Below are 115,343 nucleotides of genomic sequence, written 5' to 3'. Positions count from 1 at the left end.
GAACAATGCCGACCTTACCACGGTACGCCAGCCGGGCGCCAATATTATGAACAGCCTGAGCGGCAAGGTGGCCGGCGCGGTAATTACACCCGCAGCTACCGGTCCGGGTGGCGCCGTGCGCGTGGTGTTGCGCGGCAACCGTTCCATCAGCGGCAATAACAACGCACTGATTGTTGTAGACGGTGTCCCCGTCGATAACACGATGACCACCGAGCCCGGCGGCAGCGGCTCGGCCAATACCGTCGCCACACAACAGAAAAGCATCGCCAGCGGTTATTCCGGCAGCGATGGAGCGGCCAGCATCAACCCGGATGATGTGGAATCCATCACCGTATTGAAAGGACCTGCTGCAGCCGCACTCTACGGAAGCCGCGCCGCAAATGGAGCACTCGTCGTCACCACGAAGAAAGGGAAAACCGGGAAAGTAACCCTGAGCTATAACGGCGGCGTTTCGCTCGACCAGCCTTACCTGCTCATGAACCTGCAAGATACGTATGGACGTGGTAACGGTGGAGTATACGGCGCGCAGGCGGGAGAAAGCTGGGGAGCCAAGGCCACCACCTATAAAAACAATGTGCGCGATTTTTACAATACCGGCGTTACGGTGAACAACTCCGTAAATGTATCCGGCGGCACAGATAAACTGCGGGGTTATGCTTCCTATACGCACAACGCCAACAGTGGCATCGTACCCAGGAACAGGCTGGAACGCAACACCCTCAACCTTCGCCTCACTGCGGAACTGCTGCCACGCCTGACCACAGACGTTAAGGTAACTTACATGAATCAGACCATCAAAAACAAACCGCGGCTGGGCGATAACGGAGTGACCAACGAAGCACTGATCATGCCGCGCGATATGCATCCCGATTCGTTGCGCATTTTTGAAAAGTCCGATGCCAGGGGACAGCCCGTTCCTGTGTACTGGACCACCAGCTCCGCCTTCCAGAACCCTTACTGGGACGTGCACCGTACCGCGCTCAACGAGGAAAGGAACCGCATCACCCTGATGGGGCTCGCCAAATACCAGCTCACCGGCTGGCTGAGCCTGCAGGGGCGTTACAGTCTTGATAAATACGACGACAAAATCACCGGCAGTTATTTCTTCGGCACCATCCCCATGCCCACTCTTACCGGCGGCCGTTACCAGGAAGCCTATGTTAACCGATGGGAAAGGAACATGGATGTGCTGCTGTCCGGAAACAACAAACTGGGCGGCGATTTCGGGGTGAATTACAACCTGGGCGCGGCCGTATTGCGCAACCGCGGGTATAATACCCAGTCGTTCGCCAACGGCCTCAGCATTCCCAACCAGTTCAACCTGAACTTCGCTTCCACGCCCGCTTTCTCGAACCTGACGGTGGAAAAGGAAATACAGTCGGTTTACGGCAGCGCCCAGCTAGATTTCAGGCAGCAGCTGTTCCTCGACGTGAGTGCGCGGAACGACTGGTCGTCCACACTTCCATCACCGCACAGCTACTTTTATCCTTCCATCGGGTTGAGCGCTATTCTCACCGACCTGACGAAGCTGCCCGACTGGGTATCATTCGGCAAAGTGCGCGGGGCTTACACACAGGTCGGTAACGACGCCGACCCTTACCTGCTGATTCAAACATACAGCTATTCGCTTGGGGCGGGCAACGGCTTCGTGGCAAGAGACCAGATCAAATACATCAGCGATCTGAAACCTGAAAAAACCGAATCGTGGGAAGCCGGGATGGAATGGCGTTTCTTGGACGGGAGGCTGGGCCTGGATGCTACTGTTTACCGGAGCAACACCTACAACCAGCTGATATTTATCGGGCTGCCGCAGCCTAGCGGCTATAACCAGCAATACATCAACGCCGGCAACATCCAGAACAGCGGAATGGAAGTGATGTTAACCGGAACGCCCATACGGAAAGACGGTTTCACCTGGAACAGCTCGCTGAATTTCGCCCTCAACCGCAATAAAGCCATCTCGCTGAGCCCCGGTATTACCCAGGCAGCGCTCACCACCGCTACCGGTTTTGGCAGCATGCTGGTGAAACCCGGCGGCATGTACGGCGATATTTATGACTACACCTGGGCCACCGATCCTAAAACCGGTCAATACCAGATCAGTACTGCGGGCCTGCCTGTGGTAACCCCCCTGCAGAAAATCGGCAATTACAATCCTGACTATACATTGGGCTGGAGCAACCAGCTGCAATACAAAAAATTCAACCTTTCGATGCTGATCGACGGGCGGGTGGGCGGTATCGTGATATCCGGCACCGACGCGATGATGGCGTATTTCGGGATTGCAGACTATACCACCCGGTACCGGGAAGGCGGCCTGGTGCTGCCCGGCATTAAAACGGACGGATCTGCCAACACCACTCCTATCCGAGCTGAGCAGCTGTGGACACAGGTTTCGCAGGGCGGCAGAAACGGTTACGGGCAGTTCTTTGCCTATAGTGCCACCAACTTCCGCCTCCGGGAATTATCGCTCGGTTACAATTTCGACTGGCCCAACAAACTGGTGAAAAGCGCCCGGCTGGCGCTGACCGGCCGCAACCTCTTCTTTTTCTACCGCGGCAAATCCCTGCTCGACATCCCCGGCATCGGGAAACGCACCATCCCGGTGGATCCTGAAGTAGCCATCGGATCCAGCAATTACCAGGGCATCGAATCGGGCATATTGCCCATCACACGCAGCTTCGGACTGAATCTCAGTTTGTCATTCTAAGATCTAAAAGCGAATTGTTATGAAGAAAAACATGCTTTATTTCCTGTTGGTCGCCTCACTGCTCAGCAGCTGCACCGGGAAATTCGATGATATGAACAAAAACCCGGCAAAATTGTCGGACGCTGGCGCACGCGAATTGCCCTTCATGTTTACCCGGGCACAATCCGCCGCCACCATTCACCGCCCGTACTACCAGACAATTTCCATCCTGATGCCCGATCTGTACGCACAATACTTCGCGCTCACCACCACCAGTTTCCAGACCGACCGGTATGCGATGAACGACGGCTGGCTGTCGCGGCCCGGAATTATCACCTACGTGCTCACCTTACCGCAATTGCAGACGATATTCGACAATACGGACCGCCATTCCGGCGAATACGCGCTGACCAACATCATGCTGGCCTATACGTTTCACCGGCTGACGGACTACTACGGCCCTGTGCCTTATTTCCAGGCCGGGCAGGCCAAAAGCAGTATTGCGTACGATCCGCAGGACAAAATCTATGACGACCTTTTTAAGCGGCTCGATTCTGCCGTGACGAACCTGAAGTCCGGCGGACAGAGCAATGTTTTCGGCAGTTACGATATTATCTACGACGGGAATGTGCAGCAATGGATACGTTTCGCCAACACGCTGCGCCTTCGCCTGGCGCTGCGTATTTCCAGGGTGGATCCCGCGCGCGCCAAAACAGAAGCCGAAGCCGCTGTGGCAGGAGGCGTTATGACAGCGAGTTCCCACAGTGCTTACATCAAACGGTCGATGAAGGGCGACGACGCCAACGGGCTTTCCACCAATGCGGTGAATAACGAATTTTCGATGAGCTCCACTATGGCCTCCTACCTAAAGGGGTACAACGACCCGCGGCTGCCGGTGTACTTTCAGCCGGCAGTGGGCACCGGGCAATTCAAAGGTTTGCGGAACGGCTCATCTGCCACGGACATCAATAAACCCGGCAACCGTCCCGCGCAGACTTCCAATGTAGGCCCGCGTTGGGTAACCTGGAACGGCAGCACCTGGATAGGCCAGCTTGAAGCTACGCAGCCAGTGCTGCACGCGGCCGAAGCCTGGTTCCTCCGCGCGGAAGGCGCACTCAACGGCTGGAATATGGACGGCACGGCACAGGATTTATATGAGAAGGGGATTGCCGTCAGCATGCAGGAATGGGGCATTGTTGATCCGGCTGTAATTAATAATTATATTACATCAGCGGCCGTTCCGGTGGCGCCAGGAGATGAAGCAGGTTCACCCGCGGTAGCTGCCACCCCGGTAAAATGGGCCGCCACGGCGGGCATGCAGCGCGCGCAGATCGGCACGCAAAAATGGCTGGCACTGTATCCCGATGGTGTGGAAGCCTGGGCCGAATTCCGCCGCAGCGGCTACCCTGTGATGTACCCCGTCCTGCAGAGCGACAACAGCGACCTGCCGGCTGGCACATTCATCAAACGGCTGCCCTATTCTTCCGTAGAAGCTTCCACTAATGCAGCAGCCCTCGAAAAAGCAAGGCAAATGCTCAGCGGGCCGGATAACGCCGCCACCAGAGTGTGGTGGGACATCGATTAAACTGTATGAAAATTTCCGTCATCATATTATTGTTATTCACCGGCATGCACACATCCGCACAACAGGCAGACACGATACGACACACGCTGGAACAAGCTGCCCGGCAAGCCTTCCAGGCGCACACGCTCCCTGAAAGCGCCACGGCCTGGCAGCAGCGGCGCGCGGCATTGTATCATCAAATCCTGCAGCACAGCGGAGCCGTCGTAAATCATGCTTTGCCGGTCAATTACCGCGAAACGGGGCGCATCCCGATGCAAGGATATGCCATCCGCAACATTTATTTTCAAACGCGGCCCGGCGTGTATGCCACGGCCAACCTGTATGTGCCGGAAGGCGCGGGGCCGTTCCCGGCGGTGGTGGTGACGCACGGCCACTGGCAGGGTGGGCGGAACAGTGAGATCTTCCAGGCGGTAGCGCAGCAACTGGCCATGCATGGTTATGTTGCCCTCACCGTCGATGCCTGGGGCGCGGGTGAAAGAACCACTGTGCACGGCGAACATGAATACCACGGCTCCTGCCTGGGCGCATCCATGATGAACACCGGCCACCCGCTGCTGGGCATGCAGCTCACCGACAATATCCGTGCAGTGGACCTGCTCGCGTCTCTCCCTTTTGTGGACGCTCAACGTATAGGCGCTACCGGGGCCAGCGGAGGCGGTAACCAGACGATGTGGCTAGCAGCAATGGACGAGCGCGTCAAAGCCGCCATTCCCGTGGTGAGCGTAGGTACCTTTGAAGCTTATGTCATGAACAGCAACTGTATCTGCGAATTGCTGCCTGCAGGCCTCACCTTCACGGAAGAGTCCGGTGTGCTGGCGATGGTAGCGCCGCGCGGGCTGAAGCTGTTCAATGCCTCCAGGGATAATAACAAAGCGTTTACACCGGCACAAATGCAGCGCAGCTTCACCCGTGCGCAACGCATCTTCCAATTGCTCAAAGCGCCGCAGCAGCTGCAATACCAACTGTTCGATACCACACATGGGTATTGGCCGGAGATGCAGGAAGCCATGCTAGGCTGGTTCAACCTCCAATTGAAAGGCCAGGGCGATGGATCTCCGGTGAAAATCAAATCCCCCCTTTTATTGCCGCCGGCGCAACTGGCGACATTCCGCCGTGGTGAACGGGACTCACTGGTGGCTACTACGGCCCGATGGAGCCGGCAGGAAGGGATTCGGATCAAACAGCAATTCAAACCTGGTGGACAGGAGAAACAGACATTGAAGGATGTGCTGATGATGGAAGCCGCACCTGTCATCAAAAATACCACCCGGAGCGGAAAAGCGGGCGGCTGGGACAGCATTCTCATCACCACCGGCAACAACCAGCAGATCCCCTTGTTGCACCGCGCGCCACGCAATGGCTCCCGCGACTATATCATCGTACCCGGCCAGCGACTGCCCGCAGAAACGGATCAGGGCGTAGTGCTCATCGACGTATGGGGAACGGGGCGCCGCAGTTCCGCCGCTGCTACCGCCATCGACGGGCAGCTTCCTCCTTTTCATACTTTATCGCGCTCCATGCTGTGGCTCGGTAAAACCGTGATGGGGCAGTGGGTGGGCGATCTGCAGCTCGTACATACCTGGCTGAAAAAACAGGGCGCACAGCGCGTCAGCGTCGACGCAACAGGCGAAGTAGCGCTGGCGGCCATCTTTCACGCCGCATTGTACGACAATACCACTCACCTCACACTGCGCAATTGTCCCGTCAGTTACCTGTTCGACGAACGGAGCGGAGCCGACTACTTCAGCATGGCCATTCATCTCCCCGGCATATTGCCCTGGGGCGACATCAGCATGGCAGCCGGCCTGAGCAGCGCCAACATCGCGTTTATCGAACCGGTGTCCATCACCGGCAGGAAACTGGGCGCCGCTGAGCTGGATAACTATCGGAAAGAATTTGAATCACTGAAGAAAAAAGGCACTGTACAATTCATCGAAAAAAAGCAACATGAAAAATAACAGAAGAGATTTCCTGAAGCTGACCGGCCTTGCAGCTGGCGCCGCGCTCATGCCTGGTTACGGGGCATACGGGCAGTCGGCCAGCCAACTGCCGCAGGTGCTTCACGCTACCCGGATGAAACACACGCAGCGCTTCAACATGTGCGGGTATGCGGCTCCGAAAATCCCCACGGTCCGTATCGGTTTCGTGGGCGTAGGCAACCGGGGCTCCGCCGCCGTGGAACGCGTGAGTTATATCGAGGGCGTACAAATCAAAGCAGTCTGCGACGTGCGCCCGGAGAAAGCGGCTGCCGCCAAAGCCCGGATTAAAACGCCGGGGCATGATGCCCGGCTGTACACCGCCGGGCCCAACGACTGGAAGAAAATCTGCGAGCGAGACGACATCGACCTGTTGTACATCGCCACCCATTGGGCTTTACATACGCCCATTGCGCTTTATGCCATGGAACACGGCAAACATGTAGCGGTTGAAATACCCGCCGCCACCACCGTAGAAGATTGCTGGAAACTGGTAGCCACTTCCGAAAAAACGAAACGGCATTGTGTGATGCTTGAGAACTGCTGCTACGATTTTTTCGAGTTGCTGACGCTCAACATGGCGAGGCAGGGATTTTTCGGTGAAATCGTTCATGCTGAAGGCGCCTACATCCACGATATTCTCGAAAGTATGTTCGATCGTGGCAAACGATACGACCTGTGGCGGCTACGCGAAAACGCCAGGCGCAATGGTAACCTCTACCCCACTCACGGCCTGGGGCCGGTATGCCAGGTCATGAACATCAACCGCGGCGATGCGATGGATTACCTTACCTCCATGTCGGGCGACGATTTTATGATGGGCCCCATGGCGGCGAGGCTGACCGCGGAGGATGAGTTCTATCAACCCTTTGCCGGCAAACGCTTCCGGGGGAATATGAACACCACCGCCATCCGGACAAAAAAGGGCCGCACGATTATGTTACAGCATGATGTCACTTCGCCGCGTCCTTACTCCCGCATACACCTGGTAAGTGGCACGAAAGCCACCGCGCAGAAGTACCCGCTGCCCGGCAGAATTGCCACGAGCCATGAAGGCTGGCTGCCCGAAGACGAGATGAAAAAACTCGAAGAAAAATATACGCCTGCCATCACTCGTAAAATCGGCGAGCTGGCCAAGGCCATCGGCGGGCATGGCGGTATGGATTTTATGATGGACTGGCGCCTTATCGACTGCCTGAGAAACGGGCTACCGGTTGACATGGACGTGTACGATGCCGCACTTTGGAGCGCCATCGGGCCGCTCAGCGAATGGTCGGTAGCCAACCGATCCAACTCCATCAGCGTACCGGATTTCACCGCCGGCGCGTGGCAGAAAAACCTCCCGGTCGACATCTCCCTGCAGCAGGGCGGTACCACCGGCGTAAACGTATCACCATCCAACAAATAATCAATTTCAATGCAAGTCATTACATCTAACAGCAACCGCGAGTTGGGTACTGCGGCCGGGAAGGCTGCTGCCGCACTCATACGGAAAACCATTCAGGAGAAAGGCGGCGCCAATATCATTCTCGCCACCGGCACCAGCCAGTTTGAAACCCTCCGGCAACTCATTTCAGAGGAAGGGATTGCGTGGGAAAAGGTGACCATGTTCCATCTTGACGAGTACATCGGCCTCCCCGTCACCCATCCTGCTAGCTTCCGCAAATATCTGCAGGAGCGATTTCTCGCCAAGGTACCCGTGCTGAAAGCCGTCGTACTGATCAACGGTGAAGTACCGCCGCCAGATGAGATCAACCGCATCGGCGATCTCATCCGCCGCCACCCGATAGACGTGGCGCTGGTAGGCATCGGCGAAAACGGCCACCTGGCGTTCAACGATCCCCCGGCGGATTTCGATACCACGGCGCCGTACATCGTCGTCAACCTCGACGGGGCCTGCCGCCGGCAGCAAATGAACGAAGGCTGGTTCGCTACGGTGGATGATGTGCCGGCGCAAGCCATCAGTATGTCTGTACACCAGATCATGCAATCGGCCCACATCATTTGTTCCGTGCCCGGCGCACGCAAGGCGCAGGCTGTGAAAGACAGCCTCGAACGACCGGTCAGCAACCTCTATCCGGCCAGTATCCTGCAACAGCACCCTGATTGCGTGTTTTATCTGGACGAGGAATCTGCCGCACTGCTGGATCAGCCGGTAAAAACGAAATAAACGGAATATGCTTTTTATAACAAACCACCATCGCTCGACGGTGGTTTTATTTTTACATCCGTTCGCAGAAAAACTCCCGGATCTTTTTTTTATTTATTACTATATTTATTACCGGAAAACCTTCCCGGCACACCTGCACCGGGGCCGTTATTGAAGAACCAGATAAACAAACACGTCGAAGCAGGGTCCATGAACTTAATGTTATCATTCAACGGAAGATTCCGAATCTACAATTCCACTGGATAATTTTACACCTTAATACTGCACTAATTCTATGAAGCTTTACATCCATCTTTTGCTCTGCGCAATATGCTTTGCCGGTTTCAAAGCACACGCGCAAACCACACAAGCCTCCATCTCCGGTGTTGTTTCAGACGACAACAAACAATTAATCCCGGGCGCTTCCGTACAGGTCCGCAACGAGTCTACCGGCTTTACCGCGCGCACCGTTACCAACGCCAAAGGCGAGTACACCATCCGGGAATTGCCGCTGGGCGGCCCTTACGTGGTGACCGTCACTTCGGTGGGGTATGCAGACCTTAAACGGACCGGGTATAACCTCAGCCAGGGCGATGCCCTGCGGGTGAATATGGAAATGAAAGTGTCTGCCGTGAACATCAACGAGGTAAAGGTAACCGCCAACGCCCTGCGCAACAAAACCGAAAATTTCGGTGCGGCTACCACCGTGAGCGCCAGGGACATTGCGAAGCTGCCCGTAAACGGCCGCAACTTCACATCGCTGATGGACCTGTCTCCGCTCAGCCGCGGCAATAATCTCTCCGGCCAGCTGGCCTCTTCCACCAACTTTACCATCGACGGTACTACCGCCCGTAATCCTACTTCCGGCGGCGGGTCCAACAGCCGTACCGGCGCTCCATACATTATTTCGATGGAAGCCATCCGCGAATTCAAAGTGGTGACCAACCAATACGATGTAACGTATGGCCGCAGCGGCGGTGGCTCTGTGAGCACCGTTACCAAAGCAGGGACCAACACACTCTCGGGGAGCGCCTTCATATATGGCCGTGCCGACTGGCTGTCGAGCCGCTACGATATCCGCGGCGCCAAAAGAACCAACGATTTTTCCACTAACCAGTTCGGGTTTACCCTGGGTGGGCCGATCATCAAAGACAAAGCGCACTTCTTCGTGGCCTGGGACCGCCAGGCAGACGCAAGGCCGCTGCAGCTGGCCGATATCCAGTCTACAGAAGACGAACGGCGCCTGAACGTCACCCAATCCACACTCGACCAGTTCCTCCAGATCGCCCGCAGCAAATACGGCGTTTCCAGTGCCCCGCAGTTCGGTTCGTTCGATAAAAAACGAAAGACCGACGCAATTTTTGCCCGTATCGACTGGCAGTTGAATGAGAAAAACCTGCTCACCATCCGCGAAAACTTCGTGAACGACCGGAACCTCCTCGGCCGCGACGACAACACGGCCATCAACCTGTACGAAGTGTACGGGGATGCCAATACCTACAACAACAGCCTGCTTGCCACACTCCGCACCGTTGTGTCGCCGAAGGTGACCAATGAACTGAAACTGCAGCACCTGTATACGTTTGAAGAAAGCGTTCCGGGCAAACAACTGCCGAAGCAGAACATCCCCCGCGCCATCGTGGAAAGGGTCGGCTCCAAACTCAATAACGACAGCCTTTTCACCTCCATCCAGCTGGGCGGCCAGCGCTATTCGCCGGAACATTTCTACAACAACGTGGCGCAGCTGGTCGACAACGTGTATTTCAATACAGACAAGGCCAACTTCACTTTCGGTACGGACATTATGTACAGCCACCTCAATTCGCTGTACGGCAGTGAAATGAACGGCCGCTTTTATTTTACCGGGCTGACCAATTTCGATAATGAGCGCCCTTACCGCTACGCCCGTGAAATCGCGCTGGCGGCAGACCCTGCGCTGGACCAGAACATCCTCAACGCCGGGCTGTATGCGCAAATGCAAACCCGCCTTCACCGTGGACTTGAAATGATCGTGGGGCTACGCGCTGATTATACCACATACATGAACACCGCCAATTTTAATCAGACCGTATTCGATCAACTGGGCCTTCGCACAGACAACAAGCTCAATACCTTCCAGCTGCAGCCCCGCCTGCAGTTTAACTGGAACATCAACGAAAAGAACACCGACTACCTCCGTTTTGGCGCCGGCATATTCGGTTCGGATATCAACAACTATGCGATGATCAACAACATGTTGTTTGACGGTACGAAAGTATTGTCCATCGACATCCAGGGCGCCCAGGTGCCCACTCCGGATTTCGACGCCTACCGTAAAAACCCGGCCACCGCGCCCGGCGTGGAACTGTTCGATCAGTTGGGCCTGCCCCGCATCGGCACCATCAACACCAATGCGAAAAACGCACGTATACCGGTGGTGTATAAAGCCAACCTTTCTTATAACCGTCTTTTCTCCGACCGCCTGAAAGCAGGTATCACCTTCTTTACCAGCATCGCGCGGCATAACTATATGTATGTAGACCGGAATATGGTGGACCAGCCGTACTTCCGCCTCGCCAACGAAGGCAACCGCGGCGTGTATGTGCCCGCGAACACCATCAGCACCCGCAACGGCGCAACCGACTGGATGCAGGGCCGTAAGAGCACACAGGCGGGCCGTGTACTGGAATTGAATGCAGACGGCAAGGTGAACCAGTTTGCAGTGGTTGCGGATGCTACCTGGCGTTACTGGAGAGACGGGGAAATAGCCTTCAGCTATACCTGGAACGATACCAAAGACAATACCTCCTATAATGGCGACGTAGCCAATACGGCCACGCTTTCCCTGATGGTGCCTGAAGATCCTCGCGACCTGTCGAGGATGAGCTACTCAGACAACCAATTCCGTCACAAAGTGGTGTTCTACGGCACGGCGCCTACCTTCTGGGGCGTGAGCGTAGGGGTGCGGTATTCCGGCCTCGGCGGTACCCGTTATTCACTGGCCGTAAACGGCAACGTGAACGGCGACTTCGTGAATTCAAACGACCTCGCCTATGTGTTCGATATCAACAACACGGCCGTACCGGAAAAAATCCGCACCAACCTTAAGTCTATTCTCGATAACCCGAAAGTGGACAAAGGTGTGAAAGATTACATCCGTAAAAGCATGGGCACTATTGCCGAAAGAAATGGCGGCATTAACGGATTCTATGGCATTTGGGATGTGCGGATAGCTAAAAAATTCAAGCTGTTCAGAAGCCACAGCCTTGAAGTTTCGAGCGATTTCTTCAACGTGGCCAACATGCTGAAAAAAGACTGGGGCGTCAACAAATCCCTGGGCAAACAGAACATTTATTCGCTGGGCGGCTTCGACGCGGCCACCAACAATTTCAACTACAATGTGAACGTGAACACCGGCATCGTAACGCCTTCCGGCAATCCCTGGCAGATACAGCTGGGCGCGCGGTACGCGTTCTGATAAATGACGTCATAAAAAAAGAGGCCGCCTTGTTAGGTGGCCTCTTTTTTTTATTGAACGATGGGTTCGCGCCGCGCTCCATGCCTTGCTGGAAGAATTTCATTCTGTACACTCCTGCCGTATCATCTCGCGTATCAAACAGCCTGTAGAGGTCTTTCATACCTGTTTGGGCATGGTCCATCAGGTGTATAAGCAGCCAAAGCAGCAGCAATGAACTTTTCCTGATGAGGAACATTCATGTATCGGGTTATCCCCCTTTAAAACATACATTTTTATTGTAAGGCGCGATACCCTCTCCTCCTGTCATCAAAAAAAATAAAAGATAAATTTCACAAACACTTAACTTGCGCAATATGAAGGTATTGGTAATTGAAGATGAACCTATTTATCAGCTGTATCTGAAAAAATATCTGGAAAAAATGGGGTTGCACGTTTTCACCTGTGAAACGGGTATGAGCGGCATTCAAGCGGCCCGGCGGGAGATGCCGGACTTTATTATACTGGATATGGGATTACCCGATATGATCGGCACCGACTGCCTGGATATCCTGAAGAAGGACCCGGACACTATGCATATTCCTGTTATTGCCACCACGGCAGACGCAACAGATGAATTTAAAACGGAGACTTTATATCTCGGCGCGCATATTTATCACCGGAAACCCATTACCCCTGATCAACTCGCGTTTTATGTACAGAAGATCCGCGATGTTTTAGAAGAGGTGAATGAAAAGTAACAGGCACAACAGCGATTGAAATAACTCTTTGTACTGCTGCATATGTTTGCGGCCCAGCCGCAGGTGTGTTTTTACAGAGTTGACCGTGATATTCATCGCCCGTGCGATATCGTTGTACCGGAAACCTTCCACATAAAGGAGGCGCATGGCGGTTCGTTGCTGAACTGTTAATGACGACAACGCCTGGTGAATCATCGCCGCCTCGTACGTTTTCATTTCAGGCTGCACCACCACCTGTTCCGTTGCGTTCGGGAAAGCGGATAATTTTTCCGCTAAAAATCGCTGCGTACGGTTGTTCCGCTTTTTCTCCCGCTCCATCATAATGAGACAGCAATTGTAAATACCTCGCCGCAGGTAGGCTTTCAAATCCAGCACCGTGCTCCATTTCCTGAACGGCAGCAGCTGATTGGCAAAAAAACTCTGCACGACCTCTTCTGCATCGGCCTGGTTCTTCAGCAACTGATAAGCCCTCGCAAACAGTAATTTTGCATATTTGTTATGTAAGGCGGTAAATGCCGCTTCCTGGCGGTCAGCCAACCCTTGTAAGATCTCCGCGTCTTCCATAAAAGATTTCAATTACATGCATTAGTAATAAAGGTATGTCCGGGAATATGCCTAATGCTTCGAAGGAGAGAAAATGAACACTCAGATGAGTAGGTGTTGTAAAGAAAGCCAAATAAGAAAGGCCTGCTTGTTAACGTAAAGTTAAGAAAGAATTTAGAATTACGGAAGCCATTTATTGACAATGGAGGATACCGTCTTCCCACCGGAGTGTAACTACGGTTGTTTCGTTCAGGCATTGGATGAACGATTCCAGATCCTGGTCGCGGCACAATTTTACCCGGAAAGTTTTGTTTTTGGCAGCGGGGTTGTCGATCATCATTTTGACATTAAAACGCCTGGCTACCAGGGCGGCTATCTCGGCAACGGTGCTTTTTTCGGAGTAATAGGCCACATCGCGCCATAGCAGCGCCTCAGGACCGTTGGGCTGAACTTTAATGGGAGTACCGGTACGGGTGATGGCCTCGCTGCCGGGATGCAGTGTCACCTGCTCCCCGTCTGCATGAACGGTCACTTTCCCGTTCACCAGTGAAGTAATAATCCGGCCCGGCAGATAGCCGTTGATGTTAAATTCCGTGCCGAGCACTTTGATCACCGTCACACCGCTATGGACAATAAACGGGCGGTGGGCATCCCTGGCCACTTTGAAATAAGCTTCCCCTTCAATGAACACTTCTCTCGCCTTGCTGTCGAAGCTGAACGGGAACCGGAGGGTCGAATTGCTGTTGAGGTGCACGGTGGTGCCATCGGCCAGCTCCACTTTAAAATCCTGATCCGGGGGTACAGTCAGTGTATTCCACCCTTTTACGCCGCCGCCGTTGCCGGTTTTGAAACTCAGCTGCCTGTTGTGATGGTTCAATACGGCATTGCCCAGGCTGATCTCCCGCCGGCTGCTGTCGCCCAGATTCAGTGTTTGGCCTCCAGCCAGTTTCAGGCTCACGGCATGGGGAGGAGCGGCCACAAACGGCGCCGGGGCGCGGCGGGCGGGTGTGACCAGTATATATGCACTGCCAATGAGCAACAGCAGTAATGCCGCGGCAAACTGCCGCAGCCTCCTTTTCCGGATGATCTGGCGCGCCCTGCGTATGGCGATGATATGTCGGTAGCTCTGGTCCGGGTCAAACTCAGTGATGGCATTGCGTGCTTCTTCAACAGGTACTTCGCTGCGCAGTTCTTCCCGCATCTTTTTCACTTCATCATAATGTTCCACGAGTATTTCAAACTCATCCTGCTCTTCGGGGGTCAGCAAACCGTAGTGATCTTTCAGAATAAGTTCCTGTATGTAGTGTTTATCCATTTATAAGGGGCTTATGGGGATTACATACAAGATGAATAAACAACAGGGAAAGGGTGAAATGGAGATGTTAAAACCGGCCTCGAATAGGGATGTGCGGGCATTTTCCGTTAACGATTTTGCAAATAAGGATGTGGAAAAGCAGTCTGTGAAAGGGGCCACCCTTCCGGACAGCCCCATTTTTCATAAGCATAACTCTTCACTCATTAACGTTACCCGACCCGGAATGTTCGATTTTGAGACAAAGTGTCCGTTTTTGAAAACGGGCGTTTTTGTCCAGCCGGTTGTCCGCATCCACCATCGTCGGACATACGGTGCCCCTGAAGCCCCCTTTCGCCCGAAACCCGCTACAGATAACGGTGTCCGTTAACCGTCCGATTTAGAACAGCAGCCTTTCATCCGCTCCATTCTTACCTATTCGCTTGACCTGCCACCGATCCCGGGCTAATTTTACATCATCATCAGACACGAAAAAATTAAAAAACTTATAAAACTTCTTATCATGAAAAAGCTTCTTTTCCTCCTCGCCATCGTTTTTGCCGCAAACGTAACCTTTGCAAAAGACAACACCATCGATAACGCGAAAGTGCTGAATGGCTTCCGCGAAGAATTCGGTAACATCGCCAATGTAAGCTGGTATAAAACCGACAACAGTTTTGTGGCCAAATTTGCCCTGAACGCATCCAAAATAACGGCTCATTTTGACGAGGAAGGCACCCTGCTGGCCGTGTCGCGCAATATCTCCGACTCACAGCTGCCCACCGCCGTGATCACACGCCTCATTAAAAAATTCCCCAACCAGGCCATCCGCAACGTAGTGGAATATGTAAGCGACGACACGACCCGTTATGTGATCACGCTCGAAAGTGAAACCCACTGGACGGTGCTGAAGGGCGACGAAAACGGCAGCGTGTCAGTACTCAACAAACTCAAAAAATCATAACCTCTTCTTCCGTCTAAAAAAGCGGGTGCCCCTGAAGGGAGCACCCGCTTTTTTATTGATGGTCGCGCTGCATAGCGCTCTTCGTTTGAACCGACACCTTTTTCGAGGGATGACGATGCGATTGCCCGGTCGTGAAACTCCCTTGGGGATTGTGGACATTGCACAAAGCATTCGCTTCGAATCCCCACATTTTCATACACGGGAACCAATTCGGCCATCGCGTTATTTCACCAGTTTGCCCAACGATTCCTGGGCCAGCGGATGATAATTACGTTTGTACTGAGCGAAAATCCTTTTGGCCATTTCCTGCCCTTTGGGCGTTTTCATCATTTCGGTATACAACGGCGTGAGGAACTTGCGGCGGCCTACCTCGCTGAGGAACTTTTCCATATTGGGATACGCGGACGTATATTCTGCGGCCACTGCCATAATAAACCAAAGATCGGCCACTTCACTGTTACCGGTGGCCGTGAAACGGAATGTTTTATCCAGTTGCTCCATTTGGGCTACAGATAAGGGTTTGGGCATTTTTCGCAGGAAGTGCAGCCACTCGTGCGACGTCCAGCCTCCGGTGTTAAGTTCGCCGGGAGCGGTTCCGCTGAGGAAACGCGCACGTTCGGCGTCTACTTTTTCAAAGCGCTTCTGAGGAGCACGGGGACAATTATCCGGAATACCGGGCCCGTAGACCCAGGCTTTTACGTTCACAGCCGTATCGCCCTTCAGCAGATGCTCATCCAGGTATTGCAGGAACTGGGCCGTGTGCATGGTTTTAAATGCATGCGTATCGAAATAGCTCCGCAGGAAAGTATCCATTTTGGCGCGGCCGGTTTTCTGCTCGATCAGCCGCAGAAAGTGCGCTCCTTTTTCATATGCAACGTCATTCAGGCCATCGTCCGGGTGGCGATTGGAGAGATCGAGTTTCAGCCAGGTGTCTTTGCTGTCTTTTCCAAGCTCATTTACCGTTTCAACCATATCCTGATATCCCAGCTCCCATAACATATCCGCGTAATCGGCGCCCATCATGGCTTCCATAATACGGCGCTCGAAGTATACCGTAAATCCTTCGTTCAACCAGAAATCCTCCCAAGTGGCATTGGTCACCAGGTTACCGCTCCAGCTATGCGCCAGCTCGTGTGCGATGAGCGATACAAGGGAGCGGTCGCCCGCAATAATGGTAGGCGTGCAGAAGGTGAGGCGGGGATTTTCCATGCCGCCGAGCGGGAACCCGGGCGGCAACACCAGCACGTCGTAACGTCCCCAGCGGTATGGGCCATACAGCGACTCGGCGGTGGTCACCATTTTACCGACTTCGACAAATTCGTGCTTCGCCTTTTCGAGCATAGCAGGCTCCGCATATACACCTGTGCGGGCGTCGACGGAGGCAAAGGCGATGTCGCCGGCTGCCAGCGCCATCAAGTATGCAGGTACAGGTTGTTCCATTTTAAAATGATATACACCGCTGTCGTTCCGCTGCTGCGGGTTTTCTGCGCTCATCAGCGCCATCAGTCCTTTCGGAACGGCTACCCGCGCATTGTATGTAAAGCGGATACCCGGGCCGTCGGCACAGGGGATCCAGGTGCGGGCATAGATGGATTCGGACTGGGTGTAAAGGAAAGGATGTTTTTTCCCCAGCGTTTGCGAAGGCTCCAGCCATTGCAGCGCGGTGGCTCCGGGAGCGGTTTTGTACCAGATGGCGACCTGTTTGGCGCCTGCATCCACAGGGATGTTGAGACGGCTGCCGAGGTTGGCGACAGCGGAGTCGAGGCTGTGGCTGACTTTATTACCGTTCACGGTTACACTATCGATCGTGAGATCGTAGGTATCGAGCTGCAATACGGAAGCACCGGATTTGTTTTGCACAGTCCATGTGGCTAGGCCGCTGATCTGGTGCTTTGCAAAATCCACCCGGATGTCGAGGTCCAGGTGCTGCGGCGTCACGCTGTCTGCATTCGACAGGGTATGCCGGTCTTTTACTTCTGCGGTTGCCGTATCCTTCTTTTTATCGGCCGGCTGGTTACAGGCCATCGCTATGATAACCACGCCGGCAAACAATACATATTTCATGTGGCAGGTTTTGATGTATGATTCAATATTATCGGATGGGTTCAGGTGTTTTGACTGGTGTGTCGAGGTAATAAATACCTTGTTGCTTCAACAGGGGCAACGCGTCTTTGAGCCGCTTTTCGAACTGTTCGAAGTTTTTCTTTTCCGGGTGCGTCCAGGCGGCTTCCGCCAGGGCGATCAAACGCGGAAAAGTAAGGTAATGCATGCGCTGCGTGGAGCTTACGGTTTCCGTCCACAGGTTTGCCTGAATCCCCTCAATCAGCGGGCTTTTCCCATTGATGGGGGCGGGCAGCGCGGCAGCAGAAAAATTGTACACGCTCTTCAGCGGGGCAAAAGCACCCGACCATCTCCGGCCTACGAGGTTGCTGCTGTCCTGCACAAAATCGAAATAAAACGGAATGCGTGGACAAAGCACAACTTTATATCCTTTGTCAATAGCGTCTTTGAGCTGCTGCGGCTTATCGTGGCGCCACCAGAACACCATGGTCTGTTTGGCCGGCAGCGCAGCGGCTGTTACCTCGTCCCACCCCAATACCATCGAGTTCAGTTGAATGAGGGAGTCGGCCATCCTTTTGATGAAATAGTGTTCCACCTGTTCGAGCGTGAAAAGCTTTTCTTTCTGCATAAGCTGTTGAACGGCGGGATCTGTCTTCCATTTTTCCGAACCGAAGCTCACTTCATCGCCACCGATATGGATCATGCCGGAAGGAAAAAGCACGTTTACTTCTTTCAGGATATTGGTCAGATATTGATATGTCTCTTCTTTACCGGGATTGAAAGTAAACTCGGGATGTTTGGCCGAGCCGCCGCCGCTGAACTGGGGATATGCCCTGTTGGCCGCGGTAGCATGGCCTGGCATATCGATTTCAGGGATCACGGTGATATGGCGTTCGCTGGCGTAGGCCACCACTTCTTCGATTTCATCCTGTGTATAATACGTAGCCGGAGCGTCAGCATTGTGATAATTACCGATGCCACCCACCAGGGTAAGGCGGGGATATTGTTTGATCTCCATGCGCCAGCCCGGCTCATCGGTGAGGTGCCAGTGAAAGCGGTTGAGTTTATAGAACGCCATTTCGTCTAAGATCTTTTTGACTTCCGCCTTACCGAAAAACTGGCGAGACTCATCGAGCATAAAGCCGCGCCACTGGTAGAGCGGGGCATCCTGGATGTTCCAGCAGGGCACCCTGATGCCGCTTTCCTTACCCTGTGCTTTCCGCGCCAGCTGTAAAAATGAAGTGAGGCCGTAAGCCAGCCCTTCGCCGGAAGCGGCAGTAACGGTCACGCCCTTCGCGCTCATCTCCAAAGTATAGGCAGCCGGGTTATTACCTTTTTCCAGCCGTAAGGTGATGGCCGGCCGGTTACTTTTCGGCTGGACGGCCACCCTGATGCCCGTGAATTTCAGCAGCTGTTTCTGCAGCACCTGCGCCTCCGGCAGCACTGCGGGTGAAGCAGCGATGAGGGGCGTTTCGTCGGTGAGGTAAAAATCCCCGCCGGTTTTTTCAGCCTGCGCCGGCATGGGTATAATGGGACAAAGCGATTGCGCGGATACGATTCGGCTGAACATCAAAAAGGCCAGCAGGAGCGGCAAAGTTCTTATCATAGTACAACAACTGTTTATATTAAGAGACTAAAGATAATAATCTTCCTGTAAGGGTATATTTACTATATTGCCCGAATGTTGAACCTCAGGCTGAACTACCCGTCCGTGCCCCGGGAGGCGGACATTTTCCAGGCGTATTGCCAGACGTTGACTGCCGGACAGAAATGGGATATGCTGCATCCCCCTTACCAGATGTTGCCCGACGATGGCGCTGCTATCGTTCGGAAGTGGCTGTCTGCTCCTGATGCATCGACTTCGATCGTTCCGCTGCCCAGTGCCAATAACGGTGTGTATTGCATTTTGTCGTGGTTCCGCGACAAAACACCCGAAATTGCCTGTGAGCCTTATACTTTTCCTGGTTTTAAGATGGGCGCCGCTCATTTAGGCTACCGGCTCAATCCCATTGAAAGCGATGCGGACGGCATACTACCCGAAGCATTGGAGTGCTGTTTGCAGGAGCGGTCCTGTAAACTGGTATACCTGCAGCCCACCATTCATAATCCTACCACCAGCGTGATGCCTTTAGCCCGGAGAGAGGCGATTGCCAATGTGGTGCGCTCGTTCAGGGACGTTTATATCATTGAAGACGATGCCTACCGTTTTCTTCACCCGGATCCGCCGCCGTCGTTCCTGCAGGTGGTCCCGGAAAGGACGCTGCATGTGTACAGCCTGTCCAAGGCTTTTAACCCTATGGTGAAAAGCGCGTACCTGCTGCATCCCGAAGGCGTGCTGCAGGGCGTAGACAACCTGGTAAGGCTGACCACGAGTGGCGTATCGCTGCTTTTCATGGCATTTGGCCTTCGCATCATGGGAAACGGGCAACTCGCAGAAATTATTCTCGAGAAACAGGAAGCGGGCCGGCACTGGCATGCGCAATGCAACAACATTTTCCGGGGGCTGCATTATGATATGTTTCCTGGCAGTTTCCATTTCTGGCTGGAAGTTCCGAAGCCCGTGGAACTCACCCGGCAGTTGCGCAGCCGGCAGATCGATATACCGGAAGGCGCCGAGTTTACGGTAAGCGGATCGGACCGGTACGTAAGAGTGGCGCTGGGCGCAGTGTGGGATCAACCGGGGTTAGGAGATGCGCTTGCTGAAGTGGCTGATGCGGTGCGGAAGCAATGATGCAGAAGCGATCATTTCCTGAACCCTGACTAATGCTTTGACACACGCCGTGCAGCAGCAATGATACACTGCTCTCAGCAATATTTCTGGCAAACGGGGCGTACTCACATTTCGAGAACAATAGTCCAATCCCCCCTCATTGGTTCCACCCTAAAGAACGAGGTAGTGCACCTAGCAGGAAAAACCCTTAGACCACCCTCAAGTTAACATAGCCACAACAACAGCAAGGTAACCATCTACGGAGAAATCAATCTATTGTTCTCTCTCCCAGTTCTTCAATCCGCCGGAGCAAATTGCTTCGCAGGCGGGACAAAAAAATGGCGATTTCCTTTTTACGCATACGGATGTCGCGGAAATGGCTGTATGCATGCCCTATATCTATTTCCAGCGAGCTTTCCAACCATTCAAAAATCTGTTTCAGTTCCGCTACCCCGTTATTAAAACTTCCGGCACTGTACAACGCATACACCAGCTCCACGAGATCTGTTTTGGAATCCGTCCATCTTAATCTGGGCTTGGGCGAAAGTTGCAGCGGGCCGGTCCAGTTTTCCAGCTTTCCGGCGATATAATCGCCCACGTCCCGCAGCCCCATCAATTCTGCCAGTTTAAAAGAGGTAACGGTACAAAAACGGGTGTCCAGCATGCCTGCGAGATCGACGGGATACTCATTATTATACCTGCTGTTCCGGAGGAAATATTGTTCGTCTTTATCGGTAGCGCCGCTGCTGACATAGAGATGTAATGCCTGGTGTTCCTCAAAGAACATATCAATCCGCTGCAGCTCCCTGAACAGAAATTTCCTGTAGTCTTCCCGCAGAATCTTCGGCCGGCCGGCTTCGAGCCGGAACAACCGGCTGTAATAGATCTTCCTGCTGAGAATTCCAGGCTGTATGTATTTGAAGAAAAAAATCTCCTCTTCTTCTGATGCAAAATCATGCTGACCTGCCCATCGTTTCAGTTCCTCCCCTGCCCGATCGGCCAGTTCAGCGCCCATCAAAAATCGCTTCAACAAATTGGGCGTGGTTGCTTCCAGCTCGGTCAAATCCTTTTCCAAGCGGGTTTGCAATTCAAAAAGGGCTTGTCTCATACGGGACGTTTTTGGGGTCAGCATTCCGGAGGAAAATACGTTCTTCCAGCATCCACTCCTGCAACTGTTCCACAATGGGTGGCATGGATGGCAGCAAGCCCGGCGTTTTTTTCAGCGGCAGACGGCGCAGGGTGATGATGTACCAGGTGAGGAGTTTGATTTTGTCACGCGGGAAGCTGTGACCGGTTAATAAGGCTTCCAATCGGCTGATGCAATAGATGTAATATTCAACGGCATTAAAATTAAAGTGAATAAGAATAGCGTGTACCTGCAGCTGAAACTCAGCCGGATGCGCCAGCTGCAGTATGCCGGTGATTTGCAGCTGTGTCATAAGATCGCGGAAATAAAACAGGGAACCGAAGTACTGGCGCCCATCGAGGCTCAATAAAAAAGCCCTGACCGGCCGCAGCACCAGTTCTCCGAGCCGCTCATCCAGTTCCAGCGCGCGGAACAACAACTCCAGCTCATGCAACCGTACCTGCAACTGCCGCTTCACCCGGGTGGCATAACTGAAAGGCAACGGCAGATGCGGCGACAGATATGCCTGCACATGCTGCTCCAGCGCAACCAGCACATCGTGCAATAGCCCTTCCGCTTCAAGGTAAAACAGCGCCCGCTCACGGTCTGCCATCTCCGGGAGCGCCTTCCGGTAAACATGCAAACGATCAAGCCATTGTATGATGTTCAGTTGCATGGTTTGCACAATGGCCTCCTTTTCCCGCCGCCCCGCCGGGGACCGGAATATGTCGAGCAACTGCCGTGTCAATTCTATTTTTTCCTCCCGTAACTGTTCGCGGTAAATACGCAGACGGTTGTTCACCAGCCATTCCGGGCGCAACCGCACGGAGATCAATTGATTCAATGTATCCATACATGCAGGCAACAAACAAAAATTTCAACCGAATTCGGTTAAAATAAAATTGAGATTATTATTTTAAATAAATTCCCATCATACTCACAGGTGTGAGATTTTTTTTATTTTTTCAATGGTGGGCTAACCGCAAAATGATGGGGCGCATCAGGATTCGTAAGTGGTGAGCAATTGCTGCATGCAGTGTTTTTCTTCTTTGAGCCATGCCAGCATCTGTTCGCGCAGCCCCCCTTTCCCGGGGAAAAGTGATACACCGTGGCTGTTCATATGCTGCAGTTCTTTTTCGTACCACGACAACAACGCCTTTTTTTCCTGCAGGGTACGGAGCGGAATTACTTTCCTGCGCAGCTGATTAGTGCAGTACATAAAATATTCCGTCGAGTTGAAATTATACTGGTACAATGTATAATGCACCCTTTCCGTAAGATCGGTGATGTAAGGGTGCACATTTTCTTTCAGTTCAGCGAGCAGGCGGCGATAATACATCACCATTCCGAACGTGATCATCATATGCTGGTGGCTGAGTGGCTTGAACACCAGCTCCAGCAGCGCTTTGTCTACTTTCCGGCCGCAAAGATATTTTTCCGTTTCCCTGAAACGTTCTTCCAGTTGGAGCACAACCTGCCGCAGGTACCCCTTCGGCATAAAAATATCCTGGGCCAGGTATTCGGGGAAATGCTGCTCCAGTCCAACAATCAGTTCTTCAAGGATACCCGTGGCTTCGGTGTAAAACGACTGCACAGCAGGGTCTGCATTATGACTATATCCCTCCAGTTCATCGAGCAGTACCACCACCTGGATCTGATACTTCCGGAGCAGTTGGGCCTTATAATTCCATGGCGCCTGCTGCTGCGACAGTTCGCGGAGGGTTGCGGTTATTTTCATTTTTTCGGCCTTTACCTCCCGCAGGTAAGTATGTCTTTTCTCGGCCGAGTTGATCAGAACACCCGGTGCGAAATGTTCATAGATCAAATGGTTCAATTTGTTCATCATGCGTTGTTTTGGTATCAGTGGCCATTGAACGGCGGGGAAAACATAAGACGCCTATTAAAAAGACTATCCACCGGGATATCAGGGGTGAAAACACATGGTTGTTTTTTTTTCAAAAACAGGAAAACGCTACTATCACAACGGCTTTCGGCAATTCACAGACAGCCCGCCGGGTCGGCAGGAAAGCCGCAATTTTTAGAAAATAAACGTGTAGCCGCGTTAAACATCCGTTAACGGTTTTGTTAATTTCCCCTGCCGCTACATTTTTTTTCGCTGCGTTCACCCTGCCCACCTGGAATATGCATCGTATAAACGTGCGGGCCACGCTCCTGTACTCTTCTTTAAGGGATGTGTAGATTAATGATAACCCTCCAGTCGAGATTAAGGCATGAAAAAAGCCGCTCCCGTAAGAGCGGCTTTCTGTTAATGAAAAATTTTTTTACGAAACGGCCGGCACCGGTTTCATCCCCAGCATCCGCATGAAACGGAAGTGCGAGCGAACGGCCGACATCATCGTAGGCATACTGTTATATTGCAAACCGAATTCGCGGCATTTGGCCTCCACAATTTTGCTGATGGCCGGGTAATGCACATGGCTGATACGGGGGAAAAGATGATGTTCCACCTGGTAATTCAACCCGCCTACAAGCCATGAAATCACTTTATCGTCCGGCGAAAAATTGGCCGTGGTCTTAATCTGATGAATAGCCCATTCGTTTTCAATCTGCAGATCATCATCTCCCACTACCTCGAAAGATGTTTCTTCCACCACATGCGCCAGCTGGAACACGATGGCCAGCGTAAAACCCATCACCAGGTGCATGGAAATAAACCCAACCACCCAGGCCTGCGCCCCTACGGCATAAATCGGCAGCGCGATATAAAAGAACACATAGAGCACTTTGCTCATCCAGAACACCACATGATCGGCCGCCTTCATTTTCTGCAATGGCGTTCTGTTGACCCTGCGCTGCAGGTATTTGGCAAAATCCATGATAAATACCCAGGCAAAGGAAGAAATTCCATACACCAGCACTACATAAAAATGCTGCAGCCGGTGCATCGGCACCCATTGCTGCGAACTGCACTGCCGCATTAGCGGGCTTTTGGCAATATCGTCGTCCATTCCGTCCACATTCGTGTAAGTATGGTGGATGATGTTATGCTTCTGTTTCCAGATGAAGGCGTTGCCGCCCAGTGCATTCAATGTCAGGCCAAGGGTCTCGTTCACCCATCCTCTCCCGGAATAACTGCCGTGGCAGGCATCGTGCATCACGTTAAAGCCGATGCAGGCCAGCACAAATCCCAATACTGCGCTGAGCAGAATCCCCGCCAACGCAGGCATCGGAAACACCAGCAGGCTCACATACATCAAAATAGCTCCAGGTATCAGCACCGCCGTTTTAAGGTACAGATGCAGATTACCGGTTTTTTCCTTTTGAGAAGACTTGAAATAATCCTCCACCGCTGATTTAAGGGAGGGAAAGAATAGGGCGTTTTTATTGTTGAAAGACACCTTTGGCATAAGTTCACTTGTATTACAGTTGCAGGTAGATACCCAATTGTGTAATACTAGGCAAAATATCCGGTTTGCCCTAATATATAGGTGCCTGAAAACCTTTAAGTATTGTTAAATATTGGTACCGCCATCGATCGTAAGGCTGGCGCCGGTCATATAAGCACTTTCCGGTCCGGCGAGATAGGCCACCAGGGCGGCAATGTCTTCGCCTGTTCCAAATTCGGGCAGCGCCATGATGGAACGCTCATAGTCGGCAAACGGACCGTCCGCAGGGTTCATATCCGTATCTATCGGGCCGGGTTGTACGTTGTTCACCGTAATGCCCAACGGGCCAAGGTCGCGGGCCATACCTTTAGTAAGGCCCGTAATGGCTGTTTTACTCATGGCATATAACGTGCCTCCGGGCGTGGGCATACGTTCTGCCTGGCAACTGCCGATGTGAATGATGCGACCGCCCTTCCCAAGATAATCCAGCGCGGCTTTCGAGGCGGCGAAAACGGCGCGCACATTTACGGCTGTGATCAGGTCAAAGTCCTCCAGCGTCAGGTCTTTCAGCTCTTTGTACAACCCTATACCGGCATTGTTGACGAGGATATGCAAGCCGCCAAGCGTGGCTGCCGTTTTGTGCACCGCACTGATAACCGCCTGGGGATCGGCACTGTCTGCTTTGATGGCCAGGCCCTTCACACCGTAAGATTGAATGGCTGCCACCACCGCTTCCGCTTTTTCGGCGGATGCGTGATAGGTAATGGCCACATTGGCTCCTTCGCGGGCAAGACGTTTGGCGATGGCCGCGCCGATCCCGCGGCTGCCGCCTGTAACTAAAGCTGTTCTGTTGGTAAGTGTTCCCATTTCTTTTGATTTTATTTTGCAAAGCTAACGGAGAGGCATTAGATTTGTAAGTACTGTTCAAATTGTTAAGTACTAACAAGAAAGTAAGTATGAGAAAAGAAGCGTCTACCAACGCCCGAAACGAGGCTGACATACTCCGCAATTGCGGGATGGCTTACACCCTGTCTGTCATCGGCGGGCGGTGGAAACCCACGATACTGTTTACTTTGCTGAACAACGGCAGAATGCGTTACAACGAACTGCGCCGCTCCATCAACGGCATATCGGAGCGTATGCTGGTAGCGCAGCTGCGGGAACTGGAAGAAGACGGGCTGGTGAAACGTATCATTTACCCGGAGGTACCGCCCAGGGTGGAATATGAATTAACGCCGGCAGGTATTTCCACCGAACCGATGCTGATGTGCATGTCTGACTGGGGAAACCATCAGCGTATACAGAAAGAACGGCTGGTAGATACCAGCCGTGAAATAAGCGTTTCTTGATAATTGAAAATCAGTAACCGGTGTTTTGTTCCAATTTGGGATTGCGCGCAATCTCCTCTGCCGGCACCGGCCATTTGTAATAATGTTTGCTGTAGGACGTAAGAGCAGGATTTGCACCACCGTCTTTTTTCGCCGTCCAATATTTTACCATCTCGGCCGACAACACATCCCAGCGCACCATGTCGAAATACAAGTGCCCCCACTCGAACGCCAGTTCCCTGTAACGTTCTTCCTGTAAATATTTGCGCAGATTCGTCTGATCGGTCGTAATGGTTTTGCCTTGTGCAACTTCTACCTGCGCAACAGCGGGCATGGCCACGCTCGGGCGCTGCCTCACCCTGTTGATGTACACCACTGCGTCCGCGAGCTTATTCTGTTCCAGTAACGCTTCGGCGTAGAGGAGCAGCGCATCTGCATACCGCAGTATCACCAGGTTCTGCGGACTGTCGGTGCCCGTTTTATCGAGCTTGCCTACAATGTATTTCACCGTATTGTGATTGGTTTCGACGGCGTAGCTCGGTTTATAGGTGATATTACTTTGACCGGAACGGGCCTGGAATTCGGCAATGTATGGTGTGCCTTCGTACCAGAGGGTCCATTTCAGCCGCGGGTCGCGCTTGTCGTAAGGTTTGGCGGCGTCGTAGGCGGGATCGCCGGAGGTGTATGTATAAAACCGGCGGTAGGCGGCGCCTTCGAGCTCTCTTTTCACGAACGTGCTTTGTACGGTGTGCCCGCCGAGCGTTTCGAATTTGTCCGAATAATATTCTGTAGGATTGATGTAATTAAACCCGGCGGCGGAAATGCCGGAAGCGATGGCCGGGGCGCAGAAACGTACGATGGAGTTACCTTCGCCGGCGAGGTCGCTGAACTGGATTTCAAAAATCGACTCCTGCCCGTTTTCCTTTTCGGGCCAGAAGAGATCGGAGAACACAGGCTCAAGGTTATATTCGTTGTCGTTGATGAGCCCTTTCAATACCGTTTCCGCTTCGGCCCAGCGTTTTTCAAACACCAGCAGCTTGCCGAGCAACGCTTTGGCGGCGCCTCTGCTGGCACGCCCGAGCATCTTTTTATCGGCGCGGTACTCGGTCACGGAAGGCAGCAGCGTGGCGGCTTCCTTCAGATCGTCTTCGATTCTTTTCACCACTTCGGCCTTGGGGTTTTTAGGAACCTGCAATTCTTCGTACGACTGCGTTTTGAGCACCAGCGGTACATCCCCGAACAGGTTGGTGAGATAAAAATACCCCAGCGAACGGAGGAAGAGCGCCTCGCCTTTCACCCTGTTGCGCACCTTATCCGAAATCTTCGCCTCCGGGTTGTCGATGTGCTCCAGCACTAGGTTGGCGCGGAAAACAATACGGTAGTAAGAGGTCCAGAAGGTCTGCGACATCTCATACCCCGCGGTGAGATTGATGAGGCCGTTGTGAAACTGCCCGAAACGCGTAACCCCGCTCAAGGCAAAGGGCGTAGCCATATCTATCATCGGAAAAAAGCCGAGCGCGCGGCCGTCCTGGCAGGCATCGTAAATGCCGTTAACGGCGTTGGTGAAATCTTCTTCCGTGTTGAAGAAGGTCCCGGTCGATAAATTATTCTTCGGGTACGATTCCAGGAATTTTGAACATCCCTGCATACTTACCGCTGCTGCGAGCAATATTATAAAACGTTTGATACGCATATTCTTGGATTGAGACGTTAGAAAATGACACGGGCGCCGATCGCCACCGTTTTAGTTACAGGATAAGCATCCACGCCGCCGCGGGAAAACACGTTTACGTTGGCGGGCTCTGTGGGCCTCATTTCGGGATCAAACCCGATAAAATCCGTCCAGGTAATAAGATTGGTCGCATTCAGGTAAAGGCGAACGGACTGCACATTCGCCCTGCGCACCAGCTTTGACGGGATCGAATAACCGATCTGCAGGTTTTTGATGCGCAGGTAAGAGGCATCCTTCACCTGCCAGCTGTTGAAGATCTTATCGTCTTTCACCGCACCCGCAGCAGGCGTGGTGCCGCTCACCACGTTACCGTCGGAGCCGATGATGGCGCGGTTGTCCCAGTAAAAGCGGTCTACATTGAAACTCTCTCCTTCCCCGTTTCCACCGAATACATTTTCAATGAGCATGCCCTTGTCTTTTTCACCCTGGAAAAAAACCGCGAGATCGAATCCTTTCCACGACAGATCAACATTAAAACCGTACACATATTTCGGCATATAGCTGCCGATCACGGTTTTATCCGCATCGTCGATTTTCCCGTCGGGTTTACCCGTGAGCTTGCCTTTGCTGTCGAAGCCGTCGAGGTCGCGGAAGCGCAGCATGCCTGGGCGCACATCGCCTGGCTCGTGGGGGTTGTTGGCGATCTCATCTTTTGTTCTCCAGATACCGTCTGCCACGTAGCCCCAGTAGCTGTAAAGCGGCAGGCCTTTATCCATTTTTACGGCGGTGGTCACCCAGGGTTTCACGCCGCCCAGGTCCGTCAGTTCATTTTTGTTGTGGGAAAGATTGATGCCGGCACCATAATGAAAATCGCCCACCTGATCGTTGTAGCGCAGGGCGAGCTCCCATCCGCTATTCCTCACTTCGCCGAGGTTCACCACGGGCCCGTCGCGGAAACCGGCGGAGAAGGGAATGGTGGCATCGAGCAGCATATCGGTGGTCCGTTTATCGTAGATGTCCGCTTCGAGGGTGAGGCGGTTATCGAGTACGCCGAGGTCTATCCCGAAGTTGGTGGTTGTCGTGGTTTCCCATTTCACATTTTCGTTCGTCATCTGGTATGTCACAAATGCCGGCACCCTCGTTTGCGGATTGCCGAAAATGTAGCCGCCGCTCACATCGAGCCGGCTCACCCAGGCATAGGAAGGAATATTGGCATTGCCGAGCTGCCCCCAGCTGGCACGAAGTTTCAGGCTACTGATGAAGGGCACTTTTTTCATGAAATTTTCTTCAGACACCCGCCAGCCGGCAGAGAAAGAAGGAAATACAGCCCATTGTTTACCCGGCATAAAAACGGAAGACCCATCGCGCCGCACATTGGCCTGAAACAGGTACCGGTCTTTGTAAGAGTAGCCCAGCCTTGCAAATTGGGAAGCAAGCGCATAATCGCTCACGCTGCCGTTGATGGCCGACATTACGTTGCCGGCGTCCAGCACGGTGAGGTCGTTGCTCGGGAAACCCTGCTTGGTGGCATCAAACTCATTACCCAGCCCCTTTTCGGCAGACACGCCGAGCAAAGCGTTGATGCTGTGCTGCCCGAAAGTGCGGTTATACGTGAGCAGGTGCTGCATTTCCCAAACGGTATTTTCGGAGGAAAAGTTCCGCAGGTTGGCAGTAGCGTTCTGGCCGGTGGGATTTTTATGCTCCACATCGTCCGGCGCATACACGGCCCACTTGCGTTCGAAGTCCTGGTTGAATGTGTTGATGGACGACGCATTGATCACGAACCTGTACTTCAGCCCCTTGATGATGTCCGCTTCCAGGAAAACATTCGCGAGGATGCGGCTTACCCTTGAAAAGTTGTCGAAGTTGTTATGAACAACAGCGGGCGTGAAGCGCTGCACATAAATATCGTTGTTCTCTCCCGGGAAGTTCGGACGTGCCGTGCCGGGCAGGCCGTCTGGATTGGTAATGGGAATGGTTGGCGGAGCGGCTATCACGGCTACGAGACCGGCCGGCCTGCTGGCTGAATATGGCTGTAGGGTAGTGTTATAACGGCTCCGGATATATGCGGCATTGATCCCTACCCGGAAACGTTTGCTCAGTTCCTGCTGCAGGTTGAGGCGGATGTTGGCTCTTTTAAAATCGGTGCCGATGAGCACCCCGTCCTGGTCCACATACCCCATCCCGATGGAATATTTTGTTTTTTCCGACCCGCCGCTGATGCCGATATGATAATCCTGCATAGGCACTTTCCGGAAAGTATAATCGAGCCAGTCTGTGCTGTGGGTAATGGTTTCAGGCGCCTGTGCCCCTACCCAGAACGGCGTTTTGCCGCGATAGATGCGTGCTTCGTTCTGGCGCTGCGCCCACTCGCGGGCGTTGAGCAGGTCGGGTTTACGGGTGAGCGACTGCCAGCCGTATTCCGCCTTCAGATCGATTTTCGGTTTGCCGGCCTTACCGCTTTTAGTGGTTACGAGAATGACGCCGTTCGCCGCACGGGCACCATAAATAGCGGCGGCGGCGGCATCTTTCAACACGGTCATCGATTCCACATCGTCCGCATCGATATCATTCATGTTGCCTACAAAACCGTCCACCAGCACCAGCGGGCTGTTCCCCGACTTCACCGAGCCCACACCGCGTACTTTGATGTCGGCGCCGGCACCCGGCTGCCCGGAGCTTTGCGTCACCTGCACACCGGTTACGCGCCCCTGGATGGCCTGCCCCAGGTTGGTGCTCATCACTTTGCTCAGGTCTTCCGCCTGTACGGTGCCCACGGCACCCGTGAGGTCCGCTTTTTTCATGGAACCATACCCTACTACCACCACTTCATTAAGGCCTTTGTTATCTTCTCCCAGTTGAATGTTAATCACACTGCGGCTGCTTACCGGCTGTTCCATGGCCCGGAAGCCCATGGCCGAAAACTGCAGCCGGCCGTCGGACGGTACGTCGGTGAGGGTGAAATATCCATCGCCCGAAGTAACAGTACCGCGCTGCGTGTTTTTCAGCCGGATGCTCACACCCGGCAAAGGAGCGCCGGTGGTATCCGTCACGCGTCCTTTTACGGTCAGGTGGCGCGAAGTATCCTGCACCGGCAGCAGCGGAGAGGGAACAACGGCAGCTTTTTTGATCACCACTGTTTTTTCGATGATGGAATAGGTATAAGGCGTACCGTCGAAACACTGGTTGAGCAGGTCGTTCAGCGAGCCTTTTACGAGATTGATGTCTGTTTCTCCCGAGGCTTTCAGCAGGTCTCCGTCGCAGAGGAAAGAAAGACCTGTCTGTTTCTGCACTTCGCGGAAGACTTTTTTCAGGGGCGCTTTTTTCATGGAAAGCGTGATCTGTTGCGCGAATCCTTCGGCATGTACCTGCAGGCAGGCAACCAGCATTAAAAAGGCGGTCCATTTCATAACGTACAGCATTTTTCTGTTAAATCGAATTGGCATAACGTGGTAAAGTTTTGGTTTGTGGAGTTGTATCTAAGGCGTTACGATGAGTCTTCTTCCTTCCAGTTTGAATTGTACGCCGGTGGAGCCGAGCACTTTCAACACGCTTTCCAGCGGTGCGTTGCGGCTCATGACGCCAACGAAGTTTTTCTGCGGCAACGGCCCGGCGATCACCACATCCACATCATACCAGCGAGCCAGTTGGCGGGCGATGGCGGTGATATCTGCATGCTCGAACTGGAAGATGCCGTTTTTCCATGCGATGGCTTCTTCTACATCGGCGGGAGCTACCGACAGTGTGCCGCTCTGTTTATGGAGGCGCCCTTCCTGCCCGGGTTTAAGCAATTGGGTGGTGCCGCCCCGGTTCAGCTGCACCGAGCCTTCGAGCAGGGTTGTTTTGAGTGAGGATTCGTCGGCATAGGCCATGACATTAAAGTGCGTGCCCAGTACGGTGATGGTGAGATCGTTGGCGGTAGTGACCCTGAAGGGCATTTTTTTATTGTGGGCGATTTCGAAATATGCTTCCCCCTGCAGCTCAACACGCCTCTCCGTACCGTGAAAGGCGGTCGGAAAGCGGAGCGACGAAGCGGCATTGAGCCACACTTTGCTGCCGTCCGGTAACACCAGCTGAAATTGTCCTCCACGCGGGGTGGCCAGTGTATTGAACTGCACGGCGTCTTCGGGCCCCTGCTGATCGTATTGCAGCTGACCGGTACCTGATTTCAGGACGCTGGTCTGCCCCTGCCGGGCCAGTTGGCCGTTGGCCGCACTATCGAGCGTAATGAGACTACCGTCGCCCAGTGTCAGCACAGCTTTGTTGGCTGCAGGCTGCACGGTATGGACTGTTGCTTGCGTGGGCTGTATTTTTCCGGGAACGGGTTGCATCAACCAGACAGACGCGGCGGCGATGATTCCCAATACTGCGGCCGCGGCAGCGTATAAAGGCCAGCGGCGGCGCTGTACCGGCCGGATGCGGGCTTCGATGCGCTGCCAGGACAGTTCCGGCGCAACGGCTGGCGCTTCTTCCGCGAGGAAAGGATGGGCAAAATCCGCCATCAGCTCCTCCGTTTCCTCTGCCGGCAGGCTATTCAGCCATTCGCGGAATGCGGCGTGTTCTTCCGGTGCATATTGCCCGGAACGGAATTTCCGTATAAACTGAAGGGCCTCTTCTTTTGTCATAACGTGTGTACTCCGAGATTAGCTTCGCAGTTAGGAGGAAGACACGGATTTTTCCGAAAAGGACAGGTGGGGAGGAAAAAAGTTTTCGGGAGCGCTAAGAGAGACGCTACGGATTCCCCTTCAGCCAGGAGACAACCGCGCGCAAACAGACCGTTTCCGGGGCGAATTCTTGTTGAATGAAGGGGGACCAATTAAACTTTCCGGGGATATGGACACCCTGCAAAATGACGCCGTTCAGGTGTACAGATAAGTACAGAACAGCGGCAGGTACACGGTGCTCACGCCATATTGCTGCAGATACTTCCGGATATGGGCTGTGGCTGCGTACAGGTGCTGTTTTACCGCGGATTTGGAGATACCCAGCAGCGAGGCGATTTCGTCGAGGGAGAGACCATCCTCTTCCCGGAGCCGGAATACCTGTTTGCGGCGTTCGGGAAGGTGATCGATGGCATCCTGGGCAATGCGGTAATATTCTTTGATGATCGCTTTTTCAGCGGGATCCGGCTGGATAAGCACGGGGTCTTCGGCGGGGAGCGTTTCCCATTTTTTCTCACTGCGCAGGTAATTGAGCACATGGTTACGCCCCATTTTAAAAAGGTAACTGCGGAAGGAGCGGATATCGGGAAGCGTTTCCCGCTTTTCCCAAAGTTTCACAAAAACGTCCTGGAGGATTTCTTCGGCGTCGGCACGGTTGCCGGTGAACAACCGGATGTATTGCAACAGGTCTCCGGCCAGCAGTTCGTATAACCGGCGAAAGGCCGGCATACTGCCCGTTGCAACATCGTGTAACAGTTGTGGAATTATGTTGGTTGATTGCGTCAATTCAGCGAAAAGATAGGTAAATCTGTATAAATGGCAAACGGGCGGATTGCGTATGGAATACACGGTACGGGGATTTTTGAAAAATATTTTTGGATTATTTGATAAAAACTATACCTTTGCCATCCCAAAAATGACCAATGCCGCGTTGGTCAATCGGCTAAGACGCCTCCCTTTCACGGAGGAATGACGGGTTCGACTCCCGTACGCGGTACGAAAAAAGCGCTGTCAAATGACGGCGCTTTTTTATTGCTTCAAACATGGCAGGAGAGCCTCAACAAGGCTCCCCCGCATTCAATCCTTATTATTGATATTCCTGAATCGTTAAAATATAACGGACGATTTTTCTTGCGTCTGTAACATTGAGTGCAGCGTGCGGCGGCATCGGGACTTGTCCCCAGCTACCCACGCCTCCGGAAATGACTTTCGCGGCCAGTTTGTGGATATTTGTATCCGTGCTGCGATATTTTTGCGCAATAGCTTTGTAGGAAGGGCCGACCAGTTTTACCGCCGGTTTGTGGCAGGCACTGCAATCCTGTTTAGCCAGCAACCGCTTTGCTTCTGCCGCGACAGGGTCGGCAGCCTTCACCGAGGGAACTGTGGTCTCCGTTTTCTTCTTGGCAACAGCAATAGCAGCTGGCGCCTTTTCTTTTCCGCCGGTCGTCACAAATTTCAGGCTATCCAATTCTTTCACTGTAAACATCTCTGTGCGCGACTGTGTCATTGCACGGATTCGTTTTACCTCGTCCGGACCGATAACCGCAAAGTTGCTGCCGCCAGGCCTGAAACGGTAATGCACGTAACTCAGCACGTCAGCCACCCATTCATCCGAATTTGCCGCACCGAGGGGCGCCATAACGTCCGGGTAAGTTTTTCCGTCGACGGGGCCGGTCAGTCCATGCAATAATATACCGATCAGCGCATCCCTTTTCCCGGCTCGCTTTGAATTAATCAAAGGCGGGGCGGGCATGGGATTCCCCCCGATCTGTATACCTTTGCCATCGTTCCCATGGCAGGTGGCGCAAACCTGCAGAAATGCCTCCCTGCCCTTTAGGATAACTTTCTTCTGGTCATCGGCCAGGCCAGCCAGATTGACGCCATATAACTTCTGATTCCTGTTTTTTTCCACCAGGCCGGCAATATCTTTCAACCGCTTTTGCCCCGTATTGGCCAACAGCTTCTCCAGCAATGTCCCCGGGCCGCCTCCTTCATAATAAGAAAGCGTGGCGGCCAGTTGCGTCTGAACATCCTCATCCGGATCGTTCACCAGCGGCGACAATAACCGCAACACATTCTCATCCCGGTTCTTCAGAAACTGCTCTGCTATATTCACGGCTGCTTTCCGCAATTGCCCGCTGGTGTCTTTCAATGCGCTTCCCAATACATCCATATCAACTGCATCGAGGCCTTCCAGCGTCCATAAAGCGTGTAAACGGGCCAGGAGAACGGGATGATGGCCAGCCATCGCTCGTAAAGCAGGTATAACAGACCGCTCGCCCCTTACAACCAGTTCCTTCTGCGCATTATCCCTCACCCATCCGTTCGCATGTGACAGATAATCTACCAGCTGATTCGCCGGCGCCCGGAGTATCTCCGGCCTGAAACCTGGTTGAAAGTCGTCGTGTACTAACCGGTAAATCCTGCCGTGACCAACATTTTTATCCAGGCCCCTTTTTAATATTTGCGGCCGCAAATAACTGCCCGCCCTTGTCCAGTTACCTTCCTGGATGATGCCTCTGTGCATGTCCACGATATACAAACAACCATCCGGACCGGTAGCTGTATTCACCGGCCGGAAATTCATATCCGTGGATGTAATAAATTCTTCCTGGCGGTACGCATTTCTTAAAGCCCGGATACCGTTCCGACTGTCCACCTTCGCTCTCCGGATCAACCGGCCAACCGGCTCGCAAATCAACAGATCTCCCTTTAAATCATCCGGCAGGGCCGTACCTCTGAATATGGATTGGCCGCAGCATCCGGTAAAATGATTCAGGGTACTGTCGGGGCGCAACCTCGGCGCACCGCCCTGCACATCCGGCGTTGCAATAACCGGCCAAACCGCATTAAAATCTCCGTCGAGCTGACCGGGTACGTCATAGCTGCCATAGAACGGATTAATCTGAAAACCGTAAGCCGGCACTTCGCCACCGGCCGAAGAAAAGTACAGCCGCCCGTAATCATCGTTCCCTACCCCCCATTGCCCGCTACCGGTAAACATCGTGTCTGCCAGCAACTTTCCACGCGAATACCGGTACCGGAGATTTTCGTAAGTAACATAAATCCGGTTATCCAGGTTCCAGATCAATCCGCTGCGCTGGTGCTCCAGATTGCCCGTGTGGGGCTTGTCGTTCCCGAATACCCTCGATCTCCTGTCCGCTTTCCCGTCATCATTCAGATCTTCGTAAGCCCATATATTGTTTGTATATGTTTCGCTGACCAGCAATTGTTTGCCTGCACACAATATCATTCTGGGCAACAGCAGGCTGTCAATATACACGGAGCTTTTGTCCATCACACCATCCCCGTCCGTATCTTCCAGCAGCGATATCCTCGACACCGGATCATTTTCTCGGGTGCCGTCCACATCCTGCATATAGGTGAGCATCTCGGAAACAAACATGCGGCCGTTGCCATCCCATGCGATCGCTACCGGCTCTTTGATCATCGGCTCGCTGGCTACCAGTTGAAGGTGATACCCTTCCGGTACATATATCGAACCAAGGCTTTCCTGTGGTGAGAGATAGGTTCCAGCGGGATTTGACCGCACCACTATCCTGCCGGCCGAATCCCTCGGCAATGAATGCCGCTTCGGGGCCGGAGCACTGGTATACTGCTTCGTGGTGGTGCAGTGAAACACAAATAATGCAAACAGGATAAGGAGAAATGTGATGGCAAGGTTTCGTGTCATATGAGGTATATCATTGGTTATTTTAAAAACCGGTTCTCAAAACAACGTTCGGGAATAGGAACCAATACAAATTTGCAAAAGCAGCCTTTCCCGTAACACAACAATATTTGTAATTATCCATTGTATTTTGACGTCCCTGTTGTGTTGTCATTCATAATCAACTTACATACAGTGTTTTTTACAAATTTTCCGGACCAGGAAAGATACCAGGAACACCCAGGCTCACATTTGGTATCGCTGCACGTCAGCATAGGGTTCACAACTGGTAGTTACGCAAAAACTTGGACACCTGTTTCCGTATCAGCCTACTCATTTCCCTCCTTCCATTTGGACTGGGGGGAGGCAAACCTATCATGATAATCCGGTTTCATAGAAGAGTTTCGATTAGAAAATCAAAATATAACACAATTGACCACGCTGTTTAAAGCCGGGAAATGAGGCAACAGTGAATTAGTCAAATCCGGCGGAGAAAATTTCCACATAATCTTTTATTAGATCCTCTGCATATAATTGCGGTTCCAAGGCGTGTCTATTTAAAATTCCTTCCCTTCGAAAACACTTCCTTCGCCTCGGCCTCGCGCATTTGCTCCTGCCGCTGACCGGTATCTGCCTGGGAAATCAGTACCGGCTGCCCATCGCCTTCCGGTGTCAGTAATCCACGGAGCAATTTAGACAGGTCGAAACATTGCCTGACAATCACATGCACCACCTCCCCTTCCCGCTGCAGCTTTCCTTCTACCATCAGCAACCTCGACTGAACGATTTCCCTCCGGTATTTTTCGAACAGCTTTTCAAAAACGACGAGATTGGCCACGCCCGTTTCATCTTCTATCGTGATGAAGCATATGCCGGACGCTGTTCCGGGGCGTTGCCGCACCAGTACCAGGCCGGCCACCTTTACCTGATCGCCGTCCCTGGCATTGTTGATTTCGTACGTGGACGACACATGCAGTAGTTGTAGTTTTTCACGCACGAAGCTGACGGGATGGGCCTTGAGGGAAAGTGTAGTAGCCGCATAATCCTGTAACACATGTTCCGCATCGGTCATGAAGGGCAGTGAAACCTGTGCTTCATGGGCACTTGCGGATGGTTGACCGGCGAACAGTGCCAGGGGCCGGTCGTGCAGAGCGGATACTTCCCACAGCGCCTGCCGGCGGTCGAGTTCCATGGAGCGGAAGGCATCCGCATCTGCGAGTTTTTCTAGTGCTGTTTCGGACACGCCTGCTTCCCGGATGCTGGTAATGCTGGTGTATCCTTCACCACGGGCTGCTATCAATACTTCCATATCTGCGAGTTTCAGGCCGGTTACCTGCCGGAACCCGAGGCGAACGGCGTGATATCGGTAAGGGCCCGTTTGTGATTCCAGGGTATTGTCCCACATGGAATGGTTCACATCCACCGGCCGCACCACCACGCCATGATTCCGGGCATCAATCACGATTTGCGCAGGTTGATAGAATCCCATCGGCATGCTGTTCAGCAGCGCCGTTGCGAATACATCCGGGAAAAAACATTTGAGCCAGGAGCTGACGTACACCAGCAAGGCGAAGCTCGCAGCGTGACTTTCAGGAAAACCGTAGCTGCCGAAACCTTCCAGCTGGCGGAAAATGCGGCGGGCAAATTCTTCTTCGTATCCCCTGTTCATCATTCCTTCCACCAACATCTTTTCATATTTGCTCACCTTTCCAATATGTTTGAAAGTGGCCATGCTCCTTCGAAGCCCATCAGCATCCGCCGCTGAAAATTTAGCCGCCACCATCGCAATTTTCATCGCCTGTTCCTGAAATAATGGTACCCCCAGGGTTCGTTCGAGAATTTCTCTCAGTTCTTCGCGGGGATACTCAACATCCTCTTCTTTATTACGCCGCCTCAGATATGGGTGCACCATATCTCCCTGAATCGGCCCGGGCCTTACAATGGCGACTTCTATCACCAGGTCATAAAACTTGGCCGGCCTCAGCCTCGGAAGCATTGATTGCTGCGCCCTGCTTTCGATCTGGAATACACCAATGGTATCGGCATGGCTGATCATTTCATATACTGCCGGGATATCCTGCGGGATGTTAGCCAAGGTGAGCACCCGGGCATAATGTTGTTCCACCAGGGTGAATGCCTTTCGGATACAGGTGAGCATCCCCAGCGCCAGCACATCTATTTTCAGAAAACCCAGCGCGTCGATGTCGTCTTTATTCCACTCAATACAAGTCCTGTTTTCCATCCGTGCATTGAGCACGGGACATAAATCCGATAATTTGCCCCGGGTAATCACGAACCCTCCCGTGTGCTGCCCTAGCTGACGGGGGAATCCCATCATCTGGCCGGTCAGTTCCAGTACCTTCCGCAAATGCGGATCGGCGGGATTCAGGCCCTGCTCACGCACAGCTGCCTCATCCAAGCCTTCATCATCAAAATCCAGGTGTGTTCCGCTCAGGCGGTCCAGCATATCAGCTGATAAGCCCATGGCTTTCCCTACATCCCGGACAGCGCCTTTGTAATGCTGCTGGGTGACGGTGGCTACGATGGCGGCACGATCGCGACCATATTTTTTATAGATATATTGAATCACCTCTTCCCGCCGTTCATGCTCGAAGTCCACATCAATATCAGGTGGCTCATCCCGCGCGGATGAAATGAAACGCTCGAATAACACATCAAATTTATCGGGATCAACAGCTGTGATCCCTAAGCAGTAGCATACAGCTGAATTGGCGGCGGAACCTCGGCCCTGGCATAAGATATTTTCATTACGGGCAAAATTCACAATATCATGTACCGTCAAGAAATAAGATGCGTAATTCTTCTCCTTTATGAAGCTCAGTTCATGATTAATGGCTTTGGTCACCTTCTCGGGAATATCGGCGCCATAATAATCATGCGCACCTTTCCAGGCGAGATGCTCCAACTCCTCCTGCGGGGCGCGGCCATCAGTGGTAATTTCTTCAGGATACTCATACTGAAGACTATTGAGGTTAAAATGACAGGCATCCGCAATCTCCTGACTGTGGCGGATGGCGTCAGGGTATCTTAAAAAGAGCCGCCTCATTTCGTCTTCAGGTTTCAGGTAGCGCTCGGCATTGCTAAGGAGCCGGTAACCCGCATTATAGATCGTGCACTTTTCGCGTACGCAGGTGAGCACATCCTGTAATTCCCGGCGTTCCGGAATATGGTAATGCACATCGTTAGTGGCTGCCATCGGGATGTTGAGTGTTTTCCCCAACAGGAAAATCCTGTGCAGTTTTTTCTGATCATCTCCCGCATAAGTGCGGGTGGCGGCGATGTAGAGGTGCTCACCCAACGCCTCTCTGTATTGCTGCAAAGCGCTTTTGAAGCCATCCTCAAAATCAAACTGTGCATTTAATGCTGCAGGCGGTATGACGATGAATTTTATGCCTTTGCAATGAGCATACACATCCTGCCGGTATAGATGACATTCTCCTTTTTCGGCACGGAGATTCCCGGTAGTTAATAAACCCGACAACCGGCCATATGCCTCACGATCGGTGGGATAAGCCAGCAGGCTGGGACCATCCAGCAGATCCAACCGGCAAGCGGGGATAATCCGGATCCCGCTTTCTTTTGCCGCTACGTGGCCACGTACGATGCCGGCAAAACTATTGCGGTCAGTGATGGCAATAGTCGTATAGCCGAGCATTGCTGCCTGGCTTACCAGTTCCTCAGGATGCGAAGCGCCTCGGAGAAAACTGAAATTACTGGTAACCTGTAGTTCGGTGTAGTGCATATTCTACCTTCTCATCAATGAATGAGCCTTCTTCCTCAGGCAGGCCATAGCTTCATTCGCAACGTTTCATACAGGCATATACGATGCATTGCCCATACAGGGTCTTTCATTTAATCAGGTATACCTCTATCTGACGTATCCCCTGCAAGCATCTGCATTGCGCACTTCTTTCTATTTTTACCATCGCATTTAGGCGCTATACTTTCCTTACAGCGCTTCATTGCCATCCATAACGCTGTAACTTTCAATGCAGCTCCCCGTGCTTCAGGCGAAAAAACCATGCATAAACCAATGGTGATGCCGGTCTTTATCATAATGCCCCGATCTGAACACCCAATAGCGCCGTCCCTCTTCATCTTCCACCGTATAATAATCACGATGTTCACCAGGGTCCAGCCACCATTCGCGTTCGATGCGCTCCGGGCCATCTGCTTTCTTTACGCGATGCAATTTGCCCCGGTAATGAAAAAGCATGGGCGGATAATCGGGAATGGGTGCGCTGACCCTGATCAATTCCGGGTTGGGCAACAACAGCACGGGCCTTGGCCTGTCGAGCCGCCAGCCCGTAGCCGGTTTATCCTGTATGGAGGCGGCCGGCTTCGCCGATCTTTCGGGCCAGTAATGTTCGGCCGGTAAAAAGCGGCAGATGGCTTCCGCTCCTATCTTACCGGCCAGCCTGTCGAGCAGCTCCGCCACCACGGCGTTTTCCAGGCCCGGCCCTGCAGCCCACAATTTTTCCTGTGGCGGGCTGGCTTCTTCCACTTCCGGCGCTTCGAGCACAAATAACTCGATACCGAGCGCAGGTTCTATGGCGGGTATTTTAAGCTCGAATAATTTATAAAGATGCGCCGCATTGTGCGATGCGTGGCCGGTGCCAATGTCCGCCTGAACGGTTATGCCATCCACACGGTAACACTTCAGCACGGCGGTTCTCAGTCCTTTATTTTCTGTTTCGAGGCGTTTGCAAAGTGTTTCCAGTAAACGTTTAACGGCAATCCCGATCCCGGTCGCCGTTGTGATCGGCTCCAGGCAAGGCAGTCTTTCCTGATAAGGCGGGTGGATATAAATAAGCTGCAGAAATTCCTCTTCTTCGCCCAGCGCCTGCCCCAGTCGTAGCAACAACCCCTCCCCGAAACGTCTTCGCAGCACTCCACGCGGCATATTGATGAAGCCGGCGATACGGTGAAATCCCAGCTTCTGCAACCGCACTACCACCTCAGGCTCGAGACGCAACGAAGCGGGATGCAGGGGAAGTATTGCCTGCAGTTGTTCTCCGCTGTTGATGAGGGGTGATGTCTGCCCGTAACGCGCCACAGCCCAGGCCGCGCCGATCGTGTCTGCCATCGCCGCGCGGGCATCGTATCCCAGCGATCTCAGCTTGATGACGATCTCTTTCAAATAAGCCCGTTCTCCGCCCCACAGATGCGCACATCCGCTGACATCCAGCATCAGGCCATCCGGCAGGTCCACTCCCACTTCCGGCGTATAACGGATACACCATTCCCCCAATGCTTTGAGCAGTTTTGCTTCCGCGCCCGGGCGGCTGTCAAACACCTCCAAACCCGGCACTATCGCCTTTGCATCAGCTACTGGCGTGCCTGTAGTGATCCCCTGCATGCCGGCGGTTTTGCTGGCGGCATCCACCACCATCCGGCCATGCACAGCGATTGCCAATACAAAAGGAATATCCTTCAGTGCAGGCTGGCGGCGAATCATCCAGTCCGTCATCAAATGGCGGAACCATATTGCAACATATCGCTTTGCCATCGTGTCAAGTTTCTCATTCGATGACCAGGAGCCGTCCGAAATGAACAGTTCCGTCAAGTAACACCTTATCCCTTACTTCTTTATCATCATCGCATATTCACATAATCTTCTTTGCTGATTTTTTTATGCGGATGGCACTAATATTCCAGCCAAACACATATTCCGTCCAAATGCACTCAATTCCCCCATCCCACATTTCGTTTCCAACAGCACCTGCTTTCTACCCCACTTCCCGCTTTCGCCCGGCCACTACCGTAAGCACCTGGCGTTCCGCTATAGCAGCCGCCGCAGGACGCTCCGGCACAGCCACAGGACGTTCGGGCAACACTACGAAGTGATCTGCCAGCCATTCCACTTTCCACATCCCGGGATAACCGTTGCGCACTTTTAATAGCTCTACATGCCAGCAGGGAAATCCCACACCCGGCATCCCGTCTTCCAGCCGGCTGGGCAAAGGCGCAATCTTCCAGCGTGCAGTGCTCGCAATCGGCTGCAGTTTCCGCGAGCTCGTGCGCAGGATAAACGCCGTTACCCTGCTTTGCTCCACTGCCAGCTGCAGTCTTCTCGACTGGGCAAAACTGATGTCGGCCAGGTCCGCTATCACAGCAGCCAGTCCTTCACATTTCAAACACTCCTCCATCGCCCATAGCACATCTTTTTCCCGCTCCAGGTTTATAAAAATGAACCGGTCGGGCTCCACTCCGAACGCCTTCAGCGCAGGCGGAAACAATCTGCCCGTCGTACTAATCCAGATACATGCCCCACCACGCTGCATGAGCGCAGCCAGCAGGCCGGTGATAAAACCACCAGATGCCGCCGTCTGCTCCGGTGCCTCCGTTAAAAATTCATGAATAGCGCCGGTGGGAAACACCGCGCCGGAAAAAGACCGCATAATCGACTCCAAACCCACTTTCACGGCAACATCATCCCCCTCAGCTCTATAACCCTGCAGGGAAAGAATCTCCCGCTGAAGGGCAGCGATGATATCTGCCTTACTGCTCGACATGTCTAATAAAGGTTAAGGTGCAACACTCAATTATTTAGCAATAATACTAAATATTTTAGCATTTCAGGGTGTTTATTTTGCCGCATTTACCCTCCCGAAACACCCAATCTTCCCCAAAATGCCCGCTACTGCTGTTTTCTGGCCCACAGATGGCACCATTTTTGGATTTCTTCTTAAAAAATACTGATCATGAGCAAGCGCATTTACATTCTCGCAGCCATATTAGGGCTCGGCCTCACTTTCACGGCCGCCGACAGTTTTGCACAGGGTATCGACAGCACGGCTAAGAAAGTAGGCAATAAAGCTGCTTCCACTGCCGTCAAAGGGGTTTCCGCCATAAAAGATAAAATATACAAAGGCAAACAGGGGCCGAACGGCCAGGTGGTTTATATCGATAATAAGGACCGTAAGTACTACGTGGACGACAAAGGGAAAAAGGTATTCCTGAAACCATCCCAGATCAAAAACAAACCCGAAGAATAAATCCTGACATATAAAACTCCGGGAACTCATCTGGTAATGAAACGGCTCCCTCCCGGACATCAAGGAGGGCTGCGCCACGCAGTCCTCCTTAAAATTTATAATACTCCTTCACACGTGCCAGGAAATGATCTTTTTTCCGGCGCGACACCTCCAGTTCCGCATTATTGCTCAAAATAACACTCCCCCCTTCCCCTTTCACATACTCTTTGATGTGCAGCATATTCACCAGAAACGACTTGTGGATCCGGCAGAAAGATGTATCCTGCAGCAGCAGCTCAAAATCGATGATCGACTTCGACGAAACGAACGGTTTCCCGCTGGTCAGGAAAAAAGTGGTATATGTATTATTGGCCTCGCAGTAAATGATATCCGCCAGGTGCACCAGTACAAATCCTTTGGCATGCGGGATACAGATCTTCATTTCCTGCGGATGCTGAAGATTCTTCAGATTATACCGCAGCGCTTCCATGGAAGCGGGCGCGGCGGCCAGGCTCATCCGCTTTTCCACCCGGCTGACGGCCTTCACCAGCAATTCCTCATCTACCGGCTTCAGAATATAATCGATGGCACTGAAACGGAAAGCCTGCGTCATAAATTCATTGAATGCGGTAATGAAAATGATCTCGAATGGCGTTTCGCCCAGCTCATGCAGCAAATCCAGCCCGCTTTTGCCGGGCATGGCAATGTCGAGAAACAACAAATCGGGGCGGTGCAGGGCGATCTGCCGGCGGGTGGATTCGGCGCTGTAACATTCCGCCACCACTTTCACGGCCGGGCAATACATCTCCAGCAATCTGCGCAGGGTTTCCACGCTGCGCACTTCGTCGTCTGTAATAATAGCTCTGATCATATGATTTTCCATGTAAGGGTTACGATGGTGCCGCTTTCGCCCGTTCCTTTGTCGCCTTTATCCAGGAAACTGAGGATACAATCCGTATTATATTTCTGCTGCAACAGCCCGATCCTTTTACGGATATTGTCGATGCCGATGGAAAGGTGATGCTGCGTGGTACTGCTATCGGCCGACGCTCGTTTGATACCGATGCCGTTATCTTCAATTTCACACACCAGGTAATCGGTATCTTTCGAAAAGGATATCCAGAGCTGCTTTTTATCTTCCACGGCCTGCAGCCCATGCCAGATAGCATTTTCTGCGAGAGGCTGTATCAGCATGGGCGCGATCATGATTTCGGCAGTATTGAGGCGGTCGTCGACCTTCATTTCATATTCGAAGTTGGTGAAACGCAGTTGTTCCATTTTGAGATAATTGTGCAGGTAATCGATATTCTGTTGCAGCGTGATAAAAGAACGCTTGCTGTGATCGAGGTTCTGGCGGATAAGTGCTGCGAAACGGTTGAGGTACCGGTACGCTTCCTCGTTCCGGTGATAGATGATCATGCCGAGGATGCTGTTGAGACAATTGAAAATAAAATGCGGGTTCATCTGCGCATGCAGCGCCTTCATTTCCATTTCCGTGAGCTGCTGGTTCAGCACGGCCAGTTCCAGCTTTTTCTGTTGCATCCTTTCCCGCCACCTGAGCACTGCATAACCGGCCGATCCGGCCAGCAACGCCAGCAGTACGATAAACCACCATGTTTCCCAGAAAGGCGGCCTGATGATGATCGTCAGTCGTCTGAGCTGCTCATCGCCATGTTTTCCCACAGCTTTGATCCAGAGATTGTAGGCGCCGGGCGACAGGCCATTCATGTTGATGCTCCGCTGATTCCTGAGCGGTATCCAGGCCTTCGCTTCGTTGATGCGGTAGAAAAAAAGATTGTCGGGATTATGACTATAGCTGACCATGGTAAAACGGACTGCCACATCGTTACGCTGGTAAGGGAAACGGACGGTATCGCCGGGATAATGGAGGAGCACATCGGGAGCAGCGACCTGTTCTATCAGGATGGGGCTCACATTGGCCACGGCAGGCTCTTCATCAGGGGAAAACCTTACCAGGTAATTCGAGGTCAGCGCATAACACCGGCCGGCCTCCTCGTCGTAAAAAATATAACGCGAACCGGGGCGCTCTTCCGGCAACCCGTCGCGTGCACCATACAGGTTAAATTTCCTCGTATCGAGGTCGATATTGCCCACCTGGTTGCTGGGCGTGGAAAACCATATTTTCCCTTTCACCTCACGGTTGCTGAGGTTCACGATGGCATTGGAAGAAAAACCGTCGCTCCAGGTATGGTTCACAAACCGGTTTTCCCGGATGCGGTATTCCTGCAGCCCGTTCTCGAAACTATGCAGCCACAGGGAACCTCGTGCATCCGCACAGATGGCGAGGATGTTATCTTCATTTTTATTGATGCCGTTATAACGGCTGATGACCGTATCGTCGAATTTCCCACTCCTGTAACTCCAGCGCGCCAGGCTGTGCCCTGAAATCCACACATCGCCGTAGGCGTCGTACACCACGTGCTTTACCCGATCGAAAGGCAGCGCCGGATTGGTTTTCCCGGTGTAGCAGGTAAATGTGCGCTGCCGGATATTGTACCTCGTCACAATACCTTCCCACTGCGACACCATCCAGGCATCGCCGTTTTTCATGGCCGGCGCCAGGTGGATGCGTTTCCCCTTCAGCAGGGGCGGCACTTCCACATGGCCGGTTCTGTGGCTCCGGGTATCAAGCCATATGATGCCGTTGTTCGTGCCTATCCAAAGCGTATCGCCATAATAACACTGGATAGAGGGGAGTTGCATTTGTGCCTGTGCTGTGGCCGGAAGCGGAATACGCCGGATCACTTTCATGGTGGCCGTATCTGCCACCGTGATCACGATCTGCGGGGAAGCGCTTGCGATATAAAAACGGTCCCGGTGCCGCAACAAGGCATAAAACTGGGCAAAACTCCCGGCCTTTCCGTCGTTCAGCTGCCGGGATGTAAAAAACGGCTGATCTTTCCGTTCACGCAGCAGCCCCAGCGAAGTGCCTACCCATACCCGGCCTTCACGATCCGTAAATACATAATTGCATTTGTATTCTTTCAACAGTGGTGTTTCTTCAAACCGGATACTGCCATTGGACGCAAGATGAAAAACAAACAGTCCCGAACGTACTGACATCAATGCAAAACGGTTGCCGGGCAGCGGGAATATGCGGCTTTCGTTCGTCAGTTCCTGCCGGATAGACGACGGGATAACAGATACATACTTCGTATTCCCGTTAGTGTTATAGCAGGTGATACTGTCTTTAGACTGATGCACCAGCAGGAAACGTTCCGAATCGAGCTGGTAGCGTACCAGCCAGGGCTGGTTGAATTCGTGGAGGCCGGCCGGCAGCGCGGTGCGGTACCGGATGAACCTGCGGGTGGACGTTACATACAGCGATATGCCTTCCTGCCGCGTAAACAACAAAACGTTCCCGTTCCCCAGCTGGAACATATTCTGTCCGTAATTAGCCACTGACGCCCCTTCGCCACCGGCTTTCAACCGGTTGAAACTGAAGGCCAGCCCGGTGTCGGGGTTCATCACGTAAAAGCCCAGCGATGAACTGACAGCCAGTGCGCCGTTTTTTAGCCGCAGTACATCTACCAGCCGGTTCTGATTGGTGCGTGTCCGCTCCGTTTCTGGCAATAAATAGTTGCGGCCTTCCATCCGCAGTGTGTGCAGCGCATGCACGCCTTTCTGCGTCAGCACCAGTATTTCATGTGGGCCTGCGCGCTTCAGACCGATAATGTGATTGCCAGGAATGCTGCGGCCGCTGGTATCGTGATAGTAGCTGGTAAAGGCATTGCCGTCGAAGCGGTTGAGCCCGTTTTCGGTGCCCAGCCAGATATACCCCTGCCCGTCCTGCGTAATACAGAAAACGTTGTTATCGGACAGTCCCTGTTGAATGGTATAACGTTCAAAAGAGGATGCGGCCCACTGGGCAATTGAGGGAACGCCACACAGCGCTGTCAAACAGATCAGAAAGATATGCCGTACATATTTTCTCATGGGGGTAGCAAAAACAATTACCTAAAGCTACGACAAATATGATTCCTGCGTGAAAATAATCCGCGCAAACCCTTTAGCAAAAGGATGTTCGCCGTTATCAGGCCAAACCTGCCGTTACCTGTTTCCCGGGCCCGCAAATGATATTTTGCCAATACTTTCGTGTGGAACGGCGTACCCGGCATACGCAGGTAAACCTATTCGAAAAGCACAGGCCATACAGGCTGCCGCCCCAAAAGACGTTGGAGGCCAGATACAAAGCTACAGGCAGCATGATGCACAGATGAACGAAAACCGAGTATTCAACCCCAAAAAATTGCAATATGGACACACCCTTCCTGTTGTTTCCCAACCTCGAGCGGGAAACGCCCCCCGAAAAATTACCGGCAGAACCCGAAAGTTATACGGAAAGCCCATTCCGGGTTGTCGGTAAACTCAATGGCCGGCAAACCGGCACCGACCGTAAGGCCGAAAGTTTCGTCAGCGTCATGAACGAGCTCCACGACGATGAATTCAACGAACAGCTGGAAGACCTGCTCAATGAGGTCAAAGATTTCCAGGAACGCTACATCTCGCGGGAACGATATATGAACAACGAACATTATACCCGCCAGCTCACCCAGAACTATTACAAACCGCTGGTAAGGGAGGTCGACGAATTCCTCGATACGATGTCGCAGCAAGGCTATGAAGCAGACACTTCGGCCAAAGACATCGGGGAAATCGAATCATTCCTCGACGAATATGAATTCAACACGGCCGACCTCACCGAAGTGCAGGAACAATTCCTGGGCGGGCTGAAGAAGCTGGCGAAAAAAGCCGTAGGCGCCGTGGGCAAAATCAAAAAAGGCATCGTCAAAGTAGGCAAGTTCGCTGCCAACCTGGCGCTGGGACCCATTTTCAACCGGATCAAAGGTGTGATGAAAAAGTTCCTCGCCGGCATCCTCCAGAAAGGCACGAACCTGCTGCCCGAAAAATATCGCGGCATCGCTCAGACGCTTGCCGGTAAAATACTCCCGCCCAGCCTGCAGCCTGCCGTCAATATACCCGCTGCGGCTCAGGCCCCGGCGGAACAGGATTCCACCCGCGATGCGGCGGAGAACATCCAGGACGGACTGAATGCCGCTACCGCACAGTTGCTGATGGCCGACAACGAAACCGAATGGAAATCCCTGGAGATGGAACTCGACCGGGTGCTGGAAACCGGCGACGACAATGCGTATGAGGCAACCGACAATGCGAAAGACAATTTTGTGACCGCGCTTAATGAGCTGGAAGACGGGGAAAGTCCCGCCCCTGCCGTAGAAGAATTCGTGACTGCCGTTACCACCGCCCTCAAATTCGCCGTGCCACTGGTGGGCCGCGAAAGACTGAAAGGCTGGGCCGTATCGCTGGTAAGCAAACTCATCGCCCCGCTGGCCGGCAAAGAAAATTCGCAGGCCCTTTCAAGACTGCTGGTAGACAAGGGGTTTGCCATGCTCAACCTCGAAGCCGCAGCCAATACCAGCGCCAACACCGCCGTGGCGGAAGTAGTGGAAAACACCATCCGACAGATACCGGAGTTTCCGCAGTATGTGCTGGAAGACCGGCAGCTTTTCGAGCGTTATATCGTGAACGCTTTTGAACAGTCCGCCGCCGCCTACCTGCCGGATCTGTTGCCGGAGCAGGCCTACAACGCCAAACCGGAGCTCCGCGAATCCAACGAAAGATCCGTGATGTGGAAAAATGAAGAGGCGGAAGAGGATGGCGGGAATAAAGTATTGAGCGAAGTGATCGATACCGAAATCAATCCATATATCGCCAACGAAATCAAAACTTTCGGCGGCATTCCGCTGGCGGTGTTCCTTCGCGACAGGATGGGCATCCAGGTAAATTCGACCATTCCGGTGCGGGTTCACCTGTTTGAATCGTCCCCGCGGCACGATCTTTACCAGATCGCCAAAAAGGCCAGGGGCGTGCGCGGGCTGGGCTCCGGGGCCAGAAGCGCCTGGATGCAGCTGCATCCGTTTACTTCCATCGCCGCCGGCCTGCTCATGCGCGAGCCGGGCTTAGGCTGCCGTAAAAGCCAGTGTTTGCAAAAACAAAAAAGCGGTCGTGGCCACCGGTATTATTATCTCGAGATAGACGGCGCGAGGCCCCAGTATTTCCAGCCGCTCAACGGCAGGCAGGTACTGCGCCGCCATACCCACCTGAAGGCACAGCTCAATTTCCCCGCCAGTCATGCAGCGCTCACACTCTACCTGGGCGAGCACGATGCGCAGGCCATTGCCGCCTGCCTCCGGAAAAAGAATCAGCCCGAAGCCGCGCAGATCATGCTTATGATGGCATTCCGCGAAGGCATGAAACATATTTTCAGCTACGGGAAATCCGATTATCTCCGCATCATACACCCGAAAGTGTTACCCGGCAACCGCTCCGGCATGGCCATCGACAACGTTCCGCCGGTGATTATCCGCGCGTTCGGCGAGGCGGTTACCGCTTGGGCCGGCAAGGCTTTCATCGGTTTCCTGCGTGAGCAGGCCGAACAATTCGTCAAAGCCGCAGAAGATCATGCAGACGGTGTGAGCCTTCGCATCTCCTTCTCCAATCCGCCGGACATGGCCGTGCTCAATGATGCATTCGCCGGTAATTTCTCCGGTGTCAAAGAAAATCTCTTTGCTGACCAGCCTTCCGAAACGGTGATTCATGCAAGCGCAGGCTATCAATACTAACAGCACGCCCTACCGCCCGGCGCTGATACAGGCCAACCACTGGCTCGAAGCCGCGCGGCGCCTCCTCGACCTGGATGCGCTGGCCGGGGCCGCCGCCTGGAAAGGGCTTGAACAGTACGTGCAGCCCAACCTCCGCAGGGAACTGCACCGTTCTGTTGAGTCGCTCGTGCGGAAGGGAGAAGTCATGCTCGGACAGGTGCAGGACAAATCCACTCCTTACCGCGAGCGGCTCCGGGCGATTGAAACGTTCAAACGCGCATATTGTCAGGTAGAAACGCTGCTGGACTTTTATGCCGACGCGCTGGTGACCAGAACCACCCCGGAAACCACCGCCATTCTCAAAGCCTGCGACTACATTGCCGGGCACAGCATGCGCACGTTACTGGAACCGCTTCGTATTCCCACGCCGGCAGTGCTCACATACATCGACAAAGGCATGGGCGCCTCCATTCTCAAAGCCGGCCTGCGGCTGTGGGACGATTCTGAAAATCCGGTGGCCGCCATCAAGATCGTACGGCATAACCTGCTGCGGCCTACGGCCCTCATTCATGAAGCCGGGCACCAGGTGGCCCACCTCACCGGCTGGAACGATGAACTGGCAACGGCCCTGCGCCTCGGCCTGAAAAAACACGGGGAAGATTTCGCCAACAGCTGGGCCGCCTGGGCATCGGAAATTGCCGCGGATATTTTTGCCTTCGCCCACACCGGTTTTGCATCGGTGGCCGCCTTGCACGATGTGGTGGACGGCGCTTCACGCGACGTGTTCCGCTACTCTCCCGGCGATCCGCATCCTATCAGTTTCCTGCGGGTGCTGATTGGCACGGAATGTTGCCGGCAGGCCTTTGGCGAAGGGGTTTGGGATAAGATGCGCAGTCATTGGATACAAAAACATCCTGTTGCGGCAGCGAGGCCGGCGGCGGAAAAACTTATCCGCGCATCGTTGCCGGTGCTACCCGAAATCGTGCATCTGCTGCTCCACTTTCCACTCCGCGGCTTCCGGGGCAAAAGTATTTCGCAGTGCATCGATGTGATGGCGGTTCACCCCGACAGTCTCGAACGCCTGGCAGGTACATATGGAAACGCATTCTACACATCCGCGCCGCTGTTGCTGCAGGCGCCGCTGGCAAGGCTTGCCTGGAACGGGTACCAGGTAACCACCATGCCCGCAAAGGCCGCGGCGTATCTGCAGCAGCAACAGGCCTGGATGCATCTTTTAGGAAACTCGATTCAATAACCCCACAAATACAAAATCATGTCAAAAGAAAAAACAACACCCCCTGAAGTGACCGTGCACACAGATGGCAGAAGCGCCGGCCTTACCACCGCATCTGCCGTTGCAAACCCCGCACCGCCAGCCGTACTGCTGTTCGGCCGCTACTTCAAACTCCTGAAAGGCGACCCCGAAAAAGTATGGACGTTCAGCAACCTCGAACTGATCCGTTGTCAGCCTGGCGGCATTATTCTTTAACCCCAAAACGAAAATATCATGTTCAGAAGAATTGTTTATACCAACGCATCCTCCTTCACCAATACGCTGATCAGCGACCCCAGCAAGGCCACCACAGACCGTGCGGACGCGCTATTCAACCTGCATCCCGCCGAACTGCATGCCCTGCTGGAATCCGCCTGGTCTTTCCGCGTGCGGAACAACAACCTCCCTTCCGGCCATCCCGAAAACAAAACCGGCCTCCGTGGCCTGCCGGACAGCATCATCGCGCTTTTCGACAACTCCTGGTTCAACGCCAGCAAGTTCGTAACGCAAAATGACTCCACCGATCCCTGCACCGGCCATTCGCTGTGGGATCACCTGATCTACGCGTACGTGATAGAGTCTACCCAGATATACAAAGTATTCCGGAAGCTCGTGGAGAATTACGCCAAAGGGGACTTCGAGATCAACCTCACTCCGGAAGTGCTGCAATGGCTGCACAATACGGAAACCCTCTGGTTCGCGGATCCGCCGGTACTCTCGTCGTTCAACATGGTGAGCCACCTGCGTACGGACATGTACCTCACCCGCTCCGGGCTGTACTACCGCTTCTTCGGCTTCCCGCTGCCCGGCGACGAACAGCTCCCGTATTACAAAGCCAAATCCTCCCACCTCAACTACCGCCGGTCTTTCGAAAGATTTGCGGAAGAAGTTTGGATCGGTATCGAAAATGAAGCGAACATCACCGGCAGAAGGCCGATCGACGATGCGGCCATCGCTTTCAGCGCGTATGAAATGCAGAAAAATTTCCTGTCACAGCGCAATAATGGCGACATCACCAAACAGGAGTTCTTCTTCGTTTCGATGATGGCCTGGTTCCATCTTTCGCTGGAATACAACAGCCCCATTGTGAAAGCTTTCGGCATCAACGAGCAAAGCCCCGCCCAGCGGCTGTTCGCCCTGGCCAATATCGTAGGCGTGCCGGCCAACGGACTGAGTGAAAATCTCTTCCGCCTGGCAGATAACATGTCGTTGCTGCTCACCCTTGTAGAATCAGGCATTTTCAACGACGAGGCCAATGTCCCCCAATTGTATGCCAATACGTCCCCCATTTCGGCCATCATGAAGCAGATTATTTTCAACTACTCTCATGTGTCCGGCAACAACCTGAAAGCAAGGGCTGTAAAAACATACGAAAGCATGCCGCTGCAGAAAGGAAACGGGATTGTAGCGGACAACGGCCACGCGGCGCTGCTGTCGTGACACCCATTTGATCACCGAACAAAATCATTGTTTATGGATAACCATAGGCCCGGGGATTCTATCCTGGATAGTCAGGAAGATTTTTCCCCATACAACAAATTCCGCCGGCGCCAGCATCGCAGAGTCTGGTTCAGGAGGGAAGACGGCAGCGAGATGGAGCTCGATACGCCGTTTCTTTTCCCGGAGCTGGCAACAGCGGCCGAAGAAGCAGCAGATGTATTTGAACCGGAAACGCCATCTCCCGTTGCCGCTACATTGCCCGCCATACCCGAAAGTGTGGTGCGGCAGTGGGGCAGCCGGCAACAGATGGCCGTGCACCTGGAAAAACTGACATACGCCACGCTGCCGCAGCTGGGCGCCAAGCCGCAGCAAAACATGACCAAAGCCGAGAAGAAAGCTTTCACCGCTGCCTGGGAACGCCTGCGGGCCAAATTACTGGAAGCCCGCAAGGCTTTATTCAGTAAAGGTTTCATCGCTGCGCTCAGCGGCAGGGAAGACGTTCCCTTCGGATTCGTCAAAACCACTTACCGCCCCAAAAAGGGCAGTGCTATCACCGGCGTGGGCAGCAGCTCCAAACTGATGACCGCCGAGCGGGCCGATAAAGCCATCGGCCGGCTGCACACCACACGGCAGTTCGCACTCACGCAGGACCAGCTCGACATCATCCAGCGCATGGCCAATGTAGAATCCGGCGGCCGCATCCAGGTATTGAATTCGTACGACGGCGGTCTTGTGAGTTTCGGTTTTCTCCAGCTCACGCTGCATGTAGGCAAGCTACAAAAACTGATCAGCATGGCGCCCACCGCGTTTGCCCGCTACGGCATTGCGCTCGACCCGGTGAAGACCTATCGTTTCTCCTCATCCGAAGTGCATCCCGCCATTGTGGGCGTGGATAACAAAGACCGTTCACAACTGCGGTGGAACGGCTGGGCGGAGCGGTTTTATTATGCCGGTTTCGACCCGGACATTATCGAAGCGCAGGTGAAATATGCCGTACAGTACCTCGATAAACAGAAAGCAGGGCTGAAAAGCCGGCTGAAAAACAATCACCAGGACACGGGCAACACCCTTTACACCAAATTCATCAACAACTACTACAACCGCCACGCCTACATCCGGGGCCTTTTCCAGGAAAGTTTCAACAACAACCCGAGCATGTCCACAAGCGCCATCGCAGAGGCCGTGCGGAGTTATGCGGACAGTCACCCCGACCCCGCGGCGTGGCTGGAAAAGTATAAAGCTATTCTCATAAGAAAAGGCTGGAGCAGGCTGGTGGAAGAAACCGCCAAAGGCACCATCGTCACGCTCACTACCCCACAACCGGTGCCGGAGCTTGAGCCCGAAGATGAATTCGAAACACCCGGGGAATTCTACGACGAGCCTGAAGCCGAGGTATACGAATCCGAATACGAAGAAGCAGACGATGAATATGAAGATACCTTCAGTGATGAAGCGGATGAAGAAAGGGAATACGAGGATCATGCCGAAAACGAGTATGCGGCTGATGAAGCGGAATCGGAGGAAAACGACGAGTACGAATATGAAGAAGATGTATACAACGAAACGGAAGAGGAGGAAGAATATGACGAGCTGCTTTCAGCCGGGGAAGAAACGGAGTACGAGGAAGATGAATATGACGACGAAACCTTCGGTGAGGATGAAGCTACATTTTATGAAGAACAGGAAACCGGCGCGCCGGGCGGCACCACAGCTTATCTCAATGTGAGTGTGATCAAAGGCCATAAACGGAAAACCGGGGCATTCCTTCCGGATACGTTCAAACCATCGTCCACCGTGAATATTCTTGTATACCTGCATGGTCTCTACAAACGCGGCGATGAAACGAACGGAATTTCATCGTACTGGAAAAGCTACGCGAATATTCGCGAGCTTTTTGCAGGCAGTGGTAAAAACGCCATTATGCTGGCGCCCACACTGGGCAGCAATCCGCAAAGCAGCCTGGTATTGCTGAACAGGAAAAACGGCTTCGATAAATTCATCGATGCCTGCCTGGAAGCACTGAAAGCGCAGCAATTGCTGCCGCAGGAAGCTGCGCCTGGCCGCATCATCATCGCCGCACATTCCGCCGGCGGCAAACCGCTCAGCGGCATCTTGGCGACTACCAACCGTCTCAGCAGCCACATCGATGAATGCTGGGGATTCGACTGCCTGTACGGATACGCGTATGACAGCTGGCTGCAGAAAGACCGGAAAAAAAATGTGCTCTATCACTATTGGGCGCATAACGCCGCGGGGCAGAAAAGCAGGCCGGGCGTGAACGGTGACAAGCTGCAAAGCCTGCATCCTAACATGCACAATATTGCGCCGAAAGCACGCACGAATCATCAGAACATCATTCCATACGCCTGGAAAAATGAAATCGACCAAAGGCCATGGTTCAATGGTGGCAGCACTTCCGGCCTGCAGCAGGAAGCACCTGCAACAAGCTCGCTGAAGCTTGTGAAACTCCCGCTGTACCAGGATCCCATCACGATCGTCAAGGCGAGTAAAAGCGGCAAACTGGCGGAAATAAAAGAAGCGCCGGCGGTGTACCTGAAAGCGATCGTGCGCAATGCGGGCGAGGATCCGGATAAATGGTTCAACAGTTTCACCCAGGTGTCTTTCCTGGGCAGAAAACTTAAATCCGGGCAATACGTGCATGTTTCGCTGGCGAAGCTCCTGCAGAAAACTGAAGCGAAGTTCATGGAAAAATATCCCGGCAAGAGTGCTACGGCCATCGGGGATATGCTCGGGCTGACGCAGGAAGGGATGGCAGCTTCCCGCGGCACTTCTTCCACCGCCACCTATTCGTACCATATGTTCGGCCTAGCCCTCGACATCAACTATAACGGTAACCCGTACATACAACCTGGAGGGCATGCCGCTTTCAACCAGTTCATGAAAAAAGTGGGACTGCTCAATACCGGCGGCCTCATCAAAACTGTGGACTGGGGCGCATGGTCGGGACTGCTCAAACCCGCAGATTATATGCGGTTGTACGACGAATTTTCCGTGCTCGACAAACACCTGGAACGTTATTTCGGTTACCTGGAGAGCCCGGATGCACTGCAGGCAAGGTTAAACGCTGCACAAACCGGTTACTGGTATGGAAAAACGCTGGCGCAGGCTACTGCGGTCATCAAAAAAGACCTGAAAGACATCACCGGTGCCTGGAAAGGCACGAGAAAAAACCCTGAAGCCATTTTCCGGAAGGGCGGGTTCCTCAGTCTGTCGCGGGAATTCATGCAAGGTATGGTGGAAGCAGGGTTTGACTGGGGCGGCAGGTATGGCGACATGATGCATTTCGACATGCGTACCACCGGTGTGGGCGCTAAAATCGAAAGCGCGAAGAATGCATATATCGGCAAGAAGAAAAAAGAAGCCAGGGCAAAATTCCTCACTTTAGTATAATGCTGCTAATCTGATCCAAACAGCGGTATCCCGGATTCTTCCGGGATACCTTTTCCCTGTTGGCCCCGCCATGCCTGTTCGGGCACATAGTTCAACAACACGATGCCGCAGTCGAACCGGATGGATTGTTTGAGCCGCAGTTTTGTCCGGGTATTCAGTGCGCTGAAAATAGACAGGCCCTCCCCCAGCAATACCGGGTTCACGAACAGGTGGTATTCGTCAATCAGCCCGCTATTGATCAGGGATACCGCAAAGTTTGCGCCGCCATAGGCCATCACTTCTTTTTCATCCCTGCTTTTGATATCGCTCACCGCTGCTGCAACATCGCCGGCGGCAATGACTGTGTTTTCCCAGGGCGATTCGGTCATCGTACGACTGAACACCACTTTAGGCGTATCCATCATCCTTTGCGCGAACGCCTGTTCCGGATCGCCCGGGTTGTTCCTGATGGCGGACCAGGTGGAGATAAACCCGTCCGTCATCTTTCTCCCCAGCAGGATGGTACCCGCAGCCGGCGCTATTCCACCGACGTAATTTTTCAGCGCATCGTCCCAGTTCCAGATCATCCAGTCCATTTCCCCGTTCTTGCCCGCGATGCATCCGTCTACCGACATCTGCACCTGGAGTGATAATTTCCCCATTGTTATTGTGTTTTATGATTTACCGTTCTTACCATGAACCAGTTTTGAACGTTAAACAACGTATCTTCTTCCACCACCCTGAACCCGAACCGTTCATACAGCCTTACATTCTCTTTTTTGTCGGTTTCCAGGTATGCGGGCGTTTGTTGCCCGTCTGCAACTTTGCAGAAATGCGTCAGCAATGCGGCGCCTATTCCACGGCCCTGCATGGCGGGCAATACGGCCAGCGGGCCAAAATGATAGTGCCTGAGCGCAGGATCATGACGGCCCCAGTTTGCCTTCCATTTCAGCACCCGCGGCAACCGGGTGCCCAATACGCCCAGCAGGCCGGGTAACATGCCCAGTGTCTTGAGTGGACTGATCTGGCAGCAGCCGGGCTCATAATAATTCATCACCCCTGCCATCTCATTTCCCGCCCAGGCGGCAAACAGGTTACACTCCTCCAGTTTCAGCACCCTGGTGAACATCGCCACCTGCATCCGTTCCACCCGCTCATCCGCCGACCCGAACACTGCCAGATGCAGGGGGTTGTGCAACATAGCTTTTGTGACCACGTGTGCAGCCTGTGGAATATCTCCCGCGCTAACCGGCCTGATTGTTATTGTTTCCATCATATGTTTACATATCTGCTATGGGTGCTAAAATTACATTGCCGGAGAAATTTAAAATAGAACAGAACCGACATCTTTCCGGTTCGGCAGAGCAGGGCTTTTTTGTTAACTTCGAAACAATTGCCATGAAACAGGCATAAAAATTACCTGATGATCCTCATCCAGCCTCCGGGCCATCTCAGCAACCATATCTCGTTCGGCTGGTATTCAGCTGCCGGGAAAGGGCTTTCGGCAAAGCAGGTACGGCTTATCCCGGACGGGCGGCATGGCCTCGTTGTACAACATTTACAAGGCCGGACGGCTATCAGCGAAGAAAACGGCAACCCGCTGCCGGTGGGCTTCGTATATGGGCAAAGTTCAGCACCGTTTGTAAACCGCCTTCACGGTGAGGCTTTTACCATCGGCATTTTCTTCAGGCCGCATGCCGTCAAGGATATATTCAAGATAGATGCAGACCTGCTGGCCGATGGCTACGCCAACCTCGATGATCTTGCCGGGTACCGTATCAATGAGGTACTCCTGAACCTCGAAAAACCGGAAAAAATCTGCCGGTACCTGTTTGATTTCATCTGGAAAAAACTGAGTGGGTACGGCAAAACCGACCGCCTGATCGAAGACAGCTTTTCTTCCATTCAGCAAAATATCAGTGCTGTCAGTACAGGGAACATCTTCAAACATTACAACATATCCGAACGGCAATTCCAGCGGCGGTTTAAAGAAAGGGCCGGCATCCCGCTGAACACCTATATCCGTGTCATCAAATTCCAGGCGGCGCTGCAACTATTGCATCAGCAGCCCGATCCTAAATTGTCCGGCATCGCCTACCAACTAGGATATGCAGATCAGTCGCATTTTACACGGGATTTCAAATTTTTTAGCGGTCACACACCGAAAGAAGTCGCTGCAGGGAAAATATTATTCCCGGAGAATCTCTTTCCCGGCCTGCCGCTGCAAACACGGAGGCACATTCTTTTTTAAAGCAGGCAATTGATAATGCGATGTTAACGCAGGCAGGTTTATACGCAGAACACAAAATTTTACAGACCTTCGCAAGATAAGAATACCATCCCGTCACCACTCCTACCCCAAAGCATGATGTAACCGGCGGTTGATTCCACCGCCCGGGAAAAATCTGTTCCGGCCACATTCCTTCAAAACATGAAAGACCATTCTGGAGACATTTTGTTCATCATTAAATGATATCACATGTCAGTGTCTATTCATGATCTTCGTTCCACACGCCGTGATTTTTTGAGCAAAGCAGCGTTCGGCGCTACTTCACTGGGCCTCGCCATGCTGGCCGGTCCCATGCAACTGCAGGCGGGGCTGGCAGAGCAGGCCGGGCTACCGGATGAGGCGGATGCCTGGTTCAAAAAAATAAATGGAAAACACCGGCTGGTGGTGGACGCCACCCAGCCCCACGGCATATTTCCATTCGCCTGGCCAAAGGTGTTTCTGCTCACCAATGCCGCTACCGGCACCCCCGAAAAAGAATGCTCCGTGGTGGTCGTACTCCGGCACGATGCCATCCCTTATGCAATGAATCATGCCTTGTGGAGCAAATACAAATTCGGTGAAGTGTTCAAGGCTGAAGATCCGGCCACGCATGCCGCTTCATTACGAAATCCGTTCTGGCAACCGAAACCCGACGACTTTACTGTACCTGGTGTAGGGCCGGTGGAAATCGGTATAGACCAATTGCAAAAGAGCGGCGTAATGTTCTGCGTATGTAATATGGCCATCACCGTGTACAGCGCAGCCGTAGCCACCTCCATGGGCCTCGATCCTGCCACTGTGAAAGCTGAATGGCTTGCGGGTGTGCTGCCCGGCATACAGGTGGTGCCTTCCGGTGTATGGGCCATTGGCCGCGCCCAGGAAAGAGGATGTGGGTATTGTTTTGCAGGTTAGGTATGAAAGCATTGCGCTCCCCCGGGCCGGCAGTTCTCCTGCTGGCAGTTGTTTTTTTGTGCCGCTGCACGAGAGATAAAAAAGCAGTGGAACAGCAGTGGTCTGCGCCCGACACCGCATCCATCCCCCATACCGGCAACGGTCAACTCATCCGGTATGGGCGGGCGCTGATCGCCAACACTGCTTTTTATCTCGGCCCCAACGGAACGGTAGCGCACGCCAGCAATGGCATGAACTGCCAGAACTGCCACCTCTCCGCCGGCACGACACATCTTGCCAATAATTACGCGGCTGCGTTTTCGACATATCCCAAATTCAGGGAGCGCAGCGGCACAGTGGAATCGCTCGAGAAAAAAATAAACGATTGTTTTGAGCGCAGCATGAACGGCCGGGCGATCGACAGCACCGGCCTGGAAATGCAGGCGATAGTGGCGTACATGCGATGGCTGGGACAGGGCGTTCCCAAAGGAACCAGGCCTGTGGGCACCGGCACAACCCTGCTGCCTTATCCCATCTTTGCCGCCGATCCGGTCGCCGGCAACCTGGTATATCAGCAGAAGTGCATGCAATGCCATGGGGCAGATGGCGCTGGCAAAAAAAACATAGCCGCTGCCGGTTATCTATATCCTCCTTTGTGGGGCAGCGGCAGCTTCAACACCGGGGCCGGCATTTACCGCCTCACCAAAATGGCCGGTTTCATCAAGAACAATATGCCGCCCGGTTCGTCTTACGCATTGCCGCAGCTCAGCGATACGGAAGCCTGGAACGTTGCGGCCTTCATCGTGTCACAACCGCGGCCGGCAAAAGCATTCGCGGCAGACTGGCCCGATATCCGCACCAAGCCAATCGACCATCCATTCGGGCCATTCCCGGATACATTTTCCACAGTACAGCATAAATACGGCCCTTTCGGGCCCATCCAGCAAAACAGATCTGCATCACAAAAAAATAAACCATGAAAAAGATATTCGCACTGATTTTACTATGCTTTGCCGGCATCGCCGTGCAGGCGCAAAACGCGCCCTACCGTGTCATTTTTGATCTGACCAGCAAGGAACCCGCCAACCAACAGGCTGTTATCCGGCAGGTCAAGGCGATCATGGAATCCCGGCCGGACGCCACCCTGGAAGTGGCGATGTACAGCGAAGGCTTATCTCTCGTGAGCAAAGAAAATTCCCCCTACAGAAAAGACATCGAAACGTTGATCAAAGACCACAAAGTGGTGTTCAAGGTGTGCGGCTATACGATGAAGAGAAAAAACATCGCCCCGTCGGCGCTGATCGAAGGCGTACAGGTAGTACCGGATGCTATTTACGACATCATGACCCGCCAGAAAGAAGGATGGGGCTATATCAAAGTGGCACAATAACAGGTAATGGCAACGAGTCATCAGGGGCTCAGGAGAACACCCGGGCCCTTCTTGCTTTGCATCCCTTTTTTGTATGTCCATCCCCCTTCCCGGCCGTTTCATCACATTTCCAGCAATACGGTATACCGCCACCGTATTATTGGAACATGAAAAAGATATTGATATTATTGTTTCTCTCCGCCACCGTTCCAGCATGGGCCCAGTTTCAACTGAAAGGAAAAATCCTGCACTACAGCGGGAAAGACAGCCTGGCCATCAATATTCCGCTGATATATGGCTTTCATCCCGAAAACACCGTCCGTATCCCCGTGGCAGGAGATGGCACGTTCAACATCGCGCTGCCGGCGCAATCCATCCGCTTCGCCTCGCTTTATTACCAGCGTCGTTCATACAGCCTGCTGTTATCTCCCGGAAAAGAACTGACAGTGCAGTGGGATGAACAGAACAAACAGTTACAGCCATTATCCGGTAGCGCATTGCAGGAAAATACCCTCCTCCGGAAAATCAATTTTGACGAAACACCGTTTTTTCTCCAACATGAAACCGGCTTGATGCCGCTGGATGAATTGAACAGCACCATCAGGCAGCCGTATTTTCACCAGCAGCAGCAAAAAACGAATACCGTTCAGGCATCCGACCTTCCGTGGTCATATAAAAAATTGATTGCCGCCGAATTGCGATACCTCACCTTCAATCACCTGAACGACCTGGCCCGCAGCAACATGCGGAACAGGGCGGCGCTCGACAGTTTCATCATCAGCGTATTCGACAGCAGCAGGATTGAACCGGAAGTTTGGCCGGCAGGGCCCCAGTACTTTGCGTTTGCCGGCAATTACGTGCGCTATCTCGAAACAAAAGCATTCAGGCAGATAAAGAAAGAAAATATCCCTTCCAGTGAACCTATCCCGTATTTCGGGATTAGTCTGGACAGTGCAACGGTACTGGTCAACAAATATGGGAAACCGTATTGGCGCTGGATTGGCAGCCTCCAGAATTTCCCGCCGGATGTAACGGAGGTTTACAACTACCAACAGATCATCAACCTGTATCAATACAAAGACCTGACGCAGGCGCAGCACCTGGCCGCGGCTTTCCGGCAACGGTTCCCGGCCAGCAGGTTCAATCCCGATATCGATCAGAAAATAAACGGGCTCCGGCAAATGCTGGCACAGCATGCCTCCAATAAAGACATCGTTGTGATAGACAGTGTGCGGTCGATTTATGATGTGATAAAGACGCTCAAAGGGAAGGTCGTATACCTAGACGTATGGGGCACCTGGTGCGGGCCATGCAAGGAACAGCTGAAACACACCGGGCCGCTCAAAGCCGCATTTAAAAACAAGGCAGTAGCCTTCGTGTATCTCGATATGGATGAAGATCACCGGGAAAACACCTGGAGAGAATTTATCAAAGTGAACGGCCTGGCCGGCATCCACTTCCGTAAAAACAGGCAGACCATTGCGCCCATCTGGAAAGAACTGTTAGCGGAGCACCCCGACAAAAGGGAATATTACCCCCAGTATTTCATCTTCGACAAAACGGGAAAACCGGCCGTCGCAAAGGCCTTTCAGCCGGATGATAAAGAAAAGCTCTACCGGCAGATAGAAGAAGTGCTGGCGAGGTAAATCAGATTTCCAGCTTTCTCACCTGGGCAATCTTCAGCAGGGTGGAAAGCATTTCGCGCGGGAAGAAGGGTTTGTTCAGGATGTCGAATATTCCTCTCCTGGCAAACTTTCTTCGTACTTCTGGCATAATGTCTGCCGTGAAAATGACGATGTGTACTTCGGGATATTCTTTCCGGATGATTTCGGATAGCTCGTAACCGTCCATTTCAGGCATATGCAGGTCGATGAAAGCAACGTCGTATTGGTTTTCCTTCAGGAGCAGCACCGCCTCCGTTCCGTTGAGCGCACAGTCGGGCCGAATACCGAAATATTCCAGCTGCCTCTTTGCGACCATCACGTTGATCTGGTTGTCTTCTACAAACAACAGCCGCATACCCTTGAATTTTCTTTCGTAGGCCGATAGCTCGGAGATTTTCGCCCGTTCCGGCGGCCGGTTCTTTTTGGTGGGCAGGTCGAAGAGGATATCGAAATGAAACTCCGTGCCTTCGCCCGGCGTGCTTTCCAGGAAAATTTTGCTTTTGTGCAGCTCGATGAGTTTTTGCGTGATGGTGAGGCCAAGCCCGGTCCCGGCTTGTTTCCTGGCGCCGGGCTGCTCTACCTGCCGGAAACTTTCGAACACCGCGCCGTGGTATTTTTCCGGAATGCCTACGCCCGTGTCCTTCACTGAAAAATGGACATTCACTTTTTCCTTGTGCTTTTTAACCAGTTGGAGGCTGATCGTGATACTTCCTTTTTCAGTGTAATGAATCGCGTTGCTGGTGAGGTTATTCAATATCTGACTCAGCCGGATGACGTCCGCATTTACCTTTTTGGGAATCTCGCTGTCAATTGTGCTGATCAGCTTCAGTTTTTTGGCATCTGCCAGCGACTTGAACTGGTTGTGGATATTCTTCACCAGCTCGTGCAGGTTAACAACGGAGTAGGTCATTTCAAACTGATCTCTTTCGATCTTGTTGAGATCTAGGATATCGTTAATAAGTTGCAGCAGGTGGTCAGCGGAAAAAATCAGGTTGCTGACGTATTCTTTCTGGTCTTCTGCGTGGTTCAGCTGGAGCAGGTTGGCGATACCGATGATACCGTTGAGCGGAGTCCGGATCTCGTGGCTCATGATCGACAGGAAGTCAGCCTTGGCCCGGGCCGCGTCTTCCGCGAAGTTTTTCGCCGTAATAAGCTCCAGTTCGTCGGTTTTCTTTTGCGTGATGTCCATCAGCGCACCCCTGATCATCACCACTTCCCCGTCTTTCTCCACCGGCACGCCGATGGCGCGCAGCCATTTCTCCACGTTTTTGGCGGTGGTGACGCGCACTTCCAGGTCGTACGGCTTTTTATCACGAATGGCTTCGCCGGCATATTTGTCGAGCAGCGCCCGGTCGTCCGGGTGAAAAAACTGCATCGAACTTTCCAGGGTGGGCTGGAAACTTTCATCCACGTCGTAAATGAGATAGGTATGTTTGGTCCAGAACACTTCACCCGTCTGCCGGTTGTATTCCCAACCACCCGTCTGGCTTAGCTGCTGGCTTACGTCGAGCAGCTGGTTGCTCAGCTCAAGGCTGTATTTGGTTTCCTGCAGCGAGAGCTCGGCGGTTTTCTGGGCGGTAACATCGGCGATGCTGATGATCATGATACAATCGGAGGGATCCGGTTTTCGCACCACCGGCTTCGCCCTGGCCTTGTACCATTGATTGACGGAGCTGTCCCAGTGCCGGTAAACGATTTCCCGTTCCTGGCCACTTGTCATCACATCCGTCAGCAGTCTGCTGAACAGCAACGCCTGAGGGCCCAGCACCTCACTGATGCTTTTACCCAAAAAGGCTTCCCGGGGCATGTACAGTTTGCTTTCGTCGTGCACCCATACGTTGAGAAAAACCTGGTTGCCGTCTATTTCAAAAACGATATCTTCCAGTGAGGCGATCAGCGACTGGAGGTGGGTGGTCAGTTCCATTTGCTTCCGTTCCGCTTCTTTCTGAATGGTCACATCCTGCACATACCCTAAAAAGCAGTTTTCGCCCGAGGTATCGGTAAAGAAGCGGGCACTAACCTCGCAATAGCGCATGCCTTGCTGCGGGTGGATAATCCGGTAAGAAAAGTGGAGCGGCTCCTGGGGCGATGAGACCGCATTTTTCATGGTGGCGGCTACTGCAGGGATATCTTCTTTTACAATGATCTTCAGCCAGCCTTTACCTTGAGATTCTTTAGCAGTGAGACCTGATATTTTTTCCCATTCTTTATTAACAAAGAAACAATTTCCCTCCAAATCCGCCAGAAACGCCCCTATGGGAGCAAGCTGAAGAGCACTTTGCAGATGCGCCTCCTGCCTGCTACGTAGTTGGTTCGTCATCGGAATGATTTAAAAATCAAGCAAATATGAATAATTCGCCACGCTAAATATAGGATTTTTCTTAAAATTATGACCGGGCGAAAGGCATATTAACATATTACTTGCAAAGCCTTGCTGTGCCTATATTTGCGTATTGTTACCACTATGATCGAAGAAACAGACATCCGTATCGGCAATATGGTATGGTATTACGATTACAATATGATCGAAACGCCCTTCCGCGTGGAAGGCGTTCTGGAAGGGCATGTCTATAATTCGGGACTGCCCAGGAGCAAACTGCCGCTGGAAAAAGTGCATCCTTTCTTACTGGAAGCCGATCACCTTCTGAAATTCGGGTTCCTGCCGGGCGAACAGGAATATGGCGAAGACCCGGAGGTATACAGTTATAAATACAACCGGAAAGACAGCATCTACCTCCGCGAAACGGACGGTGCGTTTCAGCCGGTAGCGCAGAGTGCGGCAGGGTGGGCGCCATACGGCCGGCCATTGCAGCACCTGCACCAGCTGCAAAACCTGTTTTATGATCTGACGAGGGATGATGTGTTTATGGGGTAGTAGCATTCCCTCATCACACCGTTTCCTTCAATATTCCCAATACCTCCGGCGTCAGCGTGCCAAACACCGATACCCCCGCAGCGCCGTTCTCCAGCGCCAGCTGTACACCTTTCCTGATCTGCGCTGCATCTCCGTCGAAATCCGGCAGGAAAAGGCCGGCATATAAAGGGAAACTGCCGTGCAGGGCCTTTACCCCTTCCGCCACCGCATCGCCGATCCATTGTACGCCCTCTTTGTAAAAGCCGTGATAGATCATCGGGCATACGGCATTGAGCGGCCAGTTTACCCAATCCTGGCGCACAATCCGTTTGGCGATTTCCGGCGTGGGAAATACGGCCGCCGTGATAGGCTTTTTATGCTGACGGGCCACTTCGGCCATATTGCTCACCACATTCGTAATGCTGTTGTAACGGAACCGCCGCCATGAAGGGATTTGATCGGGATGCGCCATCTCCAGCGGATCCGTGCTGTACGACTTTTTGTATTTGTCGCGGCAATCACTGCAGTAGCAGAAGTCGTATTCCGGCAATTCCTTCGACTGGTCGATGCCATATTTGGCCCAGAGGTTCACAGGCAGGATGACGTCCACAAAACGGATATAATCCAGATGCAGGCCGTCCACATAGTCTTTCGACAGGATACGCTCCGCCTGTTCGCGCAGGTGCGCTACTACACCCGGTTTGTTCGGGCAGAGGAAACGGTAATAGTCCACATACGGCGGTTTGGTGGCGCAGGAATCTCCTTTCCGGTTTTGTGAAAACCATTCGGGGTGTTTGGCCAGCAGTTCCTTGTCGTTGCGGTTCATCGTCCAGAACCACCGGTGTGCCTCTATCCCGGCTTCTTTCGCGGTTTTAAAATGTGGCGGGCTGTCTTCTTCAAAATATATCACCCCGATACCCGCCTGTTTATAACCGGCATAACGCTGCTTCAGCTCCGCGGCGGTGTCTTTATGATTGGGGTTTATCCAAACGCGATGCTGCGCCTTTGCTGGTTCGGTCTGCTCCGGCAATGCGGCGGATTTAGCCACCAGACCGGGTTCCATTAGTGCGAGACTGCCTACGCCTAACGATTTTATAAAGTGACGTTTATCCATGATGTGAGAAGATGTTGGGTTTCATAATGATTGCTTCCTGTTATGCTATCTCTTCACGCGAACTGACGGCTATTCATACACCGGGGAATTTATTTTCGTCATTGCTGTCGTCCCGTTTGCAAATATGGCGCAAATTTTCATTCTCTACTACGGCCTTTGCTCACGATGCGAAGTAATCTTTCCTTCGTGGTTGATCACCGTTACAATGCCGCCGTCCCGGACAGTGGCGGTGAACTGCGAACTGGTGGCTTCGATCTCCGGAGCCGGTGAGGCGGCCGGCATTCCCAGCATACCCGCTTCTGTGGCATAGCGGCGGTGTTTCCGCAGGTACTGTTGCTGGCGGTAATACACATCCCACAATATGCGACGGGCCGCCATGCCCGCAGGCGCCACAAAAGCAGTGGCATCACCTCCTGCCGGTTTTGCGCTGAACTGCAGATAACCCCACCGTTCGGGGGCATGCATGTTGATGATCTCCTGCGGCGACCATACCCAATTGTATTCCGGCACACCCGGCCGCTTCAGGTATTGTCCGTTTCGGATATCGGTATCCCACTGCACACGGGAAAAATTGATTCTCCAGTTGCTGCCGTCGGCGGGTTGCGTTCGCCCGCGGTAAAAACTTAGCGATTTAAAAGGAATAGCCATTTCAACGGTCCAGGAATGGTCTTTGTCTGCCGGGTTGTTCAATGTACCGTTGATACGCACTGCCGTCTGCAGTCCTTTGGCGTCCCAGTTCAGCAGCGCCATGCCTCCGTTCCGGTAAGGTTTAGGCATATACAGATCCATTACCGTATTAAGCGCGTTGATTTCTATTTCATAATACTGATGGGTATCCCCGTCCGGGTCGATAAATACTTCAAAGTCGTTATCGTGAAAGATGATGGTATCCTTTTCCCGGAGTTTCCCCCAGATATGCTGCTCTTCCATTTCCGCCAGTATGTAAAGATGTGTGGCATCCCAAAGCATTTTCACACGGGTACGCTGCGAAGGTGCAGGCTTGCTGCTGCCTTCGATATCCTGGAAGTCTTCCGTCCAGGCAGCCTGCTGCCACGCCGCTTCACTGGCCGCGCCATCGATCTGAAGCGGAGCGCTGGTCTGATAACACACATAATGCAAAGGCGTTCCTTTGAACTGCCCGAAATTGTCGGAAAAAACCTGGGCATGGAGCGTGAGGCTCCAGGGGAGAAACAGTAAAGTAATAAGGCACCGGGCGTATTTACACATGCCGACAAGATAATTAATCAGTTGCGTATAGCGGACTGTTTTATGACGGGCGGCGCGGTGAGCACGAACAGGTTCGGGAAACCGATATGCACCTTTAATAAAAAATGCCGACCCTTACTGCGGATCGGCATTTCACCTATTTTCCGTTCTCTGGCTACGCTGCTTTATCTACCGTCAGCGCCATTACCAACCATTTTTTTCCCGGGATAGCTATCCTCTTTTTCAATGCAGGATGACTGGTCAACTTCGTCCCTATCTCTTCATCCCCTTCTTCCCGGACATCCGGTCGTTCTCTTCCACCGCTTCCTCCGCCTTTTTGGACGCTATGCGGCCGAAGCGCCAGGTAAGGCTCAGTTTCGCGATGCGCGATTCCCAGGTACCTTCCAGGTAAAACGGCGCGGCTTTGTTGGTGGCATCCACCGTGCGGTAGCGGTTCGTCCGGAAAATATCAGACACGCTGAATCCCACGGTCAGCCGGTCGTCGAGCAGCTGTTTGGAAAATCCGGCACTCACTTCGGCCAAAGATTTATATCGCAGCGCACCATATAAACCGCCGCCATCGTACCAGGCATTCAGTTCCACTGTAAATTTCGCAGGCAGTTTGAAAGAGTTATTGGTGGAGAAACCCCACGATGCCGCCCGCTCCTTAAAATCCCTGCCCGCCAGTCCACCGCCGTACCGGGAGATACTTCCGTATACCGTGTTGTAATTCTCCCACCATGCCGGCAACGGCAGCGGGAACGATAACGAACCGTGAAATACGTGTTGCAGCGAGGCGTTCAGGGTGGTGTATGTTACGACCGGGCTGTTGTCGTCCTGCTGGATAGTGTACACCATCGGATTTTTCACCCGGTTGTACCCCACAGCCAGTTCTGCGTATTTGAAAAAGGTTTGCGTAAGCTCGAAGTTCTGGGAAAACTGCGGGCGCAGGGTGGGCAGACCGGTTTCTATCGTGAAGGGATCAAGGTAACGGATCGCCGGGTTCAGCAGCTGGTAGTCCGGGCGCTCAATGCGCCGGGCATACGATGCGGTGATTTTGTAGTTGTCACTGACGCTGTACGACAACGCGGCGTTGGGAAAAAGCGACCAATAGTCCTGCTTCACCAGCACCGGCCCCTGCAGCGAATCCCCCTTATTGGCGGTATGCTCTGCGCGCAGGCCAAGGCGATAGCTCCATTTGCCTCTCGTCAACTCCGTTTGAGCATAGAGGGCGCTGATATGTTCCGAAAAGCGGAAGCGGTTGCTGTTAGCGGCGTCTTTCCACCAGGTGTCTGACAACACTTCGGCGGTACGGGTATTATCCATGCTCGTATACCCGTGCCGGACGCCGGCCTCCACTTTACCCAGGAACATCGTTTCCCGTGTGTAGTCAACGCGGGCGGTGTATGTTGCTATCGAACCGGGATAAAAATTCCTCGTCTGCCGCCGGGAGTTGGGAGTACGGATATCGAACTCATCGCGCCCGTACAGCTTCAGCTGGGCCGTATGCAAAGCGGCCGACAAGCGGCTTTTCCCGTCGATCATCCATTTGTATTGCAGGGTGGAATTAAAATTACGCTGCTTGTTCAGGTTATCGTTCCGCTGGTGCAAAGTGGAATCGGGGATAAAACGGGTGTAGGCATAACCGTTCTGCGGAGCGCTGTTCTGGTCAAAACCCAGTTGCAGGCTGATGCTGCGGGCGCTGTCGATCGCATACTGCACAGACAGTTTGGCGAGATGGGAATTGATTTTCTCAGGATAATGCTGCACCTGCTGCATGCGGTGCTCCTTGCCGTTCTCGAGGTAGCTGCGGCTGATGCTGTCGTGCCACCAGCTGCGATCATACGAATAGGTGTAGTTCGTCCCGATATTCCATTTCCCTTTCCCGTAATTAAGCTGGAAACCGTGGTCCGTTTTCATGTACTTGCCCCAACCCAAACCGGACGTAATGGAGCCGTTGAGGCCGGGCTGAATTTTGCCGGTGAAGCGGATGTTGATGACGCCCGCATTGCCTGCCGCATCCATACTGGCCGGCGGCGTGCTGTACACCTCGATGGCCTTGATACTCGTGCCGGCGGTGGCTTTCAGCAGGTTTTTCAACTGGGCGGCGCTGAGCTGGGTCAGTTCCCCGTCCAGCATCACGGTCACGCCTTTTTTGCCCTTCACCGAAATTTCGCCGTCTTTGCTAACGGTCACGCCGGGAAGGTCTTTCAATAATTCAAAGGCGTTCTGACTTTGCGACACCACGCTCTTCTCCACGTTCATGACCATTTTACCGGGCTCCGATACGATAGTGGGCTTGCGACCCGTTACCTGTACCGTTTCGAGATTCGTGCTGGCGGGTGGCAGCACAATGGTAAGCGGCATCTTTTCAGGGACGCTCACCTCCAGCCATTGGGTCTGATAAGTGATAAAACTGACCTGTAACAGGTATTTGCCGCGCGGTACCGCGGCAATGGAAAAGCGGCCATCGTCTCCGGCCATGGCAGCTTTCAGCTGCGAGGAGTCTTTTAAGTTCTTTAAAAGCACCGTGGCGCCTGGCAATGGCTGTTGCTTCCGGTCTTTTACAAAACCGTTCACCTCTCCCTGTTGGGCAAAGGCAATAGTGGGCAACAGCAAACTCAGGCACAAACAAATAGTTAGGTTAAATTGGCGAATCATTGTGCTGATTTGTTTTGCAAAACTGTTTCATCCGGTTCAAACCGAAAAAATCAAATTGACCAACCGTCCCGGCAAATGATGAATTCAACACATCCGGAGAACGGCTTCCACATTTGATTTGAGCCATTTTACCGGGACGATTTATTTCCTAAAATGGTGTTAAAAACCAGCTTCTCTTAAAACACATATCCGCCAGGCCGGATACCCGCACCCGCCGTTCCGGATAAAATCGCCGTCACTGGGGCTTCCGGCAGTTCAATTTGCGCGGCCTCCGCCGTCTTATATTTCCGGATTATCCCTAACTTCCGGTATGCACCGGAACCTTTTAGCCTCGATACTCGACAACGACTTCTACAAGTTCACCATGCAGCAGGGCGTAATACGCCTGTTTCCCTACGCGAAGGCCCGCTACAGGTTTATCAACCGCGGTAAACACGCCTTCCCGCCCGGCTTTGCGGCGGCCCTGCGCGACGCCGTGAACGGGATGGCACAGCTGCAGCTGACCCGCGACGAGAAAGTTTTCCTCCAGGTAACCTGCCCTTACCTTGACCCCGTATACCTCGATTTCCTGGAAGGCTATCGTTACGATCCCGAAGAAGTGCATATCGAACAGACCGGCGCCGACCTGGAGGTGCGGGTGGAAGGCCTTTGGTACAGAGCTATTTTGTGGGAGGTACCATTGATGTCGCTCATCTGCGAACTGTATTACCTGCTTGGCGAGCCCAGCCGGGTGAGCGACGAAGAAGTGATGCGCAGAACAACGGACAAGATCGAAAAATACCGCGCCCTCGGCGTTACCGTAGCGGAGTTCGGAACACGCAGAAGGCACTCCTACCAGGTTCACCGCCTCGTGATGCGGGTCCTGAAAGCATCCGGCACCGGGCCCTTCATCGGCAGCAGCAACGTGCATATGGCCATGCTGCACCAGACCAAACCTATCGGCACCCATGCCCATGAGTGGTTCATGTTCCACGCCGCCCGGTACGGCTTCAAGATGGCCAACGCCCTCGGTCTGGAACACTGGGTACAGGTGTATCGGGGCGACCTCGGCATTGCACTCTCCGACACATATACGACAGACGTATTTTTTCGCCAGTTCGATAAAATGTTTTCGAAGCTGTTCGACGGCGTGCGGCACGACAGTGGCGACCCACTGCTCTTTGCAGATAAGGTGGTAGCGCACTATCAGCGCATGGGCATCGACCCGCGCAGTAAAACCATTATTTTTTCGGATGGGCTGAATTATGAAAAGGTAGCCCGCATTGCGGAGCATTGCAGGAACCGCATCGGCATGTCGTTCGGCATCGGCACCAACCTCACCAACGACGCCGGCCCCGCCGCCATGAACATCGTCATCAAAATGACCGAAGCCTGTTCCCAGAACGGGGAATGGACGGAAGTGGTGAAACTCTCCGACGAGCCCGGCAAATATACCGGCAGTGAAGACATGATCCACCTCGCCAAAATCATACTGGGCATCGGTTAACCTCCACTCTTTATACCATAAACGCAACAGGGATAAAAGGCCGCTACCGGCTGCTGAATCTTTCAGTATGGTGAGCAGATGAGCGCGTTTTGTTCTTACAGGTCTCAATACCGGGCGTATTTTTTTAACCGCTCCGCGAAGTTGAAACAGCATCCACACAACCATTTCTCAAAATGGGAAAACGATTTTAACAGACGGGAAATTCGGTAACATCTCCAAACAGTTGTCCATAACGGAAGCCGGCAGCACGCATTCCGCAAACAAACACCGGTAGCACCTTACCCAAAACGGAATTTATTATCCAAAATGCACAAGTATTGAATCGTAAAATACAAGCGGTTAAATTCCCTAATTCGCAATTATTATTCCTGATCCGATTATGCTAAACGTAAGCCCTGTACGAATTTTGCGGTTTCAATCAATTTACCGGACATGACATAAAATCCACACAACATATCTCCAGGGCTTTAACAAATAAAAGAGCCGCACAGCGGTCAACTACACGGCTCATCCACCAGGGTGGAACTTTCGAACTCGTCAAAATCCAAAAGCAAATGCAATATATAAAAGTATTGTCAGCAGGCTTCCTATGCCTTTGTTTCTTCTCTTCTTTTTCGCAGCAAACCGGCCATGCCTTTGTTTCCGGCTATGTGCGCGATGCGGCCGGTGCGCCGGTCCCTTTTGCCACGATAAAAGTGCTGCACACCCAAACCGGCGCCCTTTCAGACACCAAAGGCCTTTATACGTTGCCCGCATTGGCGGCCGGCGATTACACGATCGTGATAACGGCGCTGGGATATGTACAACAGGAAAGGAAGATTGCCCTGAAAGCGGGCAGCAACCAGTCGCTGCACTTCAAACTAAGCGCCACCGCACAGCACATCAATGAAGTAACGGTGATCGGGCGTACGCTTACGCAGGAGGTGAACCGCCAGTCATACAACGTCACCGCCATCGATGCTACCAAACTGTACAATTCCACGCTCGACCTTTCCCATGCGCTCGACCGGGTATCCGGCGTACGGGTACGGGAAAACGGCGGGCTGGGTTCCCGCATCAACTTTTCCCTGAACGGGTTTACTGGCCGGCAGGTACGCTTTTTTATCGACGGCATTCCCATGGATAATTTCGGCTCCTCCTTCCAGCTGAACAATATCCCCATCAACCTCGCCGAGCGCGTGGAAGTGTACAAAGGCGTGGTGCCGGTGTGGCTCGGATCCGATGCACTGGGCGGAGCCGTCAACATCGCGACCGGCAGCCAGCAGCGCACATACTTCGATGTATCTTACTCCTACGGTTCGTTCAACACCCACCGGAGCGCGGTGAACGCCGGCCTCACTACCGGCAAAGGTTTCGCCTTCCAGCTCAACGCATTCCAGAATTATTCGGACAACAATTACCACGTACATGTAGACGTGGCAGACATCCATACCGGCGCTTACTATCCCAACCAGAAAGTGCGCCGCTTTCACGACAATTATCACAACGAAACCATCATCGCCAATGTGGGCGTGGTGAATAAAAAGTACGCCGACAAATTACTGCTCGGCATCACCCTCGGCCAGAACCGCGCCGACGTGCAGACGGGCGCCCGCATGGTGAGCGTTTTCGGGAAGTTTTACACCCGCGGCAACATCGTAATGCCCAGCCTCAAATATGCCAAAAACGATCTATTCGTAAAGGGACTGAATGTGCGCGTGTCCGGTAACTACAACCTGGGCGAAGAACAGAATGTGGATACCTTCTACCGCCGGTACAACTGGTTCCAGCAGTACAAAACGTACAATGGCCTGGGCGGAGAGCGGGAACGCACCTTATACAAATACCGCAACAACAACGGGCTGCTGACCACTACGGTCGATTACCGGTTCGCCGGGCGGCATTCTTTTATGCTCAACCATGTGTTTAACACCTTTGACCGGAAAGGCTCCGACAAGCTGTATCCCGAAAGCGTGAAATACGAGCAGCCGCAAAAACTCACAAAAAACATCATCGGTGCGGGTTACAAGTTCGATTATGATCCCCGCTGGAGCACGTCCGTATTTGTAAAATATTTCATACAGCAAACGAAGTATGCACAATCGTACAACCCTACCGGCAATTGGGGCGACATCGCCTACCGCAACCAGGAGAACAAGTTCAACAATACCGGCTACGGTATTTCTTCGTCGTATTTCATCACCCCGCAATTGCAGGTGAAAGGCTCATACGAAAGAAGCTACCGGCTTCCCGACACCTACGAGCTGTTCGGCGACCTCCTCAATCTCGAAGGCAATATTTCGCTGCGGCCGGAGAAAAGCGACAATTTCAACCTCGGCGTGCATTACCATTTCGACATCAACGAGGTGCACCGCTTCAACTTCGACGGCAACCTGATTTACCGTAATACCAGCGATTTCATCAGGGCCTCCCTGAACCAGAACCAGACCAAACAGGTGATGGAAAACCGGGACCGGGTAACCAATGCAGGCGCCGACGGGGAGATCAGGTATTCTTTCAAAAACCTGCTCACGGCAGGCGTGAACCTTACCTACCAGAACATCCGCAACAAAACCCGGTTTGAGCCCGGTTCCAGCGAGTACAGCATCCTGTATAACGACCGGATCCCGAACATGCCCTTTCTGTTCGGCAATGCTGATGCGTCCATTTTCCTGCCGAATGTAGGCTGGAAAAGCAACACGCTGAGCCTGGGTTACAATGTACTGTTTGTGCACGCCTATTACCTGTACTGGCCCAGTTTGGGTGACGACAAGCTCGACATCCCCCGGCAGCTGAGCCATGACATCAATGCCGTGTACGCCATCGCCAACGGCAGGTACAACATCGGGCTGGAATGTAAAAACCTGATGGATGCGCGGCTGTACGACAATTTCAGCCTGCAGAAACCCGGCCGGGCATTTTATGTTAAACTCAGATACTTCTTTAAAAAATAAACCAGTTAATAAACAGCAACATGAAAAAGGCAAACAAATTTTTACTCCCGGTTTTGTGTATGGGCACCCTGTGGACGGCCTGCTCCAAAGACAGCAATAAACCCGGTAACGGCGGTGAAGGCGGCGGTACCGGCAAAACGAAATATATCATTGCGTCCGCGCCCATCGCGTCGACCGGCGTGGCCGATTACCTGCTGACGGCGGACAATCTGACTTCGGGCACGATCTCCACCCTGGGGAACGGCAAGGAGCAGGACGGTTCATACCGTTATTACATCACCCACCGCAACCGCTTTTTCAGCCTGTTGTACGGCCAGGGCAACCCCGGCGCCGTTACCACCTACAACCTGAATGCAGCGGGCCAGCTCACCAAGGTATCCGACTTCCAGAGCGAAACCGTGCAGGTGCATACTATCATAGGGGATGATATCGTGACCATGAAAGTACCGCGCTCCGGCAACCAGAACGCCCTGATTTTCCGGATAGATGCCAATAAATCACAGATCGTCGGCGAAGCCCAGGTCAACATCGTTAACCTCGCCGGCAACGGAGAGCGGGCACACTTTACATGGGCTACACAGGCTGGCAACAAGTTGTTCGCGCCCTATATGAGCATCAAGGGCGCCGCGCCCGATGTATTCGGCACTTCATTCCCGGACAGTACCTGGGTGGCAGTGTTTTCATATCCCCAGCTGCAGTTGGAGAGGGTTATCCGCGACAACCGTACCAGCTTTCTCGGCGCCTATTTCAACAGCGGTCTTGTACAGATCGAAGACGGCGACCTGTATGGTTTCTCCGGAGCATCGGCCACAACTGCCGGCGCGCCTGCGAGTACCAAACCGTCCGCCATAGTGCGTATTAAAAAGGACGCCGTGGAATTCGACAAGAATTATTTCTTCAACCTCGAAACCGCATCAGGCGGCCATCGCTTCGCCACCCAGACGTATTTCGGCAACGGGAAATTCCTGCTGGAGATGTATGCCGAAAAAGGGAAAACCACCGGCAAAAAGAAATTCGCCGTGGCAGATGTGCTCACCCAGACATTCGCCTGGGTAACCGGGGCGCCGGCCGATATCGTTTCCACTTCCAGCCTTTGCAACCTGGTGGTGGGAGACGGTAAAACCATCTATGTCGGCATCACCGACGCAGAAGGCAGCTACGTCTACGCCTTCGACGCCGTTACCGCCAAAGCCACCCGCGGCCTGAAAGTGGATGGCGGCAAAATCACCGGCATCGCAAAACTGACTTATTAGTCCATACATGCTGCTGCGAAGATTACCCAGGCAGCATGTTCATTTCACCGAACCTGAAGAAGCCATGACGAGCAGAACACTTCCACCCGCCCAACCAAAGAAAAAGCACCCGCGCAGTTTATTTTACCGCGTATCCGCCTGGCTGCACCTGTGGCTGGGCCTGGTCACCGGTATTATCATGGTGATCGTATGCGTGATGGCCTGTGTATGGGTTTTTAACGACGAAATCACCACCCTGCTGGAACCCGAAACCCGGGTGGCCCGCCAGGAAGCGCCGGTGCTGCCGCCCTCGCGCCTGAAAGCAATTGCCGATTCCGTTTATCCCGGCAAACGGATGAACTATGCCATGTATCAACAAGGCAAAGCCGCCTACGTGGTACTGGGCGAAGGCAGGAGAGGCAATACCACCCTGCGGGTGAATCCTTACACCGGCCATGTGATCAGCATTAAAGAGCAGCAAGAAGGCGAAGTGGATTTTTTCCGCTGGGCGCTCAACGGCCACCGCTTTTTATGGTTGCCTTACAAAATCGGGCGGCCGGTGGTGAATTACGGCACACTCATTTTTGTGTTCATCCTTATCACGGGCATGGTGCTGTGGTGGCCGAAAAAATGGAAAAAAAGCACCCGTGAAAAGAGTTTCTCCATCAAATGGAAAGCCTCTTTCAAACGGGTGAACTACGACCTGCACAACGTGCTGGGTTTCTATTCCCTGGTGGTGGTGCTGGCCATGGCGCTCACCGGCATGGTGTACGGCATTGAATGGTACAGCAAAAGCATGTACTGGGCCACCACAGGGGGTAAAACGCTGCATCCTTTCGGCGGCGGCGCCGTATCCGACTCCCTGCAGCTGGGCAGGCATTTCACGCCGGTACAGGCCATGGATGCGGCCTGGGCACAGGTGGTGACCAAACACCCCGAAGCGCAGGGATTCTATTACAGTTTCGCAGATACGTCCAAACCCAAATCGACGATCAGCATCACCATTTATCCCACTGCCGGAAAATTCTACAATCACAGGAATTACCAGTTCGACCAGCATACGGCGAAAATGTTTCCTTCCAAGGCGCCTGCCTACGAAGAGGCCTCGGCGGGGGAAAAGCTCCGGAAAATGAACTACGACATTCACGTGGGCTCCATCCTGGGCTTCCCCGGTAAAGTGCTGGCATTCTTCGGGTCGCTGATCGGCGCCAGTTTACCCATCACGGGTTTCATCATCTGGTATGGAAAGAAAAGAAAGAAACCCGCCGGCAAAAAACCGTTAAACCGGAGAACAGCGGCGGATGTGGAAATGGCGCCCTGACGCAGCCTACTGTAATGCGAAAGGCTGTCCCTGACCGGGGCGGCCTTTTTTAATACATCCCGTTACCGGCAACAACCCGCCGGAGCGCAGGAATAGTTGTTTTTCTTCGCCAAATCCGTTAACTTTTCTAAGCCATTGCGTGTTAACCATTATATACTTCTTACCGTGAACGCCAAGAAAATCATCAGTCAGCTCCTCTCCTCCGCCGGCATCACTGTGAACGGCAATAGTCCATGGGATATCCAGGTGCATAATGATCATTTTTATACCCAGGCCCTGGCGGCAGGCTCTTTGGGGCTCGGTGAATCCTATATGGGCAACTGGTGGGACTGCCAGCGCCTCGATGAGTTTTTCAGCCGGGTGCTGCGCAGCGAACTGGACAAAAAGGCGCGCAGGAGCCTGGCCGTCAAAGGCGAAGTATTGCTTTCCCGCCTCTTCAACCCACAGAGCCCTTCCAAAGCCTACCGTAACGGCGCGGCGCATTACGACCTGGGCAACGACCTGTTCCAGGGGATGCTCGACAAACGGATGGTGTACACCTGCGCGTTCTGGGGCAATGCCCATACCCTCGACGAGGCGCAGGAACAGAAACTCGACCTCACCTGCCGGAAGCTTAAACTGCAGCCCGGCATGCATGTGCTCGATATTGGCTGCGGCTGGGGCAGCTTCGCCAAATTCGCGGCGGAAAGATACCAGGTTAAGGTCACCGGCATCACGATATCGAAAGAACAGGCCGAACTCGCCATGCAGCTGTGCAAGGGCCTGCCGGTAAACATCCAGCTCATGGATTACCGGGCGCTGACCGGCCGCTACGACGCCATCTCCTCGCTCGGCATGTTTGAGCACGTAGGGCTGAAGAACTATGACATATATATGCAAACGGTGCACAACTGCCTTTCAGACGACGGGTTGTTCCTGCTGCATACCATCGGCTCCAACACCTCCACCGACTATATCGACCCCTGGATCAACAAATACATTTTCCCGCATTCCCTGCTCCCTTCCATCCGCCAGATCGGCAAGGCCATCGAGGGGCTGTTTGTGATGGAGCACTGGGAAAATTTCAGCGTCGATTACGACAAAACGCTCACTGCCTGGTTCGAGAATTTCTCCGCCAACTGGAACAAACTCAAAGCCCGGTACGACGATACCTTTTACCGCATGTGGAAATATTACCTGCTCTCCTGCGCAGGCTCTTTCCGGGCCCGGAAAAACCAGCTCTGGCAACTGGTGCTGTCGAAGAAAGGGATTGAAGGAGGGTACCGGTTCGCCTGATTCATTACACCGGGATAGCCGCTTCCGGAAAAAGGAATTGAAGGAGGATGGAACGAAGCCGCGGTCATTGCAAACCGATCGCATCTATTCAAAATAAAAAAGAGGCCGGAAGTTCCGGCCTCTTTTGCTATAAAATTGTACAGGTTAGTCTTTCAGTCCAAGGTATTGCTGCACCGCCTTGTAATCGTTCCAGTCTACGGATGCCTTTCGCGCGGTAGTACCGCCCGGTATCAGGATGTACCGGTACTGGAACCGTTCCTGTCCGCTCACGGTGGCGGAACTTGCGTTGGCATTGGAATACAGGCTGATCTTGCCTTCCAGGTAGGTAGCTGAAATCAGCAGCCCGCCGAACAAATCGGTAATCGGCAGCGCCTCGATGATGGGTGTGGCGGTGGTGCCGTAGTTGAAGTACACTTTGACTTCCCCCATGTTCAGGATGTCTTTGGTGAGTTTGGCCGCGGGGATTTCGGCGAAATAGCCGTAGAGAGTATCGCCGGCCTGGTTGCGGTCTTCCTGGTAGGTCACCTTCAGCCAGGCGGAATAAATAACATTGGCGGTGCCTGCGGGGCCGGGAGGACCAGCGGGGCCACCCGGGCCAGGGGCGCCCTGATCGCCTTTTGCGCCGGCCGGACCGGCGGGGCCTTCCTTGGAACACGCGTTGAAGAGCATGGCTACGGCCACCAGCGAAACATATACAATTCGGGTTGCAATCCTTTTCATAGAGAGAGAATTTTAGTTATAAAATAGTTGAAGTTATTTCGAGTGTTTACCGGTATGGGCTATACTAAAAACGGATGCCGGCACCTGTGCGCGCATCCGTCAATATTCCTTTTACGATCCTGGTTGACTGGGGCAGCAGCTCAAACGTTCCAAACGACGCATGCTCTACCAAACGAGATTTAACAGACAATCTGAGCCGACACAATTAGTGCACCTAAGCAATGCTTAAGTTACGCAATTAAACGCATGTTTTTTCCTTTTGGAGCATGTTTTTTATGAACGGATACACGCCCTTTGCGGCAGCCCCGCACACATCGTCACAAATAACAATAAGTTCGTATATAAAAAACCCCGGCGATGATCGCCGGGGCTTTTGGCTGCCTGCAGGGCCGCCTGTATCAGTTGTTTTCCGTATGCTTTTTGAAGCTGTCGAGGATGGCCTGCCAGCCGCCCTGCTGCATTTCAACGGGATGTGTATCCTCCGCGTCGAAAACTTCCGTCACTTTTACGCCGCTGCCTTCGGGGCTGAAGGTCACTTTTACCTTTCTGCCGTCGCCCAGCGTGTAGGCGATGAGTTTATGCTCCTCCACATCGGAGTAAATGCCGCCGAAGTCGAAGCTGAAGCTGCCGTCTTTAGCGGCCATCGTGGTTTTGAAAGTTCCGCCGGGCCGTAAGTCGTTTTCGGCGTGAGGCGCATGCCAGTCTTCCGACGCCTGTGCCCATTGGGTGATATGTGCAGGCTCATTGAAATATTGCCATACTTTTTCGATGGGGGCCTGTACGGTGGCTGCAACTGTGATCTGTGTTCTGTTTGTAGGTTCCATGGTTGAATGTTTTTTATTTGAGTGTTTGTGTTTGTGTGATTGACGATACAAAAATAGGGGCTTGTTTTTATTCAGGCCATGTCTGAATCCGACAAAGTTCAGGTCAATTGCGACAGCGGGAAAATTCCGCCCGTAAACCGTATTTTGCAACCGATGGAGCCACTGCAAACCTTTTCGAAAACGAGGATAGCCCCCACTCCCAGCGGCTTTCTGCACCTGGGAAACGTATTTTCCTTTGCGCTCACGGCGGGGCTGGCCGCCAGGATGAATGCCGCCGTACTGCTGCGGATCGACGACCTCGACCAGGAAAGGGCAAACGAGGTTTTTGTGCAGGATATTTTCGACACGCTTCACTTCCTCAACATCCCCTTTTCAGAAGGACCGCAAGACTATCCGGCATACAAAAATACCTGGAGCCAGCTGCACCGCCTCCCGCTGTACCAACAGGCCCTGGAGGAACTGAAACCGCATGTGTTCGCCTGCGATTGCTCCAGGACCCAGATCGCCCGGGCAGGGAAAGACGGTGTTTACCCCGGTACCTGCCGCGATAAAAACATTCCCCTCGATACACCTGGCGTAGCATGGCGGCTGCGAACCGCTCACGATGCAACGTTGCGGGTGCGCACGCTGGAAGGCCCTGTAATCGAAACAGCATTACCGGCGCAAATGAAGGATTTTGTGGTGCGGAAAAAAGACGGGTTCCCGGCATATCAGCTGGCCTCGGTCGTAGATGATGAACATTTCGGGGTAGACGGTATTATCCGCGGCGAAGACCTTTGGCCGTCCACCCTTGCGCAGATCTATCTTTCCACCCTACTACCCGGTTGCCGCTTTGGAGAGAAAGTATTCCACCATCACCCGTTGCTTCTCGAAACCGGCGATCTGAAAATGTCGAAATCGGCGGGCTCCACCTCGGTACAATTTCTCAGGAAATCCGGCAAAGCGCCGCATGAAATATTCAGCGCCATTGGCGCGATGATGGGTATAGCCGCACCTGTACGGGATTATCTCGAACTAACGGACGCTGTGCTGTAAATTCGTGGATGCCGTATCCCGGGTTGGCTGCCCTGCGCCATCATTACCCGGATTGCAGTCAGTAGCTTCCATCCCGCCGGCAGACTACTTCGCCAGCGGATGCTGCAAATAGATGATCAGAAAAGACAGCAAGAGGAAAGGCACTTCCACCGCTGCCCCTTTCAAATCCCTTATCCACAGCTGCAGGCAGATGATGAGTAATATTACCGCCGCCGACAGAAAGTTGCCCAACAGGAAAGTGCGCGGGAACAGGATGAGTACTCCGCCGAGCAATGTGGCCGCGCCGATGACCGCCACCCAGGTTTTGCCGATATGCCATTTGCCGAACATCTCCAGCATCTGCGGTTTGGCGGAAAGCATGGCCCAGCCCTGTTTTACACCCATGTATAATGCAACGAGAATGAGAATGGAGCCGATGATTTTTACTGCCATAGTGGTAGGATATGTGTTCCTGAATTTAACGCAATTTGTTGTACTATTGCCGGAACGTTTAACCTGTTAACATGTCACTAACCGCTTACCTCTGCACTACCTGCGGCACCCAGTATGCACCAGCCACCGCTGCGCCCGCACATTGTATGATCTGTGAAGACGAGCGCCAGTACGTCAACCCAAAGGGCCAGGGCTGGGCCACCCTGCCGGCAGTCAACAGACAGTATAAAAACATATTCGAAAAAGTGACGGACAACCTGTTCGCCATTTATACCGCGCCTGCTTTTGCCATCAACCAGCGCGCGCACCTGCTGATCACGCCGCAGGGAAACGTGCTATGGGATTGTATCGCTAACCTCGACGACAGCACCGTCGAACTGATGGAACGCCTCGGCGGCATTCATAGCATCGCCATCTCCCACCCGCACTATTACACCACGATGGCTGAATGGAGCGTGCGCTTCGGCGATGTGCCGGTGTACATTCATGCAGGCGACCGGCAATGGGTAGCCCGGAAAGATTTTAACATCGTGTTTTGGGAAGGGGCCGAACACTCCCTGCTGCCCGGCGTGAAGCTGGTGCATACCGGCGGGCACTTCGACGGCGCAGCCATCCTGCATTACAACGCGGGGAATGGTTTGCTGCTGGTGGGCGATGCGATACAGGTCTGCCCCGATCTCCAATCGGTATCATTCATGTACAGCTACCCGAACTATATCCCGCTTCCCGAGAAAGCCATCCTGAAAATAAAAGAAACATTGCTGCCGCTGAACTACGATGCCATGTACGGCGCTTTCGGGCACTACCTCCGGGAAAATGCGGCGGAGCATACCCTATTTTCCATTGAACGGTACCTGAAGATATTCCGGTAGCGGCTCCGGGGTAAAAGAGTTGCATCACGAGCCTGTGCAAACGGTAACGGGTGCATGTTTCGGCCTTAATATGCCAGCTGCTCCGGCGGGAAAATCAGTGTAAAGGTTGTGCCTTCATGTTCTACCGACGACACCTCGATCTGTATATCATGAAAACGGGCGATCGTGCTCACAATGGAAAGCCCCAGCCCGTACCCCTCTCCTTCCGCTCTTTCCACTTTTTTAAACCGGTTGAAGATCGAGGCGATTTCGGCGGGGGGAATGCCCACCCCGGTATCTTCAATCACCAGCCGGTAATCGCTTCCAGGCGTATACCGGTCGTAAACGGCAATGCTGCCCTGGGGTTTGTTGAACCGGATGGCATTGTTGACGAGGTTGTAAATCATCTGGAACACCAGGTCGCGGTTGAGCCCCTGCATCACGGCGTCCGTGGCTATCTGCTGGCGGAAACCAAGCTGCTTTTCATCCTGGCGGTGCCCCAGTTCCTCCATCACTTCGTTCACCAGTTCCTGCATGGAAAAGCGGTCGGATTTGGGGAACTGCTCATTTTCGATACGCGAGATCAATAACAGCGAACGGACGATCTTCTTCAGCCGGTTCAGCGTTTTCATCATCCCCATCATCTGCTGTTGCTGTTCGTCGCTCAGCTCGCCGTCCATCATCAGGTTCTCCATTTTATTCTGCAGGATGCCGACGGGCGTCATCAACTCATGGGACGCATTGGACGTGAATTCCCGTTCCTTTTCGAATGCCTCCCTGACTTTCCCCATCAGGCCGGCCAACGATTCGTCGAGGTACCTGAAATCAGCCGTGGTGGTACGGATAACCGGGATGTCTTCCCGGAACGGGAAACGGTTGTTGAGCAGGCGGGTGCGGATGATGGCACCCAGCGGGCGGAGGAGCAACCGGGTGTACACGAGGTCGAGGAGGATGGTGCTGACGATCAGGCCAATGAGAATGTACAGCGCCATTTTTTGCAGCGGCCGGTTGTACTGCCCGATACTGGCGGTGGTTTTGCCCACTTCCAGGATGTACCGGCTGCTGTCGTAATAAAAAACATGGCTGAGCACGCGGTAGGTGAGCGTATCTTCTTCCACCACACGTCGCAGGGTGGCAATAGTATCGGGCAGGATGATTTTACCGGCGGGCTCCAGGGATATGTATTCCTCCTTCAGCATCGTATAGCTGCCGTAGCTCGCTTCGCCCTGCAGATAGGCATCTATGCCGTTCTGGCCGATCACGTCCAGCACCTTTTTCTTTTGTTCCCGCAGGTAATAATCGTTGTACTGCACAGCGATCCTGTCTACCAGCAAAGGCAGCAATAATACAAACAGCACCACTATGGCCAGTTTGGACAGCGTGATAAACAGTGTGAGTTTGGTAAACAGCTTCACGCTCAGGCTTTTATTTTATAACCGACGCTGCGGATGGTCTGGAGCCATTCCACAGAAGAAAAAGCAGACAGTTTTTTCCGGATGTTCTTGATATGCACATCGATATAATTGGAATCGTAATCATCGTCCGAAAAGTTCCCCCAGATGTGCTCACTCAGCTGCATGCGTGTAAGCGGGCGGTTTTTATGCAGCAGCAGGTAACTGAGCAGGTCGAACTCCTTTCTCGACAATTCGATTTCCGCCTCGTTACAGAACACCAGCCGTTTGGTGAGGTCGATCCGGAAATCGCCCAACGGCACCGTGGAATCCTGCAGCCCGAACTTCCGGCGGGAAATGGCCTGCATCCGGGAATGCAGCTCCAGCAGCGAAAACGGCTTGGGCAGGTAATCGTCCGCGCCCAGGTCGAGGCCCTTTATCCGGTCTTCCAGCTCGCCGCGGGCCGACAAAATAATATACGAGGCACCCGGGCAATTTTTCTTTGCTTCCTCCAGCACCAGCAGCCCGCTTTTATCGGGCAGCCCCAGGTCGAGCAAAATAAAATCGTACGGCCCTTCCTCCATTTTCAGTAGTCCCTGTTTGGCCGTGAAGGCGAGGTCGCATACGTAGAACGACTTTTTCAGAAATGCTTCCATTTCCAATGCCATCGCCCGTTCATCTTCCACGATCAGTACTTTCATGTTATCAAAACTGGTAATAAATGCTGCAGCTGAAAAACGAGTTGGCCGTACCACCCCCTGTTTGCGCGTTTTTATCGAGCACAGACAGCTGGTAGGCCGCTTCGATCATATAATGCGCCCGGTTGTACGCCAGCGGCACCCGCAGGTTGTACGACAGCATGCTGAACCGGGTGGCGGAACTGGTGGTAGTCGTCGTTTCCGTTCCGGTGCCGGGCACATTGAAAATCGGGGGAACAGGAAGGCCGAGGATACTGTCGCGGTACCGTTTCTCCGTCACGTACGTCTGGTAAAACCGCTGGCTGCCGCCGGTGATTTCGACGGCCGGCGTGAGGGTGATCAGATCCTTCCCCTTTGCCAGGCTGCCGAGGCTGATGAGTTTTTCCGTGCTGAAGGTCAGGAACGCATCCTGTTCTTTACCGAAATTATAATCGAGCTGCAGCCCGCTGGTCAAAAAATATTCGTATTGCAGTGAGGCGTTGGCGCTGTGAGGGCTGGCGGCCTGTAAAAACGGCGAGTTGGCGGGATAGAAGGTGTAACTGTACCCCAGATCGGCCGTCAGTTTTTTGGACAGATTAAAGGCTATCCCCGCCCCCGCACTACCGGCGGATACCACCCTGCCCGAATCGTTCAGGAGGCGGAAGGCCGTGCCGGTGAAATAGATGCCGGAGCCGAACCGCAGCGCCGCACTGGCGGCTACGTAGGGCATTGCTTCTTCGGCTTTCTGGCCGTAGTAGCTGGCGTTGTTGGTGTACAGCGCGCCGATCGTGAACGTTGTTTTTTTATCGGCAGCCGCCGCACTGTCGGTCTGCGCATAGGCAGACAGGCTGCACAACCATATGATGGATAATGTCAGAACATATCTCATGTCGGATATTTATTGGTTAGCCGATCAATCCAACCTTCGTTTTGATGATTTTCGGTTTGATGATCCGGATTGGCTTCACCGGCAAAGGCGCCGGTACGGCAATAGGTTTTATTTTTCTTCTCGACTTTGGCACCTCCTTGATGATATCAGGCGGTTTGATTTCTCCCGGTTTTTCATTTGGCTTTTCGGCAGATCTGGCCGGGGCCGGCAGCGAATCCAGCGCAGCCGGAACGGTGTACAGGCCCGGTCCGCGGCCTGAGGCGACAGCGGTACCGGTCAGCAGCACTGCCCCCCAAAACATACACATATAAATTGCGAATCTCCCCATCGGGTATAAAAATAACAGATTTTTGCCGGCGATTACCAGCAAAAATCCGTCCGTTTTTGAAATCAGAAAATACCGAGGCCTGCTCCGCCCACGATGCGGGTGTTCACTTTAACCGGCGCCGCCTGTATCCTTAACGCGTTGTTCACCGTGGCATTCACGCCGTTAGCGGTGTTAAGGCCGGATTTACCGGTATTGATTAACGTGCCCTTAACTTTTTCGGCCTTTGCGCCCGCTGCTGTGCCGGCCTGTTTGGTTGTGGTAATGGCGGCATCGGTTTTCGCGGCGGTTTCGGTTTGAACACCCGTGCCGATGGCAGTAGCGGTTCCGATCGCAGCATTCGTTCGGGTAGCGGCTTTCGTTTGGATATCTGTGCCAGCTTCGATTGCGGCGTTCGTTTGTGCGGCAGCTTTCGTGTGAATATCGTTACCGATGGCCGTTCCGGTCCCGATGGCTGCATTCGTTTGGGAGGCGGCTTTCGTTTGAACGGCCGCACCTGCTTGGATTGTGGCGTTCGTTTGAGCGGCGGCCTCGTTAGCAGCGGTATTGACAACTCCCCCTGGCGCTACTGACACGGTGGCCTGGCCGCTTTGAGCAACTGTTGCATTTGAGGCGGCATTCCCGCTATTGGTTGCGGCACCTCCTTCGGATTTTAATATTGCATTCACATCATTACCGGCATTCCCTGCTACCTGATTCCCGGATATGAGGCCGGCGTTCCCGCCATTCCCCGTGGCATGGCCGTCAACACGGCTGTCGGATTTGATGGTGGCATTCCCGCTGTTCCTGGCGGCATTCCCCTCTACCCGGCTGTCGGATTTGATCTCCGTTTTGGCGCCCGCCTTCGATGAACCCGCACTTACATGGCCTGTTGCCTTTACCGATTGTTTCACTTCCGCCTGCTGGCCGAAGGCCGCACCGGACATCATCAGGGCGATGAACATACATGCTTTTGTTTTCATAATCTCGATTGATGGTTAAGAATTTTTTGATGACCCAAAACTATCACCCGAAGATGAAGCGAAGATGAAAAACGAAAAATGCCCGCTCTGTCGGGAGCGGGCGGTATAATATAAGGCATAAAATCATCAGGCCTGGTCTACCAGCGAGCCGCAGGTGAGGTTCACGATCGCGCCGGTAATGGCACCTGCCTGGTCGCTGGCCATAAAGGCGGCCGTATTGCCTACCTCCAGTAATGAAGGAAGGCGGCGCAGCAGCGGTCCCGTTTTTGCATGTTCCGCCAGCATTACCGCGGGCGTGAGCCCGGCTTGCTCAGCAGCTCCCTTAAATACCTCGTTGGCATGCGAGCCTTTCTCCAGCGCTTCCGGGATTGCATCCGGCCGCAGGCAGATCACGCGGATACCACTGGGGCCCAGTTCCCCTGCCAGGTGCCGGGTAAATCCTTCCACCAGCGCACATGCGGCCCCAAACCCGAGTATCCCCTCCATCGGCAAACGGGACCCCGGTGTGGAAAGATTCAGGTATACCCCGCGCCCTTTTTGTTTCATATGCCGCGTGGTAGCCCTCGCCGTCAGGAAAAGCGTCCGGGCGCCGAACTGAATGGGATGTTCGAACTCCTCCAGCGTCAGTTCATGCAATAGTTTGCCCTGTATATGAAAAGTGCCGGTTGCATTGCAGGCAATATCGATACTGCCCGCTTCCGCCGCCACCGCGGCCGCATGTTTTTCCACGGCATCTTCCTCGGTAAGATCCAGCGCGGCGATGTGCACCCTTCCTTTTTCCGCCTGCAGGCCGGCGGCAACAGCCTCCAGTTTGGGAAGATGACGGGCAGCCAGGTACACCGTAGCGCCTTCGCGCAGAAAGGCCTGTGCAATGGCGCTGCCGATGGCACCGCTACCGCCGTAAATAATGGCGTTCTTATTCTGAAGCAGCATATATAGAAGGTTTTAGACACTACAAATGTAACCGGCATCACCATCGCCGGCCGCCACCAATCATGCCAATTAAAGGGGCAAACGCGACAAGAATGGACGGGCTTTATGGAACCGGGCATATTTCTGCATCCTTGGGAAAACGAACCTTATGATCAGCGCGTTCCGACTCACCTGCCTGTTCCTCTTTACAACGGCCGCCGCCATGGCGCAGATGCCGGTCATGAAAATAAAAAGCCCGGATGCGGGCCAGTCCGTTATCCTTTCGTCCCTGAAAGTAGATGTACAGGTGACCGGCAACATCGCCACCACGGTGATGACCATGCAGTTCCGCAACAACAGCAACCGGGTGCTCGAAGGCGAGCTTACCTTCCCGCTGCCCGAAGGCGTCACCGTGAGCCGCTATGCGCTCGATATCAACGGCCGTATGCGCGAAGCGGTGCCGGTAGAAAAAGCCAAAGCCACCGAAACATTTGAAAGCATCGAACAACGCAGGGTGGATCCCGGGCTGCTGGAAAAAACGGAAGGGAATAACTTCCGCACGCGCGTGTACCCGCTGCCGCCGAACGGCATACGTACCATCCTGATCGGCTACGAAGAAGAGCTCAAAGGCCAGCGCTATCATCTGCCGCTGGATTACAAAGAAAGCATCCCCTCCTTCGATCTCAAGGCCACCGTATGGGAAAGCCTCGCCAAACCGGAGCTCGAAGAAAAACCGGACGGCAGCTTCGCGTTCCGCAACACCAGCGGCCACACGTATATCGCAGACATTCATAAAACCAATTTCCAGCCAGGCAACGCACTGACCATCCATTTACCCAAACAGGCCGACATGGTGGAATCCCTGCTGCAAAAAGCCGGCAGCAGCTATTATTTCCTCGTCAACGCTTATCCGAAGGCACAAAGCCGCCCGCGTAACTGGGGCAACCACATCGGGCTCATCTGGGACGTTTCATTGAGCGGCCTGAAAAGAGACACCAAAAAAGAACTGGCCCTGCTGGACGAAATCATCGGCGAAAAACAAAACCTTACCATCTCCCTCGGCCTGCTGAACAACCGCTTCACGCCGGCCGGCACTTTCACGATCACGAAAGGCGACTGGAGCGCACTGAAAAAAGTACTGGAGAATGTGGTGTACGACGGCGGCACCAATCTTTCCGCCGCACGCCCCTTTGCAGTGGATGAATACCTGCTCTTCAGCGACGGCCTTTCTTCATTCGGCGCGCCGGACATGAAATTGTTCAAACCCGTGCATTGCATCACCTCCGCGCCCCGCGCAGATTACAGCAACCTGAAACTGGCGGCCGCGCAGAGCGGCGGACAGTTCATCAACCTGCAAACGCTATCTGTCAAAAATGCGGCGGAACAACTGAACAAAGAAGTGCTGCACCTGATCGGCATCCGGCAGAACAGTGCGCTGCGCGAAGTGTACCCGTCCCTGCCGGTGCCGCTGGACGGACATGTGTCCATCGCCGGCATTACCGACGATGCGGCCGCTTCCGTTACGCTGCTCTATGGTTACCGCCCCGGTGCCGTAGCCAGCGAACAGACTGTACAGCTGAAAACCGGGGAACCCACCATGGTGAACGTGCACCGCATCTGGGCACAGAAAAAAATCGCCGAAATGGACGTGCGCTACGAACAGCATAAAGAAGAGATCAGCCAGCTTTCCAGGCAGTTCGGCATCGTGACCCGCAACACCAGCCTGATCGTGCTCGAAACGGTGCACGACTATGTGCGGTACGACATCGCCCCGCCGGCGGAGCTGCGCGAGGAATACGACCGGCTCGTCAAACAGCAGCTGATCGCCAAAGAAACCAAAGTGAACGACCTGCTGCAAAAGGCCGTTACCATGGCAACCGAGCTGAAAAGCTGGTGGAACCAGGCTTTCAAACCGGCCAAATCCGGGAAACACTTTCCCCATCCGGATTCCGTTGTAATAGTGGGCAACGGCAATCATGTGATGAGGGAGACTGCACAACTGCGCCGGCAACAAAACGCCGCAGCGGCTGAAATGAAGATGGAGGAGTCCGTTGCTGCGTCTGTGGCGGCCCCCAGGGCGGAACGGGAAGCATCCGCCGACAGATTGGCCGACCAGGTAATGATACGGGGCGTTGCCTCCGGTTATATCAATACGGACAAAACAAAAGACAGGCAAAAAGTCGCCATCGAAACCGCTGCCTTTAAAAGCGACCAGGTGTATATGAAAGGGCTCGAAGGGGCCACCCCTGCCGCCGCCTATCAGCACTACCTTTCACAGCGCGACGCCTATAGCACCACCCCGCGGTTCTATTTCGATATCGCATCGTGGTTTTACGAGGCGAACAGGAAAGACACCGCTCTTACCATCCTCAGCAGCATCGCAGAGCTCGACCAGGAAAATGCGGAGCTGTACAAAATGATGGCCTACAAGTTGAAAGAAAACAAACAGTATGAGGAGGAAATTTTCGTGACCCGCAAAATACTCGAATGGCGTCCCATGGATCCGCAGAGTTACCGCGACTATGCCCTGGCGCTGGAAGACGGCTGTTATTACCAGCAGGCGCTCGATACCCTGTACAGCACGTTGCTCCAGTCGTACACCCGCGAAGCGTCACAGCGCGATGCCGGTATCGAGGAAATCATCATCACCGAGATCAATCATCTCATCACCCTGCACAAGCGCCGCCTGAACCTCGCCAAAATCGACAAACGCCTCATCGCATCGATGCCGGTAGAAGTACGGGTGGTGATCAACTGGAATAAAAAGAACACCGACATCGATCTCTGGATAACCGATCCCAGCGGCGAAAAGTGTTTCTACAGCAACCCGCGCACCGAAGCCGGGGGGCGTATCAGCAACGACTTTACGGATGGCTATGGCCCGGAGCAGTTCATACTTAAAAAGGCCCTGAAAGGACGGTACACGATCGAAACCAACTTCTTTGGTGAAAGCCAGGTAACCATTACCGGGCCCACCACTGTGATGGCGGAAATATACACCCGTTACGCCGGCGGTGAAGAGAACCGGAAAGTGATCACCATGCAGATGCCGGCGGCGGGTAAAGAGGGAGTTTTCATAGGCGCTTTCAGTTTCTAATAACGTGCGTATGACCTGTGGGAACGGAAAAGGGCCCCGCTGTTGCAGCGGAGCCCTTCCCTTTTTTATAATGGCAGCTAGTTTTTCAGCAGCATCTCGATCTGCAGCTTCAGTTTGGTTTCCACTTCGGGCCCCTCAAAACCGATATTGCTGAACTGAATGTTACCGTCTTTCCCGATGAGATAGGTGGCGGGAATGATGTTGAATTTGAATTTATCGCCCGCTTCGGGGTCGGTATTGTAATACACGGGGAAGGTGTATTTCTTGTTGCCGCTCCAGCCCTGCGCGTCGGCCAGGGTGTTGCGGGCGCCGCTGTTGACCACCATAAACACCACATCTTTCCGGTCGCGGTACTGGTTGTACACTTTTTGCAGGTACGGCATTTCCTCCATGCAGGGGATGCACCAGGTAGCCCAGAAGTCGATCACCACCACCTTGTTTTTTAAGGAAGCGGGATCAACGGGTTTTCCTTTCAGGTCCGTGAACTGCATCACGGGAGCCGGTCTTGGCGCACGCATCTTCGCCACTTTTTCGAGCATGGCCTTTTCGCGCAGCGCCTGTAGCTCCTGGAGGCGTACCCTGTTATTGGTTTTATTGAAAAACACGGCCACGTTGTCGAGCGTTTCCTTATCCCCGGAAATCTGCATCGCCTCCGTCATGCGCGCATCCGCGTCCTTCATGCGGCCCTGCTGCATGTCGATAAGGCCGAGCATCGACAGCAGGTTGCCTTTTGCTTTGGCGGTCACGGCTTTGCGGGTGCTGTCGTCTACATGCGGGTAGATGTAACCGGTTTCCGGAAAGAAGCGAATCACCCCGGCCGGGAATTTATCCGCCATCGCGAGTGCCCGCGCAGCGTAGGCGCGGGCGGTGTCGGGCATCAACTGGTTGTCGAGCAGGGTTTGCGCGATGTTTTTGAGTGTATTCGGATAATAGGGGCTTTTATCGTTGGCGGCCACCTTGCGGGCATGCAGCACCGCTTTGGCGCCGTTCTTCCGGGCGGCGTAATAGTCGAACAGCTTATCGTGCATGGCGGAAAAAGCGCCGGCATTTTCCGCGGTCTCTTTTTTCAGTGCAGCCAGAAACAGGTCAATCTGTTTGGCCGTGTCTTTGCCTTTGGCGATGTAAGCCGTCCACAGGTCGCGGCCCATATCCGACTCCGGATAACGTTCGCGCACCACCTGGCGGATGGAATCGAGGCGGCTGTTTTCGCCGATGATCAGGTAACCCATCGTCACCTTGTTCATGTTGCCGGGCACGGTAGGCGCGGCATAGAACTTATCGGCGATCACTTTGTGCGCCTGCGCCCGCAGCGTTTCTTTTTCAGCGCCCGTTGCCGTACTGATCCGGTATTGCAGCAACCGGAGCTTCGCTTCATAATTATCCGGGTAACGCTGCAGCTCCGCGGCGTACTGCTCCGCCTGTCTGGCGGCCAGCAGCGGCGATTTGCCCATTTGCGCGCTGAGGCTGTAGCCTTTGTACAGGAGCCCGTTTTCAACGGGTACCTTATTGTTGTACACCGCTACCTCGTAATGTTTCCCTGCACCGGGCCTGATCACGGAATCGCCCGCCTGCAGGTAGAAGGTGGCAAAGGTGGCGAAGTCCGCCAGTTTGAAGGAGGTCGTCCATTGGTTGCCCTGGGGCTCCATGGGCATCTTCCAGGCCAGGTCGTAAAAGTTGGAATAGCTGAACATCAGTGTTACCGGGCCTTTCACCGGCGCGGCAGGGGCATAGGAAACAGTAACCGTCTGCCCTCTTTCGGGGAATTCGGGAGAAATGGTCACCTGTGCCCTGGCTGTGGTGATGCCCAGTAAAATGATGCAAGCAATGATTATCCGTTTCATAAATCAGTTATAGCCCTCGTTCTGGGTAAGGTGAATATTTGAAGCACGCGCGGAAGCCGGGATGGGATAGCGCACATCCGTGTCCTGCCATTTGTCGCCCCTGATTGCCTTCATCACCACCGGCGCACGGCCGGTGCGTTTCAGGTCGAACCAGCGGTGGCCCCATTCAGCGAACAGCTCCATCTGCCTTTCTTTTTCCGTAGCCAGCAGCAAAGCCGCTTTGTCGAGCGAGGCAGGCAACACGGGCAGTTCGGCGCGCTTACGGATGGAGTCCAGGTCGGATCGCCCTTCCGTAAGTTTGTTCTGCTGTATGCGCGCTTCGGCGCGTATCAGGTATTGTTCCGCCACACGCATCACCATGGAGTTTTCCGTGATAGCGCCGCTGGCATTGGTGCGCACTTTGTATTTGTACGGGAAATAATAAATAACGGCGGTTCCCGCAGCGTTTTTCCGGGTATCTACCCAGCTTTTGTACCGCCGGTCACCGGGCTCGAATTTGTGGATAAGGTTCACCGAATCGAGGCGGAACAGCGCAGTGCCGGTGGCTGTAGCGGGCACCGAAGTGAAACCTTCCCAGGTATTGCGGCCGCCGCTCACATTGACGGATTGCAATTGCCAGATGGCTTCTTTGCTTTCAGCCAGAAACACCGCGTTTGGATCCGGCAGTAGCGCATAACGGTTATTGCCCAGTACGGCGCTGGCTTCGGCTTCGGCTTCGGCCCATTTTTGCGTGTAGAGATAAGCCCGCGCCAGTAATGCAGTGGCGGCGGCCTTATTGGGACGCGTGCGTTTCCCGGCGGGATAATCGTCCGCCATCAGGCCCTTGGCCCTTTTCAGATCGTTGATGATCGTATCGTAAACCACCGATGCTTTTTCACGGGGTTTTATATTGTTGACCTTGTAATCCGTCGATAAGATCAACGGCACATCATCGTACATGTTCACGAGATAAAAATGCATGAACGCGCGCATGAAATACGCCTCACCCAACAGCTGGGAGCGCACTGACGCAGACAGTGCCGGCGCGGCGGTCAACCCTTCGATGCAGGAATTGGCCTGGTAAATGAACCTGTATTGGTCTGCCCACATGCTTTCTACATAAGAACTGCCGGCCAGCAGGGCATTGTTCGAAAACACGTCGTAGTTGGCAAACGCGGAAAAATAATACACTTCGCCGGCCAGCATGCCGTTCAGGTAACTCATCAGCACGTTGGCGTACTGATAGTTCAGGGCGTTCATGGTGGAATACATACCCACTACTGAAGCAGTGGCCGTTTTATCGTCGCTGAATACAAGGCTGCTCACCATTTCGTTTTTCGGCACCGGTGTGTCTACGAACTTTTTACAAGCCGCGGCGGATGTGAGCAGAATGCCTATGAATAATATATGAAGATGCTTCATGGTAATGCTTTTAATTCGTTTATAAAGTCAGTTTCAACCCGGCGGTGATCGTTTTCATCGGCGGCATGGCAAGGCCTTTCGTTTCCGGGTCGAAGCCGTCGTAATTGGTGATGGTCAGCAGGTTCTGACCAGACACCACCACGCTGAGATTATTCACTTTATACTTCTGCAGCAGTTTGGACAGGTTGTATCGCAGCGCCAGGTTTTTCAGGCGGATGAAGGAGGCGTCGCCCCACACCGCGGAAGACAGGCGGTAATAATCGTACATCGAATTGCCGGGTGTAGTGGCGGCTTTCGGAATGCTCACCTGGTCGCCTTTCTGCTGCCAGCGTCCCAGTGCGCTTACATCTTTATTATACATCACGCCATATGCCAGCGAAGAATAGCCGTAATTCAGCAGCTGCCCTTCCTGCTTCACGAACTGGAACAGTACGTCCAGCTCCAGCCCTTTATAACTAACGGTGTTCTGTAAACCGCCGAAATAATCCGGCATCGTTTTACCCAGAATACCGTAATCGATGTTTTCCTGCGGAGTGGCGCCGCCGCTGGGACGCAGCACTTTGGCTACGCCGGTTTCCGGATCAATGCCGTCGAAAATGTATCCTTTTACGATGGAAAGCGATTTGCCGACCACGTAGATGTCTTTATAGGTAGAGGTTTCGATACCGGGATATTCCATCAGCTCATTTTTATTCACCGACAGGTTCAGCATCGTTTTCCATTCGAAATGTTTTTTGCGGACGTTCACGGACGTGATATCAAACTCCCATCCCGTGTTCAACACCTTGGCCGGGAAATTAGCGGTGATGGAGGTAAAGCCCACCTGCGACGACAGCAGGAAAGGCACCAGCTGGTTGCCGGACACGTTCCGGTAGAAGTTGGTATTGAACAACAGCCTGTTGGCGAAGAAACCCAGCTCCAGCCCTACTTCCAGCTTTTTATTCTCTTCCCAGCGGTAGCCGCTGTTCGGCAGGCGGGAAGGCACGGTGCCCGGCTGGCCGTCGTACGGGAATGAGCTCGACGTCCAGCTTTCGAGATAACGGTAATCGCTGATGCGGTCGTTCCCCGTTACGCCGGCGCTGCCTCTCAGTTTACCAAAGCTCAGCACGGCATTGTTTTCCAGGAAACCTTCGTTGGAGAATACCCATGCCGCACCCACGGCACCGAAATTGCCGAAGCGGTTATCCGGGCCGAAGCGGGTGGACCCGTCGCGGCGGAAGCTGGCATTGACGATATACTTTTCGTCCCAGTTATAAGTAATACGGCCGAAACCGGAAGTATAGCGGTAAAAGCTGTAAACAGACGGAAAGATGGGCGTGAGTTTGCCGGCCGACCGGATGTCTTCCAGCACGGCGTCGCTCGGGAAGTTCTCCGCATTGATACGGTAGCCCTGGCGCACATCTTCCTGCCAGGTGGCGCCCGCCAGCAACTGCAGTTCCCCTTTACCGATACGGCGTGTGTAATCCACCTGCGGCTCTATGATCCAGGAAGCCACATCGCCGTTCCCGAAATAGCTGAAGCTCCCGGTACTGCTGAGAGGGTTCTGGGAAATGGAAGGATAGGTCTGCACCTGCTTCATGTCGGTTTTGGTATACCCGAGGTTTACTTTCACGTTCAGCCCGGGCAGGATGGTATAACGCACGGTGCTGTTGGCGATCAGGCTGTTGGTGCGGGTGTCCGAGGTGCGGTGCATAATAGCCAGCGGGTTGAGGATGTTGGTGCCGAACCAGTAGTATTTTCCCGTAGCGTCATACAGCGGGTAATTGGGCGCCAGGTTATAATAACTCGTGATATCGGTAGGAATGGATTTATCACGGATGGTGCTGTAATTCACGGAAGCCGTTACCTGGAATTTACCATCGAGGCCGGTATGGTCGAAGCTGAGGTGCGAACCGACCCTTCTGAAAGGAAGGCTGTTGGGCATCACGGAAGTTTGCTGGTCGTAGGTGCCGCTCAGCATAAAGCTAGTCTTCTCCGTGCCACCCGATACGGAACCGGATACGTTGGTGAAATTGGCGGTGTTGCCGATCATCATCTTCTGCCAGTCGGTATTGGCCTCCTGGCTCCATTTGGTGAGATCGGGCGCGGTATTTTCGTCGGGCGTTTTGCCTTCGTTGGCGAACGCTTCCTTGCGCATTTTGATATATTCCCCGGTGCCCAACATGTCCAGCATGTTCGACACTTTGCTGGCGCCGCTTAACACATTGAAATTAAAACGGGTGCTGCCGGCCTTCCCTCTTTTGGTCGTGATCAGCACTACCCCGTTAGCGCCGCGGGAACCATAAATGGCCGTGGCGTCGGCATCCTTGAGGATGTCGATGCGGTCGATATCGTCGGGGTTGATGCTTGCCAGCGGGCTCTGGTTGCCATTGGCGGAGGTGAACTGGTTGAGCGGTTCGGATACGAACGGCACCCCGTCCACGATATATAAGGGATCATTTTTTCCGTCGATGGAGTTGCGGCCGCGCAGCATCACGTTGTAGCTGGAGCCGGGCAGGCCGTTCGAGGAGGTAATCATCAGGCCGGGCACGCGGCCCTGCAGGGCGGCCAGCGGATCCAGGACAGGCTGGTCGGCGATGTCTTTACTCTGCACGGTAGAGATGCTGCCGGTATTTTTGCGGCGGATGGTGGAACCATAACCGATAATCACGGCCTCGTCGAGGGCATTGATGGCCGGTTTCAGGAAGATGGTGATCGGCCCGAAGTTGCCGATGAATGTTTCCTGCGGCTCGTAGCCAATGTAGGTGAATATCAGTACGCTGCCGGGGCCCGCGCCATTGAGCACGAATTTCCCGTTGGCGTCCGTTACCACGCCTTTGTCGGCGCCTTTCACTTTCACGCTCACGCCGATCAGCAGCTGGCCGTCTTTATCTTTTACGAAACCCGTCAGCGGTTGCCGTTGCTGCGGCGTTTCCACGGGCGCGGGTTTCCGTTTCAGGAAGATCGTTTTGTCCTTGATCGTATAATCCAGCGGCTGGTTGCTGAATACTTCCGCCAGGAATGCCTGCAGCGCAAGGTTCCGGGCCTGGATGGTCACCGGCCTGGTAGCGGTCAGCATGTCCCGGTCGTAAAAGAACAGGAAGCCGGTCTGTTGTTTCACCGTGGCGAACACTTCTTCCAGCGGCGCGTTTTTAAGGGATGCTGATACCGATTGCGCGTGCGCTGCCGCGGAAACCCTGAGGCAGCCTGCAATCATCAGTAGTACCGTTAGTCTCATCATTCGTACGATTTTGGTTCGCAGAAAAAGTGATTTGGTTGGTTGCAGCCCCGGTATAGCTGGGGCCTGCACATGACGATTCAATTGCATAGATTTGCATTGTTTGGATAGAGAATACACATTTAAAACATCCAGACGTGTGCCGGGGGCGGGTCCAAGCGCCTCCGGTTTTTTTATTGGATGATAATTTTCCTTCCTTCGATGGTAAACTGGATACCTGTTGTTTTAAGGCCTTCCAGTACGTCCTGCAACGGCAGGTTTCGCTGAATTTCGCCCTGGAAGCGGCGGGCGGGCACATTGCCCTGATACACCACTTCCACATCATACCAGCGGCTGAGTTGGCGCATGACCGCCCTGATGTCCGCATCGCGGAAATTGAATATTTCGTTTTTCCAGGCAACGGCCTGTTCCGTGTCCGCCGTCACCACTTTGATGCCGCCTGCGCTGATCTGCGCCTGCTGGCCCGGCTGCAGCACCCGTTCCTGGCCGCCGGCATTGACGCGCACGGCCCCTTCGAGCAGGGTCGTATTGATGCTGGCCTCGTCCGTATAGGCATTTACGTTAAAACGCGTGCCCAGCACAGTGACGGTATTGTCGTTGCTGATCTTTACCAGGAAAGGTTTCTCAGCATTTTTCACAACTTCGAAATAAGCTTCGCCGCTCACCTCCACGGTGCGGTCGGCGCCGGTGAAAGCAGTGGGGTACCGGAGGGAAGAAGCGGCATTGAGCCATACCTTCGTGCCGTCGCCAAGGGTGATCTTGAACTGACCGCCCCGGGGCGTGCGCAGGGTATTCCACCCAACGGCCGCATTTTCCGCATCCTTATATTCCAATTGACCACCCTGCTGGCGAATGGCGGTGCCAGCCTGCATGATCACCTGATTACCCGCACTGTCGAGCGTTACGGCCGAACCATCGGCCAGCGTGAGAACCGCTTTGTTGCTTCCCGGCAATACCACCGGGGCCTCTTGAGCCACCTGCGGCGCCTGCCGGGCCGGTTGCCACCACCAGGCAGCGGCGGTCGCGATTAAAATGGCCGCGGCCGCAGCGGCCCACCAGCGATTACGCCCTTTTACGGAGCGCATTTTTTCAGGGAAGCGCTCTCCCGCAAACTTTGCCCAGGCCGCTTCTTCATCAAACGCCTCATACTGCCGCAGCTTTCGCGACAGCCCCTCGTCCTGCGTGTTGGCTTCAAAAAAGCGGCGATTGTCGGGGGAAGCGGCTACCCAGGCCGACAGTTCTTCCTGTTCGGCCGCAGTCAGTTCGTTCCGTAAATGCCGGAGTATGAGAAAAGATATCCGCTGCAATTTTGATATTTTAATATAGAAACACGGAATTCACCGTTTCGATGAAAGGAAACGTAAACTTTTTTCGAGAAATCTTAAAAACGACGAGGATTCAATGCATTTTTATAAATGCCATATATAACATTAGCGCGGGCAGCAGATTTTTGGTCATCAGGGACGCGCGGATGAGCTTCAGCGCACGGAGCTTCTGGGTGCGCACGGTGTTGTACGAGATACCCAGCGCGGCGGCGATCTCTTCGTTCTTCCTGCCTTCGAGATAGCTCATCTTGAAAACGCGCCGGCACTGCGCGGGCAGTTGTTCTATTTCGTTGTACAGCTCCCGGATGATTTCCGTTTCGGCCAGCACGGGGTCGAAGGCAGCGGAGGTTTCATCATCCTGCAGGTAGGAAAAATCCTTTTCTTTTTCGGTCTGCCGCTGTTTCTGCCGTAAGAAGTTGAGGCAGGCGTTTTTGGTGCTGATATACAGGAAGGCTTTGATATTTGCCGTGGTGGGGAAGTCGGCCCGTTTGTCCCAGAGTTTGGAAAAGGTTTCCTGCACAAGGTCTTCCGCCTCCTGCGCGTCCTGCGTGATGGACGTGCCAAAGAAGCATAACGCTTTGTAATGCCTGCGGAATATCACTCTGAATGCGAGTTGATCGCCATTGGCAATACGTTCTGACAGTTCATCCTCCGTTATGTGCTCATCTATTCCCAAATATGCAGCCTCCCTTAGTACGCCTAAAAATACAAAAAGGGCTGCACAAATTCCGTTCAGCCCTTTACTGCATGCGGCAGGGGCTCGCCTTTGAGGCCGGCGATCAGGTTTTGGGCGGCGATAACAGCCATGCCGTTCCGCGCTTCCACCGTAGCGGAGCCGATATGCGGCAACACGGCCACATTGGGCATTTGCAGCAGGGGATGATCGGGATCCATGGGCTCGGGGTTGGTCACATCCAGCCCGGCGCCCCAGATGCGCCCTTCCTGCAGGGCTTTCAGCAGGTGCAGTTCGTTGTGCATGCCGCCACGGGCGGTATTGATAAAAATGGAAGAAGGTTTCATTTTTGCGAAAGCGTTTTCGTCGAACAATCCTTTCGTTTCCGGGGTCAGCGCGGCGTGCAGCGATAACACATCGCTCCGGTGCAGCAGCTCGTCGAACGGCACCCACTCCGCTCCCAGCTCGCGTTCGGCGGCCTCATTACGCCCGCGGTTGTGATAGATCACCGGCATATCATAAGCGCCCCGGCATTTCCTGGCCAGTGTTGCGCCGATTTTGCCGAGCCCGAAAATGCCCAGCGTTCTGCCGTTCAGTTCCATCCCCAGGTTTTTGGTGGGCTCAAAAAAGCCCCACTCCCCGCGGGCGATCGTGTTGTGCAGGTAAAAAGCTTTGCGCGACACGGCCAGCATCAGCAGAAACGCGGTGTCGGCCGTGGCATTGCTCAGCACGCCGGGCGTGTGGCCGATGGGGATGTTCAGTTGTTTTGCCGCGTCCACATCCACATTATCGTATCCCACCGCCATCAGCGACACCACCTTCAAATGACGGCAGGTATTCAAAAACTCCGCGTCGATTTTGTTCCCGCCGCCTACGCTCAACAACGCGTCGTGCTGTAAACAGGCGTTCGTCAGTTCCTCCCGACTCAGTTCCCGTTTCTCCGTATGTGCCGTCACCGTGATGCCCGCCGCGCGCAGCAGCTGCAGGCCTACTTCCGGTATCTGTCTCGTGATGAATGCTTTCATGTTTTGAAATTACATAATAAAATCGCGATTTTTGCCCGCATGGAAAAGAGAACCCTTGGCAACTCCGGCCTCTCCATTGCTCCGCTGATGTTTGGCGGCAATGTGTTCGGCTGGACGGCGGATGAAAAAACCTCCTTTCAGCTGCTCGACGCCTTCACCGATGCGGGTTTCAACGCAGTCGATACGGCAGACACCTACACCGTACGCGTGCCGGGCAATACCGGCGGCGACTCCGAGCGGATCATCGGCAAATGGCTGCACCAAACCGGCAAACGCGATAAAATCATACTCGCCACCAAAGTGGGCGGCGTGTTCAGCGAAACAAAAAAAGGGCTCCGGAAAAAGTATATCCTGCAATCCATCGACGATTCTCTTTCCCGTCTGCAAACGGATTACATCGACCTGTACCAGACGCATTACGACGACCCGGAAACGCCCATCGAAGAAACGCTCGAAGCTTACGCGTCCATCGTACAATCCGGCAAAGTACGCGCCATCGGCACCTCCAACATGACGGCCGCGCGCATCCGGCAGTCGCTCCGGGTCAGCCTCGATAAAGGGTTCCCCTCGTACCAATCCCTCCAGCCCGAATATAACCTCTACGACCGCGAGCGGTATGAAACGGAATATGCGCCCCTGGTGGCGGAAACCAACCTCGGCGTCATCCCCTATTTTGCGCTGGCCAGCGGTTTCCTCACGGGCAAATACCGCAGCACCGCCGACCTGGAAGGCAGCAGCCGCACCAAATATGTTTCCAGATACATCAATGAACGGGGATTCAATATCCTTGCCGCCCTGGATACAGTAGCCGCCCGGCACAACACCCAACCGGCCACCGTCGCCATTGCCTGGCTGATGAACCGCCCCGGTATTACCGCGCCCATCGCCAGCGCTACCAGTATGGCGCAGCTGAACAGCCTGTTTGCCGCCGTACGGTTGCGGCTGGGAGCGGAAGATACCGCGGAGCTGGACCGGGCCAGTGCGTATTGAAAACAGCCATTTCAACGAAGGATGAACGAAGCTTCCCTGGGGGATCAACGAAGGATCACCGGAAAGTTGATCCTTCGTTGGAGGTTCGTTGGTCCTTCGTTGAAGGTTCGTTGAACACCCATCAAACGCCCGCCTGGCGTGGGGCGTTTTTCTGATCATCAGACTGGTGGCGGGTTTGCTATCGTCACTAACAGGATATTTCTCCCCACATTATGGAATTTTATAGCTGCCGCATCCTTTTACCGTAAATCCAACAACTTACCATGAAATCCAACTTTGTCAAACGTTTCTGGAGAATATCCCGCTGGTTCCTGGCTTTTTTCCTGCTGCTTTTCTCTTTCCGTTTCCTGTACGGGTATGTGGCAACGGATACGGGCCGCGCCAGCGCCGTATCGGATTACTTTTCCGGCATCGACGGGCTGCGGAAAAATTACGCCTCCGAAAAAAGGGGGGAGGTTTTCGCTCAGATGCAAAATAGCACCCCCCAGACCGCGAATACCCAGAAGTACGAAAAAACGGCTACGGTCAGAGCCCGCACCGGCCGGTTTGAGGACGATAACCAGCGCATCCGCCGGAAAGTACAGGACGCCAAAGCCATTATTCAGTACGAAAACGCCTTCGGGCTGAAAGGCGCGCGGGAATTGCACCTGCTCGTCGGCGTCACGCCGGAGTCGTTCGATTCGTTTTACCTCGCCATGCAAAAAATCGGCACGGTGCAGTCGATGTCGGTGATCAAGGAAGATAAAACCAACGAATACCGCCAGCTGAACGCACAGAAAGCGTCCCTGCAAAAAACGCTCGAATCGCTGGTGGAACTGAAATCCAAAGGCGGCGAAATCTCCGATTTTGTGAGCCTGCACGACAAGATCCTTGAAATCGAATCGCGCCTGCAGGATCTTGGTGTGCAGCTCGGCAACTTCAACAGCGAAAACGAATTCTGCACCGTACGGCTTTCTCTCTACGAGGGTGCTCCCAAAAAAGACGTGAGCCTGCTGCACCGCATCAAGGTAGCGCTGGAATGGAGCATCGAATATTTCTGTTACAGCATGGCAGGGTTCTTCATCGTGATATTGTCCGTGTTCATTTTGATACTCATCATGGACAAATTAAAAGTCATGGGGATCATCAACAGGGATTAAAAAAGAACAGCGCCCGGTTCAGGGCGCTGTTTCTTAAAGCGTAACGCACGCAAATATTTTATACATCCTATTTTCTTGTCTTATCTGCCGCCTTCAGGCGTTCCAGTTCCGCCGCCATGGCTTTGACTTTCTCCGGGAACTGCGCGGCGATGTTCTGCTGTTCGCCGATATCTTTTTTCAGGTCGTACAATTGCGGTTCTGTATCGTTCCCCAGTTCGATATCCACTTCTTTGGCCACCTTCGGCCCTTTCGAGGGGGTGATGTATTTCAGGCTGCCCTGCACCAGCGACAATGCGCCTCCCTGCAGAATGAGCCATGGGCGCCCCTTGCCGTCTTTCCCGGTGAGGGCGTCGAGCATATCGAAGCTGTCCGGCGCATCGTCTGCGGCCAGCGGCTGGCTGGTGAGACGGGCGAAGGAGGCGAACAGGTCCACCTGGCTGATCAGCGCGTCAGACGTTTGACCGCCTTTTACTTTTGCGGGCCAGCGCACTATCCAGGGCACGCGGGTGCCGCCTTCAAACGCGCTGTATTTGCCGCCGCGCAGCGGGCCGGCCTGTTTGTGGCCGTTGAGCTGGGTAACGGCGCCGTCCTGGTAGCCGTCGTCGAGCACGGGACCATTGTCGCTGCTGAAAATGACGATGGTATTTTTTTCAAGGCCCAGCTGTTGCAGCTTCTGCATGATGCGGCCCACCGTCCAGTCCATTTGCAGGATAGCGTCGCCACGGTAGCCGAGGCCGCTCTGGCCTTTGAAGGCCGTGCCGGGCATGCGGGGCACATGAATATCGCTCAGGGCGAAATAGAGGAAAAAGGGGTTGGCCCGGTTGTCTTCGATGAATTTCTCCGCCCGCTCGGTAAAAGCGTACGCCAGTTCTTCATCCGTCCACCGTGCTTTGTGGCCGCCTTTCATAAACCCGATGCGGCCGATGCCGTTCACGATGGTATTATTATGGCCCTGCCCGGGAGACGACGCCATTTTCAGCAGTTCGGGATTTTCTTTGCCGGTAGGGTCGTTGCCCACTTTCTGGCGGTAATTCACCTCGATGGGATCGTCTTTATCCAGGCCTAGCACCGTATGGTTCTCCAGGAAAACGGTCGGCACCCGGTCCGCCGTGGCCGGGAAACAGAAAGAATAATCGAAGCCTACGTCGTTCGGGCTGGGCCTTACCTCGCCGTTCCAGTCGATCGTTCTGCCGTCGCCGAGCCCCAGGTGCCATTTACCCACGAGCGCTGTGGCATACCCGCCCTTTTGCATCAGGGTGGCCAGTGAAGGTTTGTCTACCGGCACAATCATCGCCGCATCGCCGGGCAATACGCCGGTGCCGCTTTTGCGCCAGGGGTATTTGCCGGTGAGCATCGCAAAACGGGACGGCGTGCAGGTGGCGGAAGTGGTATGCCCGTTGGTGAAACGGATGCCCTCTTTCGCCAGGCGGTCGATGTGCGGGGTCTTCACCTTCGTGGCCCCGTAACAGCCGAGGTCGCCATATCCCAGGTCGTCCGCATAAATAATAACAACATTGGGTTTTTGCTGTGCATACGAATAGTGCCCGGCACAGGCTGCCAGCACCATAAAGAGTAACTTTTTCATACTACTGCAGATCATTTAAAATGTCATCGGTAGTACAATAATAGAAAACATACCGCACACTGTGGAATGGATTGCCCGCTATTTCTTTTTATTTCGCTCCGATTTCCGGGCTTTTTTGTTGTGCGTCACGTCGTCGCCCTTAAAATCCTGCTCTTCGCTCATGCGGCTGTCGAGATCATCCCGGATTTCCGGGCGGGGCGTATGTACCATCCCCTGTTTGGACTGCTTGTTGTTCTGGCTTCTGGAAGTTTTCATGACTGTATTTTTAAATAAGATCTAAAAAAAGCGTGCCACGGAAAAAATCTCATTTAATTTGATTAAATTAACAGTAGTGAGTTACCCTGAAAATGTAGGCATACAGACACATATAGGTATTTCATAATGTAGTTTTCAGCCAAAATTTTGTACAGCACATACCGTTTGACGCATGACAACAACGCCCTCTATACTGCTGATTGAAGATGATATCGATGATCAGGAAATCTTTACATCAGCGCTTGCATTTATCGACAATGGAATAGTGTGTTCTGTTGCCGCCAACGGTTACGAAGCCATCATGCATTTAAATAACGCAGCCACGCTGCCCGACCTGATATTTCTCGATCTGAACATGCCGATGATGAACGGTTCGCAGTTTTTACGGGAAGTAAAAGCGGGGCATAAAGCGAAAGACGTGCCGGTGATCGTATTTTCCACCGCATCGGATATGAAAACCATCCAGGAGTCCCGGCAACTGGGTGCGGAGCAATTCATCACCAAACCTGAAAAATTCTCAGAACTGGTGGGCATGCTGCATGGCCTGCTTTTCCCGGCTACCAGATAATTTTCCAACCTGACTTATGACTGCAGAGCAACCGGTACGCGTGGGTTTCCGTAATCACCCTGGATAGTACAAACACATCTGCATGAAGCGATTGCTGTTGCTTTTTTTTGTGGTGGCATCTTTATCCGCCAGCGCCGATCATATTACCGGCGGGGAAATGTATTATACCTACAGCGGCATTGTGAATGGCCTGCCCACGTATCATGTCACGCTGAAACAGTTCAGGAGCTGCTTCACACCCAACCGGCAATTCGCCAGCCCTACCTATATCGGCATTTTCAATAAATCCAACGGCCAGCGTATCACCGACCTGCGCATCCCGCTGTCGCGGGAAGAAGAGCTGAGCGCCACCAGCACCGACCCCTGTATTACGCGCGCCCCGCTGATCTGTTACAAAGTGGGCTACTGGGAATTCGACGTGTCGCTGCCGGCTTCGCCGGATGGGTATATACTCACCTCGCAGGTGACCAACCGGGTAGACGCCATCAACAACCTGGAACCAGGCTACGGGCGCATCGGCGCCACCTATACCGCCGAAATTCCCGGCACGCCGCTGCATGCCAATAGCAGCGCACGCTTTACGGGCAGCGACCTCGTTACCATTTGCGCCGACAATGCTTTCTCTTACAGTTTTGCGGCGGAAGACGGGGACGGCGACCAGCTGCGTTATTATTTCTGCGAAGCATACCAGACCGTGGGATATTCCAGCGGCGGAGGGGGTGGCGGCGGTGGAGGCGGTCCTGTTGGGGGCAACAACAGCCAGCCGCCGGTTGCGCCGCCCTATCATTCGGTACCCTATGGTTCCGATTTCAGCGGCGGAGCGCCTTTGGGCAACCGCGTGCGTATCAATCCCAACACAGGGCTCATCACCGGTATAGCGCCCGGTACCGGCATTTATGTGGTCACCGTATGCGTACAGGAAATCCGCAACGGCGTAGCCATCGCCACCCAACGCAAAGACCTGCAGATCAACATCACCGGCTGCACCGTAGCCGCCGCTACCCTGCAGCCCGAATACATGCTGTGCCGCAGCTCGCAACAGCTCACGGTGGCCAACATGTCCAACAGCCCGCTGATTTCCACGTACTATTGGGAATTCTCCAACAGCGCGGGCAACATCGTCTATACTTCGAACAATCCCGTGGCCGATCATACTTTTTCAGCACCGGGCACCTATACCATCAAACTCGCTACCAACAGGGGACTGCAATGCCCGGATTCCATCGAGGCCCAGGCGTTCGTGTATCCCGGCTTCCAGCCGGCATTCAGCAACGTGGGCGCCTGTATCAACAAACCGGTATTGTTCCGCGATGAAACCACCACCCGCACGGGCACGGTTAATTTCTGGGACTGGGACTTCGGGGAAGCCACCCTGCAAACCGATTTTTCCGACGAGCGGCATCCCACATTCACCTACCCGGGCATGGGTACAAAAAACGTGCGGCTGATCGTTCATAATACAGACGGGTGCAAAGACACGCTCACGAAGGCGGTCGACATTCTCGACAAACCACCCATCGGATTGCGCTTCCGGGATACGTTGATTTGTCCCCCCGACCGCCTGCAGCTGCAAAGCACCGGTACGGGCGTTTTCACCTGGTCACCCGCCGCGCAGATCACCGGCGCCAACACCGCTTCCCCGTTTGTAGCGCCGCTGACGGACACGAAGTATTATGTGGATCTGGACCAGAACGGCTGCCTCAACCGCGACTCTGTGATGGTGCGTGTAGTGGACCATGTTAGTTTGCGCCTGCCGGCGGACACGGTGATCTGCCAGGGCGATCCCATTACGTTAAGGCCCACCACCAACGGCCTGCTCTTTACATGGACGCCCGCCGCCGCACTGAATTTCCCCGACGTGCAAAACCCGGTAGCCACCATTACGCAAACCACTACGTTTTCCGTTACCGCCAGCATCAGCCAGTGCCGTGCTACAGACAACATCACCGTTACCACCGTTCCATACCCCCGCGCCTTTGCCGGTGCCGATACCGTGATTTGTTTCGACAACATGGCGCAGCTGCATGGCCTCACGGACGGCAACGCGTTCACCTGGCAAACCACCGATGCCAACGGCGTGCCCTCCGGTACGACCGATCCGCTGGTGCGGCCAGCCGCCACTGCCGCCTATATTTTTACGGCAACCGATAACAGGGGGTGCCCAAAGCCGGTGAAAGACACCGTAGTGGTGCGCGTGTTACCGAAAATTCACGCCTTCGCGGGCCGCGACACGGCCATCGTGCTGGGGCAGCCGCTGCAGCTCAATGCCAGCGGCGGGCAGCAATATACCTGGTCGCCCGCCCAGGGGCTCAGCTCCACTACCATTCACAATCCGGTGGCGCTGTTCAACTCCCCCACCCGCGCATTCCGCTACAAAGTGACCGTGCAGAATGAAGCCGGCTGTGCGGACTCGGCTTTCATGCAGGTGAAGGTGTACAACACACTGCCGCAGGTATTTGTGCCGACGGCCTTTACACCCAATGGCGACGGGCTGAATGATCAGTTGCGGCCCATTGCGGTCGGCATCCGGGAGATCGAATTTTTTATGGTGTACAACCGCTGGGGGCAGCTGGTGTACAGCGGCAAACAAAGCGGTTCCGGCTGGAACGGGCATATCAACGGAACGCCGCAATCGTCCGGAGTATATGTATGGCAGGTAAAAGCGAAAGATTACCTGGGGTATGATTTCTTCATGAGCGGGACGGCTACTTTGCTGAGATGACATTGAAATTGTACACGCTGCGATGTACATTGGGCAGTGCGGCCGCTTTGTTGCGATCACTGGCAAGGTGGGTGATGATACTGATTTCCCGGCACATCGCCTGCCTGCAGGAGATGACTTCTCAAAAACGGGTACCATTCAAAAAAACAGTGTATGGAAGCGTCAGTTGCCCGGATAACAAAAGCGGAAACCCCACCGGGGCTCCCGCTTTGTTTTTTCGGCGTGTTTCGCTAATTGTCTCGCCCAAAAGCCAATTCACTCAACATACACCGGAAAAATGTTTCATAATTCCACCTGGCCGCGGTTGCCATCTCATTGTCTCGCCCAAAGGAAAATTCACTCAACATACACCGGAAAAATGTTTCATGATTCCACCTGGCCGCGGTTGCCATCTCATTGTCTTGCCCAAAAGACAATTCATCGAACAGCACCTGAATAAATGCCCCGGCTTTTACTGCGAAGACGGCGCAAGCCCTAATCCTTCTAAGATTCACTGGGAATATTGCCTTCTGTCAGTTTCGCATGGCGTTTCATCTACGAAGGCAACTCATCCAACACCGCCCGAAAAATTTTATTTTCCCCAAAACGCATCCTCCTTCTCCGGCTCCGTGGCGAAAGCCTCCACTGCGGTGATCTGCCCGTTTTCCACCGTATAAACATCTGTGTTATCGGTATCCATCACGGCGCCTTCGCGGCTGGCGGTGAAGCGCAGCACGCAGGCCACCCTGTTGCCGTTCACTGCCACGGATTTGATTTCCGCCAGGGAGAATGTGTTGCCCGAAGCCGCCATCATGCCCCCGACCATTTCAAATACCTCGCCGGCATTTTGTTTTTCGCCGGAAAAGCGGTTACTGCCCGGCGCCTGCCATTTTACGGCCGGGTGCAGCAAGGCCTGCAATTGGGGAACATCGAACTGTTGTACGGCTGCTAAAAATTGCTGAACGGTTTGTAATGCCTGATTTTTCATGTGTTATAATTTTAAACAAAGGTACCCGCGGGTATGGGCGCAGCGTTTATCCTGAGGCGACAAATCATTACCATTTCACGCCACCCCGATTTTTGCACCCCTGTTCCGTCTTATCTTTATTTCCGTAAAGCAATGCACAACATGGAAGATCAGCGAAAAAGAATGGCGCTCAACCTGCTCGCGTTTGCGGCGCAGCGCGACGCAGACGTTCCGCAGCTCTGCCGGCTGTCGGGTTTCCCGAAAGGCCTGCCGGGCAAAGAACCCGTTACACCTCGGCAGCTCGAACAATTGTGGCTGAACACCGGTCATATGCTCAACGATCCGCTGGTGGGGCTGCACCTGGGCGAATCGCTGCAGGCAGCCGCGCTCGGCGTTGTGGGCGAAATCGTACAAAGCAGCGCCACCGCCGGTGAAGCCCTGACGCTTGCAGCTTCGCTGGCGCACCTGGTCACCGACCTCTTTACCATGGAAGTGGTACAGCATGGGAAGTCGTTCACCGTGCGCTACGTTCCCCTGAAAGACCAGACTTCTTTCGTGTTCCGGCAGCTGATGGACTTTTTCATGGTGTTCACCATTCATGAACTGGACGGGCTGCTGCTGCAGAAAATAAAACCCAAGGCAGTACGATTTCCCTACACCATGGGCGAACCGGCGGAATATGAAAGAGTGCTGCGCTGCAAGCCCGGCCGGCGGGCCGGTGAATTTTCCATCGAATTCGACGGGCGCTACTGGGATGAACCGGTCATTACCGCTAACTACGAGCTCCAGCGCATGCTGCTGCAAAAGGCCCATGCCATTGCCCCGCCTGCCCCGGAGCAAAGCCTGCATGCCCGTATCCATCACTATTTACTGACCAACGCCTACCTCGGCATCATTTCTTTGGAAGACATCGCCGCCAACTTCAACACGAGCGCCCGCAGCCTGCAGCGCCGGCTGAAAGACGAAGGCGTGAAGTTCCAGGACGTGGCGGACGATGTGCGCAAAACCCTCGCCCTTCACTACCTTTCCTCCGGTAACTATCCCCTGAAAGAAGTGAGCGGCATGCTGGGATACAACGAACTGAGCGCTTTCACCCGGGCCTTCAAACGGTGGACGGGTAACACACCCGGCCATTACCAGCAAAACTAGGCTGTTTCAAAAAGTACCATTATCCGCCGGATATGCTCCGTTCGCAGGAAAAGGATGTGCATAGCTTTGGTACATACACACTTAAAACTGCGAACAATGACAATCACCTGGAAAAAACTGGCGCTGGCATTCTTTACTGCCTGCACTATCGCCGCCTGCAACAAAGACGAAGCACCGTCTCCATCCACGCCGGAAAACGGCAACGCCATCCTCGCTTCCACCCGCTGGACCACCACCGTGGTAAGGGATTCCGCCGGTAACGACGTCACCGCCGCCAACATGGGCTTCGTAGGCCTGGCCGACTACCTGCCGGACGGGAATTACATTTTTTATAACATGGATGGTACGCCCCGCGGCGACGAAGGGTACTATTTTATCACCCCTAAAAACGACAAACGTATTCTGGTATCCCGCACCCGCAACTACACGCGCGTGGTGGACGTGGTGAAGCTCACCCGCGAGCTGTTTACCTACCGGGTAGTCAATGGCGCCGGCGCCCGGGTGGATGTGGAGCACAAACCCATCAAAAAATAAACATGCCACTCTTTATCAGTGATATAGCCGCGCCAACAACGCGGCTATTTTCGTATTTTCGCTGCACACCATTCCGTGCGCATGCAGCCGAGAAACAACTTGCCCGTTATCAGCATCAAAGACATCTGCACTCCGCTGAAAGCAGAAGTCTTCAGTATTTTCAGGCACGAGCAGCAGGGCAAGGCCAGTCTTCCCCAGGCGCATAAGCATAATTTTTACATGCTGCTGGTGATCAGCAAGGGCGGCGGCGATCATACCATCGATTTTACAACCCACAAAGCCGAAAAGAACCAGGTACATTTTCTTGCTCCGGGCCAGGCCCACAGCTGGGAACTGGATCCGGCCACCAGGGGGTTCCAGCTGATGTTCGGGCCGGAATTCCTGGAGGGCACCCCGCAGCAATGGCCTTTTTTCTCCTTCAACAACCACCCGGTGCTGCAATTGTCCGACAGCGATTTTTCGGATGTATTGTACGAACTGGAACAGATCACGAAAGAATACGACCGCGCCGACTGGCTTTCCGTGCGCATCATCAGCAACCGCCTGCGGGTGTTGCTGAACCTGCTCGAACGGTATTACGACGAGGCCAACCCCAGCGGTGGGCAACAGCCCCTGCGCAGGCTGGTCAAACAATTCCTATCCCTGCTCGAGCAGCATTATAAAGAAAACGCCACGGTGGAATATTACGCGGAGCTGCTGCACATCACGCCGCAATACCTCAACATCGTGTGCAGGAAAGAAACCGGTATCACCGCCGGCCAGTGCATCCGCCAGCGCCTGCTGCTGGAAGCCAAACGCCTGCTCACGCTCACCGGGCAGGATGTCAAAGAAATCGCATACGCACTGGGCTTTTCGGACACTTCTTACTTCTCCCGCTTCTTCCGCCGCTATACCGGCCAAACACCGCTGGCGTTCCGCCATGAGCTCCTGAAAACACCGTCTGCAGAGTAAACTGTTACTGCCATAATCCGTTCAGGCACCGGGAAAATCATCCTGTTCCCTGCACCACCGTCACGAGATTCAGAAAACACCATCATCAACACAATAAAGCCCGCTATTCCGCTACGAAGGGATGTAATTTTACATACATCAACAGGCAGGATATGAAGCTGATTCTATTAACAGCCATGCTGGGTTTAGCATTACCGGCATGCGCACAAAAACAGAAGGAGGATAAGATGATGATAGCCAATGCTGATCAAAAATTACGCAATGCCGCCGCTGAAAACGACACCCTGGGCATCAGGGAAGCTTTGACCGCCGGCGCTACAATCGAAACGCGCGACGGAGACGGCAGAACGCCCCTGATGGCCGCCGTTTACCACAATCACATCAATGCGGCGAAGCTGCTGATCGAAAACGGCGCCAACGTGAATGCGCAGGATAAGATACTGAACTCTCCCTTCCTGTACGCAGGCGCATCGGGGTTTACGGAAATCGTAAAAATGTGCATGAAAGCCGGCGCGGATTATAAAGTGCACAACCGCTACGGAGGCTCCGCCCTCATACCGGCCTGCGAGCATGCCCATGTGGAAACCGTGGCGGCCCTGCTGTCCGACAAGAACTTCCCGGTAGATCACATCAACCGGCTGGGCTGGACCGGTTTGCTCGAAGCCATCATTCTCGGCAACGGCAGTCCGGCGCACATACAGGTGGTCAAAATGCTTATAGCCGCAGGCGCTAATGTGAATATCGCTGATAAAGATGGTGTTAGCCCGCTGGCGCATGCAAAAAGAAAAGGACAATCCGCGATCGCGACCCTGCTGGAACAGGCCGGCGCGAAATAATGAGACCAGGAAGGACGAATACTGAGGATGGATGGAATAAGGCCGCTCTACGGAGCGGCTTTTTTTATGATCCGAGCAAACATGTTTGCAAGGCCCGGTTGATTTTGGCGGGGAAAAAGCGATTCGTTACATTTATAGCGCATTATTGTTTCCTCGAAAATTTGTAAGCCCTGTCCAAGTCCAAAACATCATGAAAGTATTCCACCTATTGGCTGAGATAATTTCCTTTGGCTCCCAAAACCTGGCAGAAGAACAACAGCAGAGAATACGGATCATCAACATATTGAGCCTTTGTGCGGCCGCGCTGATTGCAGTTTCGGGCACGTTCTTCTATTTTATCACCGGCAAGCTGCAGATCTTCATCCCTGCCTTGCTGGCAAGCGCCAGTAGCCTGTTTATCATCTGGCTGAATGCCCGGCGGCGGTACGAAACGGCCGGCATCTGCATGATGTGTTTCCAGGCCGTATGGACGGTCTATTTCGGCGTGTTGCTGGGCACAGCGATAGAAGTGGTACTGGTATTGCTCTTTATGATCAGCGCCACCTTCCTGATATACGACAAAAGAAAATCGATCATTATCTGTTTTTCCGTCACCACGGGCGGCCTCATCGTCACGGAAACGTTCTATTATACGGGCTGGGTAGCCCCTCTCGTTTTTGATCATACCACCACTTTCCTGATGCGCTGGTGCTGCATCCTGATCATCCTCACCCTCAATACCATCTGCATCCTGTATTATAAAAAAGTGACCAGCAGCCTGATGCTCACCTTACAGGCGCGTTCCATCGAACTGGAAAAAGCCAACCAGTCGAGGAAAGTGTTTTTGCAGGAAACCAGCCACGAACTGCGCAACCCGCTCAATGCCATTTTCGGGATAGTGCAGCTGATGCAGATGGACCTGAAGAGCGGGAAAATCAGCGCCACCCTGCCCACGCTGGTAGACAGCCTCTATTCTGCGAGCTTCAACATGAAAGAGATCATCAACAACGTGCTGGAATTGTCCCGCATCGAAGCCGGGCAGCTCGATGAAGTGCGGTATAAGAAAGTGGATGTGCGCAAAACGCTCCGGAATATCGCCAACATCTACGAGTATGTGGCCACCACCAAGGAAGTGCACATTGAATTATTGTTCGAGCAGCGGTTGCCGGAAAAAGTGCTGACAGACGAAACCAAGTTTTCGCAGATCATCAACAACCTGCTGATGAACGCCATCAAATTCACCCGCAAAAAAAGCGTGATCGCCATCCGCGCGGGCATGCAGGATGCAGAATGGTTCATCAGCGTAACCGACCAGGGCGGCGGGATCGAGAAAGACAAGCTGGTGCGGATCTTCGAGCCGTTCGTTGGAGAAAAAAGTTCCTTTATTGAAGGAACGGGGCTGGGCCTTCACATTTCCAAACACTTCGCGGAGTTGCTGGAAGGCAACATTACGGTGGAATGCACCGAAAATACGAGCACCACCTTTACCGTGTATTTCCCCCTTCACGGCTCGGACAGCACACAAACACCGCCCGCTCCGGCGCAGCCGGCCGCAAAAATGTTCAGCAGCAAAACCGTGCTGGTGATTGAAGACGACAAGATGAACCAGGTGATCATGAAAAACTTCCTCGTCAACAGCGGCGTGGAAGTGCTCACCGCCAACAATGGCGTGGAAGGTCTGGCCGCAGCTCGCGAGCGGCCGCCCGACCTCATCATCCTTGATTCCCATATGCCGAAAATGAATGGACGTGAAACGTTACAGCACCTGAAAAACGACCCTTCGCTGCGCCGCATACCGGTCATCATCGCCTCCGGCGACGCTTTCACGGAAACGGCCGCCGGCTTTATGCAGGAAGGCGCCAGCGACTACGTGACCAAACCGATCGAATTTACCGCGCTGCGGCTGGTGCTGGAAAAACACCTGGCCGGGGCAGAAATGGAATAGGCAGCGCCATGACGGCGCTGCCTATTCCTGATAAGGGTTTCCAGAGATTTAAGGTTTCTTTTCTTCCACCCACCACCGGTTCACGGTGTTGTGTTTTCCTTCCAGCACCACTTTATAAAAATCAGATGGAACGTCTTTCACGTCGATGTTCAGGCGCTCTTTCGCCGCGGGCACTTCCGCGATCAGCTTGTACACATCTTCCCCGCCTTCCTTGTAATGGTTGGTGGAGGCGAGCCATACCTTCACGGTCCCTTTCGGGTCCATCGCCTTCCAGGTCACATCGAGCCGGTCGCGGACCTTCAGTACACCCGGCTGCGCTACAGACACAGGGCCCGTCAGCGCAATGCCGTCCGATTCCCGGGTGGTGGCCTGCGGTAAGGGGAGTTGCAGGAAACGCGCCACGGTGGGCATGATGTCCACGATGGAAGGATAATAATAACGGGCATAATCATTCAGCACAGGCTGGTTGAGCAAAATCCAGCCGGAACGCTGGCGGGTGGATTGCCCGCCGTGCCCGCGGCCCGTTTTTTCATCACGGCCGTGGTCGGTCGTGATCACGATCAGCCAGTCTTCTTTGAACTGTTTCTGCCGGTATTGAATGGCCTCCCAGATACGGCCGACTTTCTCGTCCATCTTCCGGATAGCGGTGGTAAACTCGGGACTGTCGCCGTACATATGCCCCATATCGTCCGTATACTCCAGGTACACCCACGACAGGTCCGGCGCATCTTTACGGATGCAGGCGGCGGCATCTTCGGCCACCTGCGCATCGATCCGCTCCATATAACTCCGCCCTTTATCGTGCGGGAATTTGACGGTATCCAGTTCATAGCCGTCGAATTTATAATCCAGCGCAATGTTGCCTGCGGCCGGAAGCCCCTCTCCGACCAGCTTGGTGCGGTTATCCGTCCAGCTGCTGAAAATGGCCGTTTTCTGCTGCGGGTACTTTGCTTTGAACAGGCGGAAGATGTTGTGATAATTGTAGTTGGGCGCTTTGATGTCGTTGTCCCACACATTGTGTTTGTTCACCCAGGTGCCCGTCAATACGCTGTTGTAGCCTACCGCCGAGATGGTGGGTGTTTGAGAATAACCGCCTTTTTCGCCGCCTACGAATGCCCGCAGGTATTTACCCGCGTTGGCGATCTGTTTCAGATGCGGCGGGTCGATCTGTTCGAGTGCGTCCGCCGAAATGCCGTCTACGATAATGAATACCGCCTTCTTCTTTTGCGCATGTGCTGCGATGGCCAGCATCAGCAACCCGCCTGTGATCCATTTCTTCATACTTGTTTTTATTTCCAGTCAAATAATTGCGGGGCCAGTTTCGGGTTCAGCACCAGTTCGTTGAACGGTACGGGACGGTAATAGTATTTCGGCTCCTGGAAGTCGCGCGTCCTGGTCTCCGTTACGATGGTGCCGCCTGCATTCCCGTTGCGCAGGTACACCGTTACGTCTTCCCCGAAACTGCCGGCCTTGTAATATACCAGTTTTACGCCAAGTGAATTCGTTTGTTGTGATCCGGACGGCGGAATGGCGGTTCCTTTGTCGATGAGGATGATATCTTCCACACCGTCGCCGGTCAGGTCATATTTGCCCAGCCCGGGGAAGTACATCCCCTCCGGTATTTTCTCCAGGTTTTTGCCCGCGTTCCATCTCATCAGGTCGTCGAAGCGGTATCCTTCCATAGCGAACTCCACTCTTTTCTCGCGGCGTATTTCAAGGATAACACCGGTGTTGGCGCCTTTTACATTCGGGTATTTGGCCACCTGCAGCGGGTCTGGCGCGGCGTTGGCGGTGGCCATCACCAGGGCCGGCATACCGGCGCGCTGGCGGATGAGTGTAATGGATCTATCGAGGTCGCCCTGCGTGAGCGTGCCCAGTTCGGCTTTTGCTTCCGCGAAAATCAGCAGCACTTCCGCATACCGGTGCACGGGAAAGTCCGCGCCGTCGATCACTTTGGAATCGGTGCTGTTCATATAGCCCTTCAACTGGTGATAACCCGTGAAGTTCTTGTTCAGGCGGAGGATGTAAGGGTTCGCCACTGCGGGGGGATTCACCGCCAGTTTAAAGCCGGGATAAAAAAACGTCTGGCTCAGGCGGGGATCACGGTCGGCAAACTCCTGCACGTATTGCATCGTCTGATAACCGGGTTTATCCGTAAAGC

The 115,343-nt window shown here is 53.7% G+C and carries 85 protein-coding genes and 1 tRNA gene (2 of these 86 cut by a window edge); 41 read left to right on the top strand and 45 right to left on the bottom strand.

All coding sequences use genetic code 11. From position 1 onward, the window contains the following. The 7 genes from EGT74_RS12125 to EGT74_RS12095 all read left to right on the top strand — a co-directional run. A protein-coding gene (locus tag EGT74_RS12125; protein ID WP_220392847.1) for a SusC/RagA family TonB-linked outer membrane protein crosses the window boundary here: on the top strand, positions 1–2,710 show its 3' portion. 395 nt of this gene lie to the left of the window's left edge; only the last 2,710 of its 3,105 coding nucleotides appear in the window; its start codon lies beyond the left edge, outside the window; the stop codon is at positions 2,708–2,710. Between the two features lie 19 nt (positions 2,711–2,729). Further along, a complete protein-coding gene (locus EGT74_RS12120) occupies positions 2,730–4,274 on the top strand; it encodes a SusD/RagB family nutrient-binding outer membrane lipoprotein (RefSeq protein WP_123846757.1) in 1,545 nt (514 codons plus the stop codon). Between the two features lie 5 nt (positions 4,275–4,279). Next, entirely contained in the window at positions 4,280–6,232 is a 1,953-nt protein-coding gene (locus EGT74_RS12115) for a dienelactone hydrolase family protein (protein WP_123846756.1), read from the top strand. Beyond that, positions 6,222–7,658, top strand: a complete 1,437-nt coding sequence (locus EGT74_RS12110) for a Gfo/Idh/MocA family oxidoreductase (RefSeq protein ID WP_123846755.1) — start codon at positions 6,222–6,224, stop codon at positions 7,656–7,658. Before EGT74_RS12115 ends, EGT74_RS12110 begins: the two co-directional genes overlap by 11 nt. A 9-nt stretch (positions 7,659–7,667) precedes the next feature. Continuing rightward, the gene (locus tag EGT74_RS12105; RefSeq protein ID WP_123846754.1) at positions 7,668–8,420 is read left to right on the top strand and encodes a glucosamine-6-phosphate deaminase; all 753 of its coding nucleotides are present in this window, start codon (positions 7,668–7,670) and stop codon (positions 8,418–8,420) included. A 274-nt stretch (positions 8,421–8,694) separates the two neighbouring features. Then, positions 8,695–11,856 carry a TonB-dependent receptor gene (locus tag EGT74_RS12100; protein ID WP_123846753.1) on the top strand — a complete coding sequence of 1,054 codons (3,162 nt, stop codon included), beginning with the start codon at positions 8,695–8,697 and terminating at the stop codon, positions 11,854–11,856. Positions 11,857–12,209: 353 nt separating this feature from the next. Further along, positions 12,210–12,593 carry a response regulator gene (locus EGT74_RS12095; RefSeq protein ID WP_123846752.1) on the top strand — a complete coding sequence of 128 codons (384 nt, stop codon included), beginning with the start codon at positions 12,210–12,212 and terminating at the stop codon, positions 12,591–12,593. Here EGT74_RS12095 and EGT74_RS12090 read toward each other — a convergent pair. Beyond that, positions 12,570–13,157: an RNA polymerase sigma factor gene (locus tag EGT74_RS12090; RefSeq protein WP_123846751.1), complete on the bottom strand. Its 588-nt coding sequence runs from the start codon at positions 13,155–13,157 to the stop codon at positions 12,570–12,572. The genes EGT74_RS12095 and EGT74_RS12090 overlap by 24 nt on opposite strands. 172 nt (positions 13,158–13,329) lie before the next feature. Beyond that, complete coding sequence (locus tag EGT74_RS12085; protein ID WP_123846750.1) at positions 13,330–14,451, bottom strand: FecR family protein; 1,122 nt, start codon at positions 14,449–14,451, stop codon at positions 13,330–13,332. Between the two features lie 31 nt (positions 14,452–14,482). Between EGT74_RS12085 and EGT74_RS12080 the strand changes: the two genes are divergently transcribed. Together EGT74_RS12080 and EGT74_RS12075 are read left to right on the top strand one after the other, a co-directional pair. Continuing rightward, positions 14,483–14,818: a hypothetical protein gene (locus tag EGT74_RS12080; RefSeq protein WP_123846749.1), complete on the top strand. Its 336-nt coding sequence runs from the start codon at positions 14,483–14,485 to the stop codon at positions 14,816–14,818. A 132-nt stretch (positions 14,819–14,950) separates the two neighbouring features. Then, on the top strand, positions 14,951–15,391 hold the full coding sequence (locus tag EGT74_RS12075; RefSeq protein ID WP_123846748.1) for a hypothetical protein: 441 nt from the start codon (positions 14,951–14,953) through the stop codon (positions 15,389–15,391). A 222-nt stretch (positions 15,392–15,613) separates the two neighbouring features. Here EGT74_RS12075 and EGT74_RS12070 read toward each other — a convergent pair whose 3' ends face one another. Both EGT74_RS12070 and EGT74_RS12065 read right to left on the bottom strand, forming a co-directional pair. Further along, on the bottom strand, positions 15,614–17,455 hold the full coding sequence (locus EGT74_RS12070) for a M1 family metallopeptidase (protein ID WP_123846747.1): 1,842 nt from the start codon (positions 17,453–17,455) through the stop codon (positions 15,614–15,616). A gap of 28 nt (positions 17,456–17,483) precedes the next feature. Continuing rightward, complete coding sequence (locus EGT74_RS12065; protein ID WP_246008193.1) at positions 17,484–19,058, bottom strand: beta-N-acetylhexosaminidase; 1,575 nt, start codon at positions 19,056–19,058, stop codon at positions 17,484–17,486. A 75-nt stretch (positions 19,059–19,133) separates the two neighbouring features. On the opposite strand from EGT74_RS12065, the gene EGT74_RS12060 reads away from it, so the two are divergent. Continuing rightward, complete coding sequence (locus tag EGT74_RS12060; protein WP_123846746.1) at positions 19,134–20,183, top strand: aminotransferase class I/II-fold pyridoxal phosphate-dependent enzyme; 1,050 nt, start codon at positions 19,134–19,136, stop codon at positions 20,181–20,183. 247 nt (positions 20,184–20,430) lie between these two features. Here EGT74_RS12060 and EGT74_RS12055 read toward each other — a convergent pair whose 3' ends face one another. The 5 genes from EGT74_RS12055 to EGT74_RS12035 all read right to left on the bottom strand — a co-directional run bounded on the left by EGT74_RS12055 (position 20,431) and on the right by EGT74_RS12035 (position 25,502). After that, the gene (locus EGT74_RS12055) at positions 20,431–21,270 is read right to left on the bottom strand and encodes an RteC domain-containing protein (protein WP_158618109.1); all 840 of its coding nucleotides are present in this window, start codon (positions 21,268–21,270) and stop codon (positions 20,431–20,433) included. Further along, positions 21,251–22,141 carry a hypothetical protein gene (locus EGT74_RS12050; protein WP_123846744.1) on the bottom strand — a complete coding sequence of 297 codons (891 nt, stop codon included), beginning with the start codon at positions 22,139–22,141 and terminating at the stop codon, positions 21,251–21,253. Before EGT74_RS12050 ends, EGT74_RS12055 begins: the two co-directional genes overlap by 20 nt. 147 nt (positions 22,142–22,288) lie before the next feature. Further along, positions 22,289–23,134 (bottom strand): hypothetical protein, encoded by an 846-nt coding sequence (locus EGT74_RS12045; protein ID WP_148089623.1) that lies wholly within the window; start codon positions 23,132–23,134, stop codon positions 22,289–22,291. Between the two features lie 436 nt (positions 23,135–23,570). After that, complete coding sequence (locus EGT74_RS12040; protein ID WP_123846742.1) at positions 23,571–24,656, bottom strand: fatty acid desaturase family protein; 1,086 nt, start codon at positions 24,654–24,656, stop codon at positions 23,571–23,573. A 105-nt stretch (positions 24,657–24,761) separates the two neighbouring features. Further along, a complete protein-coding gene (locus EGT74_RS12035) occupies positions 24,762–25,502 on the bottom strand; it encodes a 3-oxoacyl-ACP reductase family protein (RefSeq protein ID WP_123846741.1) in 741 nt (246 codons plus the stop codon). Between the two features lie 89 nt (positions 25,503–25,591). Here EGT74_RS12035 and EGT74_RS12030 point away from each other — a divergent pair, with 89 nt between their 5' ends. Beyond that, on the top strand, positions 25,592–25,984 hold the full coding sequence (locus EGT74_RS12030) for a winged helix-turn-helix transcriptional regulator (protein ID WP_123846740.1): 393 nt from the start codon (positions 25,592–25,594) through the stop codon (positions 25,982–25,984). A gap of 10 nt (positions 25,985–25,994) precedes the next feature. On the opposite strand, the gene EGT74_RS12025 is transcribed toward EGT74_RS12030, so the two are convergent. The 4 genes from EGT74_RS12025 to EGT74_RS12010 all read right to left on the bottom strand — a co-directional run bounded on the left by EGT74_RS12025 (position 25,995) and on the right by EGT74_RS12010 (position 33,025). Next, the gene (locus EGT74_RS12025; RefSeq protein WP_123846739.1) at positions 25,995–27,656 is read right to left on the bottom strand and encodes a RagB/SusD family nutrient uptake outer membrane protein; all 1,662 of its coding nucleotides are present in this window, start codon (positions 27,654–27,656) and stop codon (positions 25,995–25,997) included. A 17-nt stretch (positions 27,657–27,673) separates the two neighbouring features. Beyond that, positions 27,674–31,045: a TonB-dependent receptor gene (locus tag EGT74_RS12020; protein WP_158618108.1), complete on the bottom strand. Its 3,372-nt coding sequence runs from the start codon at positions 31,043–31,045 to the stop codon at positions 27,674–27,676. A gap of 69 nt (positions 31,046–31,114) precedes the next feature. Further along, positions 31,115–32,260, bottom strand: a complete 1,146-nt coding sequence (locus EGT74_RS12015) for a FecR family protein (RefSeq protein ID WP_123846737.1) — start codon at positions 32,258–32,260, stop codon at positions 31,115–31,117. Between the two features lie 234 nt (positions 32,261–32,494). Then, positions 32,495–33,025, bottom strand: a complete 531-nt coding sequence (locus EGT74_RS12010; protein ID WP_123846736.1) for an RNA polymerase sigma factor — start codon at positions 33,023–33,025, stop codon at positions 32,495–32,497. A 196-nt stretch (positions 33,026–33,221) separates the two neighbouring features. Between EGT74_RS12010 and EGT74_RS12005 the strand changes: the two genes are divergently transcribed. Beyond that, positions 33,222–33,293, top strand: a tRNA-Glu gene (locus EGT74_RS12005). Positions 33,294–33,383: 90 nt separating this feature from the next. Here the strand turns inward: EGT74_RS12005 and EGT74_RS12000 are convergent. From EGT74_RS12000 to EGT74_RS11985, 4 genes are all read right to left on the bottom strand, one after another. After that, the gene (locus tag EGT74_RS12000; RefSeq protein ID WP_123846735.1) at positions 33,384–35,990 is read right to left on the bottom strand and encodes a DUF7133 domain-containing protein; all 2,607 of its coding nucleotides are present in this window, start codon (positions 35,988–35,990) and stop codon (positions 33,384–33,386) included. Between the two features lie 529 nt (positions 35,991–36,519). Continuing rightward, positions 36,520–39,729, bottom strand: coding sequence for an error-prone DNA polymerase (locus EGT74_RS11995; RefSeq protein ID WP_123846734.1), 3,210 nt, complete (start codon positions 39,727–39,729; stop codon positions 36,520–36,522). Between the two features lie 264 nt (positions 39,730–39,993). Continuing rightward, the gene (locus EGT74_RS11990) at positions 39,994–41,496 is read right to left on the bottom strand and encodes a Y-family DNA polymerase (protein WP_123846733.1); all 1,503 of its coding nucleotides are present in this window, start codon (positions 41,494–41,496) and stop codon (positions 39,994–39,996) included. Positions 41,497–41,716: 220 nt separating this feature from the next. Next, the gene (locus tag EGT74_RS11985; RefSeq protein WP_123846732.1) at positions 41,717–42,502 is read right to left on the bottom strand and encodes an ImuA family protein; all 786 of its coding nucleotides are present in this window, start codon (positions 42,500–42,502) and stop codon (positions 41,717–41,719) included. A 189-nt stretch (positions 42,503–42,691) separates the two neighbouring features. On the opposite strand from EGT74_RS11985, the gene EGT74_RS11980 reads away from it, so the two are divergent. Next, entirely contained in the window at positions 42,692–42,985 is a 294-nt protein-coding gene (locus tag EGT74_RS11980) for a hypothetical protein (protein WP_123846731.1), read from the top strand. A gap of 88 nt (positions 42,986–43,073) precedes the next feature. On the opposite strand, the gene EGT74_RS11975 is transcribed toward EGT74_RS11980, so the two are convergent. Together EGT74_RS11975 and EGT74_RS11970 are read right to left on the bottom strand one after the other, a co-directional pair. Next, entirely contained in the window at positions 43,074–43,835 is a 762-nt protein-coding gene (locus EGT74_RS11975; protein ID WP_158618106.1) for a LytR/AlgR family response regulator transcription factor, read from the bottom strand. Beyond that, complete coding sequence (locus tag EGT74_RS11970) at positions 43,832–46,885, bottom strand: sensor histidine kinase (RefSeq protein ID WP_158618105.1); 3,054 nt, start codon at positions 46,883–46,885, stop codon at positions 43,832–43,834. Before EGT74_RS11970 ends, EGT74_RS11975 begins: the two co-directional genes overlap by 4 nt. Before the next feature lie 356 nt (positions 46,886–47,241). Between EGT74_RS11970 and EGT74_RS11965 the strand changes: the two genes are divergently transcribed. From EGT74_RS11965 to EGT74_RS11945, 5 genes are read left to right on the top strand one after another with little or no spacing between them, the layout of a single operon-like run. Beyond that, positions 47,242–49,629, top strand: a complete 2,388-nt coding sequence (locus EGT74_RS11965; protein WP_123846728.1) for a hypothetical protein — start codon at positions 47,242–47,244, stop codon at positions 49,627–49,629. Next, positions 49,604–50,863, top strand: a complete 1,260-nt coding sequence (locus EGT74_RS11960; protein ID WP_220392846.1) for a hypothetical protein — start codon at positions 49,604–49,606, stop codon at positions 50,861–50,863. The genes EGT74_RS11965 and EGT74_RS11960 overlap by 26 nt, the downstream gene beginning before the upstream one ends. Before the next feature lie 18 nt (positions 50,864–50,881). Then, positions 50,882–51,097 (top strand): SH3 domain-containing protein, encoded by a 216-nt coding sequence (locus EGT74_RS11955; RefSeq protein WP_123846727.1) that lies wholly within the window; start codon positions 50,882–50,884, stop codon positions 51,095–51,097. Positions 51,098–51,115: 18 nt separating this feature from the next. Next, positions 51,116–52,321 carry a hypothetical protein gene (locus EGT74_RS11950; protein WP_123846726.1) on the top strand — a complete coding sequence of 402 codons (1,206 nt, stop codon included), beginning with the start codon at positions 51,116–51,118 and terminating at the stop codon, positions 52,319–52,321. Between the two features lie 33 nt (positions 52,322–52,354). Further along, the gene (locus EGT74_RS11945) at positions 52,355–55,732 is read left to right on the top strand and encodes a M15 family metallopeptidase (protein ID WP_123846725.1); all 3,378 of its coding nucleotides are present in this window, start codon (positions 52,355–52,357) and stop codon (positions 55,730–55,732) included. Between the two features lie 5 nt (positions 55,733–55,737). On the opposite strand, the gene EGT74_RS11940 is transcribed toward EGT74_RS11945, so the two are convergent. Both EGT74_RS11940 and EGT74_RS11935 read right to left on the bottom strand, forming a co-directional pair. After that, positions 55,738–56,373, bottom strand: coding sequence for a dihydrofolate reductase family protein (locus EGT74_RS11940; RefSeq protein WP_123846724.1), 636 nt, complete (start codon positions 56,371–56,373; stop codon positions 55,738–55,740). Between the two features lie 2 nt (positions 56,374–56,375). Further along, a complete protein-coding gene (locus EGT74_RS11935; protein WP_158618104.1) occupies positions 56,376–56,912 on the bottom strand; it encodes a GNAT family N-acetyltransferase in 537 nt (178 codons plus the stop codon). A 222-nt stretch (positions 56,913–57,134) separates the two neighbouring features. On the opposite strand from EGT74_RS11935, the gene EGT74_RS11930 reads away from it, so the two are divergent. From EGT74_RS11930 to EGT74_RS11910, 5 genes are all read left to right on the top strand, one after another. After that, positions 57,135–57,962: a helix-turn-helix domain-containing protein gene (locus EGT74_RS11930; RefSeq protein ID WP_123846722.1), complete on the top strand. Its 828-nt coding sequence runs from the start codon at positions 57,135–57,137 to the stop codon at positions 57,960–57,962. Positions 57,963–58,190: 228 nt separating this feature from the next. After that, the gene (locus EGT74_RS11925; protein WP_123846721.1) at positions 58,191–58,892 is read left to right on the top strand and encodes a hypothetical protein; all 702 of its coding nucleotides are present in this window, start codon (positions 58,191–58,193) and stop codon (positions 58,890–58,892) included. Positions 58,893–58,894: 2 nt separating this feature from the next. Next, positions 58,895–59,851, top strand: coding sequence for a c-type cytochrome (locus EGT74_RS11920; RefSeq protein WP_123846720.1), 957 nt, complete (start codon positions 58,895–58,897; stop codon positions 59,849–59,851). Continuing rightward, positions 59,848–60,261 (top strand): DsrE family protein, encoded by a 414-nt coding sequence (locus tag EGT74_RS11915; protein WP_123846719.1) that lies wholly within the window; start codon positions 59,848–59,850, stop codon positions 60,259–60,261. The genes EGT74_RS11920 and EGT74_RS11915 overlap by 4 nt, the downstream gene beginning before the upstream one ends. A 146-nt stretch (positions 60,262–60,407) precedes the next feature. After that, positions 60,408–61,886, top strand: a complete 1,479-nt coding sequence (locus EGT74_RS11910; RefSeq protein ID WP_158618103.1) for a redoxin family protein — start codon at positions 60,408–60,410, stop codon at positions 61,884–61,886. A 1-nt stretch (position 61,887) separates the two neighbouring features. Here EGT74_RS11910 and EGT74_RS11905 read toward each other — a convergent pair whose 3' ends face one another. After that, complete coding sequence (locus EGT74_RS11905) at positions 61,888–64,224, bottom strand: PAS domain S-box protein (RefSeq protein WP_123846717.1); 2,337 nt, start codon at positions 64,222–64,224, stop codon at positions 61,888–61,890. A gap of 144 nt (positions 64,225–64,368) precedes the next feature. On the opposite strand from EGT74_RS11905, the gene EGT74_RS11900 reads away from it, so the two are divergent. Continuing rightward, the gene (locus EGT74_RS11900; protein ID WP_123846716.1) at positions 64,369–64,779 is read left to right on the top strand and encodes a hypothetical protein; all 411 of its coding nucleotides are present in this window, start codon (positions 64,369–64,371) and stop codon (positions 64,777–64,779) included. Positions 64,780–64,792: 13 nt separating this feature from the next. On the opposite strand, the gene EGT74_RS11895 is transcribed toward EGT74_RS11900, so the two are convergent. The 3 genes from EGT74_RS11895 to EGT74_RS11885 form a co-directional block, all read right to left on the bottom strand. Continuing rightward, positions 64,793–65,872, bottom strand: coding sequence for a family 10 glycosylhydrolase (locus EGT74_RS11895; protein ID WP_181954740.1), 1,080 nt, complete (start codon positions 65,870–65,872; stop codon positions 64,793–64,795). Positions 65,873–66,019: 147 nt separating this feature from the next. Then, a complete protein-coding gene (locus tag EGT74_RS11890) occupies positions 66,020–67,099 on the bottom strand; it encodes a carbohydrate-binding family 9-like protein (protein WP_123846714.1) in 1,080 nt (359 codons plus the stop codon). A 252-nt stretch (positions 67,100–67,351) separates the two neighbouring features. Beyond that, complete coding sequence (locus tag EGT74_RS11885) at positions 67,352–69,709, bottom strand: TonB-dependent receptor domain-containing protein (protein WP_158618102.1); 2,358 nt, start codon at positions 69,707–69,709, stop codon at positions 67,352–67,354. Positions 69,710–70,049: 340 nt separating this feature from the next. On the opposite strand from EGT74_RS11885, the gene pncB reads away from it, so the two are divergent. The 5 genes from pncB to cfa all read left to right on the top strand — a co-directional run bounded on the left by pncB (position 70,050) and on the right by cfa (position 77,986). Further along, positions 70,050–71,225: a nicotinate phosphoribosyltransferase gene (gene pncB, locus EGT74_RS11880; RefSeq protein ID WP_123846712.1), complete on the top strand. Its 1,176-nt coding sequence runs from the start codon at positions 70,050–70,052 to the stop codon at positions 71,223–71,225. A 554-nt stretch (positions 71,226–71,779) separates the two neighbouring features. Beyond that, the gene (locus tag EGT74_RS11875; RefSeq protein ID WP_123846711.1) at positions 71,780–74,158 is read left to right on the top strand and encodes a TonB-dependent receptor; all 2,379 of its coding nucleotides are present in this window, start codon (positions 71,780–71,782) and stop codon (positions 74,156–74,158) included. A 20-nt stretch (positions 74,159–74,178) separates the two neighbouring features. Continuing rightward, entirely contained in the window at positions 74,179–75,411 is a 1,233-nt protein-coding gene (locus EGT74_RS11870; RefSeq protein WP_123846710.1) for a DUF4374 domain-containing protein, read from the top strand. A 64-nt stretch (positions 75,412–75,475) separates the two neighbouring features. Further along, the gene (locus EGT74_RS11865) at positions 75,476–76,711 is read left to right on the top strand and encodes a PepSY-associated TM helix domain-containing protein (RefSeq protein ID WP_123846709.1); all 1,236 of its coding nucleotides are present in this window, start codon (positions 75,476–75,478) and stop codon (positions 76,709–76,711) included. A gap of 165 nt (positions 76,712–76,876) precedes the next feature. Further along, positions 76,877–77,986: a cyclopropane fatty acyl phospholipid synthase gene (gene cfa, locus EGT74_RS11860; protein ID WP_220392845.1), complete on the top strand. Its 1,110-nt coding sequence runs from the start codon at positions 76,877–76,879 to the stop codon at positions 77,984–77,986. 144 nt (positions 77,987–78,130) lie between these two features. On the opposite strand, the gene EGT74_RS11855 is transcribed toward cfa, so the two are convergent. Next, entirely contained in the window at positions 78,131–78,706 is a 576-nt protein-coding gene (locus tag EGT74_RS11855) for a hypothetical protein (protein ID WP_123846708.1), read from the bottom strand. 398 nt (positions 78,707–79,104) lie between these two features. Further along, a complete protein-coding gene (locus EGT74_RS11850; RefSeq protein ID WP_123846707.1) occupies positions 79,105–79,530 on the bottom strand; it encodes an SRPBCC family protein in 426 nt (141 codons plus the stop codon). A 153-nt stretch (positions 79,531–79,683) separates the two neighbouring features. Between EGT74_RS11850 and EGT74_RS11845 the strand changes: the two genes are divergently transcribed. Next, positions 79,684–80,565 carry a glutamate--tRNA ligase family protein gene (locus EGT74_RS11845; protein ID WP_220392844.1) on the top strand — a complete coding sequence of 294 codons (882 nt, stop codon included), beginning with the start codon at positions 79,684–79,686 and terminating at the stop codon, positions 80,563–80,565. Positions 80,566–80,649: 84 nt separating this feature from the next. Here EGT74_RS11845 and EGT74_RS11840 read toward each other — a convergent pair whose 3' ends face one another. After that, positions 80,650–80,997: a DoxX family protein gene (locus tag EGT74_RS11840; RefSeq protein WP_123846706.1), complete on the bottom strand. Its 348-nt coding sequence runs from the start codon at positions 80,995–80,997 to the stop codon at positions 80,650–80,652. A 71-nt stretch (positions 80,998–81,068) separates the two neighbouring features. On the opposite strand from EGT74_RS11840, the gene EGT74_RS11835 reads away from it, so the two are divergent. Further along, positions 81,069–81,869, top strand: coding sequence for an MBL fold metallo-hydrolase (locus EGT74_RS11835; RefSeq protein ID WP_123846705.1), 801 nt, complete (start codon positions 81,069–81,071; stop codon positions 81,867–81,869). Between the two features lie 65 nt (positions 81,870–81,934). On the opposite strand, the gene EGT74_RS11830 is transcribed toward EGT74_RS11835, so the two are convergent. From EGT74_RS11830 to EGT74_RS11805, 6 genes are all read right to left on the bottom strand, one after another. After that, complete coding sequence (locus tag EGT74_RS11830) at positions 81,935–83,263, bottom strand: sensor histidine kinase (protein ID WP_123846704.1); 1,329 nt, start codon at positions 83,261–83,263, stop codon at positions 81,935–81,937. Between the two features lie 2 nt (positions 83,264–83,265). Beyond that, positions 83,266–83,940, bottom strand: coding sequence for a response regulator transcription factor (locus EGT74_RS11825; RefSeq protein WP_123846703.1), 675 nt, complete (start codon positions 83,938–83,940; stop codon positions 83,266–83,268). 4 nt (positions 83,941–83,944) lie between these two features. After that, a complete protein-coding gene (locus EGT74_RS11820; protein WP_123846702.1) occupies positions 83,945–84,805 on the bottom strand; it encodes a hypothetical protein in 861 nt (286 codons plus the stop codon). Positions 84,806–84,821: 16 nt separating this feature from the next. Beyond that, positions 84,822–85,175 (bottom strand): hypothetical protein, encoded by a 354-nt coding sequence (locus EGT74_RS11815; RefSeq protein ID WP_123846701.1) that lies wholly within the window; start codon positions 85,173–85,175, stop codon positions 84,822–84,824. Positions 85,176–85,195: 20 nt separating this feature from the next. Beyond that, positions 85,196–86,092 (bottom strand): hypothetical protein, encoded by an 897-nt coding sequence (locus EGT74_RS11810; protein ID WP_123846700.1) that lies wholly within the window; start codon positions 86,090–86,092, stop codon positions 85,196–85,198. A 126-nt stretch (positions 86,093–86,218) separates the two neighbouring features. Continuing rightward, the gene (locus tag EGT74_RS11805) at positions 86,219–87,025 is read right to left on the bottom strand and encodes an SDR family NAD(P)-dependent oxidoreductase (RefSeq protein WP_123846699.1); all 807 of its coding nucleotides are present in this window, start codon (positions 87,023–87,025) and stop codon (positions 86,219–86,221) included. Between the two features lie 148 nt (positions 87,026–87,173). On the opposite strand from EGT74_RS11805, the gene EGT74_RS11800 reads away from it, so the two are divergent. After that, positions 87,174–90,101 carry a VIT domain-containing protein gene (locus EGT74_RS11800; protein WP_123846698.1) on the top strand — a complete coding sequence of 976 codons (2,928 nt, stop codon included), beginning with the start codon at positions 87,174–87,176 and terminating at the stop codon, positions 90,099–90,101. A 77-nt stretch (positions 90,102–90,178) separates the two neighbouring features. Here the strand turns inward: EGT74_RS11800 and EGT74_RS11795 are convergent, their stop codons facing one another. The 6 genes from EGT74_RS11795 to EGT74_RS11770 form a co-directional block, all read right to left on the bottom strand. Continuing rightward, on the bottom strand, positions 90,179–91,942 hold the full coding sequence (locus EGT74_RS11795) for a TlpA family protein disulfide reductase (protein ID WP_123846697.1): 1,764 nt from the start codon (positions 91,940–91,942) through the stop codon (positions 90,179–90,181). 3 nt (positions 91,943–91,945) lie between these two features. Beyond that, on the bottom strand, positions 91,946–93,343 hold the full coding sequence (locus EGT74_RS11790; protein WP_123846696.1) for a RagB/SusD family nutrient uptake outer membrane protein: 1,398 nt from the start codon (positions 93,341–93,343) through the stop codon (positions 91,946–91,948). A gap of 19 nt (positions 93,344–93,362) precedes the next feature. Continuing rightward, positions 93,363–96,563, bottom strand: coding sequence for a SusC/RagA family TonB-linked outer membrane protein (locus EGT74_RS11785; protein ID WP_158618101.1), 3,201 nt, complete (start codon positions 96,561–96,563; stop codon positions 93,363–93,365). A 170-nt stretch (positions 96,564–96,733) separates the two neighbouring features. After that, the gene (locus EGT74_RS11780; RefSeq protein ID WP_123846694.1) at positions 96,734–97,867 is read right to left on the bottom strand and encodes a FecR family protein; all 1,134 of its coding nucleotides are present in this window, start codon (positions 97,865–97,867) and stop codon (positions 96,734–96,736) included. Positions 97,868–97,958: 91 nt separating this feature from the next. Beyond that, positions 97,959–98,561 carry an RNA polymerase sigma factor gene (locus EGT74_RS26910; protein ID WP_262697107.1) on the bottom strand — a complete coding sequence of 201 codons (603 nt, stop codon included), beginning with the start codon at positions 98,559–98,561 and terminating at the stop codon, positions 97,959–97,961. Between the two features lie 56 nt (positions 98,562–98,617). Next, positions 98,618–99,583: a 2-hydroxyacid dehydrogenase gene (locus tag EGT74_RS11770; RefSeq protein ID WP_123846692.1), complete on the bottom strand. Its 966-nt coding sequence runs from the start codon at positions 99,581–99,583 to the stop codon at positions 98,618–98,620. 39 nt (positions 99,584–99,622) lie between these two features. Between EGT74_RS11770 and EGT74_RS11765 the strand changes: the two genes are divergently transcribed. Both EGT74_RS11765 and EGT74_RS11760 read left to right on the top strand, forming a co-directional pair. Next, entirely contained in the window at positions 99,623–100,573 is a 951-nt protein-coding gene (locus EGT74_RS11765) for an aldo/keto reductase (protein WP_123846691.1), read from the top strand. Between the two features lie 263 nt (positions 100,574–100,836). Then, entirely contained in the window at positions 100,837–101,712 is an 876-nt protein-coding gene (locus EGT74_RS11760) for a DUF4349 domain-containing protein (protein ID WP_123846690.1), read from the top strand. A gap of 67 nt (positions 101,713–101,779) precedes the next feature. On the opposite strand, the gene EGT74_RS11755 is transcribed toward EGT74_RS11760, so the two are convergent. Together EGT74_RS11755 and EGT74_RS26905 are read right to left on the bottom strand one after the other, a co-directional pair. Continuing rightward, positions 101,780–103,297, bottom strand: a complete 1,518-nt coding sequence (locus tag EGT74_RS11755; RefSeq protein ID WP_123846689.1) for a sulfatase family protein — start codon at positions 103,295–103,297, stop codon at positions 101,780–101,782. 78 nt (positions 103,298–103,375) lie between these two features. After that, complete coding sequence (locus EGT74_RS26905; protein WP_158618099.1) at positions 103,376–103,552, bottom strand: hypothetical protein; 177 nt, start codon at positions 103,550–103,552, stop codon at positions 103,376–103,378. Between the two features lie 172 nt (positions 103,553–103,724). On the opposite strand from EGT74_RS26905, the gene EGT74_RS11750 reads away from it, so the two are divergent. Next, positions 103,725–104,120 (top strand): response regulator, encoded by a 396-nt coding sequence (locus tag EGT74_RS11750; RefSeq protein ID WP_123846688.1) that lies wholly within the window; start codon positions 103,725–103,727, stop codon positions 104,118–104,120. 82 nt (positions 104,121–104,202) lie between these two features. Next, positions 104,203–106,842 carry a T9SS type B sorting domain-containing protein gene (locus tag EGT74_RS11745; protein ID WP_123846687.1) on the top strand — a complete coding sequence of 880 codons (2,640 nt, stop codon included), beginning with the start codon at positions 104,203–104,205 and terminating at the stop codon, positions 106,840–106,842. A gap of 571 nt (positions 106,843–107,413) precedes the next feature. On the opposite strand, the gene EGT74_RS11740 is transcribed toward EGT74_RS11745, so the two are convergent. Then, a complete protein-coding gene (locus tag EGT74_RS11740; RefSeq protein WP_123846686.1) occupies positions 107,414–107,809 on the bottom strand; it encodes a nuclear transport factor 2 family protein in 396 nt (131 codons plus the stop codon). 141 nt (positions 107,810–107,950) lie between these two features. On the opposite strand from EGT74_RS11740, the gene EGT74_RS11735 reads away from it, so the two are divergent. The 5 genes from EGT74_RS11735 to EGT74_RS11715 all read left to right on the top strand — a co-directional run bounded on the left by EGT74_RS11735 (position 107,951) and on the right by EGT74_RS11715 (position 113,182). Then, positions 107,951–108,937: an AraC family transcriptional regulator gene (locus tag EGT74_RS11735; protein WP_123846685.1), complete on the top strand. Its 987-nt coding sequence runs from the start codon at positions 107,951–107,953 to the stop codon at positions 108,935–108,937. A gap of 96 nt (positions 108,938–109,033) precedes the next feature. Continuing rightward, positions 109,034–109,471 (top strand): DUF4822 domain-containing protein, encoded by a 438-nt coding sequence (locus tag EGT74_RS11730; RefSeq protein WP_158618098.1) that lies wholly within the window; start codon positions 109,034–109,036, stop codon positions 109,469–109,471. 81 nt (positions 109,472–109,552) lie between these two features. Beyond that, a complete protein-coding gene (locus EGT74_RS11725) occupies positions 109,553–110,422 on the top strand; it encodes an AraC family transcriptional regulator (protein ID WP_123846683.1) in 870 nt (289 codons plus the stop codon). Positions 110,423–110,574: 152 nt separating this feature from the next. Further along, complete coding sequence (locus EGT74_RS11720; RefSeq protein ID WP_123846682.1) at positions 110,575–111,258, top strand: ankyrin repeat domain-containing protein; 684 nt, start codon at positions 110,575–110,577, stop codon at positions 111,256–111,258. A 190-nt stretch (positions 111,259–111,448) separates the two neighbouring features. Continuing rightward, positions 111,449–113,182 carry an ATP-binding response regulator gene (locus tag EGT74_RS11715; RefSeq protein ID WP_123846681.1) on the top strand — a complete coding sequence of 578 codons (1,734 nt, stop codon included), beginning with the start codon at positions 111,449–111,451 and terminating at the stop codon, positions 113,180–113,182. A 48-nt stretch (positions 113,183–113,230) separates the two neighbouring features. On the opposite strand, the gene EGT74_RS11710 is transcribed toward EGT74_RS11715, so the two are convergent. After that, complete coding sequence (locus EGT74_RS11710) at positions 113,231–114,463, bottom strand: alkaline phosphatase family protein (RefSeq protein WP_123846680.1); 1,233 nt, start codon at positions 114,461–114,463, stop codon at positions 113,231–113,233. Between the two features lie 8 nt (positions 114,464–114,471). After that, positions 114,472–115,343, bottom strand: the 3' portion of a protein-coding gene (locus EGT74_RS11705) for a RagB/SusD family nutrient uptake outer membrane protein (RefSeq protein WP_123846679.1). Its footprint extends 949 nt past the window's final position; the window shows 872 of its 1,821 coding nt (coding positions 950–1,821); the start codon falls outside the window, past its right edge; the stop codon is at positions 114,472–114,474.

Origin of the sequence: Chitinophaga lutea, assembly GCF_003813775.1 — a bacterium.
GTDB lineage: Bacteria > Bacteroidota > Bacteroidia > Chitinophagales > Chitinophagaceae > Chitinophaga > Chitinophaga lutea.
This window is presented reverse-complemented; position numbering and strand designations above follow the sequence as displayed.

Excerpts from the sequence above, each read along its gene's own strand:
- EGT74_RS26905 (WP_158618099.1), bottom strand. The coding sequence starts at position 103,552 with ATGAAAACTTCCAGAAGCCAGAACAACAAGCAGTCCAAACAGGGGATG.
- EGT74_RS11735 (WP_123846685.1), top strand. The coding sequence starts at position 107,951 with ATGGAAGATCAGCGAAAAAGAATGGCGCTCAACCTGCTCGCGTTTGCG.
- EGT74_RS12100 (WP_123846753.1), top strand. The coding sequence starts at position 8,695 with ATGAAGCTTTACATCCATCTTTTGCTCTGCGCAATATGCTTTGCCGGT.
- EGT74_RS11800 (WP_123846698.1), top strand. The coding sequence starts at position 87,174 with ATGATCAGCGCGTTCCGACTCACCTGCCTGTTCCTCTTTACAACGGCC.
- EGT74_RS12030 (WP_123846740.1), top strand. The coding sequence starts at position 25,592 with ATGAGAAAAGAAGCGTCTACCAACGCCCGAAACGAGGCTGACATACTC.
- EGT74_RS12020 (WP_158618108.1), bottom strand. The coding sequence starts at position 31,045 with ATGAAATGGACCGCCTTTTTAATGCTGGTTGCCTGCCTGCAGGTACAT.
- EGT74_RS11895 (WP_181954740.1), bottom strand. The coding sequence starts at position 65,872 with ATGGATAAACGTCACTTTATAAAATCGTTAGGCGTAGGCAGTCTCGCA.
- EGT74_RS11835 (WP_123846705.1), top strand. The coding sequence starts at position 81,069 with ATGTCACTAACCGCTTACCTCTGCACTACCTGCGGCACCCAGTATGCA.
- EGT74_RS11770 (WP_123846692.1), bottom strand. The coding sequence starts at position 99,583 with ATGAAAGCATTCATCACGAGACAGATACCGGAAGTAGGCCTGCAGCTG.
- EGT74_RS11945 (WP_123846725.1), top strand. The coding sequence starts at position 52,355 with ATGGATAACCATAGGCCCGGGGATTCTATCCTGGATAGTCAGGAAGAT.
- EGT74_RS11940 (WP_123846724.1), bottom strand. The coding sequence starts at position 56,373 with ATGGGGAAATTATCACTCCAGGTGCAGATGTCGGTAGACGGATGCATC.
- EGT74_RS11915 (WP_123846719.1), top strand. The coding sequence starts at position 59,848 with ATGAAAAAGATATTCGCACTGATTTTACTATGCTTTGCCGGCATCGCC.
- EGT74_RS11980 (WP_123846731.1), top strand. The coding sequence starts at position 42,692 with ATGAGCAAGCGCATTTACATTCTCGCAGCCATATTAGGGCTCGGCCTC.
- EGT74_RS12095 (WP_123846752.1), top strand. The coding sequence starts at position 12,210 with ATGAAGGTATTGGTAATTGAAGATGAACCTATTTATCAGCTGTATCTG.
- EGT74_RS11965 (WP_123846728.1), top strand. The coding sequence starts at position 47,242 with ATGGACACACCCTTCCTGTTGTTTCCCAACCTCGAGCGGGAAACGCCC.
- EGT74_RS11745 (WP_123846687.1), top strand. The coding sequence starts at position 104,203 with ATGAAGCGATTGCTGTTGCTTTTTTTTGTGGTGGCATCTTTATCCGCC.
- EGT74_RS12015 (WP_123846737.1), bottom strand. The coding sequence starts at position 32,260 with ATGACAAAAGAAGAGGCCCTTCAGTTTATACGGAAATTCCGTTCCGGG.
- EGT74_RS11870 (WP_123846710.1), top strand. The coding sequence starts at position 74,179 with ATGAAAAAGGCAAACAAATTTTTACTCCCGGTTTTGTGTATGGGCACC.
- EGT74_RS11875 (WP_123846711.1), top strand. The coding sequence starts at position 71,780 with ATGCAATATATAAAAGTATTGTCAGCAGGCTTCCTATGCCTTTGTTTC.
- EGT74_RS11905 (WP_123846717.1), bottom strand. The coding sequence starts at position 64,224 with ATGACGAACCAACTACGTAGCAGGCAGGAGGCGCATCTGCAAAGTGCT.
- EGT74_RS11975 (WP_158618106.1), bottom strand. The coding sequence starts at position 43,835 with ATGATCAGAGCTATTATTACAGACGACGAAGTGCGCAGCGTGGAAACC.
- EGT74_RS11740 (WP_123846686.1), bottom strand. The coding sequence starts at position 107,809 with ATGAAAAATCAGGCATTACAAACCGTTCAGCAATTTTTAGCAGCCGTA.
- EGT74_RS12010 (WP_123846736.1), bottom strand. The coding sequence starts at position 33,025 with ATGCCGGCCTTTCGCCGGTTATACGAACTGCTGGCCGGAGACCTGTTG.
- EGT74_RS11715 (WP_123846681.1), top strand. The coding sequence starts at position 111,449 with ATGAAAGTATTCCACCTATTGGCTGAGATAATTTCCTTTGGCTCCCAA.
- EGT74_RS12070 (WP_123846747.1), bottom strand. The coding sequence starts at position 17,455 with ATGAAATATGTATTGTTTGCCGGCGTGGTTATCATAGCGATGGCCTGT.
- EGT74_RS11920 (WP_123846720.1), top strand. The coding sequence starts at position 58,895 with ATGAAAGCATTGCGCTCCCCCGGGCCGGCAGTTCTCCTGCTGGCAGTT.
- EGT74_RS12025 (WP_123846739.1), bottom strand. The coding sequence starts at position 27,656 with ATGCGTATCAAACGTTTTATAATATTGCTCGCAGCAGCGGTAAGTATG.
- EGT74_RS12060 (WP_123846746.1), top strand. The coding sequence starts at position 19,134 with ATGTTGAACCTCAGGCTGAACTACCCGTCCGTGCCCCGGGAGGCGGAC.
- EGT74_RS12000 (WP_123846735.1), bottom strand. The coding sequence starts at position 35,990 with ATGACACGAAACCTTGCCATCACATTTCTCCTTATCCTGTTTGCATTA.
- EGT74_RS11795 (WP_123846697.1), bottom strand. The coding sequence starts at position 91,942 with ATGAAACGGATAATCATTGCTTGCATCATTTTACTGGGCATCACCACA.
- EGT74_RS11865 (WP_123846709.1), top strand. The coding sequence starts at position 75,476 with ATGACGAGCAGAACACTTCCACCCGCCCAACCAAAGAAAAAGCACCCG.
- EGT74_RS11925 (WP_123846721.1), top strand. The coding sequence starts at position 58,191 with ATGTCAGTGTCTATTCATGATCTTCGTTCCACACGCCGTGATTTTTTG.
- EGT74_RS11930 (WP_123846722.1), top strand. The coding sequence starts at position 57,135 with ATGATCCTCATCCAGCCTCCGGGCCATCTCAGCAACCATATCTCGTTC.
- EGT74_RS11935 (WP_158618104.1), bottom strand. The coding sequence starts at position 56,912 with ATGTTGCACAACCCCCTGCATCTGGCAGTGTTCGGGTCGGCGGATGAG.
- EGT74_RS12075 (WP_123846748.1), top strand. The coding sequence starts at position 14,951 with ATGAAAAAGCTTCTTTTCCTCCTCGCCATCGTTTTTGCCGCAAACGTA.
- EGT74_RS12085 (WP_123846750.1), bottom strand. The coding sequence starts at position 14,451 with ATGGATAAACACTACATACAGGAACTTATTCTGAAAGATCACTACGGT.
- EGT74_RS11990 (WP_123846733.1), bottom strand. The coding sequence starts at position 41,496 with ATGGCAAAGCGATATGTTGCAATATGGTTCCGCCATTTGATGACGGAC.
- EGT74_RS11790 (WP_123846696.1), bottom strand. The coding sequence starts at position 93,343 with ATGAAGCATCTTCATATATTATTCATAGGCATTCTGCTCACATCCGCC.
- EGT74_RS11810 (WP_123846700.1), bottom strand. The coding sequence starts at position 86,092 with ATGAAAACAAAAGCATGTATGTTCATCGCCCTGATGATGTCCGGTGCG.
- EGT74_RS11995 (WP_123846734.1), bottom strand. The coding sequence starts at position 39,729 with ATGCACTACACCGAACTACAGGTTACCAGTAATTTCAGTTTTCTCCGA.
- EGT74_RS11845 (WP_220392844.1), top strand. The coding sequence starts at position 79,684 with ATGGAGCCACTGCAAACCTTTTCGAAAACGAGGATAGCCCCCACTCCC.
- EGT74_RS12050 (WP_123846744.1), bottom strand. The coding sequence starts at position 22,141 with ATGGATACATTGAATCAATTGATCTCCGTGCGGTTGCGCCCGGAATGG.
- EGT74_RS12105 (WP_123846754.1), top strand. The coding sequence starts at position 7,668 with ATGCAAGTCATTACATCTAACAGCAACCGCGAGTTGGGTACTGCGGCC.
- EGT74_RS11900 (WP_123846716.1), top strand. The coding sequence starts at position 64,369 with ATGATCGAAGAAACAGACATCCGTATCGGCAATATGGTATGGTATTAC.
- EGT74_RS11840 (WP_123846706.1), bottom strand. The coding sequence starts at position 80,997 with ATGGCAGTAAAAATCATCGGCTCCATTCTCATTCTCGTTGCATTATAC.
- EGT74_RS11805 (WP_123846699.1), bottom strand. The coding sequence starts at position 87,025 with ATGCTGCTTCAGAATAAGAACGCCATTATTTACGGCGGTAGCGGTGCC.
- EGT74_RS12080 (WP_123846749.1), top strand. The coding sequence starts at position 14,483 with ATGAATAAACAACAGGGAAAGGGTGAAATGGAGATGTTAAAACCGGCC.
- EGT74_RS11760 (WP_123846690.1), top strand. The coding sequence starts at position 100,837 with ATGAAATCCAACTTTGTCAAACGTTTCTGGAGAATATCCCGCTGGTTC.
- EGT74_RS11985 (WP_123846732.1), bottom strand. The coding sequence starts at position 42,502 with ATGTCGAGCAGTAAGGCAGATATCATCGCTGCCCTTCAGCGGGAGATT.
- EGT74_RS11890 (WP_123846714.1), bottom strand. The coding sequence starts at position 67,099 with ATGTGTAAATACGCCCGGTGCCTTATTACTTTACTGTTTCTCCCCTGG.
- EGT74_RS12040 (WP_123846742.1), bottom strand. The coding sequence starts at position 24,656 with ATGCCAAAGGTGTCTTTCAACAATAAAAACGCCCTATTCTTTCCCTCC.
- EGT74_RS11855 (WP_123846708.1), bottom strand. The coding sequence starts at position 78,706 with ATGAAAAGGATTGCAACCCGAATTGTATATGTTTCGCTGGTGGCCGTA.
- EGT74_RS11850 (WP_123846707.1), bottom strand. The coding sequence starts at position 79,530 with ATGGAACCTACAAACAGAACACAGATCACAGTTGCAGCCACCGTACAG.
- EGT74_RS11820 (WP_123846702.1), bottom strand. The coding sequence starts at position 84,805 with ATGAGATATGTTCTGACATTATCCATCATATGGTTGTGCAGCCTGTCT.
- EGT74_RS12035 (WP_123846741.1), bottom strand. The coding sequence starts at position 25,502 with ATGGGAACACTTACCAACAGAACAGCTTTAGTTACAGGCGGCAGCCGC.
- EGT74_RS12110 (WP_123846755.1), top strand. The coding sequence starts at position 6,222 with ATGAAAAATAACAGAAGAGATTTCCTGAAGCTGACCGGCCTTGCAGCT.
- EGT74_RS11710 (WP_123846680.1), bottom strand. The coding sequence starts at position 114,463 with ATGAAGAAATGGATCACAGGCGGGTTGCTGATGCTGGCCATCGCAGCA.
- EGT74_RS11725 (WP_123846683.1), top strand. The coding sequence starts at position 109,553 with ATGCAGCCGAGAAACAACTTGCCCGTTATCAGCATCAAAGACATCTGC.
- EGT74_RS11785 (WP_158618101.1), bottom strand. The coding sequence starts at position 96,563 with ATGATGAGACTAACGGTACTACTGATGATTGCAGGCTGCCTCAGGGTT.
- EGT74_RS11755 (WP_123846689.1), bottom strand. The coding sequence starts at position 103,297 with ATGAAAAAGTTACTCTTTATGGTGCTGGCAGCCTGTGCCGGGCACTAT.
- EGT74_RS11765 (WP_123846691.1), top strand. The coding sequence starts at position 99,623 with ATGGAAAAGAGAACCCTTGGCAACTCCGGCCTCTCCATTGCTCCGCTG.
- EGT74_RS11950 (WP_123846726.1), top strand. The coding sequence starts at position 51,116 with ATGTTCAGAAGAATTGTTTATACCAACGCATCCTCCTTCACCAATACG.
- EGT74_RS11825 (WP_123846703.1), bottom strand. The coding sequence starts at position 83,940 with ATGAAAGTACTGATCGTGGAAGATGAACGGGCGATGGCATTGGAAATG.
- EGT74_RS11750 (WP_123846688.1), top strand. The coding sequence starts at position 103,725 with ATGACAACAACGCCCTCTATACTGCTGATTGAAGATGATATCGATGAT.
- EGT74_RS12055 (WP_158618109.1), bottom strand. The coding sequence starts at position 21,270 with ATGAGACAAGCCCTTTTTGAATTGCAAACCCGCTTGGAAAAGGATTTG.
- EGT74_RS12065 (WP_246008193.1), bottom strand. The coding sequence starts at position 19,058 with ATGATAAGAACTTTGCCGCTCCTGCTGGCCTTTTTGATGTTCAGCCGA.
- EGT74_RS12045 (WP_148089623.1), bottom strand. The coding sequence starts at position 23,134 with ATGATGAACAAATTGAACCATTTGATCTATGAACATTTCGCACCGGGT.
- EGT74_RS11720 (WP_123846682.1), top strand. The coding sequence starts at position 110,575 with ATGAAGCTGATTCTATTAACAGCCATGCTGGGTTTAGCATTACCGGCA.
- EGT74_RS11960 (WP_220392846.1), top strand. The coding sequence starts at position 49,604 with ATGCAAGCGCAGGCTATCAATACTAACAGCACGCCCTACCGCCCGGCG.
- EGT74_RS11730 (WP_158618098.1), top strand. The coding sequence starts at position 109,034 with ATGACAATCACCTGGAAAAAACTGGCGCTGGCATTCTTTACTGCCTGC.
- EGT74_RS11910 (WP_158618103.1), top strand. The coding sequence starts at position 60,408 with ATGAAAAAGATATTGATATTATTGTTTCTCTCCGCCACCGTTCCAGCA.
- pncB (WP_123846712.1), top strand. The coding sequence starts at position 70,050 with ATGCACCGGAACCTTTTAGCCTCGATACTCGACAACGACTTCTACAAG.
- EGT74_RS12115 (WP_123846756.1), top strand. The coding sequence starts at position 4,280 with ATGAAAATTTCCGTCATCATATTATTGTTATTCACCGGCATGCACACA.
- EGT74_RS11955 (WP_123846727.1), top strand. The coding sequence starts at position 50,882 with ATGTCAAAAGAAAAAACAACACCCCCTGAAGTGACCGTGCACACAGAT.
- EGT74_RS12090 (WP_123846751.1), bottom strand. The coding sequence starts at position 13,157 with ATGGAAGACGCGGAGATCTTACAAGGGTTGGCTGACCGCCAGGAAGCG.
- EGT74_RS12120 (WP_123846757.1), top strand. The coding sequence starts at position 2,730 with ATGAAGAAAAACATGCTTTATTTCCTGTTGGTCGCCTCACTGCTCAGC.